The organism is Streptomyces sp. PsTaAH-137 (assembly GCF_003259365.1).
In the GTDB taxonomy this organism is placed as follows: Bacteria; Actinomycetota; Actinomycetes; order Streptomycetales; family Streptomycetaceae; genus Streptomyces.
In genome coordinates this window covers 1-111570 of sequence record NZ_QLLY01000018.1, presented here as the reverse complement: position 1 = coordinate 111570, position 111570 = coordinate 1, and the positions used below count along the sequence as shown (strand labels likewise).

105 protein-coding genes, 1 pseudogene and 1 riboswitch (1 of these 107 only partly in view) are annotated in these 111570 nt (G+C 71.5%); of the genes and pseudogenes, 49 read left to right on the top strand and 57 right to left on the bottom strand.

Going from position 1 to position 111570, the window contains the following annotated elements; genetic code table 11:
• From K377_RS32530 to K377_RS32515, 4 genes are all read right to left on the bottom strand, one after another.
• Positions 1 to 1126, bottom strand: the 5' portion of a protein-coding gene (locus K377_RS32530) for a PP2C family protein-serine/threonine phosphatase (protein WP_111667185.1). Its footprint begins 509 nt before the window's first position; the window shows 1126 of its 1635 coding nt (coding positions 1–1126); the start codon lies at positions 1124 to 1126; the stop codon falls past the left edge of the window.
• Between the two features lie 232 nt (positions 1127 to 1358).
• On the bottom strand, positions 1359 to 2534 hold the full coding sequence (locus K377_RS32525) for a PP2C family protein-serine/threonine phosphatase (protein ID WP_111667184.1): 1176 nt from the start codon (positions 2532 to 2534) through the stop codon (positions 1359 to 1361).
• Between the two features lie 213 nt (positions 2535 to 2747).
• Entirely contained in the window at positions 2748 to 3254 is a 507-nt protein-coding gene (locus K377_RS32520) for a MarR family winged helix-turn-helix transcriptional regulator (protein ID WP_111667183.1), read from the bottom strand.
• 113 nt (positions 3255 to 3367) lie between these two features.
• On the bottom strand, positions 3368 to 4423 hold the full coding sequence (locus tag K377_RS32515) for a LacI family DNA-binding transcriptional regulator (RefSeq protein ID WP_202455271.1): 1056 nt from the start codon (positions 4421 to 4423) through the stop codon (positions 3368 to 3370).
• Between the two features lie 211 nt (positions 4424 to 4634).
• Here K377_RS32515 and K377_RS32510 point away from each other — a divergent pair, with 211 nt between their 5' ends.
• The 3 genes from K377_RS32510 to K377_RS32500 are packed head-to-tail and all read left to right on the top strand — an operon-like array spanning position 4635 to position 8947.
• Positions 4635 to 6083, top strand: coding sequence for a cytosine permease (locus tag K377_RS32510; protein WP_111667181.1), 1449 nt, complete (start codon positions 4635 to 4637; stop codon positions 6081 to 6083).
• A 47-nt stretch (positions 6084 to 6130) separates the two neighbouring features.
• Complete coding sequence (locus K377_RS32505; protein ID WP_111667180.1) at positions 6131 to 7906, top strand: adenine deaminase C-terminal domain-containing protein; 1776 nt, start codon at positions 6131 to 6133, stop codon at positions 7904 to 7906.
• A 27-nt stretch (positions 7907 to 7933) separates the two neighbouring features.
• Positions 7934 to 8947, top strand: a complete 1014-nt coding sequence (locus tag K377_RS32500) for an adenosine deaminase (protein ID WP_111667179.1) — start codon at positions 7934 to 7936, stop codon at positions 8945 to 8947.
• Between the two features lie 64 nt (positions 8948 to 9011).
• On the opposite strand, the gene K377_RS32495 is transcribed toward K377_RS32500, so the two are convergent.
• Positions 9012 to 10229, bottom strand: a complete 1218-nt coding sequence (locus tag K377_RS32495; protein ID WP_111667178.1) for a chitinase — start codon at positions 10227 to 10229, stop codon at positions 9012 to 9014.
• A 177-nt stretch (positions 10230 to 10406) separates the two neighbouring features.
• Positions 10407 to 11201 (bottom strand): GAF domain-containing protein, encoded by a 795-nt coding sequence (locus K377_RS32490; RefSeq protein ID WP_111667177.1) that lies wholly within the window; start codon positions 11199 to 11201, stop codon positions 10407 to 10409.
• A 296-nt stretch (positions 11202 to 11497) separates the two neighbouring features.
• Here K377_RS32490 and K377_RS32485 point away from each other — a divergent pair, with 296 nt between their 5' ends.
• Entirely contained in the window at positions 11498 to 12076 is a 579-nt protein-coding gene (locus K377_RS32485) for a dihydrofolate reductase family protein (protein ID WP_111667176.1), read from the top strand.
• A gap of 19 nt (positions 12077 to 12095) precedes the next feature.
• Here K377_RS32485 and K377_RS32480 read toward each other — a convergent pair whose 3' ends face one another.
• Positions 12096 to 13313 carry an MFS transporter gene (locus K377_RS32480; RefSeq protein ID WP_111667175.1) on the bottom strand — a complete coding sequence of 406 codons (1218 nt, stop codon included), beginning with the start codon at positions 13311 to 13313 and terminating at the stop codon, positions 12096 to 12098.
• Between the two features lie 282 nt (positions 13314 to 13595).
• Here K377_RS32480 and K377_RS32475 point away from each other — a divergent pair, with 282 nt between their 5' ends.
• The 5 genes from K377_RS32475 (at position 13596) to K377_RS32455 (ending at position 19105) form a co-directional block, all read left to right on the top strand.
• Positions 13596 to 14279 carry an alpha/beta fold hydrolase gene (locus tag K377_RS32475; RefSeq protein ID WP_111667174.1) on the top strand — a complete coding sequence of 228 codons (684 nt, stop codon included), beginning with the start codon at positions 13596 to 13598 and terminating at the stop codon, positions 14277 to 14279.
• Positions 14280 to 14376: 97 nt separating this feature from the next.
• Positions 14377 to 14557, top strand: a riboswitch (cobalamin riboswitch).
• A gap of 64 nt (positions 14558 to 14621) precedes the next feature.
• Entirely contained in the window at positions 14622 to 15653 is a 1032-nt protein-coding gene (locus K377_RS32470; RefSeq protein ID WP_111667173.1) for an ABC transporter substrate-binding protein, read from the top strand.
• A complete protein-coding gene (locus tag K377_RS32465; protein ID WP_111667172.1) occupies positions 15650 to 16672 on the top strand; it encodes an iron ABC transporter permease in 1023 nt (340 codons plus the stop codon). The genes K377_RS32470 and K377_RS32465 overlap by 4 nt, the downstream gene beginning before the upstream one ends.
• Positions 16669 to 17454 carry an ABC transporter ATP-binding protein gene (locus K377_RS32460; RefSeq protein ID WP_111667171.1) on the top strand — a complete coding sequence of 262 codons (786 nt, stop codon included), beginning with the start codon at positions 16669 to 16671 and terminating at the stop codon, positions 17452 to 17454. The genes K377_RS32465 and K377_RS32460 overlap by 4 nt, the downstream gene beginning before the upstream one ends.
• 22 nt (positions 17455 to 17476) lie before the next feature.
• On the top strand, positions 17477 to 19105 hold the full coding sequence (locus tag K377_RS32455) for a helix-turn-helix domain-containing protein (RefSeq protein ID WP_111667170.1): 1629 nt from the start codon (positions 17477 to 17479) through the stop codon (positions 19103 to 19105).
• A gap of 19 nt (positions 19106 to 19124) precedes the next feature.
• On the opposite strand, the gene K377_RS32450 is transcribed toward K377_RS32455, so the two are convergent.
• Positions 19125 to 19745: an L-threonylcarbamoyladenylate synthase gene (locus K377_RS32450; protein WP_111667169.1), complete on the bottom strand. Its 621-nt coding sequence runs from the start codon at positions 19743 to 19745 to the stop codon at positions 19125 to 19127.
• 332 nt (positions 19746 to 20077) lie between these two features.
• Here K377_RS32450 and K377_RS32445 point away from each other — a divergent pair, with 332 nt between their 5' ends.
• Positions 20078 to 21235 (top strand): hypothetical protein, encoded by a 1158-nt coding sequence (locus K377_RS32445; RefSeq protein WP_181512697.1) that lies wholly within the window; start codon positions 20078 to 20080, stop codon positions 21233 to 21235.
• Between the two features lie 25 nt (positions 21236 to 21260).
• Here the strand turns inward: K377_RS32445 and K377_RS32440 are convergent, their stop codons facing one another.
• The gene (locus K377_RS32440; RefSeq protein WP_111667168.1) at positions 21261 to 21617 is read right to left on the bottom strand and encodes a hypothetical protein; all 357 of its coding nucleotides are present in this window, start codon (positions 21615 to 21617) and stop codon (positions 21261 to 21263) included.
• A 74-nt stretch (positions 21618 to 21691) separates the two neighbouring features.
• Between K377_RS32440 and K377_RS32435 the strand changes: the two genes are divergently transcribed.
• Both K377_RS32435 and K377_RS32430 read left to right on the top strand, forming a co-directional pair.
• Positions 21692 to 22048 (top strand): DUF779 domain-containing protein, encoded by a 357-nt coding sequence (locus K377_RS32435; protein ID WP_111667167.1) that lies wholly within the window; start codon positions 21692 to 21694, stop codon positions 22046 to 22048.
• 110 nt (positions 22049 to 22158) lie between these two features.
• Positions 22159 to 23328 (top strand): phosphodiester glycosidase family protein, encoded by a 1170-nt coding sequence (locus tag K377_RS32430; RefSeq protein WP_111667166.1) that lies wholly within the window; start codon positions 22159 to 22161, stop codon positions 23326 to 23328.
• Positions 23329 to 23340: 12 nt separating this feature from the next.
• Here K377_RS32430 and K377_RS32425 read toward each other — a convergent pair whose 3' ends face one another.
• From K377_RS32425 to K377_RS32390, 8 genes are all read right to left on the bottom strand, one after another.
• Positions 23341 to 24918, bottom strand: a complete 1578-nt coding sequence (locus tag K377_RS32425) for a hypothetical protein (RefSeq protein WP_111667165.1) — start codon at positions 24916 to 24918, stop codon at positions 23341 to 23343.
• A gap of 84 nt (positions 24919 to 25002) precedes the next feature.
• Positions 25003 to 25197, bottom strand: a complete 195-nt coding sequence (locus K377_RS32420) for a hypothetical protein (RefSeq protein WP_111667164.1) — start codon at positions 25195 to 25197, stop codon at positions 25003 to 25005.
• 139 nt (positions 25198 to 25336) lie between these two features.
• On the bottom strand, positions 25337 to 26194 hold the full coding sequence (locus tag K377_RS32415) for a phosphatidylinositol-specific phospholipase C/glycerophosphodiester phosphodiesterase family protein (RefSeq protein ID WP_111667163.1): 858 nt from the start codon (positions 26192 to 26194) through the stop codon (positions 25337 to 25339).
• A gap of 123 nt (positions 26195 to 26317) precedes the next feature.
• A complete protein-coding gene (locus K377_RS41430; RefSeq protein WP_146614796.1) occupies positions 26318 to 26692 on the bottom strand; it encodes a VOC family protein in 375 nt (124 codons plus the stop codon).
• Positions 26693 to 26752: 60 nt separating this feature from the next.
• Entirely contained in the window at positions 26753 to 27853 is a 1101-nt protein-coding gene (locus K377_RS32405) for an acyl-CoA dehydrogenase family protein (protein ID WP_111667161.1), read from the bottom strand.
• Positions 27850 to 29034, bottom strand: a complete 1185-nt coding sequence (locus K377_RS32400; protein ID WP_111667160.1) for an acyl-CoA dehydrogenase family protein — start codon at positions 29032 to 29034, stop codon at positions 27850 to 27852. Before K377_RS32400 ends, K377_RS32405 begins: the two co-directional genes overlap by 4 nt.
• Entirely contained in the window at positions 29031 to 30017 is a 987-nt protein-coding gene (locus K377_RS32395) for an NADPH:quinone oxidoreductase family protein (protein ID WP_111667159.1), read from the bottom strand. The genes K377_RS32400 and K377_RS32395 overlap by 4 nt, the downstream gene beginning before the upstream one ends.
• An 88-nt stretch (positions 30018 to 30105) precedes the next feature.
• Positions 30106 to 30729 (bottom strand): helix-turn-helix domain-containing protein, encoded by a 624-nt coding sequence (locus K377_RS32390; RefSeq protein ID WP_111667158.1) that lies wholly within the window; start codon positions 30727 to 30729, stop codon positions 30106 to 30108.
• A gap of 98 nt (positions 30730 to 30827) precedes the next feature.
• Between K377_RS32390 and K377_RS32385 the strand changes: the two genes are divergently transcribed.
• The 3 genes from K377_RS32385 (at position 30828) to K377_RS32375 (ending at position 33806) form a co-directional block, all read left to right on the top strand.
• On the top strand, positions 30828 to 31865 hold the full coding sequence (locus K377_RS32385) for an NAD(P)/FAD-dependent oxidoreductase (protein ID WP_111667157.1): 1038 nt from the start codon (positions 30828 to 30830) through the stop codon (positions 31863 to 31865).
• Between the two features lie 25 nt (positions 31866 to 31890).
• Positions 31891 to 32787, top strand: a complete 897-nt coding sequence (locus K377_RS32380; protein WP_181512695.1) for an SDR family oxidoreductase — start codon at positions 31891 to 31893, stop codon at positions 32785 to 32787.
• Between the two features lie 134 nt (positions 32788 to 32921).
• Complete coding sequence (locus K377_RS32375) at positions 32922 to 33806, top strand: hypothetical protein (RefSeq protein ID WP_181512694.1); 885 nt, start codon at positions 32922 to 32924, stop codon at positions 33804 to 33806.
• 12 nt (positions 33807 to 33818) lie between these two features.
• Here the strand turns inward: K377_RS32375 and K377_RS32370 are convergent, their stop codons facing one another.
• Positions 33819 to 34658, bottom strand: coding sequence for an enoyl-CoA hydratase/isomerase family protein (locus K377_RS32370; RefSeq protein ID WP_111667155.1), 840 nt, complete (start codon positions 34656 to 34658; stop codon positions 33819 to 33821).
• A 126-nt stretch (positions 34659 to 34784) separates the two neighbouring features.
• On the opposite strand from K377_RS32370, the gene K377_RS32365 reads away from it, so the two are divergent.
• Both K377_RS32365 and K377_RS32360 read left to right on the top strand, forming a co-directional pair.
• The gene (locus K377_RS32365) at positions 34785 to 35381 is read left to right on the top strand and encodes a TetR/AcrR family transcriptional regulator (protein ID WP_111667154.1); all 597 of its coding nucleotides are present in this window, start codon (positions 34785 to 34787) and stop codon (positions 35379 to 35381) included.
• Positions 35378 to 36766: an MFS transporter gene (locus tag K377_RS32360; RefSeq protein WP_111667153.1), complete on the top strand. Its 1389-nt coding sequence runs from the start codon at positions 35378 to 35380 to the stop codon at positions 36764 to 36766. Before K377_RS32365 ends, K377_RS32360 begins: the two co-directional genes overlap by 4 nt.
• Here K377_RS32360 and hemC read toward each other — a convergent pair.
• From hemC to K377_RS32345, 3 genes are all read right to left on the bottom strand, one after another.
• A complete protein-coding gene (gene hemC, locus K377_RS32355) occupies positions 36744 to 37676 on the bottom strand; it encodes a hydroxymethylbilane synthase (RefSeq protein ID WP_111667152.1) in 933 nt (310 codons plus the stop codon). The genes K377_RS32360 and hemC overlap by 23 nt on opposite strands.
• Positions 37677 to 37873: 197 nt before the next feature.
• Complete coding sequence (locus K377_RS32350; protein ID WP_111667151.1) at positions 37874 to 39226, bottom strand: alpha/beta fold hydrolase; 1353 nt, start codon at positions 39224 to 39226, stop codon at positions 37874 to 37876.
• A gap of 42 nt (positions 39227 to 39268) precedes the next feature.
• Positions 39269 to 40297 (bottom strand): LacI family DNA-binding transcriptional regulator, encoded by a 1029-nt coding sequence (locus K377_RS32345; protein WP_111667150.1) that lies wholly within the window; start codon positions 40295 to 40297, stop codon positions 39269 to 39271.
• Positions 40298 to 40575: 278 nt separating this feature from the next.
• Between K377_RS32345 and K377_RS32340 the strand changes: the two genes are divergently transcribed.
• The gene (locus K377_RS32340) at positions 40576 to 43677 is read left to right on the top strand and encodes an alpha-L-rhamnosidase (RefSeq protein WP_111667149.1); all 3102 of its coding nucleotides are present in this window, start codon (positions 40576 to 40578) and stop codon (positions 43675 to 43677) included.
• A 73-nt stretch (positions 43678 to 43750) separates the two neighbouring features.
• On the opposite strand, the gene K377_RS32335 is transcribed toward K377_RS32340, so the two are convergent.
• From K377_RS32335 to K377_RS32310, 6 genes are read right to left on the bottom strand one after another with little or no spacing between them, the layout of a single operon-like run.
• Positions 43751 to 44797, bottom strand: a complete 1047-nt coding sequence (locus tag K377_RS32335; protein WP_111667148.1) for a LacI family DNA-binding transcriptional regulator — start codon at positions 44795 to 44797, stop codon at positions 43751 to 43753.
• Positions 44790 to 45110 carry an L-rhamnose mutarotase gene (locus tag K377_RS32330; protein ID WP_111667147.1) on the bottom strand — a complete coding sequence of 107 codons (321 nt, stop codon included), beginning with the start codon at positions 45108 to 45110 and terminating at the stop codon, positions 44790 to 44792. Before K377_RS32330 ends, K377_RS32335 begins: the two co-directional genes overlap by 8 nt.
• Positions 45111 to 45119: 9 nt before the next feature.
• Positions 45120 to 46211 carry a rhamnose ABC transporter substrate-binding protein gene (gene rhaS / locus K377_RS32325; RefSeq protein ID WP_111667146.1) on the bottom strand — a complete coding sequence of 364 codons (1092 nt, stop codon included), beginning with the start codon at positions 46209 to 46211 and terminating at the stop codon, positions 45120 to 45122.
• Positions 46212 to 46268: 57 nt separating this feature from the next.
• Positions 46269 to 47288 carry an ABC transporter permease gene (locus tag K377_RS32320; protein ID WP_111667145.1) on the bottom strand — a complete coding sequence of 340 codons (1020 nt, stop codon included), beginning with the start codon at positions 47286 to 47288 and terminating at the stop codon, positions 46269 to 46271.
• Positions 47281 to 48336 carry an ABC transporter permease gene (locus K377_RS32315; RefSeq protein ID WP_111667144.1) on the bottom strand — a complete coding sequence of 352 codons (1056 nt, stop codon included), beginning with the start codon at positions 48334 to 48336 and terminating at the stop codon, positions 47281 to 47283. Before K377_RS32315 ends, K377_RS32320 begins: the two co-directional genes overlap by 8 nt.
• Positions 48337 to 48379: 43 nt before the next feature.
• Complete coding sequence (locus K377_RS32310; protein ID WP_111667143.1) at positions 48380 to 49891, bottom strand: sugar ABC transporter ATP-binding protein; 1512 nt, start codon at positions 49889 to 49891, stop codon at positions 48380 to 48382.
• Positions 49892 to 50255: 364 nt separating this feature from the next.
• Between K377_RS32310 and rhaI the strand changes: the two genes are divergently transcribed.
• The 7 genes from rhaI (at position 50256) to K377_RS32275 (ending at position 59245) form a co-directional block, all read left to right on the top strand.
• A complete protein-coding gene (gene rhaI / locus K377_RS32305) occupies positions 50256 to 51422 on the top strand; it encodes an L-rhamnose isomerase (protein WP_111667142.1) in 1167 nt (388 codons plus the stop codon).
• Between the two features lie 62 nt (positions 51423 to 51484).
• Positions 51485 to 53524: a bifunctional aldolase/short-chain dehydrogenase gene (locus tag K377_RS32300; protein WP_111667141.1), complete on the top strand. Its 2040-nt coding sequence runs from the start codon at positions 51485 to 51487 to the stop codon at positions 53522 to 53524.
• A 112-nt stretch (positions 53525 to 53636) separates the two neighbouring features.
• Complete coding sequence (locus K377_RS32295) at positions 53637 to 55079, top strand: rhamnulokinase family protein (RefSeq protein ID WP_111667140.1); 1443 nt, start codon at positions 53637 to 53639, stop codon at positions 55077 to 55079.
• Between the two features lie 84 nt (positions 55080 to 55163).
• A complete protein-coding gene (locus K377_RS32290; protein ID WP_111667139.1) occupies positions 55164 to 55937 on the top strand; it encodes a (Fe-S)-binding protein in 774 nt (257 codons plus the stop codon).
• On the top strand, positions 55934 to 57412 hold the full coding sequence (locus tag K377_RS32285) for a lactate utilization protein B (RefSeq protein WP_111667138.1): 1479 nt from the start codon (positions 55934 to 55936) through the stop codon (positions 57410 to 57412). The genes K377_RS32290 and K377_RS32285 overlap by 4 nt, the downstream gene beginning before the upstream one ends.
• On the top strand, positions 57409 to 58059 hold the full coding sequence (locus K377_RS32280) for an LUD domain-containing protein (protein ID WP_258395205.1): 651 nt from the start codon (positions 57409 to 57411) through the stop codon (positions 58057 to 58059). Before K377_RS32285 ends, K377_RS32280 begins: the two co-directional genes overlap by 4 nt.
• Before the next feature lie 22 nt (positions 58060 to 58081).
• Positions 58082 to 59245, top strand: a complete 1164-nt coding sequence (locus tag K377_RS32275; protein WP_111667137.1) for an ABC transporter ATP-binding protein — start codon at positions 58082 to 58084, stop codon at positions 59243 to 59245.
• Between the two features lie 92 nt (positions 59246 to 59337).
• Here K377_RS32275 and K377_RS32270 read toward each other — a convergent pair whose 3' ends face one another.
• From K377_RS32270 to K377_RS32255, 4 genes are all read right to left on the bottom strand, one after another.
• Entirely contained in the window at positions 59338 to 60522 is a 1185-nt protein-coding gene (locus K377_RS32270; RefSeq protein WP_111667136.1) for an FAD-binding oxidoreductase, read from the bottom strand.
• A gap of 90 nt (positions 60523 to 60612) precedes the next feature.
• A complete protein-coding gene (locus tag K377_RS32265; RefSeq protein ID WP_111667135.1) occupies positions 60613 to 61560 on the bottom strand; it encodes an ABC transporter substrate-binding protein in 948 nt (315 codons plus the stop codon).
• Positions 61557 to 62231: an ABC transporter permease gene (locus tag K377_RS32260; RefSeq protein ID WP_111667134.1), complete on the bottom strand. Its 675-nt coding sequence runs from the start codon at positions 62229 to 62231 to the stop codon at positions 61557 to 61559. Before K377_RS32260 ends, K377_RS32265 begins: the two co-directional genes overlap by 4 nt.
• Complete coding sequence (locus K377_RS32255; protein ID WP_111667245.1) at positions 62228 to 62911, bottom strand: ABC transporter permease; 684 nt, start codon at positions 62909 to 62911, stop codon at positions 62228 to 62230. Before K377_RS32255 ends, K377_RS32260 begins: the two co-directional genes overlap by 4 nt.
• Before the next feature lie 165 nt (positions 62912 to 63076).
• On the opposite strand from K377_RS32255, the gene K377_RS32250 reads away from it, so the two are divergent.
• From K377_RS32250 to K377_RS32235, 4 genes are all read left to right on the top strand, one after another.
• Complete coding sequence (locus K377_RS32250; protein ID WP_111667133.1) at positions 63077 to 64042, top strand: pirin family protein; 966 nt, start codon at positions 63077 to 63079, stop codon at positions 64040 to 64042.
• 279 nt (positions 64043 to 64321) lie between these two features.
• Positions 64322 to 65476: a hypothetical protein gene (locus tag K377_RS32245; RefSeq protein ID WP_111667244.1), complete on the top strand. Its 1155-nt coding sequence runs from the start codon at positions 64322 to 64324 to the stop codon at positions 65474 to 65476.
• 120 nt (positions 65477 to 65596) lie between these two features.
• Positions 65597 to 66238: a nucleotidyltransferase domain-containing protein gene (locus tag K377_RS32240; RefSeq protein WP_111667132.1), complete on the top strand. Its 642-nt coding sequence runs from the start codon at positions 65597 to 65599 to the stop codon at positions 66236 to 66238.
• A gap of 174 nt (positions 66239 to 66412) precedes the next feature.
• Positions 66413 to 66817 (top strand): FKBP-type peptidyl-prolyl cis-trans isomerase, encoded by a 405-nt coding sequence (locus K377_RS32235; protein WP_111667131.1) that lies wholly within the window; start codon positions 66413 to 66415, stop codon positions 66815 to 66817.
• A 67-nt stretch (positions 66818 to 66884) separates the two neighbouring features.
• Here K377_RS32235 and K377_RS32230 read toward each other — a convergent pair whose 3' ends face one another.
• Positions 66885 to 67820 carry a LysR family transcriptional regulator gene (locus tag K377_RS32230; RefSeq protein ID WP_111667130.1) on the bottom strand — a complete coding sequence of 312 codons (936 nt, stop codon included), beginning with the start codon at positions 67818 to 67820 and terminating at the stop codon, positions 66885 to 66887.
• Positions 67821 to 67957: 137 nt separating this feature from the next.
• Here K377_RS32230 and K377_RS42895 point away from each other — a divergent pair, with 137 nt between their 5' ends.
• The 6 genes from K377_RS42895 (at position 67958) to K377_RS32205 (ending at position 73617) form a co-directional block, all read left to right on the top strand.
• A complete protein-coding gene (locus tag K377_RS42895) occupies positions 67958 to 68050 on the top strand; it encodes a putative leader peptide (protein ID WP_371873965.1) in 93 nt (30 codons plus the stop codon).
• 154 nt (positions 68051 to 68204) lie between these two features.
• On the top strand, positions 68205 to 69323 hold the full coding sequence (gene sfnG, locus K377_RS32225) for a dimethylsulfone monooxygenase SfnG (protein WP_111667129.1): 1119 nt from the start codon (positions 68205 to 68207) through the stop codon (positions 69321 to 69323).
• 53 nt (positions 69324 to 69376) lie between these two features.
• Positions 69377 to 70594: an acyl-CoA dehydrogenase family protein gene (locus tag K377_RS32220; RefSeq protein WP_111667128.1), complete on the top strand. Its 1218-nt coding sequence runs from the start codon at positions 69377 to 69379 to the stop codon at positions 70592 to 70594.
• Positions 70595 to 70653: 59 nt separating this feature from the next.
• A complete protein-coding gene (gene ssuE, locus K377_RS32215) occupies positions 70654 to 71208 on the top strand; it encodes an NADPH-dependent FMN reductase (protein ID WP_111667127.1) in 555 nt (184 codons plus the stop codon).
• A 3-nt stretch (positions 71209 to 71211) separates the two neighbouring features.
• The gene (locus K377_RS32210; RefSeq protein WP_111667126.1) at positions 71212 to 72396 is read left to right on the top strand and encodes an SfnB family sulfur acquisition oxidoreductase; all 1185 of its coding nucleotides are present in this window, start codon (positions 71212 to 71214) and stop codon (positions 72394 to 72396) included.
• 54 nt (positions 72397 to 72450) lie between these two features.
• Positions 72451 to 73617, top strand: coding sequence for an LLM class flavin-dependent oxidoreductase (locus K377_RS32205; RefSeq protein ID WP_111667125.1), 1167 nt, complete (start codon positions 72451 to 72453; stop codon positions 73615 to 73617).
• A gap of 72 nt (positions 73618 to 73689) precedes the next feature.
• On the opposite strand, the gene K377_RS32200 is transcribed toward K377_RS32205, so the two are convergent.
• On the bottom strand, positions 73690 to 74166 hold the full coding sequence (locus K377_RS32200; protein WP_146614795.1) for a DUF6417 family protein: 477 nt from the start codon (positions 74164 to 74166) through the stop codon (positions 73690 to 73692).
• Between the two features lie 354 nt (positions 74167 to 74520).
• Here K377_RS32200 and K377_RS32195 point away from each other — a divergent pair, with 354 nt between their 5' ends.
• Entirely contained in the window at positions 74521 to 75144 is a 624-nt protein-coding gene (locus tag K377_RS32195; protein WP_111667123.1) for an HAD family phosphatase, read from the top strand.
• A gap of 16 nt (positions 75145 to 75160) precedes the next feature.
• Here the strand turns inward: K377_RS32195 and K377_RS32190 are convergent, their stop codons facing one another.
• Complete coding sequence (locus tag K377_RS32190; protein ID WP_111667243.1) at positions 75161 to 75583, bottom strand: MerR family transcriptional regulator; 423 nt, start codon at positions 75581 to 75583, stop codon at positions 75161 to 75163.
• A 55-nt stretch (positions 75584 to 75638) separates the two neighbouring features.
• On the opposite strand from K377_RS32190, the gene K377_RS32185 reads away from it, so the two are divergent.
• Positions 75639 to 76610, top strand: a complete 972-nt coding sequence (locus tag K377_RS32185; protein WP_111667122.1) for an SDR family NAD(P)-dependent oxidoreductase — start codon at positions 75639 to 75641, stop codon at positions 76608 to 76610.
• Between the two features lie 30 nt (positions 76611 to 76640).
• On the opposite strand, the gene K377_RS32180 is transcribed toward K377_RS32185, so the two are convergent.
• Complete coding sequence (locus tag K377_RS32180; protein WP_258395204.1) at positions 76641 to 77240, bottom strand: TetR/AcrR family transcriptional regulator; 600 nt, start codon at positions 77238 to 77240, stop codon at positions 76641 to 76643.
• Between the two features lie 86 nt (positions 77241 to 77326).
• Between K377_RS32180 and K377_RS32175 the strand changes: the two genes are divergently transcribed.
• From K377_RS32175 to K377_RS32165, 3 genes are all read left to right on the top strand, one after another.
• On the top strand, positions 77327 to 78295 hold the full coding sequence (locus tag K377_RS32175; RefSeq protein ID WP_111667120.1) for an NADP-dependent oxidoreductase: 969 nt from the start codon (positions 77327 to 77329) through the stop codon (positions 78293 to 78295).
• A 163-nt stretch (positions 78296 to 78458) separates the two neighbouring features.
• Positions 78459 to 80216 carry a PP2C family protein-serine/threonine phosphatase gene (locus tag K377_RS32170; RefSeq protein ID WP_258395203.1) on the top strand — a complete coding sequence of 586 codons (1758 nt, stop codon included), beginning with the start codon at positions 78459 to 78461 and terminating at the stop codon, positions 80214 to 80216.
• A complete protein-coding gene (locus K377_RS32165; RefSeq protein ID WP_111667119.1) occupies positions 80213 to 80653 on the top strand; it encodes a response regulator in 441 nt (146 codons plus the stop codon). Before K377_RS32170 ends, K377_RS32165 begins: the two co-directional genes overlap by 4 nt.
• On the opposite strand, the gene K377_RS32160 is transcribed toward K377_RS32165, so the two are convergent.
• Positions 80629 to 82980 (bottom strand): ATP-binding protein, encoded by a 2352-nt coding sequence (locus K377_RS32160; protein WP_111667118.1) that lies wholly within the window; start codon positions 82978 to 82980, stop codon positions 80629 to 80631. The genes K377_RS32165 and K377_RS32160 overlap by 25 nt on opposite strands.
• Before the next feature lie 107 nt (positions 82981 to 83087).
• Here K377_RS32160 and K377_RS32155 point away from each other — a divergent pair, with 107 nt between their 5' ends.
• Entirely contained in the window at positions 83088 to 83627 is a 540-nt protein-coding gene (locus K377_RS32155) for a 2'-5' RNA ligase family protein (RefSeq protein WP_111667241.1), read from the top strand.
• A gap of 45 nt (positions 83628 to 83672) precedes the next feature.
• Here the strand turns inward: K377_RS32155 and K377_RS32150 are convergent, their stop codons facing one another.
• Together K377_RS32150 and K377_RS32145 are read right to left on the bottom strand one after the other, a co-directional pair.
• Positions 83673 to 84041 carry an STAS domain-containing protein gene (locus K377_RS32150; RefSeq protein ID WP_111667117.1) on the bottom strand — a complete coding sequence of 123 codons (369 nt, stop codon included), beginning with the start codon at positions 84039 to 84041 and terminating at the stop codon, positions 83673 to 83675.
• Positions 84042 to 84159: 118 nt separating this feature from the next.
• Complete coding sequence (locus K377_RS32145) at positions 84160 to 84483, bottom strand: hypothetical protein (RefSeq protein ID WP_111667116.1); 324 nt, start codon at positions 84481 to 84483, stop codon at positions 84160 to 84162.
• A gap of 362 nt (positions 84484 to 84845) precedes the next feature.
• On the opposite strand from K377_RS32145, the gene K377_RS32140 reads away from it, so the two are divergent.
• Together K377_RS32140 and K377_RS32135 are read left to right on the top strand one after the other, a co-directional pair.
• Positions 84846 to 85226, top strand: a complete 381-nt coding sequence (locus tag K377_RS32140; RefSeq protein WP_111667115.1) for a nuclear transport factor 2 family protein — start codon at positions 84846 to 84848, stop codon at positions 85224 to 85226.
• Between the two features lie 170 nt (positions 85227 to 85396).
• A complete protein-coding gene (locus K377_RS32135) occupies positions 85397 to 85795 on the top strand; it encodes an ATP-binding protein (RefSeq protein ID WP_146614794.1) in 399 nt (132 codons plus the stop codon).
• Positions 85796 to 85905: 110 nt separating this feature from the next.
• Here the strand turns inward: K377_RS32135 and K377_RS32130 are convergent, their stop codons facing one another.
• The 3 genes from K377_RS32130 to K377_RS32120 all read right to left on the bottom strand — a co-directional run bounded on the left by K377_RS32130 (position 85906) and on the right by K377_RS32120 (position 88045).
• Positions 85906 to 86373 carry an ATP-binding protein gene (locus K377_RS32130; protein ID WP_258395202.1) on the bottom strand — a complete coding sequence of 156 codons (468 nt, stop codon included), beginning with the start codon at positions 86371 to 86373 and terminating at the stop codon, positions 85906 to 85908.
• Between the two features lie 131 nt (positions 86374 to 86504).
• Positions 86505 to 87020, bottom strand: a complete 516-nt coding sequence (locus K377_RS32125; protein WP_111667113.1) for a DUF6584 family protein — start codon at positions 87018 to 87020, stop codon at positions 86505 to 86507.
• 155 nt (positions 87021 to 87175) lie between these two features.
• On the bottom strand, positions 87176 to 88045 hold the full coding sequence (locus K377_RS32120) for a SigB/SigF/SigG family RNA polymerase sigma factor (protein ID WP_111667112.1): 870 nt from the start codon (positions 88043 to 88045) through the stop codon (positions 87176 to 87178).
• A 230-nt stretch (positions 88046 to 88275) separates the two neighbouring features.
• Here K377_RS32120 and K377_RS32115 point away from each other — a divergent pair, with 230 nt between their 5' ends.
• Positions 88276 to 88698 (top strand): PRC-barrel domain-containing protein, encoded by a 423-nt coding sequence (locus tag K377_RS32115; RefSeq protein ID WP_111667111.1) that lies wholly within the window; start codon positions 88276 to 88278, stop codon positions 88696 to 88698.
• A 144-nt stretch (positions 88699 to 88842) separates the two neighbouring features.
• Positions 88843 to 91077: a DUF11 domain-containing protein gene (locus K377_RS32110; RefSeq protein WP_161195079.1), complete on the top strand. Its 2235-nt coding sequence runs from the start codon at positions 88843 to 88845 to the stop codon at positions 91075 to 91077.
• Between the two features lie 78 nt (positions 91078 to 91155).
• Here K377_RS32110 and K377_RS32105 read toward each other — a convergent pair whose 3' ends face one another.
• Positions 91156 to 92577, bottom strand: coding sequence for a sugar porter family MFS transporter (locus K377_RS32105; protein ID WP_181512692.1), 1422 nt, complete (start codon positions 92575 to 92577; stop codon positions 91156 to 91158).
• Positions 92578 to 92928: 351 nt separating this feature from the next.
• On the opposite strand from K377_RS32105, the gene K377_RS32100 reads away from it, so the two are divergent.
• Positions 92929 to 93924 carry an aldo/keto reductase gene (locus K377_RS32100; protein ID WP_111667108.1) on the top strand — a complete coding sequence of 332 codons (996 nt, stop codon included), beginning with the start codon at positions 92929 to 92931 and terminating at the stop codon, positions 93922 to 93924.
• Between the two features lie 57 nt (positions 93925 to 93981).
• Here K377_RS32100 and K377_RS32095 read toward each other — a convergent pair whose 3' ends face one another.
• The gene (locus K377_RS32095; RefSeq protein WP_111667107.1) at positions 93982 to 95031 is read right to left on the bottom strand and encodes an aldo/keto reductase; all 1050 of its coding nucleotides are present in this window, start codon (positions 95029 to 95031) and stop codon (positions 93982 to 93984) included.
• A gap of 146 nt (positions 95032 to 95177) precedes the next feature.
• On the opposite strand from K377_RS32095, the gene K377_RS32090 reads away from it, so the two are divergent.
• A complete protein-coding gene (locus K377_RS32090) occupies positions 95178 to 95939 on the top strand; it encodes an isocitrate lyase/phosphoenolpyruvate mutase family protein (RefSeq protein ID WP_111667106.1) in 762 nt (253 codons plus the stop codon).
• Between the two features lie 15 nt (positions 95940 to 95954).
• On the opposite strand, the gene K377_RS32085 is transcribed toward K377_RS32090, so the two are convergent.
• The 3 genes from K377_RS32085 to K377_RS32075 all read right to left on the bottom strand — a co-directional run bounded on the left by K377_RS32085 (position 95955) and on the right by K377_RS32075 (position 100466).
• Positions 95955 to 97454 carry an APC family permease gene (locus tag K377_RS32085; RefSeq protein ID WP_258395201.1) on the bottom strand — a complete coding sequence of 500 codons (1500 nt, stop codon included), beginning with the start codon at positions 97452 to 97454 and terminating at the stop codon, positions 95955 to 95957.
• Positions 97455 to 97585: 131 nt separating this feature from the next.
• Positions 97586 to 98938, bottom strand: coding sequence for an aspartate aminotransferase family protein (locus K377_RS32080; protein WP_111667105.1), 1353 nt, complete (start codon positions 98936 to 98938; stop codon positions 97586 to 97588).
• Positions 98939 to 98993: 55 nt separating this feature from the next.
• On the bottom strand, positions 98994 to 100466 hold the full coding sequence (locus K377_RS32075) for an aldehyde dehydrogenase (RefSeq protein ID WP_111667104.1): 1473 nt from the start codon (positions 100464 to 100466) through the stop codon (positions 98994 to 98996).
• Positions 100467 to 100714: 248 nt separating this feature from the next.
• On the opposite strand from K377_RS32075, the gene K377_RS32070 reads away from it, so the two are divergent.
• Positions 100715 to 101332, top strand: a complete 618-nt coding sequence (locus K377_RS32070; protein WP_111667103.1) for a TetR/AcrR family transcriptional regulator — start codon at positions 100715 to 100717, stop codon at positions 101330 to 101332.
• Positions 101333 to 101336: 4 nt separating this feature from the next.
• Here the strand turns inward: K377_RS32070 and K377_RS32065 are convergent, their stop codons facing one another.
• From K377_RS32065 to K377_RS32030, 8 genes are all read right to left on the bottom strand, one after another.
• Entirely contained in the window at positions 101337 to 102260 is a 924-nt protein-coding gene (locus K377_RS32065; RefSeq protein ID WP_111667102.1) for a LysR family transcriptional regulator, read from the bottom strand.
• Between the two features lie 50 nt (positions 102261 to 102310).
• The gene (locus tag K377_RS32060; RefSeq protein ID WP_111667101.1) at positions 102311 to 103684 is read right to left on the bottom strand and encodes an MFS transporter; all 1374 of its coding nucleotides are present in this window, start codon (positions 103682 to 103684) and stop codon (positions 102311 to 102313) included.
• Positions 103685 to 103741: 57 nt separating this feature from the next.
• Positions 103742 to 104878: a M20 family metallopeptidase gene (locus K377_RS32055; protein ID WP_111667100.1), complete on the bottom strand. Its 1137-nt coding sequence runs from the start codon at positions 104876 to 104878 to the stop codon at positions 103742 to 103744.
• Positions 104875 to 105549 (bottom strand): DUF1028 domain-containing protein, encoded by a 675-nt coding sequence (locus K377_RS32050; protein WP_111667099.1) that lies wholly within the window; start codon positions 105547 to 105549, stop codon positions 104875 to 104877. Before K377_RS32050 ends, K377_RS32055 begins: the two co-directional genes overlap by 4 nt.
• Positions 105546 to 105998: a RidA family protein gene (locus K377_RS32045; protein WP_111667098.1), complete on the bottom strand. Its 453-nt coding sequence runs from the start codon at positions 105996 to 105998 to the stop codon at positions 105546 to 105548. The genes K377_RS32050 and K377_RS32045 overlap by 4 nt, the downstream gene beginning before the upstream one ends.
• A 10-nt stretch (positions 105999 to 106008) precedes the next feature.
• Positions 106009 to 107295, bottom strand: a complete 1287-nt coding sequence (locus K377_RS32040; RefSeq protein ID WP_111667097.1) for an NAD(P)/FAD-dependent oxidoreductase — start codon at positions 107293 to 107295, stop codon at positions 106009 to 106011.
• Between the two features lie 438 nt (positions 107296 to 107733).
• Positions 107734 to 108384, bottom strand: a complete 651-nt coding sequence (locus tag K377_RS32035; protein ID WP_111667096.1) for a fasciclin domain-containing protein — start codon at positions 108382 to 108384, stop codon at positions 107734 to 107736.
• 152 nt (positions 108385 to 108536) lie between these two features.
• Positions 108537 to 109034: a DUF4383 domain-containing protein gene (locus tag K377_RS32030; protein WP_111667095.1), complete on the bottom strand. Its 498-nt coding sequence runs from the start codon at positions 109032 to 109034 to the stop codon at positions 108537 to 108539.
• Between the two features lie 267 nt (positions 109035 to 109301).
• On the opposite strand from K377_RS32030, the gene K377_RS32025 reads away from it, so the two are divergent.
• Entirely contained in the window at positions 109302 to 109883 is a 582-nt protein-coding gene (locus K377_RS32025; RefSeq protein ID WP_111667094.1) for a fasciclin domain-containing protein, read from the top strand.
• 73 nt (positions 109884 to 109956) lie between these two features.
• Here the strand turns inward: K377_RS32025 and K377_RS32020 are convergent, their stop codons facing one another.
• From K377_RS32020 to K377_RS42495, 3 genes and pseudogenes are all read right to left on the bottom strand, one after another.
• Positions 109957 to 110706: an anti-sigma factor domain-containing protein gene (locus K377_RS32020; RefSeq protein ID WP_111667093.1), complete on the bottom strand. Its 750-nt coding sequence runs from the start codon at positions 110704 to 110706 to the stop codon at positions 109957 to 109959.
• On the bottom strand, positions 110703 to 111287 hold the full coding sequence (locus tag K377_RS32015) for a sigma-70 family RNA polymerase sigma factor (protein ID WP_111667092.1): 585 nt from the start codon (positions 111285 to 111287) through the stop codon (positions 110703 to 110705). Before K377_RS32015 ends, K377_RS32020 begins: the two co-directional genes overlap by 4 nt.
• A gap of 115 nt (positions 111288 to 111402) precedes the next feature.
• Positions 111403 to 111570, bottom strand: a pseudogene (locus tag K377_RS42495) (molybdopterin-binding oxidoreductase); the annotation flags it as partial.

The following is a 111570-nucleotide window of genomic DNA, read 5'->3' as shown; positions in this document are numbered from 1 at the left end:
GCATGCGGGCGTGGTCCGAGGCGAAGGGCAGCAGCGCCTCGACGGTGTTGCGGATCTTGCCGGTGAGCACGGCCGCTTCGAGCCCCTTGCCGCACACGTCGCCGAGGACCGCGAACGTCTCGCCGTCCGGATCCTCCGAGGGGTGGACGTCGTAGAAGTCGCCGCCGATCCGCTCGCCCGCCGCGGAGGGGCGGTAGCGGCCCGAGAAGTCGATGCCCTGGGTCCGGCGCAGGGTCGGCGGCAGCAGCTCCCGCATCAGGACGTCGGTGATGCGGGTCTGCTGTGCGTATATCCGGGCGGCCGACAGGGCGGCTCCGGCGCGGGCGGCGAAGAGCCGCGCGAAGGACTCCTCCGCTTCGCTGAAGGCAGCCTCCGCGCCGTGGCGCAGCAGGATCACGGCGCCGGCCGGGAAGCCGTGTCCGGGCAGCGGGACGACGACCACCGAGCCGATCTCGCGGGCCCGTCGCGCGAAGCCCTCGGGGATCGCCCAGGCCGGTGTCCCGGCGGGATCGATCCAGCGGGAGGGCACCGGGGGAAAGCCCAGAAGCGCCTCGGTCAGGCCGGGCAGCTCCCCGGGATCGAGGACGAGGTGGTCCTGGGTCACGCGATCGCCGTACGCCCGGGTCACCGGATGGGTCCGGCCGTTGCCGACGCCCACGATGACCGCCGCGTCGGCGAGGTGCGCGGCCGCGAGGGACGCGGTCGCCGCCATGCAGCGGTCCACGTTCAGCGATGCCAGCAGTTCGCTGGACACCTCCTGGAGGAGGCGTGAGCGGGCGCGCTCGCTCTCCAACTGGTCGCGGGCGGAGCGCAGATCGCTGTCGTCGACGAGCCACCAGGACACGGCGCCGTCCGCGCGCCTGCTCGGAAAGGCCTCGACCGTTCCCTCGCCGATCCGGCCCCGGGCCACCTGCGGCTGGGTCTCGTCGTCGCGGGTCAGAAGGTCGCTGTGGGCGCGGGACAGCCAGCCGGGGGCCGTGTCCGCGAGGAGGGCGCCGACCCGTACGTCCTTGAGGAGGCCGCCCGCCGGATCGTCGCAGGAGAGCACTCGGCCCGACCCGTCCACTGTGACGGTCGGGTGGGCGGCGCGCCGGACCGTGGTCGTGGCAGCGCCTCGGGGGTTCATTGGTTCCGTGGGGGAAACCATCACGCAGGGCCCAGGTTCGACGAGCCCACACCACCCTTCACCGCACATCTGTGGAGAGCAATCGACGCCTGTCTCAGGTGACTTGCTCCGGTCCGGGATCAGTGCTCCGTCTCATGCTTTCCATCCGGCAACAGTTGCACGGTGAGGGTCCCACCGGCAACCAACGCCTCCATCGAGGACGGGGTTCGCAGGAGATCGGACAATTTGCGACTCAGACCGAACCGGTTTCCCGCCCGAACCAGTCGAGACACACCACGAGGGCGTCGTCCTCCGCGTCGGCGTTCACGTGCACCGCGAGCTCCTGGAGGATCGCCCGCGGTACGGCGGACGCCGGCAGCAGACTCGCGGCCTGTATGGCGCGGGCCAGCCTGCGCTCCCCGTAGGCCTCGCCGGACTGGGAGAGCGCCGAGTAGACACCGTCGCTGACGAAGAGGAGGCGGTCCCCGCGCCGCACCTCGAATTCCTGGACGACGTAGTCGGTCTCCTCGAACATCCCGAGGGGCAGTTGCGCCTCGAACGGGACCTGATCCACCGTCCGGTCGCGCTGGCGCCACAGCTGGGGCGATCCCGCGTCGACCGTCTGCACCCGCTCCGTGGCCAGGTCGAACGAGAGCAGCAGCGTCGAGACGTACCGCTCACCGCGGTGTTGTGCGTAGAGCGCCTGGTCGGCGAGGGCGGCCTGGTCGGCGATGCCGATGCCGGCCCGCCGGGCGTTGCGCAGGGCGTTGACGGCGAGGTTGGTCAGGAGCGAGGCCTCGATCCCCTCCCCCATGCCGTTGGTGACGGTCAGGGTGAGGGTGTCGCCGGTCGCGGCCCAGTCGAAGTTGTCGCCGTGGATGGCGTACGCGGGCTCCAGCTGGGCGCCGATCGCGTACTCGGTCCGTGTGTAGGAGCGGCCGGGCAGCAGTTGCCACTGCATCTCGGCGGCCAAAGTGAGGCGGCTCGCCCTGCGGGCCTGCAGATAGACGTCGGTGTCGCGGTCGGCGACGACGATCTCGTGCCCCAGGATCTCCGCGAGGTCGGTCAGCTCGTTGATCTCCTGGGGCGTGCATCTCTCCTCCGGCACGCGCACGGCGAGGATGCCGAGCCGGTCGCCGCGCACGGTGACCGGCAGGAAGAGATCCACGGATCCCTCGCCGGCCACGGACCGGGTGTGCGGATCCTGGCTGGCGAAGGCCCGGCCGGCGGGGCTGGCGTGGACGGGTACGGGCTCGGCGGTGTGCGGCAGTTCCGTCACCGGCTGCAGGAGCGTCAGGCTGTAGTCGGCCATCAGCAGGTCGACCGAGAGGGCTCCGTACTGCTCGACCAGTGCCCGGCGCACGGTGTCCAGCAGATCGAACGGCGCGGCGGCGCGGATGGCGCGCTCAGCGGCGAGGAACTTGGTCACGCACTTCTCCGATGGGGCGGGCCGGCCACCGAGAAGAAACGGGAACGGGCGGCCGGCACCGCCACATCCCGCGGGACGATCAAAAGATCGCAAATGATGCCATGCAGCACCTATTTCGGGATTCTATCCCGGCGGCGGGGCATCCCGGTACCGTCCGTTCGTCCAGGTCGAAGCGGGTTTTCCGGCGCTCGGCGGGGACCGCTCCGGCGCACGTCAGGCGGTGGCTTCGGACGCCTCTTCGGGGCCGGACGCGGTGCCGTGCAGACCGATGTGCGCGACGGCGGCCTCCTGGAACTGCTCCAGCCCTTCGACCAGGGTGGTCAGCTCGGCCGGTGCCATCGAGCGCAGGACCGCCTCCAGCTCCCGGGCGCGCGAGGCACGGAACTCGTCGAGCACGGCCGCCCCGCGCCGGCTGAGCCGGAGATCGACCTCCCGGCGACTGGTGGGGCTGGCCACCCGCTCCACCAGACCGGCCGCTTCCAGCCGGTCGCAGAGCCTGCTCACCGACGACGGCCGGGATCCGAGAGCGTCGCCCAGGGTGCGCTGATTGACCCGCTTCTGGCCCTCGATGATGGTCAGCGCGCGGAACTGAGAGGGCGGCAGCGGTCCGGCCAGGGCGGCCGCCTGGCCGCGCCCCCACAGCACTTCCAGCAGCTCGGAGACACCGCACGCCACCTGTGCCACCTGCTCAGGGGAGCGGAAGGGCAGACTCTGGGGCATCCCAGCACCCTCCTGTCGGCAAGTGACGTCGGCCGTCCCCGAGCCTACCGCCGCCCCGGGGCTCCGGTGCGACCCGGCCCCGCGTCGCCCGCGCACGCCGCCCGGCCCGCCTGTCAGCCGGCGGTCCGCGTCGAGTCGCGGGGCAGCAGCGTGGCCTGCACCAACCGGTGGCCCGGCGCCGAGTCCGCCGGCGGCGGGTCCTGGACGAGAGCGATGAGCAGTTCCGCGGCCTGCTTGCCGATCTCCTCGGGGGCCAGGTCGAGCGCGGTGAGCGCGGGCCGGGCACTGCGGGCGAACTCGCCGTCGGCCCCGACGACGATCTGCACGTCATCGGGCACGCTCAGCCCGAGTTCACGGCAGACCGCGAGGGTGGCGAAGCCGAACTTCTCCATCACCACGTAGAGGGCGTCGGGCCGGTCCGGGCGGGCCAGCAGGCGGTGCGCGGCCTCCGTGGAGTCGGTGCCGGGCTCGGCGCGGTCCATCAGGACGGGGTGGCCGGTGCGCGCGCACCAGTCGCGGTAGGCCCGGGCCGCGTCCTCGTCGTAGGACTGGCCGGTCGAGCCGGTGAGCAGGCCGATGCGGCGTGCGCCGGTGGCGGCGAGGTGGTCGAGAGCGGCGACGGCGCAGGTGGACAGCTCGTTGTCGACCCAGGGGAAGGCGTCCTTGCGGGACAGGTCGCGGCCGGTCGTCACGACGGGGACGCCCATGCCGGAGAGGCGGGTCAGCAGCGGGTCGTCGGTGAGCGGGTCGATGACGATCGTGCCGTCGAGCGGGAGGGTGTCGAAGGGGCGGCCGTCCAGGGACGGCGGGACCAGCACGAGGGAGTAGTCGTGCGCCATCGCCGTCCAGGTCGCGGCGTTCACGATCTTGACGAAGTACTCGATGTCGGTGATGCCGCCCTCGACGGCGGTGCGGTGGGTCAGTCCGAGCAGTCCGGTGCGGGCGCCGCGCAGCCCCCGGGCGTTGGGGTTGGCGCGGTAGCCGATCTCGGCGGCGACGGCCAGCACCCGCTCGCGCGTCTCGGCGCCGACCCGGCCCACGCCGTTCAGCGCGTGCGAGGCGGTGGTGACCGAGACGCCCGCCCGGCGGGCCACTTCCCGCAGACCGCCGCTCCTCGCCGAGGCCCCCCGGGGCGTACCGCCGCGCTTCGGCTGTGTGACGTCTGACATGGCGGCGAGCTTACAGGTTGACTGCCAAAACGTTTAGGCAGTACGTTCCGGAGCGTTGCCAAAACGTTTGGGCAACGGCACCGGCCGGTGCACCGGAGAGTTGTCCGGGCGCCCGTCGCACCTCCCGCACATCGCCGTGCGACCCCTCCCCGTACATCGCGTCCCGTCCCTCCAGGCCGGGGCGCCGGTCCGCAAAGGACTCCTGCCGCTCATGGCCGAGGCCACCGCCACCGCTCCGCCCGGATCCACCACTCCTGCCGCGCCGACGTCCGTCTTCACGGTCGAGCAGCGCGGCATCGACGCCGTTCCCGCAGCGGAACGCCAGGGTGGCCCCGGCCGCCTTTTCGGCCTGTGGGCCGGCACCAACACCACCGTCTTCACCGTCGTGTACGGCGCGCTCGTCGTCTCGTTCGGCCTGTCGTTCTGGTACGCGGTCGCGCTGATCGTCGTCGGCAACGTGCTCGGCTTCACCGTGACCGGCCTGACGAGCCTCCAGGGCCCGCGCACCGGCACCTCCACACACTCCGTCTCGCGCGCCGCGTTCGGCCCGCGCGGCGGACGGCTGCCCGCCCTGCTGAGCTGGGTGATGCTGGTCGGCTTCGAGGCCGGCGGCATGGTGCTGATCGTCCTCGCCGGGCTCGCACTGCTCGACCAGGCCGGGATCACCACGGGCACGCCCGTGAAGCTCCTGGTCATCGCCGTCGCGGCGGGGCTGCAGATGCTGCTGCCGCTGTCGGGCTACCACCTGATCATGAAGGTGCAGAAGTACTTCGCCTGGATCTTCGCCGCGATGTTCGCCGTGATGGCGTTCCTCGTCGCGCCCAAGGCGGACTTCTCCGCGCACGGCGCCGCGCCGTCCCTGGTGACGATCTCGCTGGTGCTCGCGATGGTCACCGCGTCGGGCGGTCTGTCCTGGGCCGACATGGGCAGCGACTACTCGCGCTATCTGCCCGAGGACTCCGCCCCGCGCAAGGTCTTCGCGTGCGCCGCGCTCGGCGGCATGGTGCCCAACATCCTGCTGCAGATCCTCGGTGCCGCCGTCGCCACCGCCACCACCAAGGCGACCGACCCGATCTCGGGCCTGCCGGAGGTCCTGCCCGGCTGGTTCATCACCCCGTACCTGCTGCTCGCGATCGTCTCGCTGCTCGCGGTGAACACCACCGACATGTACTCCTCGGGCCTGAACCTGCTGGCCGTCGGCATCCCGATCAAGCGCTGGATGGTCGTCTTCATCGACCTCACGCTCTGCACGGCGATCACCCTGTGGGCGGTCTTCTCCGCCGACTTCTACACGCTGCTCTCGAACTTCCTCAGCCTGATCGTGCTGTGGCTCGGCCCGTGGGCGGCCGTGTACCTGACCGACTGGTGGCTGCGCCGCGGCCGGTACGACGTGCCCTCGTTCTTCCCCCGCGAGACCGGCCGCGACGGCGTCTACTGGCACAAGGGCGGCGTCCGCCCGGCCGGCCTGGTCGCGGTGCTGCTCGGCTTCGTCGCGGCCGTCCTCTGGGTCGACTCGACGGTGTTCGTCGGCCCGCTGTCCGACGCGGCCGGCGGCCTGGACCTCTCGGTCTTCGCCGGCGCCCTGGTCGCGGGCGTCGTCTACTGGCTGCTCGCCCGCCGCACGGTCCGCGCCGAGGCCGAACTCACCGTCTCCGCCTGAGACTTCCCTCCCCCTCTTTTCTCCGTACGCGCTCTGGAGCGAACCCCATGAACCACCCCAGCCTCCGCACCCTGATCGACGCCTCCGAGGGCGTCGTGAAGGCCGACCGGATCATCAAGGGCGGGCAGCTCGTCAACGTCTGCACCGGCGAGATCTACCCGGCCGATGTCGCCATCACCGGCGACCGCGTCGCCGCCACGGGCGACGTCAGCGCGTACGAGGGCCCGGACACCGAGTTCGTCGACGCGACCGGCAAGTACCTCACCCCGGGTCTGATCGACGGCCATCTGCACCTGGAGTGCTCGAAGCTGTCGGTGACGATGTTCGCCGACGCCGCCGTCCGCTTCGGTACGACGTCGGTCGTCTCCGGACTCGACCAGTTCCTCGTGGTCGCCGGTCCCGAGGGGGTGCGCGAGGCGCTGCGCGAGGCCGACGCGTCGCCGATGAAGATCTTCTGGGGTGCGCCGTTCAAGACGCCGTACACCCTGCCGGAGACGACGGTCGGCTTCCGCTTCGGGCCCGAGGACCACGCCGAGGCGCAGGGCGGGGCGGACTGCTTCGGCGTGTGGGAGACCGTCGCCGAGTTCGTCCTCAACCGCGACCCGAAGGTACTCCAGGCCCTCGAACTCGCGCACCGCAACCGGCTGCCGATCTTCGGCTGCGCCCCCATGGCCGCGCAGACCACCATCAACGCGCTGTCCGCCGCCGGTGTCCGCCTCGACCACGAGAGCTACACCGCCGAGGAGGCGTTGGAGAAGCTGCGCGCCGGCATGTCGCTGCTGATCCGCGAGTCGTCGGTGGCGCACTTCATGAACGAGAACGTGCGCACCATCACCGAGTTCGGCGCGCAGTCGCGCCGCGTCGGCCTGTGCACCGACGACATGCACGTCGCCGACATCCTGCGCGAGGGCCACCTCGACAAGCTCGTCCGGATGGCGATCAAGGCGGGTGTGAAGCCGGTCGAGGCGATCCAGATGGCGACGCTGAACTGCGCCGAGATGTACCGCATCGACCACCTCGTCGGCTCGATCACGCCGGGCCGCTACGCGGACGTCCTCATCGTGGACTCCCCCGAGTCCTTCCAGGTCGAGCGGGTGTTCTCGCGCGGTGAGCTGGTCGCCGAAGGCGGTCGTACGGTCGAGGCCCCGCAGCCGCCCGAGCGCACCGCCGCCCTCTCCCCCGCCTTCCGGGTCGCCCCGGTGACCGCCGACGGGATCGGCGTGGCCGCCGACGGCTCCTCCGCCGACGTGCTGGTCGTCGAGATGGACCGCACGGTGCCGTTCGTCCGCAAGGGCGTGCCCATGACGCTGCCCGTCGAGGACGGCACCGTCCGCGCCGACCTCGCGCAGGACGCCCTGTACGTCACGGTGTCCGAGCGGTACGGCAAGAACGACGGCGCCACGGTCACCGCGATGATCAACGGCTTCGGGCTGCGCTCCGGCGCCATCGCCTCCTCCGCCGCGCCCGACGACAACAACATCATCTGCGTCGGCGCCGACCGCGCGGACATGGCGCTCGCCGTCAACCACCTCTCGGCAGCCGGGGGCGGCCAGATCGTCGTGGACGGCGGCGAGATCAAGGAGTTCCTGCCGCTGCCGGTCGCGGGCATCGTCGCCGACCTCGTGCCCGAGGAGATGGCCGAGGCCGAGGACCGCCTGGAGGCCGCCGCCCGTGCGCTCGGCTGCGAACTGCCCTCCGCCTTCGGCTACTTGATCTTCCTGGAGATCACCGCGATCCCCGAGTACGCCGTCACCGACCTCGGCGTCGTGAACTATCACACCCAGGACGTCGTCGACATCCTGAAGCCCGCCGCCGCCAACTGACGCAGCTCACCTAGGAGTTCACACCTCATGACCGTCGACGCCTTTGTCACCGGCCTGCCCAAGGCCGAGCTGCACCTGCACATCGAGGGCACCCTGGAGCCGGAGCTGAAGTTCGCGCTGGCCGCCCGCAACGGCATCGAGCTGCCGTACGCCGACGAGGCCGCGCTGCGCGCCGCGTACGACTTCGACGACCTGCCCGGCTTCCTCGCCGTGTACTACGAGGGCATGACCGTGCTCCGTACCGAGCAGGACTTCTACGACCTCGCGGCGGCCTACGCGGCCAAGGCGCACGCGCAGAACGTGCGCTACGCGGAGATCTTCTTCGACCCGCAGGCGCACACCGCGCGCGGCGTCGCCTTCGACACCGTGATCCGCGGTCTGACGCGGGCCCTGGACGACGCCGAGCGGGCCACCGGCTTCAAGGGCCGCCTGGTGATGTGCTTCCTGCGTGACTTCCAGGCCGAGTTCGCGATGGCCACGCTGGTCCAGGCGCTCCCGTACAAGGAGTGGATCGTCGGGGTGGGTCTGGACTCGGACGAGGCGGGCAACCCGCCGGTGAAGTTCCGCGAGGTGTTCGCCCGTGCCCGCGCCGAGGGCTTCCGGCTGACGATGCACTGCGACGTCGACCAGAAGAACTCCACCGAGCACATCCGGCAGGTCATCGAGGAGATCGGCGTCGACCGGATCGACCACGGCGTCAACGCCCTCGAGGACCCGGCCCTGATCGCGGCGATCCGCGAGCGCGGGCTCGGTCTGACCGTGTGCCCGATCTCCAACGCCCATGTCACGGACGGCATGAAGGCCGCCGAGATCCGCGCGCTGCTCGACCAGGGTGTGAAGGTCACGGTCAACTCCGACGACCCGGCCTACTTCCCCGGCTACGTCGCCGAGAACCTGGCGGCCCTGCGCGAGCCCGCCGCCCTCACCGACGCGGACCTGCTCCGGTTGCAGCGCAACGCCATCGACATCTCGTGGGCGGCGCCCGCGGTGCGCGAGGCGTTCCTGGCGGAGCTGACCGCGTACGGCACGACGGCGAGCTGAGACGGGCCCGGCGGCGTCCCCCCGTGGGACGCCGCCAGGTGTCAGATCCCGTCGTCGAACCGGGTCAGCAGGCTCCTTCGTCCTGCCACGGGTTGCCGTCGCCGGCGGTCGGCTTCTCGTTCTGCGTCCACCACTTGGCCTTCCAGTTGTGGCTGTTGTAGCTCACCTCGTTGCCCGCGGTGTACACGGACGACGCGCTCCACGCCGTCTTGCAGCCGGTGGCCGGCGGGGTCGTGGTGCCGCCGGACGTGGGCGGCGTCGTGGTGGGCGGAGTGGCCCCCGCGAACTTCACCGAGTACTTCGCGAAGTCCCAGGAGTTCTGCGCGACGCTGGAGCAGGTGCCGGAGGTGCGCCCGCCGTTGTCGGCCGGGGTGCACTGGCGGTCGCGGTTGAGGGACCAGAAGGTGAAGCGGTCCATGCCGTGGCTCGTCGCGTAGTCGAGGACCGTCTGGAAGTCGGCCTGGGTGAACATCTCCCCCGTGTCGCTGCGGCCGTTCATGCCGGAGAAGCCCTCGTGGGCGTAGGCGGTGGCCTGGTCCCAGCCGAACGTGGACTGCAGGATCGCGTTGAAGTTGGTCAGCGCGGCGGTCTGCGAGGCCGCTCCGTTGAACCCGCCGTCGAACGGCATGATGGAGAAGTTGTTCGGCGTGAAGCCCTGCGACTTCGCCTCGAGCAGCATTTGCTTGCCGAACCAGCCGGTGCCGTCCGCCGTGCCCGCCGTGGTCACGGAGACGTAGAGACCGGGGTTGTTCTGCTGAAGGATCTTCGCGGCGCCGATCTCGTTCCTGACGGCCGCCGTGTTCTCGTACTCCGGCTCCTCCAGGTCGAAGTCGATGGCCTTCAGCGAGTACTTGGTGATGACCTGCTGGTACGCGGCCGCGGTGGACGCCGCGTCGGAGCAGGCCTGGCCGAGCTTCGTGCCGTTATAGCCGCCGATGGACACCGACACGTCACCGCCCTTGGCGCGGATCGCGTCGATCTTCGCCTTGACCGCCGTGTCGGAGGAGACCGGCGCGGTGCCGTCCCAGGTCGGCGAGCAGCCGCCTCCGCTGGGGGCCAGGATGAACGCGAGCTGGAAGGCCTTGAGCCCGCTCGCGTCCATGATGGCGCCCGCGTCCGGCGGGTCGTTGTCGAGCGGCATCAGATAGGGGGCGGCGGCGTACCAGCGGTTGCCGAGGGCCGCGGACGCGCCCTCGGCGTTGGTCGCCACCAGGGCGCTCGCGGCCAGCGCGACGGTGGTGACGGCGGTGGCAGCGCCCAGACATGCGCGAAGTCGTCTCACTCTGTTCCTCCTGCACGGGGGGATCGAGGCGCTCGATGGGGGTCGAGTGCGGACAGCTTCTTGACGATGAGGGGAGCACGTCAACGGATTGGACTGGACCAGAGAAGTCTTTGGACTAGACCATGCAATCTCTTTGCCGAACGGACGATCTTCCCGACGGTCGAGGCACCCGGCCGGTCAGCGGATCAGCCGGCCCGCCGACTCGGCCACGTACGCCAGCTCGCGCCGCACATCGGCCGTCCAGACGGTGGGCCGGGCGAAGTGGGTGGAGAACATGCCCGCCAGATCGCCCGCCGCCGACAGCACGGGCAGCGAGGCGACGGCCCGTACCCCGGCGTCCTCCAGCTCCTCCGCCGCCGGGGTGCCCACAAACAGTCCGGACCGGCGGACGTCCTCGACGAAGACGGCGCTGCGCCGCTCGGCGGCCGCGCCGCAGGAGCTGCCGTGCGCCGTGGTCTCGACGCGGCGGAAGAAGTCCAGGAACGGCTGGTGGAAGCCCCGTTGTGTCGTGATGCGCAGGGACAGCGAGGCGGGGTCGAGGAATTGGGCGTTGCCCATCGGGGCCCCGGTCACCCGCAGGGCCGCCGCCAGCGCCTCCCGCATCACCAGCCGATTGCGGCTCTGGGCGCGGTCGGCGGTTCCCACGCCGCTGCCCGCGCGACGGCGCAGGGCGCGCAGCCGGCCGGTCTCCTGCAACTGCCACAGGCGAGGATCGTCCACTCCCCAGACCTCCAACTCACCGCCCGCCGCCCGCACTTGTTCGGCCACGGCCTCGACGAGGGCCACTCCGGCGAGCCCGAGGAAGGAGACCCCGCTGAAGTCGAGGACCAGGCAGCGGTCGTGGTCCGACAGCTGCTGCCGCAGCGCGACCACGGCATCCTGGTCGAGGCGTCCGGCGACGTGCACGACCGTCCGCTCGGACTGCACGGCAACCGACACCTCGATGCCCGGCACCGATACCGACCATCCCATGTGATCCACCCGCCCTGACCGTACTGACGACGCACCTCCAGCGTAGAGGCCACGGCGCCCGGAAGAATCGTCGGCGCACCCACCAACGGGCGCGACGAGCGACGGCGGAGGCGCTCGGCCGGGGATTCCCCGGAGCAGATCCGGGGAGCGAGGCGCGGCCTGTCGGATCTGCGCCGCCGGGGCGCGGCGGAGATCCTGGACCGAGCCGCCTTCGAGCGATGAGTCCGGCCGCCCGGGACGGTCTTCCCCATCGACGGGCCGTTCAGCAGTGACCGCCCGCGGACAAGGAGAGCGCCATGACCACCACGTACACCTTCGACGTCTTCTCCAGCCTCGACGGCTTCGGCGCCGCCGGCGGTGACTGGACCGGGTACTGGGGCAAGCAGGGGCCCGAGCTCCTCGCCCACCGCCTCGATCTGTACGCCACCGACCAGCGGATGGTCTTCGGCGCGACCACGTACAAGCTGTTCGCGCAGATGCTGGCCGCGAGCACCGAGGACTCCGACGTGCGGGACCCCTGGGTCGCGCGCATGAGGGGCCTGCCCGCGACGGTGGTGTCGTCGACGCTGGAAGGCCCCCTCGACTGGCCGGACGCCACCCTGGAGAAGGGAGACGCCGTCGATGTCGTCGCCCGGCTCAAGGAGGAGTCCGCGGTGCCGCTGCGCTCGCACGGCAGTCTGGCCATGAACCGGGCGCTGATGGCCGCGGGACTGGTCGACCGGGTGCAGGTGACGGTCTTCCCCGTGATCACCGGCCGCACCGGACTCGGCCCGATCTTCGCGGGAGCGGAGGACTTCGACCTGGAGCTGATCGAGAGCCGGACCCTCGACGGAGACATCCAGGAGCTGAGCTACCGGCCCACCCTGCACCCCTGAGCGCGGCGAGGGACCGCGGTCAGCTCGACTCGGCCGGTGCGGGGCGCTGCTCCGCGCTCTCGCCGGGCGAGGCCGCGGCCACCTCGGTGCTCCGGCCGCCCCGGTCGGTCAGACCGGCCACGAGCGCGAGACCCAGACCGGCCACGGCGAGCACCGCTCCGGCGAGGTTGGGCGCGGCCCAGCCCCAGCCCGCCGAGATGACGAGACCGCCGATCCAGGCGCCCCCCGCGTTGGCCAGGTTGAACGCGGAGTGGTTGGAGGCGGCGGCCATGGTGGGGGCGTTCTTCGCCTTGGCCATGAGCAGCATCTGGACCGGCGTGGTGATGAGCGAGCCCATCGCCCCGATGAAGGTGATCGTGACCAGCGCGGCCATCGTGCTGTGGACGGTGAAGTAGAACGTCACCAGCGCGGCGGCGAGGAGCGCGAGCCCGCCGTACAGGGTCGGGCGCAGCGCGCGGTCGGTGAGCGGCCCGGCGAGGAGGGTACCGGCCGTCATACCGACGCCGTAGAGGGCGAGGACGAGGGTGGTGGAGGAGTCCGAGATGCCGGTGAGGTGCGTCAGCATCGGGACGAGGTAGCTGTAGACGGCGAAGAAACCGCCGAAGCCCACCACGGCCGTGGCGAGGCCGAGCGCGACCTGCTTGTTGCCCATGGCGCGCAGCTCGTGCCGGATCCCGGACTGCTCGCCGCGCGGCTGGTGCGGGACGAAGACCGCGAGCGCGGCGAGGGCGACGAGCCCGATGACGGCGACGGCCCAGTAGGCGGCGCGCCAGCCGAGCTGCTGGCCGAGCGCGGTACCGGCGGGCACGCCGACGATGTTCGCGACGGTGAGCCCGAGGAACATCTTCGACACGGCGCGGGCCGCCCGGTCCGGGGCGACGAGCCGGGAGGCGACGACGGCACCGACACCGAACAGCGCGCCGTGCGGCAGGCCCGCCACGAAGCGGGCGGCGAAGAGCGAGCCGAAGGAGGGGGCGACCGCGGACGCGGCGTTGCCGAGGACGAAGAGCCCGGTCAGGAGCAGCAGCAGCCGCTTGTGCGGGATGCGCGCGCCGATGCCGGTGAGCAGCGGGGCGCCGACGACGACACCGAGGGCGTACGCCGAGACGAGGTTGCCCGCGTGGGGCACGGAGACATGGACGCCGTCGGCTATCTGGGGCAGCAGCCCCATCGTGGCGAACTCGGTCGTGCCGATGCCGAACGCGACAACGGCCAGGGCCAACAGGGCCAGCGGCATGGTGCGGAAGAACCTTTCGAGGACAGGCGGGGTGTGACGGGCGGGTTTTTTCCAGAACGTTCAAGGATATTCACGGACGCTCAGGGGCAAAATCGGCACCCCTGCACCGCACGTGACGTGCAGTGCAGCCGTCGCGTCCGGCCACGCATTCCAGGATCGGCAGCCCTTTTCGGTGACGTGCGTCACGGCACTTCCGGACACTCCTCCATGGCATAGCCTCTCGGAATCAACTGATCTTCACGGTCGGCAAGTTGGCCGGAGAGGGACGGAGGTACCGGGGAAATGCCGGAGCGGCGCACGGTGCGAGTGGCGGGGATCCTGCTGTCCTACGAGGTGTCGGGACCGCCGGACGCCGTACCGCTCCTGCTGCTGCACGGTCTGGGCGAGGGCGCCGCCGACTGGGCGGCGGTGGCGCCGGCGTTCGCGCGCGATCACCGGGTGTACGCCCTCGATCTGCGCGGGCACGGGCACAGCGATCGGCCGGGCCGGTACTCCCTGGAGCTGATGCGGGACGACGTGCGGGCGTTCCTGGACGCCCTGGGGCTCGACCGGGTGCGGATCGTCGCGCACTCCATGGGTGGCGTGGTCGCCCATCTGCTGGCGGCGGCCGAGCCGGAGCGGGTGACGCGGCTGGTCCTGGAGGACGTGCCGCTCCCCCGCCCGCGGACCCCTCCGCCGCTGGTCCGCCCGGACGGAGACCTGGCCTTCGACTGGGAGATGGTGGTGCAGGTCCGGCGGCAGCTCGACACCCCGCCCGCGCAGTGGCTCGAACGGCTCGGCGCGATCACCGCCGAGACGCTGGTGATCGCGGGCGGGCCGCTCAGCCACGTGCCGCAGGACGGTGTCGCGGAGCTGGCGCGGCGGATTCCGGGCGGTCGGCTGGTGACCCTTCCGGTCGGGCATCTGGTCCACCGGGACGCGCCGGAGGAGTTCGCGGCGGAGGTCCGCGCGTTCCTCGGCGCCTGACCCGATTCAGAGGGGCTGGGCCATGGCCTCCGGGACGCGCTCCCGAAAACCCTGGAGCAGGCCTCCCACCAGGCCCGTGATACTTTCGCCGGGCCAGTCGTACCTTTGCACGGTTCGTCCGTGCACGGGTCAGGGAATCCGGTGGAAATCCGGAACTGACGCGCAGCGGTGAGGGTGACGGGCGGAGCCACAGCCACTGGGCCGGTGACACGGTCTGGGAAGGCGCTTCGCGCGGACGACCCCGAGTCCGAAGACCTACTGGCGGCCTCCGGGGCGTTCCGCGGCCGGGGGTGGACCGTAGACCGGCTCCGCGTATGAGCCCTGGACGCAGAGGATTCCCCCGTGCCGCCCGCCCGCTTCACCCGTCATGTCCGCCGTGCCGCACCGCTGTTGGCCGGTGCTCTCCTTCTCGCCGGATGCGGGAGTTCGACCGGCGCCGAGGAGAAGTCGGCGCGCGGGGTCACGATCGACAACTGCGGTACGAAGGTGCGTGTCGACCGCGCCCCGCGGCGTGCCGTCGCCCTCGACCAGGGCTCGGCGGAGATCATGCTGTCGCTCGGTCTCGCCGACCGGATGGTGGGCACCGGCACCTGGACGGACCCCGTGCTCAAGGGACTTGAGAAGGCGAACGCGAAGGTGCCCAGGCTCGCCGACCGCTACCCCTCCTTCGAGAAGGTCCTGTCCACCGAACCCGACTTCGCCGCCGCCTCGTTCACGTACACCCTCAGCAAGGGCGGAGTGGCCTCGCGCGGCAAGTTCGCCGAACTCGGCGTCCCCACCTACCTCTCCCCGAGCGACTGCGCGGGCAAGGACAACAGCGGCGACGGCGACGGCGAGCGGACCAGGGCGCTCACCCTCGACACGGTCTACGGCGAGATACGCGACCTGGCGCGGATCTTCGACGTGGAGAAGCGCGGCGAGAAGCTCATCGGCACGCTCAAGGCCCGCGTGGACAAGGCCACTTCGGCGGCCGACGCCTCGGACGTCAGCGCGCTGTACTGGTTCGCGAACTCCGACTCGCCCTACATGGCGGGCTGTTGCGGCGCCCCGGGTGTCATCACCGAGGAGCTGGGGCTGCGCAACGTCTTCGACGACACTCATGAGGAGTGGCCGCAGATCGGCTGGGAGACGGTCGCGGACCGCGATCCGGACGTCCTCGTCATCGGTGACCTGACGCGCCGCTCGCAGTCGGCCGAGTCGGCGGCGCAGAAGATCAGGTTCCTGGAGTCCGACCCGGTCACGAAGAACATGACGGCGGTGCGCGAGAAGCGGTACGTGCGGCTGAGCGGACAGGACATGAATCCGACGATCCGCACCGTGGACGGGGTGGAGAAGGTGGCCGCCGCGCTCGGCGAGTTCGGGCTCGCCCGGTGAGTGCGGCGACGCTGCGGTCCGGTCTGTACTGGGCGGCGGGCGTGTTCGCGCTGTGCGCGTCCGTCGCCGTGGCGATCACCTTCGGGCCCGCGCGGATCGGCGTCGGCGACGTGTGGTCGGCGGTGGGCGCACGGCTCGGCTGGGGCGGCTCGGACCTGTCGCCGATCCGCGACGGCATCGTCTGGAACCTGCGGCTGCCGCGGGCGCTGCTCGCCGTCGTGTGCGGGGCCGGGCTCGCCGTGTGCGGCACGGTGCTGCAGGCGCTGCTGCGCAATCCGCTCGCCGATCCGTTCGTGCTCGGGGTGTCCTCGGGCGCGTCGACGGGCGCCGTGCTCGTCGTGGTCCTCGGGGTGGGCGGCGGCGCGCTGTCGGTGTCGGGCGGGGCGTTCATCGGCGCGGTCGTCTCGTTCGCGCTGGTGCTGCTGCTCAGCCACACCCTGGGCGGCACAACGGACCGCGTGGTGCTCAGCGGGGTGGCGGCGATGCAGCTGTTCTCCGCGCTGACCTCGGTCGTGGTGCTGACGGCCGCCGACGCGGAGACCACGCGCGGCGTGCTGTTCTGGCTCCTCGGCTCGCTCGGCGGCGTCGGCTGGACCGAGGTGTGGCTGTGCTTCGCGGTACTCGTGGTCGCACTCGTCGTGTGTCTCGGGTACGGGCGCACGCTCGACGCGTTCGCCTTCGGCCCGGAAGCTGCGGCCGCGCTGGGCGTCCGGGTGGCCCGCACCCGGCTGATCCTGCTGTGTGTGACGGCCCTGCTGACGGCGGTCCTGGTCAGCGCGGCGGGCGCGATCGGCTTCGTCGGCCTGGTGCTGCCGCACGCGGCGCGCGCCCTGGTCGGCCCGGGGCACGCCCGGCTGCTGCCGGTGACGGCGCTCGCGGGCGCGGTGTTCCTGGTCTGGGTGGACACGGCGGCGCGCACGGTCCTGGCGCCGCAGGAGGTTCCGGTGGGAGTGGTGACGTCCTTGATCGGTGTGCCCGCGTTCGTGCTGGTGCTGTACCGGCGCAGGGCCGTCCGGTGACGGCCGGGCTGCGCGCGGAGCGCGTGTCCTGGTCGGCCGGCGGCGCGCTGATCCTCGACGGGGTGGAGCTGGCGCCACGCCCCGGCACCGTGACGGGACTGCTCGGCCCGAACGGCTCGGGCAAGTCGACCCTGCTGCGCGTGCTCGCCGGGGTGCTCGCCCCGGACTCCGGTGTCGTCACCCTCGACGGCGCGCCGCTCGCGGACGTGCCGCGCCGCACGGTCGCGCGACGGGTCGCCGTGGTGGAGCAGCAGTCCGACACCCAGGTCGAGCTGACGGTGGCCGACGTGGTGCGGCTCGGCCGGATCCCGCACCGCCGCGCGTGGGCGCCGGCGTCCGCGGCCGACGAGAGCGCGGTCCGCTCCGCGCTGGAGCGCAGCGGCCTGGCCGACAAGACGCACCGGCTGTGGCACACCCTGTCGGGCGGTGAGCGGCAGCGGGTGCAGATCGCCCGCGCGCTGGCCCAGGAGCCGCGCGAGCTGCTGCTCGACGAGCCCACCAACCACCTGGACATCCAGCACCAGCTGGAACTGCTCGACCTGATCACGGGCCTCGGCCTGACCAGTGTCGTCGCGCTGCACGACCTCAATCTGGCCGCCGCGTACTGCGCGCAGGTCGTCGTGGTGCGCCGGGGCCGGGTCGTCGCGGCGGGCGCGCCGGAGAAGGTGCTCACGGAGGAGCTGATCGCGGACGTGTACGGGGTCCGCGCCCGGGTGAGCGTCCCGGAGCCGGGCGGGCGGCCCCACATCAGGTTTCTCGGGACCCTCGCGCGCGATTCCTAGGAACGCTCACTACTCTGTGCCGATGCCCGACGCTCTCGCCGCCGCCCTGCCGTCCGTACGCCAGCTCGCCGACGCCCTCGGCCCGGGCGCGGCCTGGTCGGGGCGGGCCGACACGCAGGTCACCGACATCGTGGTGGCGGGCCCCGACGAGCCCCTCGACGACGTCGCCGGAGCCTTGGTCCTCGCGGTGGGCGTACGCGCCGACGAGGCCGCCACCTTTCTGGGCGCGGCGGCCGTGGCGGGCGTCGCCGCCGTGGCCTTCAAGGTCGGCGACGGACTGCTGCCGCAGGCCACGAAGGAAGCGGCGGAGCTGGCCGGCGTCTCCGTGCTCGGGGTTCCCGCCGGGCTGCGGTGGGACCGGGCCGAGTCGGAGCTGCGGGCGGTGCTCGCGTACGGCGGCCGGAACGGCCCCTCGGGCGGCCGGGACCTGTTCTCGCTCGCCCAGACCGTGGCGACCCTGACCCGGGGCGTGGTCAGCGTCGAGGACGGCGCGCACCGCGTCGTCGCCTACGCGGGCCCCGGCGAGGAGGCCGACGAGCTGCGCCGCCGCTCGGTGCTCGGCCGTGACTGCCCGGCGCCCTATCTGGAACTGCTGCGCGAGCAGGGCGTGTACCGGCGGGTCCGGGAGAGCGACGAGGTGATCGCGGTCGCCGCGCAGCCCCAGCTGGGCGCGCGGGCCCGGCTGGTGATCGGGATGAACGCGGGCCGTCGTCCGCTCGGCACGATCTGGGTGCAGGAAGGTGCGGGCCCGCTGGCGGCGAACGCGGCCGAGGTGCTGCGCGGCGCGGCCCGGCTCGCCTCGTTCCAGCTGGTCGACCACTACTTCCGGGGGGACGCGCGGGCCCGCCTCGGCTCGCGCGAGGAGCTGAGTCACGGGCTGCTCACCGGACGGTTCGACGCGGGTGCGCTCGCCGCGCACCTGGGGGTGGACCCGGTGGCGTCGGCCGATGTCGTCGCGGTCGATCTGCGGCTGGGTCCGGGCGGCACCGACGCGCAGCGCGCCGAGGCGGCCGGCGTCGTCTCGGTGCACGCCGCGGCGCACCGGGAGCACGCGCTCGTCGCCCAGGCCTGCGGCCAGATCTACGCGATCCTGCCGTGCCCGGCCGGGGCGCCCGCGGACGAGGCTCCCCTGGAGCGCTGGGCGGCCGATCTGGTCGTGACCCTGCGGCGTCTCACCGGCAGCGGGGTGCAGGCGGTCGTCGCGGGCCGGGCGACCCGGCTCAGCGACGTGCCCACGGTGAAGATGCGCGGCTTCCGCGGCCTGCAGCTGATGTCCTGTACGCCGGACGAGCCGGTCACCACGCACACCCGGCTGACGCCCGCGCTCCTCGTGCGCGACACGATCGATCTGCTGCGCGACGCGCCCCAGGTGCGCTGGCCCGCGATCGCCGCGCTCGTCGAACACGACCGCTCCCACGGCGGGGACACGGCCCGCTCGCTGCTGCGCTACCTCGACGCGTTCGGTGACGTGGCCTCGGTCGCCAAGGAGCTGAACGTCCACCCGAACACGCTGCGCTACCGCATCCGCCGCGCCGTCGCCCTGACCGGCCTCGATCTGGACGACGCCGAGCACCGGCTCGCGGCCGTGCTGCATCTGCGGCTCGCGCTCGACACGCCGACGGCGCCGGACCGCCCGTTCCCGACGCGCTGACGGGCGGGTCCGCCGGCGCTCACTCGAAGCGTTCGGGGTCGCCCGCTCCGCGCCGGACGACCTCGGCCCCGCCGCCCGAGAAGTCGATCACGGTGGTGGGTTCGGTACCGCAGTCGCCGGAGTCGAGGACCGCGTCCACGACGTGGTCGAGCCGCTCCTTGATCTCCCAGCCCTGGGTGAGCGGCTCGTCCTCGCCCGGCAGCAGCAGGGTGCTGGACAGCAGCGGCTCGCCGAGCTCGGCCAGGAGCGCCTGCGTGACGACGTGGTCGGGGATGCGGACGCCCACCGTCTTCTTCTTGGGGTGCTGGAGCTGGCGCGGCACCTCGCGGGTCGCGGGCAGGATGAAGGTGTAGCTGCCCGGTGTGGCCGCCTTGATCGCACGGAACACGTCGTTGTCGATCATCACGAATCTGCCCAGTTGCGCGAAGTCCTGGCACACGAGCGTGAAGTGATGCTTGTCGTCGAGCTGCCGGATCGAGCGGATCCGGTCGACACCTTCCCGGTTGCCGAGGCGGCAGCCGAGTGCATAACAGGAGTCCGTGGGGTAGGCGACGAGTGCACTGTCACGGATGCCGTCGGCGACGGCTCCGATGATGCGTGCCTGCGGGTTCGCGGGGTGGACGTCGAAGTACCTGGCCATCCGCCGAGCCTACGGGATCAGGAACGGCGGACGGTGGCGCGGACGGGCGCGGCGGACGGGAACGACCGAGGGAAGGCGGATCGCGACATGCGCGGGAACCGACGACGGCGGACGGCGCCATGCTCCCCACGGGGGCGTGGGCACCGGCACAGACACCGCCCGGCGCGCGGGTGCGCTGCGGCGTACGGCGGAACACGACACACCCGGCATTCACCGTCCGACGGATTCAGCGCCCACGCGCGACAATCCCGACACCGGCCCACCCCGACCGAGCGCGTCGACAGGTCCACGGACCATACTGGCTGCGCCCCGACCGCCCACAGAACGACTTCATGACCACCAAGAAGAAATCTTCCTTCACTCCCGCCCCCGACACCGTGTGGCTGTCCCGTGGGCGGCATCTCGGGCACGAGCCCGAGCAGGACGTCCGGCGCAACCTGATCGCCCTCAAGGCGGCCGGGGTGCTCGACGACTTCATCGATCTCGATCCGGTCGAGGCGGCGCGTTCCTCCGTGCTGCACCCGCGCGACGAGGACGCCGACCCCGGCCCCCTCGCCCGCCGCCAGTTCGAGGCCCGGTGGCGGGTCGCCGACGGTGTCACGGTGCGCGCACAGCTGACGACGTACGACATGGAGCGCCGCAAGGAGGGCGACGGCATCGTCTGGGTGCTCGCCGCCGAGGCCGAGCGCACCTGGGACCTGGGCTGGCCGTCCCCCGCGACGATGTTCTGGCCGGACAGCGACCAGGTCGGCTGGGACCACGACACGGTCTCGGGGCTGCGCCTGCGGGCCACGAACCATCTGCCCAAGGACCCGGACGAACTGCGGCACCAGGTCCGGGACTGGACGCGGCGCAGCTGGTACACACACGTCGTGGTGCACGAGGCGATGACGCCGGACGCGAGCGGTCAGCGGCCGATCACGCCGTTCCTGCCGCCGAGTCTGCGGCACCGGGTGATAGAGCACCGGGCCTCGCCCGAGCAGTCGCAGATCGCGGACGCCGCGCTGAAGCGGGAGCTGAGCGTGCGGATGCCGCGCGGCGGCGCCGTCGTACTGCCGACGCAGCCGCCGCTGCCGGGCTACGACCCGGAGCGGGCCGCGGTGTCGAACGTCTTCCTGAACGGCAGCGAACCGTCCGAACTCATCGCCAGGATCATCGAGTTCGCGACGCTGCCGAGGCCGCTGCCCGAGGACGCGGAGCAGGCCCTCGCCCGGCTGCGCAAGGGCTGGCACCTGCTGACGCCGGACGAGGAGCTGCTCCACGCGCAGGACATGGTCGGCCGCTACGCCGAGGCGCTGGAGGCGATGACCAAGTCCCGCGACGCCTACAAGGAGGCGGCCGAGGCGGCGCAGTCCGCGCTGAACGAGGCGCGCAAGGGCGAGGGCGTGTCGGCGAGCCTGCCGTTGACGCCGCCCGGCACGAGGCCGGACGGCTCTCCGCTCAACGCGCTGACGAAGGCCTTCGGCCGGTTCCGCGATCCGAACAAGTAGGGCGTCCGGACGGTTCGGCTCCGGCTCAGTCCGACCCGGTCTCCCCCGGGTCGGACATCCGGAGCGCGATCTCCCTGAGCAGTTCGGTGGAGTTGACGTCGCCACGTCCCTCGTCGTGGACCTTGGCGAGCTGGGTGAAGAGGAACGCGAACGCCTCGACGAGCGACACACTGGCCGGCATGAGCGCGGCGATGGTCAGCTCCGCCGCCTGTTCCGCGGTGGCCCCGGCCGGGATCTCCACCGTCGGGAACACCTCCGACACCAGGCGCCCCAACTGGGACTGATCCGTGTCCAGTTCCTCTCCGTCGCTGAGCCTGCGTACCATCTCCTGCGTCTCGGTCAGCACACCGATGGCCCGCAGGATGATCTCCCTCTGTTCCATGCGGGGAGCCTATGCGGGCGCGGCGCCCACGCGTGCAACGTCGTCGCAACGTCACGCCGCGGATACTCGCTCCCATGACCGACGTACCCCGCGTGGAGCTGACGTCCGCGGCCGCCGAACTGCTGCGGCGGCTGCGCGCGGCCCACGGCCCGCTGATGTTCCACCAGTCCGGCGGCTGCTGCGACGGCAGTGCCCCGATGTGCTATCCGGCGGGCGAGTTCCGTACCGGAGGCTCGGACGTGCTGCTCCAGGAGCTGACGGTCGAGGGGGTGGCGGAGCCGGTGTCGTTCTGGATGTCGAAGAGCCAGTACGACGTGTGGAGTCACACGCGCCTCATCGTCGACGTCGTCGAGGGGCGCGGCAGCGGCTTCTCGCTGGAGGCGCCGGAGGGCGTACGTTTCCTGATCCGTTCCCGGCTGGTCGACGCCTAGCCATCGACGGTGCCCCTCTCGTCTGCTGAACTCCCCGCATGCAGAGACGAGTTGACAGACCATCCGGCATCGGACGCAGAAGATTCCTCTCGGCTTTCGTGGTAGCGGGAGTGCTGGCCGGAGCGGCCCTGGCGGGCGCCGCTCCGGCCGGTGCCGCGTCCGGGCCCGTTCGGGTGGCGTCCGGTGTCACCTACTCCGAGTTCGACATACCGGCCGCCAAGGGCACCGCGCACGCCCATGTCCTGACCGTCGACCTGCGCGATCCGCGGGTGGGCGTCGATCTCCTGCATCCGGGCGCGGTGGGGGCGCGGATGACCGTCTCCGCGATGGCGGACGCGCGCGGCGCCGTGGGCGGTGTCAACGGCGACTTCTTCAACATCACCGAGACCCAGCACCCCGGCGTCGAGGCGACCGGCGCCGCGGTCGGTCCCGCGATCGCCGGCGGGCACACCCTGAAGGGCGCGGTGCCGGACGGCCAGCGGTTCGGGCCCGCCCTGCCGCCGGGCACCTCCACGCGGGACGTGCTGGGGGTCGGCGTGGACCGCCGGGCCCGCCTCGACAGCCTCGCCCTGGACGGCACGGTCCGCAGCCGCGACGACTCGGTCGCGCTGGGCGGGCTGAACCAGTACGCGCTGCCGGTCGGTTCGGTCGGCGCGTTCACCGAGGACTGGGGCAGTGTGTCCCGGGTGCGGGCCACCTGCGGCACGGACACCCAGCGGGCCGCGCCGTGCAGTACGGACACGTACGAGGTGACGGTGCGCCGCGGGCGGGTCGTGGCGGCGGCCGACACCCCGGGCAGCGGCGCGATCGCCGCCGGGACCACGGTGCTGGTCGGGCGGGAGGCGGGCGCGCAGTGGCTGCGCAAGCTGTCTGCGGGCGATCCGGTGTCGGTGCGCCACCGGCTGGTCGCGGCCGGCTCCCGGGTCCCGCTGCGCTTCGCCGTCGGCGGCTACCCGGTGCTGCGGGACGGGGCGCCGCTGCCCGGCCTCGACGCGAACACCGCGGCGGTGCGCACGGCCGCGGGCATCGCCGACCACGGCCGTACCCTCGTCCTGCTCGCCCTGGACGGCGCGCCCGCCTACCGCACGGGCCTGACGATGGCCGAAGTGGCCGCCACCATGGCCGGGTTGGGGACGGACGACGCCTTCAGTCTCGACGGAGGCGGTTCGTCGACGCTCGTCGCGCGGGAACCGGGGGCGGCGTCGGTCGCGGTCCTCAACCACCCCACGGACGCCCCCGAGCGGGCCGTCGCCAACGGGATCGGCGTGTTCTCCCGCTGATCCCGCGATCTGTCAGCTGTCGCGTACGGCCACCAGCCCGTTGAACACCCCCACGTACGCGGTGCCGTCGGGGCCGAGCGTCACGGGCGCCCAGTTGTTGTCGTAGGCGACGCCGGTTCCGACGAGCCGCTTCCAGCGGGTGGCGCCGGTGCGGAAGTCGACGGCGGTGAGGTACCAGGCGTCCACGCCGAGGGAGTTGGGCTCCTTGGTGTAGAGGTACAGCAGCCCGTTGGCGGTGGAGAGCTTCGGCACGGTGGACGGGGAGCGCACCCCGCTCTCCCACACCGTGTCGCAGCCGCTGCCGTCGTCGCGTACGTCGATCCGGGTCACGCCGCCGACGATGCTGCGCCCGAAGGTGAGCGAGGTGATGTTCTCGTAGCCGTAGTTGTTCTCGACGACGAGGCTGTTCCCGTACGAGATGAGGGAGTTGTCGGTCGTGGACGCGCCGGCGCCGAATACCGGCACCTTGCAGACAAGACGCTCGTCGGCGGGGACGTCGGCGCCGCGCCGGTAGACGAGGACGTTCATCCGGTCGTCGGCGTTGTCGGTGATGGCGACGTAGTCGTCCTGGATACCGAACAGATCGGGTGTGGTGCCCGAACCCTGGTTCACGGAGCCGGGCTTGGTGCCGGTGCCGCGGTCGTACGTCTGGCGCCACACGGCCTTCGGGGTGCCGTCGGCGGTGGTGCCGAAGCTGTACAGGGCGTGGTCGGTGACGATCGAGACGCCGTCCTTCGCCACGGAGAAGGAGTTCTGGATCTCCTCCCCCTCCAGGCGGATCGACCTGATGGTGCCCGTGGCGGGGTCGACGGTGCCGACCCGGCCCTGCCGGGTCACCCACCACACGCGGCCCTGCCAGTCCGGCATCACGGAGGTGACGGGATCGCACTCGCCGCTCGGATAGAGGTTCGTCCAGGAGGCGCAGTCGTGCGGGACGACGCCGGTCAGGTCCCAGTCGTCGGTGACCTTGAACTCCCAACCGCCGTCGGCCGTACGGATGTGCGCGATCCGCAGGATGTGCTGGCGGGAGTCGGCGAGGACGAGGCGGTCCTGGTCGTCGAGATAGGAGTAGGCGCCGCCCGAGGTGTCCTTGAAGATCTTGGAGAAGTCGAGGGTGGTGAGGGCCTCGACGGTCGAGGGGCGCTGCGGGAGCTTGTACTCGGCGAGGGTCGCGAGGCTGTGCGGGTCGAGGAGCTTGACCAGGAAGCCGGTGAAGGTGCCGCACACGGTGACGATGCGGCCCTCCTTGTCGAAGGTGACGGTGGCGCACTCGCCGCCGAGTGCGGCCATCTGCTCGCTGGTGACCTGCGGGGCGTTGCCGTTCGGGCCGCTCCAGGGATAGGTGCCGCTGCCCCAGCCGTCCGCGTGCATGCCGCTGCGGCCGTTCGCCGCGAGGTAGGGGTGCTGGTCGGGGGCCGGACCGGGCACGGCCTGCGGCTGGGCCGGTGCGCCTTCGTACTGCGGGACGAGGCGGTGGCCCGGGGCCTTGGGGATCTCGTCGGCCCCGGCGCCGGCCGGGCCGACGAGGCCGAGCCCGGCCACGGTCAGCGTGACGGCGAGGGTGCGGGCGAGCTGTCTGCGAAGCGGCATGCCGCGAAGCTAGGCGCCGCCGCTTGAAGTGTCCATGCAAGTAAGGGAGTTGTTCACGAAGCCGCAACGATCACCGGGTGCCGGTCACGGTTTCAGGCTGCTGACCAGGCCCGCGGTGGCGTTGATGCCGTGGTGGATGGTGGGGGCGGCGTTGGTGCCGGCGAGCAGGAAGCCGAGCAGCACGCAGACCACGGCATGGGAGAGCTTCATGGCACCGTTGCGCAGAATGATCACCGCGACGACCAGGAGCAGCACCACGAGGGAAATGGACAGAGACATCGCCGAACCTCCTCCGCCACGTCAACACCGTGGCTTTCGGCCGCAAGTGTGACGCAGCGGAGGGCGCGCGGCGGGGCACGACCTGTCCCCCGAAAGAGTGCTAACTGCGGGTCACCGCGGAGGAGTCACCGCGAGCGGGTCATCGGTCGTGGGCGTCGAGGAACGCTTCGAGCCCCGCGAGGTCGTCGGTGTTCAGATGGTCGACACCGGCGGCGATCAACTCGGCCCACACGTTGTCCCGTTCGGGTCCGGCGATGTCGGGTGTGGCCCAGAAGCGGACGCGCTGCCCGTGGGCGTGCGCGGCGGAGACGATGCCGCGCAGCCTGTCGCGTTCGGCGGCGGGCATCGGTCCCGCGCCCAGCCAGGTGAAGTTGTTCGTCCAGTTGTCGCTGATGAGCGGGATGAAGGAGGCGGGATCCGCGGTGCCGAGGTCGGTGAGGCGGCCGTCGTAGAAGGCGCTGCGGGTGCGCTCGGCCGCGATGACCGGCTCCGCGGCGCGGTCACCGGAGACGACGGCGGTGACGGGCCCGGCGTGCACCTTGCCGTGCCCGTACGTCGTGAACAGACCTCGGTGACGGCGCAGTTGGCGGTCGAGTTCGCGGTAGGTCGCGTCGCCCTCGGTCTTGATGTCGATGAGGAGCTGCAGCGGCAGCCGCCACCCCCGGTACACCGAGCCGTGGCCGGCGCGGACCCGGGCGGCGAGCGGGGCCAGGTAGAGGGATTCGAGGGTGCGCGCCGGGTCGAGGTCGACGGGGTCGTGGGCGACGAGGAGGTCTCCGTCGACGAGGTAGATGTCGGCCTCGACGCTGTTGAAGCGGTGGTCGAGGGCGTCGAACAGCGGGCGCGGGTGGTCGTAGTCGTTGTGGGCGTGCGCCCGGAGCAGCGGACGCGGCCCGCGCCGCCGCCCGTCGGCGTGGGCGAGTTGTGGTGCGGCGACACCGGTGGCCAGTGCGGCGGCGAACGCGCCGAGGGCTCTGCGGCGGGTGGTCAGTGCCATGTGTGCCTCCCGTGGTGGGCCGGTGGGACACGGGTGAGTATGCGGGGCGCACGGCACTGATGGGCAGACATGGAAGGGGAGTTGGCCGGACGGCCGCCTGTGGTTCATCCGGCCGGGCAGTCCCTAGGGCTTTCGCTCCCCCGCGCTGCGCTCGACACAGAACTCGTTGCCCTCCGGGTCGTGGAGGGTCACCCAGCCCGTGCCGTCGGGGCGGCGGTGGTCGCCCTGGAGGGTGGCGCCCAGGGCGAGGAGGCGGTCGACCTCCTCGTCGCGGGTGCGGTCCTGCGGCTGGAGGTCGATGTGGAGGCGGTTCTTCGCGGCCTTGCCCTCGGGGACGCGGATGAACAGGACGCCCACGGACGCGCTCTCCACCAGCGCCTCGGGATCGCCGGGATGATCCTCGTCGGTGATGGCCCCGACCAGCGCCTCGGCCCAGAAGCCGGCGAGGGTGTAGGGGTCGGCGCAGTCGATGGTGAGGTGGCGGATCAGTGATGGCATGCCCGTGAAGAGATCACGGGCATGCCGTCACTGTCCATCGGTTTGTGCGGGGCCCGTCGCTCAGGGTGCCCGGAGATCGACCAGTTCGGCCAGTTCCTCCCGGTGGCGGCCCGCCGTGCCGAGCGCGAGCGCGTCGGACTTGGCGCGCTTGAGGTAGAGGTGGATCGGGTGCTCCCAGGTCATGCCGATGCCGCCGTGCAGTTGCAGCGCCTCCTCGGCCACGTGCACGGCGACGGGCGCCGTGTACGCCTGGGCGACGGCGACGGCCACGTCGGTGTCGTCGCTGCCGGTGGCGAGCGCGTCGGCAGCGTTGCGGGCCGTGGCGCGGGCGTTGACGACTTCCAGCCACAGCTGTGCGAGCCGGTGCTTGAGCGCCTGGAAGGAGCCGACGGGCCGGTTGAACTGGTGGCGCTCGCGTGTGTAGCGCACCGTCTCCGTCAAGAGCCAGTCGGCGACGCCGAGTTGCTCCGATGCGAGCAGTCCGGCACCGGCGCGCAGGGCGCGGTGCACGGCGGGGGCGGCGGTGTCGGCGAGGAGCCGTCCTGCGGCGCCCTCGAAGGTGACGGTCGCCAGCGGTCGCGTCGGGTCGAAGGAGGTCTGCGGTGCGACCGTGACCCCGTCGGCCGAGGCGTCCACGGCGAACAGGCCGGCGGACGTGGGCACGAGGAACACGTCGGCGAAGGCCGCGTCCGCGACGCCGGTGACCCGCCCGGTCAGGGTGCCGTCCGAGGCGCTCACGTCCGTGAACTCCCGGCCCGACGCGGCGGACAGCGGCACGGTGAGCGCGCCGACGGTGCGGCCCGAGGCGAGCGCGGAGAGCAGTGCCTCGGCCTCGGCGCCGACGCAGGCGAGCAGCGCCTCGGTGGCGATGACGGCGCTCGTCAGGTACGGCACGGGGGCGACGGCGCGGCCCAGCTCCTCCAGGACGACGGCGGCCTCGCGGTGCGTGGCGCCCTGCCCACCGCGCTCCTCGGGAACGAGCAGCCCGGCCAGGCCCATGCTGTCGGCGAGGTTCTTCCACAGGGCGCGGTCGTGCGGCTCGTCGCTCTCGATGCGGGCGAGCACGGCCGGGGCGGAGCAGTGGTCGGTGAGCAGGTCGCGGACCGCCGAGCGGAGCGCTTCCTCGTCCTCGGAGTAGAGGAGGTCGGGCTGTGTGCTCATCGGGAGAGGTCCTTCCAGGCGACGTCCTTGTCGGTGCGCGGCTCGGGCGGCAGGCCCAGCACGCGCTCGGCGACGATGTTCAGCAGGACCTCGCTCGTCCCGCCCTCGATGCTGTTGCCCTTGGCGCGCAGATAGCGGTAGCCGGCGTCGCGGCCCGCGAAGTCGACGATCTCCGGGCGGCGCATCGTCCAGTCGTCGTACAACAGCCCCTCCTCGCCGAGGAGTTCCAGCTCCAGACCGCTGATCTGCTGGTTGAGGCGGGCGAAGCCGAGCTTCATGCCGGCGCCCTCGGGGCCGGGGTGTCCGGCGACGAGCTGCTGGCGCAGGCGTTCGCCGGTGAGGCGGGCGACCTCGGCCTCGACCCACAGGGTCATCAGGCGCTGGTGCAGGTCGTGGGTGCGCAGTTCGGGGCGCTCGCGCCAGGTGTCGGCGACGATGCCGACGAGGCCGCCCTCGCGCGGGATGCGCATGCCGCCGATGGCGACGCGCTCGTTGTTGAGGGTGGTCTGGGCGACCTTCCAGCCGTCGCCGATCTCGCCGAGCCGGTGGGCGTCGGGGATCTTGACGTCGGTGAGGAAAACCTCGTTGAACTCGGCCTCGCCGGTGATCTGGCGCAGTGGCCGCACCTCGACGCCGGGGTCGGTCATGTCGCACACGAAGTAGGTGATGCCGCGGTGCTTGGGCACGTCCGGGTCGGTGCGGGCGATGAGGATGGCGAACCGGGCGTTGTGCGCGCCGGACGTCCACACCTTCTGTCCGTTGACGATCCAGTCGTCGCCCTCGCGCACGGCGCGGGTGCCGAGCGCGGCGAGGTCGGATCCGGCGCCGGGCTCGCTGAACAGCTGGCACCACACCTCGGCGCCGGTCCACAGCGGCTTGAGGAAGCGCTGCTTCTGCTCGTCGGTGCCGTAGCGCAGGATGGTGGGCGCGGCCATGCCGAGGCCGATGCCGTTGCGCCGGGGGTCGTTGTCGGGGGCGCCCGCCGTCTCCAGCTCGGCGTCCACGACGGCTTGCAGGGCGCGCGGCGCGTCGAGACCGCCGAGGCCCTTCGGGTAGTGCACCCAGGCGAGTCCGGCGTCGAAGCGGGCGCTGAGGAACTCCTCGCGCGGGGTGGTCGCGACCGGGTGCGCGGCCAGGAACTCCTGGGTCAGGGACTGCAGTCGAGCTGCGTCGACGCTCATGCGGCGGCTCCTTCCGTACGGGCGTTCAGGCCGGGCACCACGACGACGCGGCCGGTGGTGACGCCGTCCGCGACGCGCTGGACGGCGGCCGGGGCGTCGGCGAGGTCGACGCGGTCGCTGACGAGGGGCTTGATGGCGCCGCGCGCGGCGAGCTCGGTGAGCTTCTCGTGGCAGTGCGGGATGAGCTTGGGGTTCTTCTGCGCGTACAGGCCCCAGTGCAGGCCCATGATCGAGTAGTTCTTCACCAGGGCGTGGTTGAGGGCGGGGCTCGGGATGCTGCCCGAGGCGAAGCCGACCACGACGATGCGGCCCTCGAAGGCGACGGTCTTCGCCGACTGCTGGTAGGCGTCGCCGCCCACGGGGTCGTAGATCACGTCGGCGCCGCGTCCGCCGGTCGCCTCCTTGACGGCGGCGATGACGTCGTCGGAGCGGCGGTCGATGACGACGTCGCAGCCCAGCTCCTGGGCGACCTTGGCCTTGTCCGGGCCGCCGACGACGCCGATGACCCGGGCTCCCGCGGCCTTGCCGAGCTGGACGGCGGCGCTGCCGACCCCGCCCGCGGCGGCGTGCACGAGCAGCGTCTCGCCCTCCTGGAGGCGGGCGCGCTGGTGCAGGCCGAACCAGCCGGTCTGGTACCCGATGTGCAGCGCGGCGGTCTCGGCGTCGTCGAGGGCGTCCGGGGCGGGCAGCAGCGCGCGGGCGTCGGCGACGGCGTACTCGGCGAACCCGCCGAACGGCAGCGCCGGGTTGGCGATGACACGGCGGCCGTCCTCGGTCTCGCCGCAGATCTCCACGCCGGGGGTGAACGGCAGCGGCGGCCTGACCTGGTACTGGCCGCGGCAGAGCAGCGCGTCCGGGAAGTTGATGTTGGCGGCGCGCACCTTGAGCAGGACCTGCCCCTCGCCGGGCTCGGGACGCGCCACCTCCTCCAGGCGCATCACCTCGCTCGGCTCGCCGTTCTCGTGCACTTGCCATGCCTGCATGCGGGGCCTCCACGGGACTGCTTCGTCAAACCGGGTTCGGCTGCATACTAAGCGGTCGCTTGCCGGTCTGTGAATGCCCCGGCCCGGCTCACTCCCCCTTGGACCGCGCGGGCCGCGCCCGTACGTGCATGCGCTCGCCCTGCGGCCCGAAGAGGCTCAGGAACTCGGCGGGCCCCTCCCCCGTCGACCCGAACCAGTGCGGCACGCGGGTGTCGAACTCGGCGGCCTCGCCGGGGCCGAGCACCACGTCGTGCTCGCCGAGGACGATCCGCAGTTTCCCGGAGAGCATGTAGATCCACTCGTAGCCCTCGTGGGTCTGCGGGTCGGGTTCCGCCACCCGGTTCGGCTCGATGATCTTGTAGGCCTGGAGGCCGCCGGGCTGGCGGGTCAGCGGGATCATCGTCCGGCCGTGCCGCACGACGGGCTTCGCGCCGCGGACCCGGGGATCGCCGACCGGCGGCGCGCCGACCAGCTCGTCCAGCGGGACCTGGTGGGCGCGGGCGATGGGCAGCAGCAGCTCCAGGCTCGGCTTGCGCAGCCCGGACTCCAGGCGGGAGAGCGTGCTGACGGAGATGCCCGTGGTCTCGGAGAGGCCGGAGAGGGTGGCGCCGCGCTCCTTGCGCAGGGCGCGCAGGCGCGGCCCGACGCCGGACAGCACGTCGTCCGTGCTCGCCTCCGGCCCGGCGGCGGGTTCGTCATCGTGTGCGTTCATGAATCCATTGCAGTTTCGGCAAAGCCGTTTGTCAATCCGGCGAGGAATCTTGCACCTTCGAGAGCGACGGGGAGAGCCGGTACGGACGAGGTGAAGCCATGAACGGCACGAGCAGCACCAAGAAGGACATGTACGAGGTCGTGGTGGTCGGCGGCGCCACGGCGGGCCTGTCGGCGGCGCTGATCCTGGGGCGTTCGCGCCGCTCGGTCCTGGTCGTCGACGCGGGCGAGCCGCGCAACGCGCCGGCCGCGCACATGCAGGGCTACCCGTCGCGCGACGGGATGCCGCCGGCCGAGTTCCTGGCCGAGGTGCGCCGGGAGGTCGCCGGATACGGCGTGGAGCTGGTGCCGGACCGGGTGACGGCGGCCGAGCCGGACGGGGACGGCGAGTTCGAGGTGACGCTCGCGTCCGGTGGCCGGGTGCACGCGCGCCGCCTGGTGATCGCGACGGGACTGGTGGACGAGCTGCCGGAGGTGCCCGGTGTCGCGGAGCGCTGGGGCAAGGACGTCCTGCACTGCCCGTTCTGCCACGGCTGGGAGGTCAGGGACCGGGCGATCGGCGTGCTGTACCGCCCGGCGACCGGCATCCACCAGGCGTTGCTGTTCAGCCAGCTCTCCGACGACGTGACGCTCTTCCTCGACGGCACGGACGCCGACGGCCTGCCGGACGACGACTGGCAACTGCTGGCCGCCGCCGGGGTGGGCGTGGCCGTGGGCGCGGTCGACCGGCTCGTGGTGACGGACGACAAGCTGACCGGGGTGCGGCTCGCGGGCGGCCGGGAGTTCCCGCGGGAGGTGTTCGTCGTGCCGACCCGTACGGTGCCGCGTGACGATCTGCTGTCCGCGCTGGGTGCCGTGACGAAGGAGACCCCCGCCGGGCCGTTCGTCGACGTGGACCCGACGGGGCTGACGAGCGTGCCGGGCGTGTGGGCCGTGGGGAACGCGGCGGGCCCGGCCGAGCAGGTCGTGAACGCGGCGAGCGCCGGGTACCGGGCGGGCGCCTTCATCAACGCGCAGCTGGTGATGACCGACGCCGCGCGGGGCGCCGAGATGCGGCGGGCCGGAGCCTTCTCACCGGAGGGCGAGCGGGCGGTGGCGGAGGCGCGCACCAAGTCCGTCGCGACGATGGCAAGTTGACGGCGCAGCGGGTATCCATGCCCGCATGACGACGCCTGCCGTGCCCGGTCTGCCCGCTCCTCCTCCGCTCGGTGTGTCGGCGCTGCCCCCGGGCACGTACGACGGCCGGCTGGTCCTGGTGACCGGGGGCGGGACCGGGCTCGGCCGGGCGATCGCCGCGGAGTTCGCCCGGCTCGGCGCGGACGTGCTGATCGCGAGCCGCAAGGGGGAGCATCTGGCCCCGGCCCGCGAGGAGTTGGCGGCGGTCGAGGGTGCGGGCAAGGTCACGGCGGCGACGTGTGACATCCGGGACGCGGGCCGCATCGCGGAAGTCTTCGACGCGGCGTGGGCGGCGCACGGCCGCCTCCCGGACGTTCTGGTCAACAACGCGGCGGCCAACTTTCCCGTTCCGGCGGAGGAGTTGAGCCCCAACGGCTGGCGTTCGGTCGTCGACATCACGCTCAACGGCACCTTCTTCATGACCCGCGAGTTCGGCCGTCGGCATCTGGCGGCGGGCACCGCGGGATCGGTGCTCGCGGTGGGCGCGTCGTACGCGTGGACCGGTGGGCCCGGCTTCGCACACAGCGCGGCGGCGAAGGCGGGCGTGAAGAATCTCGTGGAGACTCTGGCCGTGGAGTGGGGCCCGTACGGCATCCAGGTCAACGGTCTGGTGCCGGGGCTCATGCCGCACGAGGACATGACGCCGGCGATCCGCGCCAACCTGGACCGGGCCGACGACCCCGGCGCCCGGCAGCCCGCGCTGCGGGTGGGCGCGCCGCGTGAACTGGGCTGGGCGGCCACCTTCCTCGCCTCCCCCTACGCCCGGTTCATCAGCGGGCACACGCTGGTCGTGGACGGGGCGAACTGGCAGCGGCGCGATCTGGTGAACGCGCCGGTGACGACGGTGCGCGAACAGTTGGGGCGGGGCCCGTTCGCCCCCTGAACCGGGTCCGCCAGGAGGCCGCCTCCGGCCGTCACCGGATTACCTGTCTGCCGCCGACCCGTGTCGCTACCATGCGTAGGGTCACGCAATCCCTCGGCGGGACCGTGGACCGCTCCGGCCGATGGGGGGCTCCGATGAAGACTCCGGCCACGCACTGGCGCGCACTGGCCGACACCGACGGCCCTCGCGTAGGACGGCAGTTCCGGCAGCCCGATCTGCTCCCGCGCGCCGCGCCGTTCGCCCTGGTGTCCGTCATCGCGACGGCCGGGGCGCTGGTGCCGCACGGCGACCTGGAGTCCTGGCCCGCGTACCTCTGCAGCGCCGTGCTCCTGGTGTTGTGTGCCGGGGGTTTCCTGTTGCCCTGGGAGCGGCTGCCGGGCTGGTCCCCGGTGCTGATGCCCCTGCTGTACACCGTTTCCGTCCTGGCGCTGATCCTGGCGTCGGGTGCGGCGTCCGGGATCGGGCTCGTCCTGCTGGTGCCGCTGATCTGGACGGTGCTGTTCCATCACCGCTGGGAGTCGGCGTGCGTGGTCGCGGCGGTCGTGGTCGTCCAGGCGGTGTCGTCGGTGGCCCAGGCGTCGCCGGATGTCGTCATCGCGCGGCGGATCGTGCTCTGGACCGCGCTCGGCGGGCTGATCGCGGTCGCCACCCACGGCTTGCGGGACCGGATCAAGAGCTCGCTCGTGGCCAACACGGCACTGCAGGCGGAGGTGCGCGAGCTCTCCCTGGCCCGCGAGCGGGAGCGGATCGCCTCCGGGCTCCGTGAGGGTGTGGTGCGGAAGGTCTTCGACACCGGTCTGGAGCTGCACGGCACCGCGGCGATGATCGGCGAGGGGCCCGCGCGCACCCGGCTGCTGCACTGTGTGGCCGAGCTGGACGACGCGATCCAGGACCTCCGGCAGAGCGTGTTCGACCTGGGCGACAGCCCTGACGCCCCTGATGCCCCTCAGCCCCCTGATACACCGGAGGACCCGCACGGCGCCGCCGGCCCGGGACCGGCGGCGTCCGAGGAGCACTGATCCCGGGGCGGTTCACGCTCCCCGGAACTCCGGGGGCCTGCGCCGCGCCTGCGCCGTGAACCCTTCCGTCGCGTCGTCGGAGGTGAGCGTGAGCGCCGCGTTCATCGCGACCCGGTCGAGGGCGGCGTCGAGCCCCGCGTCGGCGTAGGCGTCGATGTCCCGCTTGACGGACCGCACGGCCAGGGGTGCGTTCGCCGCGATCTCCCGCGCCACGTCGCGGGCCGTCTGCTCCAACTCGTCACCGGCTACGACCTGTTGGAGCAGCCCCAGCCGCCACGCCGTGTCCGCGTCGACGCGCCGCCCGGTCAGCGCGAGGAACTTGGCCCAGCCCGCTCCGGCCTCGCGCGCGATGCGCAGATCGCCACCCGCGTCGACCGCCACCCCCAACCGCGCCTCCGGCAGAGCGAACACGGCATCCTCGGCGGCGATCCGGACGTCCGCCATGAGCGCGAGTTCGAATCCGAAACCGAGGCAGTAGCCCCGGACGGCCGCGACGACGGGCTGCGGCAGTCGCGCGAACGCGGCGAACCTCTCGTGCGCCCAGCGGATGCCTTCGTAGTACGCGTGGCTGCGGGCCGATCCGCTCTCGCCCTCGATCCCGCCACCGGGCGCGGTGACGTCGATGCCCGCGCAGAAGGCGCGTCCCTCGGCGCGGAGCAGGACCACCCGGATGCGGTCGTCGAACCGGATCCGGTCGGCCAGCACACCGAGTTGGCGGGTCGATTCCCAGCTCCAGGCGTTCAGTTTGGCCGGGCGGCACAGCGTGAGCACGCCGATGCCGTCCTTCTCGACGTCCAGCCGCAGGCGCCGCTCGTCATCGTCGGGGATCGAGGTGTCGGTCGTGTCGATCATGCGGCCCCCAGCCGGTCGTCGGCGCCCCTGGCGGCGCGCAGCGTAGCGGCCCGGCCTCGCACCTTGAAGAGTCGTGCACCCACAAGGGGGTAGACAGTGTCTACATGCACCGGGTAGACAGTGTCTATGCGGACAGGCGAAGGCAGTACGGAAGCGGGCGGCGGTCTACGGGACCGGCTCATCGACACCGGGGTGGCACTGGTGGACGCGGAGGGCGTGGGGGCCCTGTCGTTGCGGGAGATCGCCCGGAGGGCGGGGGTCTCGCACGGAGCGCCCCGCCGCTACTTCCCCACGCATCTGGAGCTGCTCTCGGCGATCGCCCGCCGGGGCTTCGCGGACCTCGGTGCGAAGGCGGTACGCGCATTGGAGGGGGCCGGACCGGAGCCGCGCGCCCGGCTCGCCGTCCTGGCGGGTGCCTATCTCGCCTTCGCGGCGAAGCATCGCGGCATGTACGAGCTGATGTTCCGTCATGATCTGCTGGAGTCGAACGAACTGGGCCTGCGCGAGACGAGCCTGCCGCTGTTCGGGATGCTGACGGAGCTGGTGGCGCGGGTGCGTCCGGAGGCCGAACCCTCCGTGGTGGCGGGCGCGTTGTGGGCGAACCTGCACGGTGTGGCCCAGCTGTGGGGCTGGGGCAGCCTCCAACTGGCGGCGGGAGTCGACGACATGGCGCCGCTGCTGGCCTCGGTGCTCGACGCGCATCTGGGCCCGGCGCCCCGGTGACCGGCCTCCTCCCCCGCCGCGTCACGCTCGCGGGCAGTGTCGTCGGCGCGGTCCTCGTGGCCCTCGACGGCACCGTGCTGACGATCGCCCAGCCCGCGCTCCAGCGCGACCTGGGCGCCTCTCTCACTCAGGTGCAGTGGACGAGCACGGGCTACCTGATCGCGGTGGCGAGCCTGCTCGTCCTCGCGGGCCGGCTCGGCGACCGGTACGGGCACCGCCGCCTCTTCGGGTACGGGATGCTGGGCTTCGCGGCGGCCTCGGCGGGCATCGGGTGCGCGCCCGGCATCGGCGCGGTGATCGCACTGCGCGTTGTCCAGGGTGCGTGCGGGGCGCTGTTGCAGCCGGCGACGCTCGGCATGCTGCGCGCCGCCTACCCGCCGGACGAACTGGCCATGCCGATCGCCCTGCGCACCAGCGCCATCGGCGTCGCGGCAGCCGCGGGCCCGCTGGTCGGCGGGGTGCTCACGGCGCATCTGGGCTGGCGCTCGGTGTTCTTCCTGGGCGTGCTGCCGGCCGTGGCGATCGCCCTGCTCGTGCTGGGCGTACGGGACGGGGACGAGCGCGTCGAGCGGCGCGGGACCGGCCTCGACGCGGGCGGCACACTCCTCCTGGGCGCGGCCCTCGCCTGTCTGGTGACGGTGCTCGTCACCCTGCCCGGCGCGGGCCTGTCGACGGTGACCGTGGGGGCTCTGGCCGGATTCTGCGCGGCCACGGCGGCTTTCGTCCGCCACGAGCGGCGCGCTGCGGACCCGCTCCTCTCCCCCGCGCTGCTCGCCTCCCCGGTGGTGGCCTCGGCGCTCGTTGTGCTGCTGTCCGCGTCGGCGGCGCTGTTCGGCACGCTGTTCACGGCGACGTACTTCCTTCAGGACGTGCTCGGGCTCGACGCGCTGGGCACGGCGCTGCGGATGCTGCCCGTCGCGCTGTGCATGGTGCTCGCGGCGCCGCTCAGCGCGGTGCTGCTGCGCCGCTACGGGGCGCGGTCCACGACGTCCTGCGGGTTGCTGCTGCTGGCGGCCGGTGTCTTCGGGTTCGGCCGCCTGGACACCGGGGCGGGCGCGTGGGCCGTCGCGGGGTGCGCGTTCGCGATGGGCGCCGGGTTCGGCACGGTCATGGTGACCGCCACCGAGGTGTTGGTGCGCCGGGCCCGGCTGGCGGACGCCGGGGTGGCGGGCGGTCTGCAACAGACCGCGATGAACGTCGGACCGACGCTCGGGGTGGCGACGGCGACGACACTCCTTGCGACGGGCGGGGACTTCGTGGCGTCGATGGGTACCGCGCTGACGGTGCTCGCCGGGCTCGTGTGCCTGGCGGTCCTGGCCGCGCGGAGACTCCCGTCGGCCGCGCGGCCCGCCGCCGGAGTTCCTAGTGCGGAATCCCGTCGATGAGTTCGCGGGCACCCTGGCGCAGAAGCGCGACGGCGACCGACATGCCGAGCGTCGTGGGGTCCAGCGGTCCCGCCCACTCCTGGGCGTTGAGCACCCGCTTGCCGTCGAGGGTGAACACGCAGGCCCGCAGGGACAGATCGCCGTTGCGCTCGGAGCGCGCGTATCCGGCCACGGGCGAGTTGCAGTGTCCCTGGAGCACGTGCAGGAACATCCGCTCGGCGCTCGCCTCCCGCCAGGTGTCGTGGTGCCCGAGACCGCTGACCGCGTCCAGCGTGCTCTCGTCGTCGGCGCGGCACTGCAGGGCGAGGATCCCGGCGCCGATCGGCGGGCACATCGCCTCGGGCGCGAGGACGTCGGTGACCACGTCCAGGCGCCCGATCCGCTCGAGCCCGGACAGCGCGAGGAGCAGCACGTCCGCGTCCCCCGCGGCCATCTTCTCAAGGCGCCGGTTGGCGTTGCCGCGCATCGGGACGCACTCCAGATGCGGGTGGGTGGCGGCGAGTTGGGCGACGCGGCGGACCGACGAGGTGCCGACCCGCGTGCCCTCCGGGAGGTCGTCGAGCCTGCGGCCGCCCGGGTCGATCAGCGCGTCCCTGACGTCGTCGCGCTTCAGGTACGCGCCGAACGTGCAGCCCTCCGGCAGCGGCCGGTCCGCCGGGATGTCCTTCAGGCAGTGCACGGCGAGGTCCGCGCGTCCGTCGAGCAGCGCCTGGTCGACCTCCTTGGTGAAGGCGCCCTTCCCGCCGAGCTGCGCCAGGTCGCCCATCCACTTGTCGCCGCTGGTCGTGACGGGGACGACCTCGGTGCGGATGTCGGGGTGGAGCGCGGCGAGTTCGGCGCGGACGCGCTCCACCTGGGCGAGGGCCATGGGCGATGAGCGGGAGACGATTCGGATCAACTCGGGTGCCATCCCGCCACGATAGTCGCCTCCGCTCGTGTGCCGGTTCAGGACCGCTGAAGGGGGTGGGTGAGTCTCGTCGTCCGGCGGCTGCGGGCCGGTGGCCGCTTCTCGCGCAGTTCCCCGCGCCCCTGAGCGAGCGAAGCTCGCTTCCAGGGCGCGGGGAACTGCGCGGCCAGCCACGACGAGAGCGGCACCCGGCAGACGGGTCAGAGCTCCCCGCGCACCATCCCCAGCAACCGGTCAAGAACCCGCGGAGCGCCCGCGCGCAGGCCGTCGTGCTCGAACTCATTTGTCACCCACGGCCGCAATCCCCGTACGGAACGGGCCGTCGCCAGGGCATGGTCCGTGTCCACGTACATGTCGTCGTGGTACACGGCGGCAGCCACCGGCACCTCATTGGCGGCGAGCCGCGCCGGGTCGTACAGCGGCGCCCACTCGGTCCGCGCGGCGAGCGCCTCGGCGACCTCGCGGAGCGGCCGCAGCGCCGGGTCGCAGTCGAACTGCCAGGGGTGGACGGACTCGCCGGTGAAGTACAGCGGCCCGCCCGAGGCGAGCGCCCGCTCGCCGTCGAACTGCGGGAACTCGGCGCGGACCCGCTCGGCGGCCCAGTCGGTGGGCCGCCCGCCCTGTGCGTAGATGGCCTCGTGGAGCAGGGCGTACAGCGGATGGGCGGCGTACGACAGGGCGCCGGCGACCTGCTCCTGGAAGGAGTCGGACAGTTCGCGGCCGGCCGGGGTGCGGACGAACGCGTCCTCCAGGAGGTAGTGCAGGCGGTCGCTGCCGTCGGCGCCGCCGAGCCAGATGCCGAGGGACTGGAAGGCTTCCAGGGTGAGCGTGTAGCCGCCGGGCAGCACCGGCTGCCGCTCGGCGATGTGCGCGCCGATCTCCCGGGCCCGCTCCACGTCCATCGGGTAGCGGGCGTAGTGCGCGCGGACCTTGCGCTCGATGCGCGGGTAGGCGGCGCGGTAGACGTCGTCGGCGTGGCCGTCCAGGGTGGGCAGCCCGCCGGTGATGAGCGCGGCGTCCAGGCCCTCGGGCGCGGCGGACAGGTAGTGCGTGGCGCAGAAGCCGCCGAAGCTCTGGCCGAGGACGGTCCACGGGGAGCCGCCGGTCACCTCGGGGCGGATGGCCTCGCAGTCGCGGACGATCGAGTCGGCGCGGAAGTGCGTCAGATAGGCGGCCTGCCGCTCGCCGTCGCCGCGCAGCGGGAGCGTCTGGCGGTTCGCGGGGGTGGAGGCGCCGGTGCCGCGCTGGTCGAGCAGGAGCACCCGGTAGTCCTGGAGGGCACGGCCCAGCCAGGCCTGCGTGCCGGAGAACCGGTTGGCGCCGAAGCCGGGGCCGCCCTGGAGGTAGACGAGCCAGGGCAGGGTGTCGTCCTCGCGTCCGGCGGCGACGGCCTCGCGCGCGTACAGCTCGATGCGCTCGCCGTCGGGGCTGTCGTGGTCCAGCGGGACGGTGAAGCGGCGGTCGGTGAGGACGACTCCGGGCTGGCGGTAGCGGGCGGCGCTCAATTCGGCTCCTGTGCGCAGGGCGGTACGGGGTGTCCGGAGTGCGGACATTCCGGATCTGCCGACCAGTTCAGCACACGGCGTCGTACGGGTTCAGCGCGGGCCCAGGCTGGAGCCGCGGACGACGAGTTCCGGCTTAAGCACGACGCGCCGGTGCTCGTGTCCGCCGTCCGGCCGGTCGGCGGCCTCGATCTCCTCAAGCAGCAGTTCGGCAGCGAGGGCGCCCATGGTGACGGCCGGCTGCCGCACCGAGGTGAGCGGCACCGCGGCGGCGGCCGCGAACTCGATGTCGTCGTAGCCGACGATCGCGATGTCCTCGGGAACCCGCACTCCGGCCGCGTACAGGGACTGCAGGAGGCCGAGGGCGAGGAGGTCGTTGGCGCAGAAGACGGCGGTGGGGCGGTCGGCGAGGCCGAGGAGCCGGGCGCCCGCGTCGCGTCCGGCGGCGACGTCGAGGCGTTCGGTGGGCAGTTCGTGCAGGGCGGTGGCGGGCAGTCCGGCCTCGTCGAGGGCGCGCAGCGCGCCCTGGCGCCGGTCCTTGACCTGGTTCAGGGCGGGCGGGCCGCTCACGTAGGCGATCCGCCGGTGGCCGGCGCCGACGAGGTGGCGGACGGCGAGCGCGCCGCCGTTGACGTCGTCGACGGAGACGGAGCACTCGGTGGCGCCCTCGGCGACCCGGTCGACGAGTACGAAGGGGATGTCGTGCCGCCGGAACTGCTCGACGGTGCGGCCGGTCGCCTCGGCCGGGGTGAGCAGCACGCCGCGCACCCGCTGCTCGGCGAAGAGGGAGAGGTACTCGGCCTCCTCCGTGGGGCTCTGTGCGCTGTTGCACACCATGACGCCGAGTCCCGCCCGGCGCGCGGCCCGCTCGGCGCCGCGCGCCACGTCGACGAAGAACGGGTTGCCCATGTCCAGGACGAGCAGTCCCATGATCCGGCTGCGTCCGGCGCGCAGTTGGCGGGCCGACTCGCTGCGGACGTAGCCGAGCCGGTCGATGGCCGACAGGACGCGGGCGCGGGTCTCCTCGGCGACGGTCTCCGGCCGGTTGATCACATTCGAGACGGTGCCCACGGACACCCCGGCGACACGGGCGACGTCCTTGATCCCCACGGACTGTGCCATCGGGTGTGATCCTCCAGGTGAACGGGTGCGGCAGAGGGAGTCTACGTGGGGCGCGCCCGCCCGCGTTCGGCCCGCCGGACGGATGTCAGCACTCCGGTTCCGGCCGCTTGAATCGTTTCGTCGAGATCATGCCCCCGCTGTCTTTGCTGCACACCTCTTGTCAGGGGCCACAGGGACCCGTAGGTTCCTCCACCCCGCATTGAATCGTTTGAAAACGTTCAATCGGCGCTCCCCCCACCATCCCCGAGCACCTTCACCGTCGAAGGGAAACCTCACAGATGAGCAGCGACATCCGACGCAGGACCGTGCTGGCCGCGACCGCGGGCGCCGTGCCCGTCGTGGCCGCGGCGGGCACCTTCGCGACCGCGTCCCCCGCACAGGCGGCGCCCGCCGCCCCGGCCGACGACGGCGCCGTGACCGGGCTGACCGTCGAGCACCGCGTCGACCCGCTCGGCACGGACGCCGCCCGGCCGCGCTTCGGCTGGCGGCTCGGCTCGCACCGGCGCGGTCTCGCGCAGGGCGCGTACCGCATCCAGGTGTCGTCCTCCGCGGCCGGGCTGGCCGCCGGGCGCGGTGACGTCTGGGACAGCGGCCGCGTGACGTCCGCCGACTCGGTCGCCGTCGCCTACGACGGCCCTCAACTGAAGCCGTCCACCCGGTACTTCTGGGCGGTGACCGCCTGGGACGGCAAGGGCCGCCCGGTCGGCACCTCGGCCGCCTCCTGGTTCGAGACGGGCCTGCTGAGCACCGACGGCGTCACCCAGTGGGACGGCGCGCAGTGGATCGGCATGAAGGGCAAGGCCCCGAACTCGGCGGGCGCGCCCCTGCTGCGCGCCGAGGCCCCGCTCACCGCGCGCAAGAAGGTCCGCGACGCCCGGCTCTACGTGTCGGCGCTGGGTGTCTACGAGGCGTACGTCAACGGCGAGCGCGTCACCGTGCCGCAGGACGGCGGCCGCGCCACCGAGCTCCTCACACCCGGCTGGACCAACTACGACATGACCGTGAACTACATGACGTACGACGTGACGGGTCTGGTCGCGGGCGGCGGCGGGAGAGTGACGCTGGGCGCGGTGCTCGGCAACGGCTGGTACAACGCCCGGATATCCGAGGGCAGTACGTACTACTCCAAGGACGGCAACGCGCTCGCTCTCAAGGCCAAGCTGCTCATCCGCTACACCGACGGATCCACGCAGTCGCTCGTCACCGAGGAGGGCGGCGCCTGGAAGGCGACCGACAACGGCCCCTACCGCGCCGACGACATCTACGACGGCCAGACCTACGACGCCCGCCGGGAACTCGACGGCTGGGCGGACGGTGGCTTCGACACCGGGGCCTGGTCGGGCGTCGAACAGGTCGGCTACGGGGCGAAGTTCCCCGACGCGAAACTCGTCGCCTACCCCGGCGAGACCGCCCGTCTGATGGACGCGTGGGACCGCACGCCACGATCCGTCACCGTCTACGACAAGGTGACCGGCGAGTCGTCCAGCGCCAACGGCAAGGGCGAGATCGTCCCCGACCCGGACCGCTCGACGGCCAAGGAACCAGGACCGGTCACGCTGCGCACGGGCGACACGGCCGTGTTCGACCTCGGACAGAACCTCGTGGGTGTTCCCCGCTACTCCGTGAAGGGCCCGGCGGGCGCCCAACTCGTCGTCAAGACGGGCGAGATGCTCAACGACGACAGCGCGGGCGCGGACGGTCCGGCCGGCTCGCTCTACCGCGCCAACCTGCGCTCCGCGAAGTCCACCAGCACCTACGTCCTCAATGGCGCGGACGGCGGGGAGACCCACGAGGACTCGCTCGCCTTCTACGGCTTCCGGTACGTGTCCGTGGAGGTGACGACGGCCGACACCGAGGTCACGTTCTCCGGACTCGTCGGCAGGGTCGGCACCTCGTCACTGCACGACACGGGCAGCCTCAGCACGGACGACGACGACATCAACCAGCTGATCAGCAACGTGCGTTGGGGCCAGCGCGGCAACTATTTGTGGGTGCCGACCGACTGCCCGCAGCGCGACGAGCGGCTCGGCTGGACCGGTGACACCCAGGTCTTCTCGCACACCGGCCTGTACAACACCCGCGACGCGGTGCCGTTCCTCAGCCACTTCGAGTCGATCCTCATCGAGTCGCAGAAGATCTACGGTGTGGACGGCGCCCAGTTCACGGCGGTGGCCCCCGGCAACCGGTACAACGCGGCCTCGCCGTGCAGCGGTTGGGCGGACTGCGGGGTCGTGGTGCCGTGGACGGTGTGGCAGATGAGCGGCGACGCCACGATCATCGACCGCAGCTGGGACGCGATGGCCCACTACATCGACTGGATCAAGCAGAAGGGCGGCGACACCTACGCGGGCCAGGGCGCGATCTTCGCCGACTGGCTGGCGTTCCAGAACACCGGTACGCAGCTGATGAGCGACGTCTACTACGCCTACAGCGTGCGCCTGATGGCGCAGATGGGCCGGGCCACCGGCCGCGACAGCGAGGCCAAGGCGTACGACGACCTGCTCGGCAAGATCCGCAAGGCGTTCCTCGCGAAGTACGTCCAGGTCGACGGCGACACCATCACCGTGAAGTCGAGCATCGGCGGCAAGCCGCCCATGGGCGGTGACCCGGAGGACGACAGCCAGTCCGCGCTGCTGTGGGTCCTGAAGCTCGGCTTCTACGACACCGAGGCCCAACGCCGCTCCCTGGTCGCCCTGTTGGCGGACAACATCGGCAACGACGCCGCGTACAAGAAGGCCCACCCGGACAGCGCCCGCGTGGACTACGCGGAGAACACCCTCTCCGTCGGCTTCCTCGGCTCGAACGTCATCGCGCCCGTCCTCACCGACGAGGGCCGCGCCGACCTCGCGTACGAGCTTCTGCACCAGGACGCGATGCCGTCGTGGCTGTACTCCGTGAAGAACGGCGCCACGACGATCTGGGAGCGCTGGAACTCGTACTCCGAGGAGGACGGTTTCGGGCCGGTCGAGATGAACTCCTTCAACCACTACTCGTACGGCGCGATCATGGAGTGGATGTACACGTCCATGGCGGGCATCGCCGGGGATCCCGACCATCCCGGCTTCCGCCGGTTCCGGCTCCAGCCGCACCTGGACCCGACCGGCACGATCACGCGGGCGGAGGGCCGGTTCCTCTCGCCGTACGGCGAGATCACCAGTGCGTGGTCGCTGGCCAAGGACGGGACGCTGACCTATGACGCGGTCGTCCCCGGCAACACCACGGCGACGCTGAAGCTGCCCGCGGTGTCGGCCGACGCCGTGCGAGAGGGGCGGACGCCGCTGGCGAAGGTGGCCGGGGTGCGGGCGGGCGGCTTCGCGGACGGCATCGCGACGTTCGCGCTGCCCGCCGGAAGGTACCGGCTGACGAGCACGGTGCGCTGAGCATGGAGGGGGTGCGGGACGATCGTCCCGCACCCCCTCTACATGCACGCGGTCGGCTGACGACCAGCCACACTCAATCCGCACCCGGACGACGAGCGCTCGACCGCCGCACCACCAACTCCGGCCGCAGCAGCACATGTTGATGCCGATGCACGGCGGCCCGCTCCCCCGTCTCCTGGAGCAGGAGTTCGGCGGCGATCGTGCCCAGGGTGAGCGCGGGGCGGCGGACCGAGGTGAGCGGGACGGTGGCCGCCGCCGCGAACTCGATGTCGTCGTAGCCGACGATGGACACGTCCTCGGGAACCCGCACCCCGGCCGCGTACAGCGCCTGGAGCACGCCCAGCGCGAGGAGGTCGTTCGCGCAGAACACGGCGGTCGGGCGCGGGGAGAGGCCGAGGAGGCGGGCGCCCGCGTCACGGCCGGCCGCCACGTCGAGCCGCTCGGTGGGCAGTTCGCGCAGCAGGGTGTCCGGCAGCCCCGCCTCGGCGAGCGCCTTGTGGGCGCCCGCCCTGCGATCCTGCACCTGGCGCAGGTGCGGCGGCCCGCTGACGAACGCGAGGGAGCGGTGGCCCCCCGCGACGAGGTGGCGCAGCGCGAGGGCTCCGCCCGACACGTCGTCGACGGCGACGGAGCAGCCCTCCTCGTCGCCGGCGACCCGGTCCACGACCACGTACGGAATGCCGTGCCGCCGGAAGTCGCGCAGGGTGCTGCCGCTGGGGTCGGCCGGGGTGATCAGCGCGCCCCGCACCCGCTGCTCGGCGAAGAGGGAGAGGTACTCGCGCTCCTCGGCCGGGTCCTGGCCGCTGTTGCAGACCATGACGCCGAGCCCGGCGTCGCGCGCGGCGCGCTCGGCGCCCCGCGCGACGTCGACGAAGAACGGGTTGCCCATGTCGAGCACGAGCAGGCCCATCATGCGGCTGCGGCCCGCGCGCAGCTGGCGGGCGTACTCGCTGCGGACGTAGCCGAGGCGGGCGATGACCTGCTGGACATGCCGGCGGGTGTCCTCGGAGACCCGGTGCGGCTGGTTGAGGACGTTGGAGACGGTGCCCACGGAGACTCCCGCGACGCGCGCCACGTCCTTGATGCCGGCCGTGGACCGGCCACCCGGCCGCTCAGGCAAGGTGGAAGACCTCGGTGAGCGGCCGCATCGCGGCGTCCGGCGCCTCCCCGTCCAGCTCCTCGAAGAAGGAGCCCATTTCGGCCTGCCAGCGGGCGTTGACCTCGGTGGCGTCCATGGCGGCACGCGCCGCGTCGAAGTCCTCCGTCTCCAGGTAGCCGACGAGCAGTCCGTCCTCGCGCAGGAAGAGCGAGTAGTTGTGCCAGCCGGTCGCCGTCAGCGCCTCCCGCATCTCCCGCCACACGTCCTCGTGGCGCAGGCGGTACTCGTCGACGCGGTCGGCCCTGACCTTGAGCAGGAAGCAGACGCGCTGCATCGGCACTCCTCAGAACTTGAACTGGTCGATGTTCTTCTCGTCGAAGACGGTCGGCTTGCCGAGGCTGACGACGCCGTCCTTGCCGATGGTGAACTCGCCCATGTCACCGGCCTTGTACGTCTCGCCCTCCTTGCCGCTGATCTGGCCGGACTGCAACGCGACGGCGGTGTGCGCGGCGAGGGCGCCCAGCTTGGCCGGGTCCCACAGCTCGAAGGCGTCGACGGTGCCGTTCTTCACGTAGGCCCGCATGTCGTTGGGCGTGCCGAGGCCGGTCAGCTTGACCTTGCCCTTGTACTTGGAGCCGGCCAGGTACTGGGCGGCGGCCTTGATGCCGACGGTGGTCGGGGAGATGATCCCCTTCAGCTTCGGGTGCTCCTGGAGCAGGCCCTGCGTCTGCTGGAACGACTTCTGGGCGTCGTCGTCGCCGTAGGCGGTCTTGACGAGCTTGATGTCCTTGTACTCGGGCTTCTTCAGCTCGTCCTTCATGTAGTCGATCCACGTGTTCTGGTTGGTGGCCGTCTGGGCCGCCGAGAGGATCGCGATCTCGCCCTTGTTGCCGATCTGCTTCGCGATCTGCTGGACCTGGGTGCGGCCCAGGTCCTCGGCGGAGGCCTGCGAGACGAACACGTTGCGGCAGTCGGCCTTGGTGTCGGAGTCGTAGGTGACGACGCTGACGCCGTTCTTCATGGCCTGCTTCAGGGCGGTGCACAGGGCGCCCGGGTCCTGCGCGGAGACGGCGATGCCGTCGACCTGCTGCTGGGTGAGGGTGTTGACGTAGGAGACCTGACCGGAGGTGTCGGTGCCGCTGCTGGTGCCGACCTCCTTGTACGTCGAGCCGAGCTCCTGGAGCGCCTTCTTGCCGCCGTTGTCGGAGGTGGTGAAGTACGGGTTGTTGACCTGCTTGGGCAGGAAGGCGACCGTGAGGCCCTTCTTGGTGGCCGCGTTCGGGTCGGCCTTGCCCGCGGCGGACTTCGCCGCCGACTTGTCGGCGGCGTTCGCGTCGTCCTTCGTGGTGCCGCCGCACGCGGTGGCGCCGACGACGAGGGCGGTGGTGACGGCGAGCGCCGCGGTGAGGCGGCGGGTTCGGGCGGTGACGGACATGAGGGTTCCTTAGCGGTGGTGAGGACGGGACGGTGTGTGAAGTAGGAGGGCCGCGCGTCAGCCGGCGGCGGGCGCCGGTGGTGGCGCGGCGGCGGTCTTCCTGCGGGCCCTGGACTGGGCGACCTGGCGGCCGACGCGCGGGGCGAGCACGGAGATGACGAGGAGGACGCCGGTGACGACGATCTGGGACTGCGAGGAGACGTTGAGCAGGCTCATCACGTTCTGCAGCGAGCCGAGCAGGAACACACCGGCGATCGCGCCGCCGAGGGTGCCCTTGCCGCCGTCGAAGTCGATGCCGCCGAGGAGGACCGCGGCGATGACGGACAGTTCGAGACCGGTGGCGTTGTCGTAGCGGGCGCTGGCGTAGTGCAGGGCCCAGAAGACGCCGGTGAGGGCGGACAGCAGGCCGGTCGTCACGAACATGGACAGCTTGAGCCGCTTGACGCGGACGCCGGCGAACCGCGCGGCCTCCTCGTTGGCGCCGACCGCGAAGAGCGAGCGGCCCAGGCGGGTGGCGTGCAGCACGACCACGGCGATGGCGAGCAGGATCACGAACGGCAGGGCCGCGTACGGGATGAACGTGTCGCCGAACCGGCCCGCGCCGAAGTCCAGGTACTGCGCGGGGAAGTCGGTGACGGAGTCCGAGCCGAGGACGATCTGCGCGATGCCCCGGTAGGCGGCCATGGTGCCGATGGTGACGGCGAGGGACGGCAGCCCGAGGCGGGTCACGAGCAGGCCGTTGACCAGGCCGCAGACGACACCGAGCAGCAGACAGAGCGGGATGATCGTCTCGATGGCCATGCCGTTGTTCCACAGGGCGCCCATGACGGCGCCGGAGAGACCGGCCGTGGAGCCGACCGACAGGTCGACCTCGCCCGAGATGACGAGCATCGTCATGGGCAGCGCGATCAGGGCGATCGGCAGGGTGTTGCCGATCAGGAACGACACGTTGAGCGCGTTGCCGAAGTTGTCGACGAACGAGAACGAGCAGAGCAGCAGCACGATCAGCAGGGCGCCGACGGCGGTGTCCCAGCGCACGGCGCTCTTCAGGGAATCGGCCTTGGGGGAGTCAGGCATGGCGGGCGCTCCTCATCTGCGCGGCCTGCTTGCGGAGCACGGCGGCGACGCGCAGGGCCAGGATCCGGTCGACGGCGATGGCGAGCAGCAGCAGGACGCCGTTGATGGCGGTGACCCAGACGGAGCTGACGCCGATGGCGGGCAGCACGCTGTTGATCGAGGTCAGCAGCAGGGCGCCGAGGGCCGCGCCATAGACGGTGCCGGAGCCGCCGGTGAAGGCGACGCCGCCGACCACGACGGCGCTGACGACGGTCAGTTCGTAGCCATTGCCGGTGCCGGAGTCGACGTTGCCGAAGCGGGCCAGGTAGAGCGCGCCGGCGAGTCCGGCGAGCGCGCCGCACAGGACGTAGGCGGTCATGATGCGCTTGCGGACCGGGATGCCGGCGAGGGTCGCGGCCTCGGGGCTGGAGCCGAGCGCGTACATCTCCCGGCCGCTGCGGAAGCTGCGCAGGTAGTACCCGACGCAGAGCAGCACGGCGAGGGCGAGCAGCGCCAGGTAGGGCACGACCCACAGGCCGTCGTGGCCGAAGTCGACGAAGCCGTCGGGCAGGTCGGCGGCGACGATCTGTTCGGAGCCGACCCAGATGGAGTCGATGCCCCGGACGACGTAGAGCGTGCCGAGGGTGACGACGAGGGCGGGCACCTTGCCGAGGCTGACGAGCGCGCCGTTCAGGACGCCGAACAGGGCGCCGATGACGACGGCGTAGACCACGGCGATCAGGGAGCTGCCGCCGCCCTGGAGGTAGTCGCCGGCGGCGAAGGCGGAGATGCCGAGGACCGAGCCGACGGACAGGTCGACGTTGCGGGTGAGGACGACGACGGCCTGGCCGGTGGCGACGAGGACGAGGATGGTGGCGTTCAGGAGCAGGTCCTTGACGCCCTGTTCGGACAGGAACTCGGTGTTGGAGACCTCGGTGGCGAGCAGCATCACCACGAGCACTCCGGCCACGGCCAGCTCGCGGGCCTTGAACACCTTGTCGATGAACCGCCGCCCGGCGGTGGTCTCGGGCACGGCGTCCTCGCGTACGGGTGGGGCGGTCACGGTCATGATCCAGCCACCTCGATGTGGCTCGGGGGCGTTACGGCGAACATCACGCGGCCCTCCCTGTCGCGGCGGCCATGACGGACTCCTCGGTGGCCTCGGCCCGCGAGAGTTCGGCGGCGAGCCGCCCATCGTGCATGACGAGCACGCGGTCGGCCATGCCGAGCACCTCCGGCAGATCCGAGGAGATCATCAGCACGGCGACCCCTTCGGCGGCGAGCGAGGAAAGGAGACGGTGCACCTCGGCCTTGGTGCCGACGTCGATGCCGCGGGTCGGCTCGTCCACGATGAGCACCTGCGGTCCGGTGGCCAGCCACTTGGCGAGCACGACCTTCTGCTGGTTGCCGCCGGACAGGGTGCCGACGACATCGGCGAGACGCGCGTACTTCACCTGGAGCTTCACCGCCCAGTCGAGCGAGCGGCTGCGCTCGGCCCTGCGGTTCATCAGGCCGGCCCGGCTGGTGTCGGCGAAGCCGGTCAGCCCGATGTTCCGTTCGATGGACAGGTCCATCACCAGGCCCTGGGCGCGCCGGTCCTCGGGGACGAGGGCGAGGCCCGCGTGCATGGCGAGGCTCGGGGCGCCGGGCTTGAGGCGCTTGCCGAGGACTTCGACCTCGCCGCCGTCGAAGCGGTCGACGCCGAAGACGGCGCGGGCGACCTCGCTGCGTCCGGCGCCGACGAGTCCGGCGAGGCCGACGATCTCGCCGCGGCGGACCTCGAAGGAGACGTCGGTGAAGACGCCCTCGCGGGTCAGCCGGCGCACGCTCAGCGCCACGTCGCCGAGTTCGGTGTCCTGCTTGGGGTAGAGCTCGTCGAGATCGCGGCCGACCATGCGGCGCACGAGGTCGTCCTCGGTGAGCCCGTCGAGCGGCTCGCTGCTCACCCAGGCGCCGTCGCGCAGGGTGGTGACCCGCTGGCACAGCTCGAAGATCTCCTCCAGGCGGTGCGAGATGAACAGCACGGCGGCGCCCTGCTCGCGCAGGGTTCGTACGACGCCGAAGAGGCGGGCGACCTCGCTGCCGGTGAGGGCGGCGGTCGGCTCGTCCATGATCAGGACCCGGGCGTCGAAGGAGAGCGCCTTGGCGATCTCGACGAGCTGCTGGTCGGCGATGGACAGGCCGCGGGCCGGCTGGTCCGGGTCGAGTTCGACGCCGAGCCGCTTGAAGAGCGCGGCCGTCGCGTCGTTGACCGCGCGGTGGTCGACGCGGCCGAGGGAGCGGCGCGGCTGACGGCCCATGAAGATGTTCTCGGCGATCGACAGGTCGGGGAAGAGCGTCGGCTCCTGGTAGATGACGGCGACGCCGGCGTCCCGGGCGTCGGCGGGGCCGTGGAACTCCACCGGCGCGCCGTCGAGCAGCACCCTCCCGGTGTCCGGCCGGTGCACCCCGGCCAGGGTCTTGATCAGCGTCGACTTGCCCGCGCCGTTCTCCCCTGCCAGGGCGTGCGCCTCGCCGGGGTACAGGCGCAGGCTGACGCCGCGCAGAGCCCGCACGGCGCCGAAGGACTTGCTCACCTCCTCCAGCGCGAGGACCGGAGTCGTCTCCGGTTCGGGATGCGTCATGACATGTCTCCGTGGGTCTGCGAGAGGGGCGGGCCGGTGCCGTGCCGTCCGCACGAGCGGTGGCCGAGGGCGTCGGACGGACGTCACGGCCCTCCGGCGTGAAATGTTTCAGTGAAGTTGCCCGGAAGCTAGCCCTGCCTCGTCGAGGAGGTCAAGGGGTCCGAGCCGGAGGGATCGCACGACGTGCGACACGATTGCGTAACGCAGTTGACCTCATGCGCGACCTCTTGACGGGCGCCACCCCCGGGGTTAACTTCCCCTCCGAAGTGAATCGATTCACGCATCATCGCTCACGCTTTCCCGCTCCTCGCCCATGCCCGCTCCGTCCGGGGGCATGCGGCTACCCGCGCACTCAGAGGTGGACATGCCTGACATCGCTGCCGTGAAGGCCGCACTCGCCAACCAGCGGATCGAGACACCGTCCTGGGGCTATGGCAACTCCGGCACACGGTTCAAGGTGTTCGCCCAGGCCGGCGTGCCGCGCACGCCCCGGGAGAAGCTGGACGACGCGGCGAAGGTGCACGAGTTCACCGGCATCGCCCCGAAGGTCGCGCTGCACATCCCGTGGGACACGGTCGACGACTACGCGGCGCTCGGGGCGTACGCGAACGAGCGCGGCCTGGAACTGGGGGCGGTCAACTCCAACACGTTCCAGGACGACGACTACAAGCTGGGCAGTGTCTGCCACCCCGATCCGAAGGTGCGCCGCAAGGCGGTCGAGCACCTGCTGGCCTGCGTCGACATCATGGACGCGACGGGGTCGCAGGACCTGAAGCTGTGGTTCGCCGACGGCACCAACTACCCCGGCCAGGACGACATCGTGGCCCGCCAGGACCGCCTCGCCGAATCACTCGCGGCGGTCTACGAGCGGCTCGGCGACGACCAGCGGCTGCTCCTGGAGTACAAGTTCTTCGAGCCGGCCTTCTACACGACGGACGTGCCGGACTGGGGCACCTCCTACCTGCAGTGCGTGAAGCTCGGCGACAAGGCGCAGGTGGTCGTGGACACCGGCCACCACGCGCCCGGCACCAACATCGAGTTCATCGTCGCGCTGCTGCTGCGCGAGAAGAAGCTCGGCGGCTTCGACTTCAACTCCCGCTTCTACGCGGACGACGACCTGATGGTGGGCTCGGCCGACCCGTTCCAGCTCTTCCGGATTCTGTACGAGGTCGCCCGCAACGGCGGCTTCGACCCGGCGACGAACGTGGCGTTCATGCTCGACCAGTGCCACAACATCGAGGCGAAGATTCCCGCGGTCATCCGCTCGGTGATGAACGTGCAGGAGGCGACGGCGAAGGCCCTGCTCGTCGACCGCGAGGCACTGGGCGCGGCGCAGGCCGCCGGCGACGTGCTGGCCGCGAACGCCGTGCTGATGGACGCCTACAACACCGATGTGCGGCCGCTGCTCGCCGAGTGGCGCGAGGAGCGGGGCCTGCACCCGGACCCGGTCGCCGGGTACGCGGCCTGCGGCTGGCAGGAGCGGATCGTGGCCGAGCGGGTGGGCGGCGAGCAGGCGGGTTGGGGAGCCTGAGCTCCGACCGGCCCCGCCCCGTCACCGATGGCACCCGACTCCCCTCTTCTCTAGGACCTTTCATGGCTGTGCATCCTGAAGTCGCCGCCCTGCTGGAGCGCTCGAACCGGCTCGGCGCCGACCCGCGCAACACCAACTACGCCGGCGGCAACACCTCCGCGAAGGCGCTCGCCCCCGATCCGGTGACCGGCGGCGACGTCGAGCTGATGTGGGTGAAGGGCTCGGGCGGCGACCTGGGCACGCTCACCGAGTCCGGGCTCGCCGCGCTCCGCATCGACCGGCTGCGCGCGCTGACCGAGGTGTACCCGGGCGTGGAGCGCGAGGACGAGATGGTCGCCGCGTTCGACTACTGCCTGCACGGCAAGGGCGGCGCGGCGCCCTCCATCGACACGGCCATGCACGGTCTGGTGGAGGCCGCCCACGTGGACCATCTGCACCCCGACTCCGGGATCGCGCTGGCCTGCGCGGCCGACGGCGAGAAGCTGACCGCGCAGGTCTTCGGTGACAAGGTGGTGTGGGTGCCGTGGCGGCGCCCCGGCTTCCAGCTCGGCCTGGACATCGCCGCCATCAAGACCGCGAACCCGCAGGCCGTCGGCTGCGTCCTCGGCGGCCACGGCATCACCGCATGGGGCGAGACCGCCGCGGAGTGCGAGGCGAACTCGCTGTTCATCATCCGTACCGCCGAGACGTTCCTCGCCGAGCACGGCAAGGCCGAGCCGTTCGGCCCGGTCGTCGACGGGTACGCGCCGCTCGACCCGGCCGGTCGGCGCGAGCGGGCCGCCGCGCTCGCCCCGCTGATCCGCGGGCTCGCTTCCACGGACCGCCCCCAGGTCGGCCACTTCGACGACTCCGACGCCGTCCTCGACTTCCTCGCCCGCGCCGAGCACCCGCGGCTGGCCGCGCTCGGCACCTCCTGCCCCGACCACTTCCTGCGCACGAAGGTCCGCCCGCTGGTCCTCGATCTGCCGCCCACGGCCGAACCCGACGCCGTGGCCGAGCGGTTGAAGGAGCTGCACGCCGAGTACCGCGAGGAGTACGCGGCGTACTACGAGCGGCACGCCTCGCCGGACTCCCCCGCGATGCGCGGCGCGGACCCGGCGATCGTGCTGGTGCCCGGTGTCGGCATGTTCTCCTTCGGCAAGGACAAGCAGACGGCGCGCGTGGCGGGCGAGTTCTACCTCAACGCCGTCAACGTGATGCGCGGGGCCGAGGCGGTCTCGGCGTACGCGCCGATCGAGGAGTCGGAGAAGTTCCGCATCGAGTACTGGTCCCTGGAGGAGGCCAAGCTCCAGCGGATGCCGAAGCCCAAGCCGCTCGCGACGCGCGTGGCGCTGGTGACGGGCGCGGGCAGCGGCATCGGCCGCGCCATCGCCCATCGGCTGTCGGCCGAGGGCGCCTGTGTCGTGGTGGCCGATCTGAACGCCGAGGGTGCGGCCGCGGTCGCCGGGGAACTGGGCGGCACGGACAGGGCGATCGCGGTGACGGTGGACGTCACGTCGGAGGAGCAGATCGCCGAGGCGTTCAAGGCGGCGGCCCTCGCCTTCGGCGGTGTCGACCTGGTCGTCAACAACGCCGGCATCTCCATCTCCAAGCCGCTCCTGGAGACCACGGTAAAGGACTGGGACCTCCAGCACGACATCATGGCCCGCGGCTCCTTCCTCGTCTCGCGCGAGGCGGCACGTGTGATGAAGGCGCAGGGCATGGGCGGCGACATCGTCTACATCGCCTCCAAGAACGCGGTCTTCGCGGGCCCGAACAACATCGCCTACTCCGCCACCAAGGCCGACCAGGCACACCAAGTGCGTCTGCTCGCAGCCGAGTTGGGAGCAGACGGCATCCGGGTCAACGGCGTCAACCCCGACGGGGTGGTGCGCGGCTCGGGCATCTTCGCGGGCGGCTGGGGCGCGCAGCGCGCGGCGACGTACGGGATCGAGGAGGAGAAGCTCGGCGAGTTCTACGCCCAGCGCACCCTGCTCAAGCGCGAGGTCCTGCCCGAACACGTCGCGAACGCCGTGTTCGCCCTCACCGGCGGAGACCTCACGCACACCACGGGCCTGCACGTACCGGTGGACGCGGGGGTCGCGGCGGCCTTCCTGCGCTGACCTCCTGCGGTTCGGGGGCGGGACGGAACCGGGGAGGCCGGGGTGCCATCGCCCCGCACCGGCCTCCCCACCCACCCCGGCACCACGCCCCAGTACCTCCCGGAGCCCACACATGCCCCAACTCCCCTACGCCGCAGTCGACCTGGGCGCGTCGAGCGGCCGCGTCATGACCGCCCGGGTCACCCCCGACACCCTCACCCTGACGGAGTCCCACCGTTTCCCGAACCGCCCGGTCCGCACCGGGAACGCCCTCCAGTGGGACATCCTCGCCCTGTACGCGGGTGTCCTCGACGGGCTGCGCGCGGCGGGCCCGGTGCGCTCCCTCGGCATCGACAGCTGGGCCGTCGACCACGGCCTGCTCGACGCCGACGGGCGGCTTCTCGGCAATCCGTTCCACTACCGCGACACCCGCACGGAGCACATCGCGGAGCGAGTCTGGGCGGCGATCCCGCCGTCCGAGCTGTACGCGGCCACGGGCATCCAGTACGCCCCGTTCAACACCCTGTACCAGCTCGCGGCGGCCCGCGACACCTTCCAACTCCGAGCCGCCGAACAGCTGTTGCTGATCCCGGACCTCCTCACGTACTGGCTCACCGGTCAGGCGGGCACGGAGCTGACCAACGCCTCCACCACCCAGCTCATCGACCCGGGCACCGGGGACTGGGCGCACGGAGTGGCGGCCCGCGCGGGCATCGACCTCGGCCTCTTCCCGCCCCTGCGCCGTCCGGGGGATCCGGCCGGCGAACTCCTGCCGCACGTTCTGGCGGAGACCGGCCTGACCGGTCCCGTCCCGGTGACGGCGGTCGCCTCGCACGACACGGCGTCGGCGGTGGCGGCGGTGCCGGCCACCACCCCGCACTTCGCCTACATCTGCACGGGGACCTGGTCCCTCGCGGGCCTCGAACTGACCGTGCCCGTTCGCTCCGAGGAGAGCCGCGCGGCGAACTTCACCAATGAGCTGGGCATCGACGGCACGGTCCGCTATCTGCGCAACATCATGGGCCTGTGGCTGCTCCAGGAGTGCCAACGCGACTGGCAGGAACCGGATGTCACGGCTCTTCTGGATGCGGCCGCCCGGGCCGAGCCGCTGCGCTCGGTCGTGGACGCGGGGCACAGCGACTTTCTTGCGCCCGGTGGGATGCCCGGCCGGATCGCCGCCGCCTGTCGTGCGAGCGGCCAGCCCGAGCCGCGCACCCGCGCCGAGACCACCCGCTGCATCCTGGACTCGCTGGCCCTCGCCCACCGGCGGGCCGTCATGGACGCGGCGCGGCTCGCGGACCGCGAGGTCGACGTGGTGCACATCGTCGGCGGCGGCGCCCGCAACGCGCTGCTGTGCCAGCTCACCGCCGACGCCTGCGGCCTGCCGGTCGTGGCGGGCCCCGCAGAGGCGGCCGCGCTGGGCAACGTCCTCGTGCAGGCGCGCGCTGACGGTGTCGTGGGCGATCTGCCGGCGATGCGGCAACTCCTCGCCGCCACGCAGCCGTTGACCCGCTACGAGCCGCGCGGCGACCGGGCGGCGTGGACGGCCGCACACGTCCGGGTCACCACCTCGTGACCCGCAACCGGCGAGCACGTACGCTGCACGCATCCGCTGTACCCATCCGATGACCGAGCCGCACCGACGACCGAAGGGGCCACGATGCGTGTCGCGCTCTTCCTGACCTGCGTCAACGACACGCTGTACCCGGACACGGGCCGTGCCGTGGTGAAACTGCTGACCAGACTGGGCGTGGAGGTGGACTTCCCGGCCGCCCAGACCTGCTGCGGACAGCCGCACTACAACACCGGGTACCGCCGCGAGGCCGAGCCGCTGGCCCGGCACTACTCCGATGTCTTCGGGCCGGGGATCGCCTCCGGTGATTACGACGCAATCATCACGCCATCCGGTTCGTGCGCGGCGATGGTGCGCGAGCTGTACCCGCGCATGGGAGAACGGGCCCGTGCGGAGGGCCGCGGCGAGCGGCTCGCGGCGGTGCTGGCGCCGGTGATCCCCAAGACGTACGAGCTGACCGAGTTCCTGGTGGACGTGCTGGGTGTCACCGATGTCGGCGCCTTCTACCCGCACAAGGTGACGTACCACCCGACCTGCCACGGCCTGCGCTCGCTCGGCCTCGGCGACCGGCCCACCCAACTCCTCAAGGCAGTCAGGGGACTTGAGCTGGCGGAGCTGCCGGGGGCGGAGGAGTGCTGCGGCTTCGGCGGCACCTTCGCCGTGAAGAACTCCGACGTGTCGGCGGCGATGGGCACCGACAAGGTCCGCAACGCGGAGTCCACCGGCGCCGACACGCTCTGCGCGGCCGACAACTCGTGCCTCATGCACATCGGCGGCACGATGTCGCGTCTGAAGGTCGGCATGCGGCCGGTGCACATCGCGGAGATCCTGGCGAGCACCGAGGAGGACCCCCTGTCATGAGCGGCACATATCTCGGCATGCCCGCCTTTCCGAAGGCCGCGCACGACGCCGTCCGGAACACCACCCTGCGCGCCAATCTGCGGCACGCCACCCACACCATCCGCGACAAGCGGGCCCGGGCGGTCGCCGAACTCGACGACTGGGCGCTGCTGCGCGAGGCCGGCAAGCAGATCAAGGACCACACGCTGCGCCATCTGGAGCACTATCTGGTCCAGTTGGAGGAGTCGGTCACGGCGGCGGGCGGCACCGTCCACTGGGCCGCCGACGCCGACGAGGCCAACCGCATCGTCACGCGTCTCGTGCGCGAGACCGGAGAGTCGGAGGTCGTCAAGGTCAAGTCGATGGCCACCCAGGAGATCGGTCTCAACGAACACCTGGAGGCCGAGGGCATCCACGCCTACGAGACCGATCTCGCCGAACTGATCGTGCAGCTCGGCGACGACCGCCCCTCGCACATCCTGGTCCCGGCCATCCACCGCAACCGCGGCGAGATCCGGGACATCTTCGACAAGGAGATGGGCCGCTGGGGCCGCCCGGCGCCGGACGGGCTCACCGACACCCCGGCCGAACTCGCCGAGGCCGCCCGGCTGCACCTGCGGGAGAAGTTCCTGCGCGCCAAGGTCGGCATCTCGGGCGCCAACTTCATGGTCGCCGAGACGGGCACCCTGGTCGTGGTCGAGTCCGAGGGCAACGGCCGGATGTGCCTGACCCTGCCCGAGACGCTGATCTCGGTCGTCGGCATCGAGAAGACCGTGCCCACCTGGCGCGACCTGGAGGTCTTCCTCCAGACGCTGCCGCGCTCCTCGACGGCCGAGCGGATGAACCCGTACACGTCCATGTGGACGGGCACCACGGACGGCGACGGCCCGCAGACCTTCCACCTGGTCCTGATCGACAACGGCCGCACCGACACCCTGGCCGACGAGGTGGGCCGCCAGGCGCTGCGCTGCATCCGCTGTTCCGCCTGCCTCAACGTCTGCCCGGTCTACGAGCGGGCGGGCGGGCACGCCTACGGCTCGGTCTACCCCGGCCCCATCGGCGCGATCCTCAGCCCGCAGCTGCGCGGCACGGGGAGCGACATCGACGCCTCGCTGCCGTACGCGTCCTCGCTCTGCGGCGCCTGCTACGAGGTCTGCCCCGTCGCCATCGACATCCCGGAGGTCCTCGTCCATCTGCGCGAGCGGGTCGTGCAGGGCGGCGAGGTGACCCGGCGCGGTGCCAAGGTCACCCTCAAGCCCGCCAAGGGGCACGCGGCGGAGCGCGCCGCGATGCGTGCCGCCCGCTGGGCCTTCACCCATCCGGCGGCCCTCGCCACCGGCCAGCGCCTGGCTTCGCGCACCCGCCGCTTCCATCCCCGCACGCTCCCGGGCCCGGGACGGGCGTGGACGGCGACCCGGGATCTCCCCGAGATCCCCGCGGAGCCCTTCCGCGACTGGTGGCAGCGGACCGACGGCGGAAAGGACGCGGGCAAGTGAGCAGCAGCAGGGACGTGATCCTGGGCCGGGTCAGGCGGGCGCTCGGCGGACCCGTCGCGCCACCGACCGCGTACGACACCGACGTCGACCGCGGCTATCTGCGCGAGCACGGTGAGCGGACCGTCGAGCAGACGGTCGATCTGCTCGCGGAGAACCTGGCGGACTATCGGGCGATCGTGCACCGGTGCATGGGAGGGGAACTGGCGGAGACGCTGGCGGCGCTGCTCACCCGGCACGGGTCACAGCACGTCGTCGTGCCGTCCGGGCTCCCCGACCGCTGGGTGGCGGCCGTCGACGCGGTCCGGGTCCCCGACCAGGAGTCGGACACCCCTGCCGAACTCGACGCGGTCGACAGTGTCGTGACAAGCTGCGCCGTCGCGATCGCCGAGACCGGCACGATCGTCCTCGACGCCTCCCCCGACCAGGGCCGACGCCGGATCACCCTCGTCCCGGACCACCACATCGTGGTTGTCCGGGTCCCCGACCAGGTCGTGTCCGCCGTCCCGCAGGCCCTCGAACGGCTCGACCCGACGCGTCCCCTGACCTGGATCTCGGGACCGTCCGCGACCAGCGACATCGAGCTGGACCGGGTCGAGGGGGTGCACGGGCCGCGCACCCTGGAGGTGATCCTGGTGAGCGGGGACTGAGCGGCGCGGTTAGCGTGACTCCATGATCCGGTTCGATCAGGTCACCAAGCGGTACGCGGACGGCACGACGGCGGTGGACGGCCTCTCCTTCGAGGTCGCCGAGGGCGAACTGGTCACGCTCGTCGGGCCGTCCGGCTGCGGCAAGACCACGACGATGATGATGGTCAACCGGCTCATCGAGCCGACGTCGGGCCGCATCTACGTCGACGGCGAGGACATCGCGACGGTCGACCCGGTGAAGCTGCGCCGCCGCATCGGCTACGTCATCCAGCAGGTCGGCCTCTTCCCGCACCGCACGATCCTCGACAACACGGCGACCGTCCCCGCCCTGATCGGCTGGAAGAAGGCCAAGGCGCGGGCGCGCGCCGCCGAGCTGCTCGACCTGGTGGGCCTCGACCCGTCGACGTACGGCGACCGCTACCCGGAGCAGCTCTCCGGCGGTCAGCGGCAACGGGTGGGCGTCGCCCGCGCGCTCGCGGCCGATCCGCCGGTCCTCCTCATGGACGAACCGTTCGGCGCGGTCGACCCGGTCGTGCGCGAACAGTTGCAGGACGAGTTCCTGCGGATGCAGGCCGCGGTGCGCAAGACGGTCCTTCTCGTCACGCACGACATCGAGGAGGCGGTCCGGCTCGGCGACCGGATCGCGGTGTACGGGCAGGGGCGCATCGAGCAGTTCGACACCCCGGGCGCGGTCCTGGGCACCCCTGCGACGCCGTACGTGGCCGAGTTCGTCGGCGCGGACCGCGGTCTGAAGCGGCTGTCGGTGACCCGGATCGAGCCGGACGACCTGGAGCAGCCGGCGGTGGCCCGGCTCGACGAGTCCGCGGACCGGGCGGCCGCCCGGATGCGGGAGTCGGGCGCGCGCTGGGCGGTCGTCCTGGACGCCCAGGGAGATCTGCACGGCTGGGTCGGGCTCGACGAGGCGGCGCTGGCCGGGCAGGACGGCCGGGTCACCGATCTCGCGCACCGGATGAACGCCTGGGTTCCGGTGGGCGCCCCGCTCAAGCAGGCGTTCGGCGTGATGCTCCAGCACGACGCGGGCTGGGTCGCGGTGCTCGACGGCTCCCGTTTCCTCGGGGTGCTGACCCCGGCGAAGCTGCACGAGGCGCTGCGCCGGTCGGTCGACGCCGACGCGCAGGGGATCGGGCGGGACGAGGTGACGTTCGACTCGGTCGCGGACGCGTGATCCTTTCGGACTGACCACGACTGACCCCGACTGGCCAGGACTGGCCACGACTGACCCCGGCCGACCACGGCCGACCCCGGGTAACTCTCACCCTAGACCTCAGCTTGACGCTTGCTTCCGTGGCGGGCTGCCGGGCGGGCGCCGCGCCGGTTCATGGAGATCAGGTTCTCGTCGTGCACGGTGTTGGCGATCGTCCGGTCGGGCCGGTAGCCGGCCAGTTCGGGCACGGGTCCTGTGCCGGTGATCTCCCGGGCGGCGAGCCGGCCGAGGACCGGGGCCAGGGTGACGCCGCTGTGCGACACCAGGTGGTACAGGCCGGGCGCCCCGGGCGCCTCTCCCACCAGGGGCAGCCCGTCCAGGGGTACGGGTCTGATCCCGATCCGGGCGTCGGCGATCCGCGCGCCCGCGACCCCGGGGACGATGTCGCGGGCGCGCCGGTGCAGTTCCTGCGGGAGGCCGTCAGCGGCCCCTCGCAGCCGCGCGTCGACTTCCCAGGACAGCGCGAGCACCCCGCCGTCGGCGGTGGGCCGCAGGTCGAGACCCGGCACGGAGAGGATCGCGGTGAGCGGCTGCCCGGACAGCGGCCCGCTCGTCGCGATCAGGCCCGGAACCTGTCGCAGGGGCAGCCGCGCCCCGGCGAGGGCGGCGACACGGTCGGCGCCGGGGCCCGCGCAGTTGACGACGGTGTCGGCGTGCCAGGTGCGCGCGCCCGCCCGAACGCCCGTGACCCGCTCCCCGTCGCGCAACAGGCCGGCCACCGGCGCCCCGTAGTGCGTCTCGACGGTTCCGCGGCGGGCGGCGGCGAGGAGCGCGCGCACGAACCGGGGCGCGTCGAACCAGGCGCATCCGCTGTGCACGACGATCTCGTCGGCGGGACAGGCGGCCGGGTCGACGGCGGGGGCTAGATCGCGCAGCGCGGAGGCGGGCGCGAGCCGGCAGTCGTGGCCCCACTCCCGGGCCCGTCCCGTCCTCTCGCGCAGGGCCCGCTGCCCGTCCTCGTCGTCCGCCCACTGCACGAGCGGCAGCGGATGCCGCCAGCGGGGGCCGCCGATCTCCTCGGCGAGCCGCAGGTGCCCTTCGGATCCCTGCCGGTTCAGCCGGTAGTACGCGTACGGGGTCTTGAGGTGGGTGACGTCGGCGGCGAAGGTCGCGCCGGAGGTTCCGGCCGCGGGCCCCGGCGCCCCCTCCACGAGGACGACGTGGGCGCCCGCGCGGGCGAGGTGGTACGTGACGCAGGCGCCGAGCACGCCCGCGCCGACGACAACGACTCGGTTCATCGGTGTCCCCCGTTTTCCGGTGCTCGAGGAGGGGCGGGTGGCCGTTCCGCATGCCCCGATCCGGCCACCGCACACCCGCCTGATACCGGTTTACTTCAACAGTCTCTTGTCTTCCAGATAGGTGCGCGCGACGTCTTCGGGCAGTCGCCGCCAGCTGTCGACCTGCTGGTTGAGGGAGGCCAGGTCGTCCGTCGTGAGCACGGAGTTGAGGGCGCCGAGCGCCTTGGCGACCTTGTCGCTGCCCGCCCGGGACCGGTTGACGACGGGAACGATGTAGTCGGCGTTCTGGAGGTGCCTGTCGTCCTTGAGGAGGACGAGCCCGAAGTCGGTGAGCGTGGCGTCGGTGCTGGTGGTCAGCACCATCTGGTCCTGTCCGTTCTGCACGGCCTGCTTGGACTGGGTGGTGCCGACGCCCTTGGGGTCGATGCCGGTGATGTCGATGCCGTAGACGCTCTTCAGCCCCGGTTCGCAGTACGGGCGTTGCACGCACTCGTCACCGGCGGCGAGCCGCACCTTGAGTCCGGAGGCGCCCAGGTCGCTGAGCGTCTTGAGGTCGTGCTCCTTCGCGTACGCGGCGGTGACGGCGAAGGCGTTCTGGTCGACGGCCCGGCCCGGGTCGAGGACCATGAGGCCGCGGGGCGCGGCGAGGGTGCGCAGGGCTTTCATCGTGGCGTCGAGGTCGGGCGAGCCGACGGGCTTCGCGTCGGCGCCGTTGGTCTTGGCGTTGAGCCAGTCGGCGAAGGTCGCGGCGTACTCCGGGACGACGTCGATCTGCCCCGATTCGAGAGCGGGTTCGTAGAGCTCTCGGTTGGCGACGGACAGGATCTCCGTCCCGTACCCGGCGTTCTTCAGCAGCAGGGAGTACATGTTGGCCAGCAGGTCGCTCTCGGTGAACCCGGCCGACCCGATCACGAGATGGCTGCTGTCCCCCGGCGGCGCGGTCACCTCCCCCTGGCTCTCCAGGGAGGGCCCGCCGCCGCACCCGGCGAGCAGCGCCACCCCCACCACCAGCGCGACGCACCACCGCGGCCGCCTCATCCGACCCTCCCCCGCGTCCAGGCCGGAGCGAGCCGTTCGGCGACCTCGAACAGCCCCTCGACGATCAGCGCGAACCCGGCGACGAGCACCGCGCCCGCCACCACCTGCGGGGTGCTGGCGAGGTTGAACCCGGCGGTGATGATCCGCCCGAGCCCGCCGCCGCCCGCGAGGGCGGCGATGGTCGCGGTGGCGACGAGCTGCACGGCGGCGATCCGCACCCCGTTCATGATCATCGGGAGGGCGAGGGGCACCTCCACCTTCCACAGCATCTGCGGCCCGGTCATGCCCATGCCCCGGGCGGCCCGTACGACGCCGCGGTCCACGCCGCGCATGCCCACGTACGCGTTGGTGAGCAGCGGCGGTACGGCGAACAGGACCAGGGCGACGACGGTCGGGCCCTCTCCGTACCGGCCGAGCGGAGTGAGTAGGAGCAGGACGAGGACGGCAAACGTGGGCACGGCCCGCCCCACGTTGGAGATGTTGACGGCGAGCGCCCCGCCCTTCCCGAGGTGCCCGAGGACGAGCGCGACGGGCAGCGCGATGAGACAGCTCACGACCAGACACACCAGGGTGAGCAGCAGATGTTGCTGTAGCCGGTGCCAGATGCCGTCGTCGCCCGACCAGTGGGACGGGTCGGCGAGCCAGTTCCAGGCGTCGGTGAGGGTCTTCACGCGGATCCCGCCCTCGTCCAGGGGGTGAGCAGCCGTCCGATCCAGAGCAGCAGCAGATCGGCGACGACGGCGATGACGACGCACAGCACGGACGCGGTCAGCACCTGCGCCTTGAAGTACGTGTTCATCCCGGAGTAGATGAGGTTCCCGAGCCCGCCGTAGCCGACGATGGCGCCGACGGTCACCAGGGACACGGCCGACACGGTGGCGATGCGCAGACCGGCCAGGGCGGCGGGCAGCGCGAGCGGCAGTTCGACGGTGAGCAGCATCCGGACGGGGCCGTATCCCATGCCCCGGGCGGCCTGCCGGGTCTCCTCGGGGACGGCTCGGAGTCCGGCGAGGATGTTCCGGACGAGCAGCGTCAGGGAGTACAGCACGAGCCCGGCGACGACGAGGGTCGCGGACAGCCCGTAGGCGGGCAGCAGCAGCGAGAACATGGCCAGCGACGGAATCGTGTACAGCACGGTCGTCAGGGCGAGCACGGGCCCGGCGGCCCAGCCCCAGCGCCGGGCGACGACGGCCAGCGGAACGGCGATGACCAGCGCGATCGCCACGGCCACGGCGGTGATCTGCAGATGCTGGAGCACGGCGTCGACAAGGATGTGGCGGCGCGTGCTGACGTACTCCCCGCAGATCCATTCGTTGCGGGCGAGACAGTCGTCCGGCGGGGCATCGGACACCGCGGTCGCCGCCGGCACTGCGATCACGAAGGGCACTCGACCATTCCAGTGGCCCGGGCCGGACTCGGCGCGCTGGGATGGCCCGTACGGGCCATGCGGCGTCCGGTGGGGCGGTTTCCGGCCGCCCGACTGACGCGGCACGGGAGCGGGGCTAGGTTGTCGGGCATGAGCAATCTTGATCGCGAGGCGGTTCCCTCGGTGTGCGGCGGCCGCGGCTTCGTCGTCGCGGAACCGGTCCGCGAACTCCTCAGCCCACGGCACGTGAAGCTGGGCGAGTCCACCGAGGTACGCCGACTGCTGCCGAACCTGGGCCGCCGGATGGTCGGGGCCTGGGCGTTCGTCGACCACTACGGCCCGGACGACATCGCCGACGAGCCCGGCATGCAGGTCCCGCCGCATCCGCACATGGGGCTGCAGACCGTCTCGTGGCTGCACGAGGGCGAGGTGTTGCACCGCGACTCGACCGGCAGCCTCCAGACGATCCGCCCCCGCGAGCTGGGCCTGATGACGTCGGGCCGCGCGATCTCCCACTCGGAGGAGTCACCGGCCTCCCACGCCCGCTTCCTGCACGGCGCCCAGCTGTGGGTCGCCCTCCCCGACTCCCACCGCCACACGGACCCGCACTTCGAGCACCACGCGTCCCTCCCGACGGCGACGGCCCCCGGCCTCACCGCGACGGTCGTCCTGGGCTCCCTCGACGGTTCGGTCTCCCCCGGCACGACGTACACCCCGCTCGTCGGAGCGGACCTGTCCCTCTCCGACGGCGCCGACGTCCGCGTCCCCCTGGAGCCGGACTTCGAGTACGCCGTCCTGTCGATGTCGGGCGAGACCCACGTCGACGGCGTCCCCCTCCTCCCCGGCTCGATGCTCTACCTCGGCTGCGGCCGCACCGAACTCCCGGTCCGGGCCGCGTCGGACGCGGGCCTGATGCTGCTGGGCGGGGAGCCGTTCGAGGAGGAGTTGGTGATGTGGTGGAACTTCATCGGCCGCAACCAGGACGAGATCACGCAGGCGCGGGAGGACTGGATGAGCGGGTCGCGGTTCGGGGAGGTGAAGGGGTACGACGGGGGACGGTTGGATGCGCCTGGGCTGCCGGCTGTTCCGCTCAAGCCCCGGGGGCGAGTGCGCTGAACGGTCTGTCCGCACGCTGAAGGCTCCACACATCTTGGTGACCGGCCGTTCCCTGCTCCGCCTCCGCCGAATTGCCCAGCGCCGTCGGCCCGAGCGCCCGCGCCACCGGCAGGACCCCCGCAGCGTGTGAGGCGGCGGGCATCCTGACGACCCGTCGGCCCTTCGCACATGGACCAGACCTTTCGTGTCTGGTACATCTGACCTCGTTGTCATGCATCCGCCGTCCGCGCGGATGAGCGCCCGCGCGTGCGGGCGGACGGGGGACTGGGGGGACGGATGATGACGTATCGGCGTGCGCTTGTGCCGGCGATCTTCGGAGCGCTGTTGCTGGCGGGGCTGTTGTGGTGGGCGGGAGCAAGTGCCCACGCCCTCGGTCTGCCGGGCGCCGCGCGGTTCTTCGGGCCCGACGAAGTGGCTCGGCTGAGAGCGTGGACGACTCCGTGGTCGACCGACTCGGTGGCGTCGGGCCAGTTCACCGATCCCGCCGGCGCGCCCGGCCGGGGTGCGGACTACGCGGCTCTGCGGGAGACCGCCGTGCGGGTGCGGTACGTCGCGCTCGTCCTGTTCTTCGCGTGCGGTGCGGTGCCGCTGCTGCGGCGGCTTTCGGGCAACGGCGCCGGGCGCGCGGCGGTCGCCGTGGCGGCGCTGTGGGGCTGGGGCATCGTCGCGGCGGTGCTCGCCGTGACGGTGTCGGCGCCCTGGATGGTCGCGTCCGGCGGCTCCGCCTCGTTCCGGCTGCTGCCCAGGCTCGCGAGCGAGATGGCCCAGGGCCGCGAAGTGCCGGTGGGCGCGGCCCTGGTCGCCGCCGCGGCCGCGGTCGGGCTCACGGCCCTGCTGAAGCGTGGGGCGACGGCGTCGCCGAGGCCGGACGCCTCGACCGACGCCCCGGACGCGGCCATCGCCCGGCTCGCCGCCACCCTGGGCACCGCCGTGGTCGCCTTCTCCCTCGTCGTGCTCTCCAACGACCGGGTGGCGGGACACGTCCAGACCGGATTCACGGGCGCCGGGCGGCTGTCCGAGCCGAGTGATCTGCTGCGGCAGTGGATCCAGCTCGGCGCCTGGACCATGCCGACGGGCTCCGGCCTCGGACGATGGGTGCTGTACCGGCTCGGCGACGTGGTGCTGCTCGCCCTCGTCTGGTGGGGTCTGCGCCTCCTGCCCGCACTGCTCGACCATGTCACCTTTCCCGCGTACACCCTCGGCGCCGTCGCCGCCACGACTCTGGGCGTGGTGCTGAACGGACTGTGGAGCTCGCTCCTCTCCTACCAGGCCAGCACCGGCGGGCCGTTGCTCTACTACACGTCCGTGGGGGCCGGAGTGTCGGCGGCGATCGTCTTCGGCACTCTCGCCGGCTGCGCGGGCGCCCTGACGCTGCGGCTACGGACCCGCACACGCCCGTCCACCCCGCCCTCACCCCAGGCCCAGCCGGCCTGACGGCGCTCAACGCAAGCTGCCGGAACGTTATCGGCGCGTGCAGGTCAGGGGCATCGGCATTCGCCCGCTGTGGTCCCCCACGCCCCACGTCCCCGGAACCCAGACCGATAGCTTCCTGCGGTGAGCGAGCAACTGCCCAGTGGCGGCTTCGAGCTGGCACCCGGTGACATCGAAGCCCTCCACGCCCGGTGGTCTTCTTGCTGGACCCCGAGTGAGGTTGCGCAGCGGCTGGCCGGGATCGGCACACCCTGGTGCGTGGCCGCGGGCTGGGCGCTGGACCTTTTCCGCGGCAGGCGGACACGCGCGCACGGGGACATCGAGATCGCGGTTCCGGCCGCGAGCTTTCCCGAGGTCCGCCAGCGCTTCCCCGGCTACGTCTTCGACGGGGCAGGCAGTGGCAGGATCTGGGAAGACGCCGCACCGGAGGTGCTGGCCGCCGTACATCAGACGTGGCTCCGCGATCCAGCCACCGGCGACTACCTGCTCGACGTGTTCCGCGAGCCGCACGACGGCGACACCTGGATCTGCCGACGTGACAGGAGGATCCGGCTTCCCTACAGCGAGATCATCCACCACACCAAAGACGGCATCCCTTATCTGACGCCCGAACTGGTCCTGCTGTTCAAGGCCAAGTCCACCCGCCGAAAAGATCAGTCAGACTTCGACGCGACCGTCCCGCACATGTCCATGGCTCAGCGCGAGACCCTGGCAGAGCTGCTCGACCTCGTACACCCGGGGCATCACTGGATGGCAGATCTGTAGCCGGAGCGGAGCAGCGCCTTTTCGAGGTGCGCGGTGTCGACGTCTCGGATGGCGGTGGCGAGTGACCTCCGAGCGGATCCGGCACCCCCGGTAGCGTGTCCATCTGCCGCATGGGGTGCCATGGGTCCGGCCTGCCCGTGCGGAGGGCAGTCGGTGGAGAGTGATGAGGGTGCGATGAGTGGACTGACGAAGCCCGTGGTCGACGTTCCGGAGGGCGACCCGCCGGGCGAATTGACCATCCGGGATCTCGTCGTCGGGGACGGGGCCGAGGTGAGGTCGGGCATGGTGGTCAGGGTTCACTACGTCGGGGTGACCTTCGCGTCCGGGAAGGAGTTCGATGCCTCCTGGGACCGGGGGGAGCCGTTCAAGTTCGCCCTGGGCGGTGGCCGGGTCATCAAGGGCTGGGACCGGGGAGTGAAGGGGATGAAGGTCGGCGGCCGACGCGAGATCATCGTTCCTCCGCGTCTCGGCTACGGCAATCAGTCGCCGTCCCCCCTGATCCCGGCGGGCTCGACCCTCGTCTTCGTGGTGGACCTGCTCGACTCGTACTCCAGCACCTCCGGGTGGAGCAACGCCTGACGGCCTGCCCTGCGCCATGTGGCGTCGGCCGGGCCCCGCCGGCGGCAGTGCCTCAGCTCCCCGGACGTCATGCTCCCGTGGTGGAAGCGGCGGTATCCGAGGCCGCGCTCAGTTCCCTGGCCCGGTCCACGAAGCCCTGGTACAGATCCTGCGCCGCCTGCGGCACCGAGTCGCCCTTGCGGCGCTGGAGCATCAGCAGCACGCGTGTGGAGTCGTCCGCGATCGGCCGGTAGGTGATCCGGCCGAGGCGCTCCAGGGGATCACCGATCACGCTGAAATCCGGCAGGACCGTGGCACCGAGCCCCTCGGCGACCATCAGCTTGCCCATCTCGGCGCCGTCGGTGGAGTACGCGAAGGCCGGGGTACGGCCCGCCAGGAGCCGGTGCACGAAACGGTGCATGACATAACCGGAGCGCATCGCGACCAGAGGTTCACGGAGCAGCTCGTCCGCCGTGATCGCCGGGCGGGAGGCAAGCGGGCTGCCGGGGTGTACGCAGACGACCGGCCGGCCGCGCAGAAGCCGGGCGGTCTCCAGGCCGGCGGACACGTCGTCGCCGTCCAGGTGGTTGACGAGACCGAGGTCGAAGCCGCCTTCGGACAGGGCGCGTTGGATCTCGGTCTGCTGCGCCCCGACCACCTCGACCTGGGTGACGGGATGCGTGGCGCGGAAGTCCCGCACCACCGGTACGAGCAGCGGTACGGTCGCCGCGTTCACCGTGCCGACCCGGACCATGCGGCTGATCCGGTGCTGCTCACCGGCGGCGGCCCGGAGCCGGTCCAGCGCCTCCAGGACGTTCATGATGTGCGGTAGCAGTTCCCGGCCCTGCGCGCTCATCGTCGATCCGGACCGCTTGCGCTCCAGGAGGTCGACGCCCAGTTCCCGTTCCAGGTTCCGGACGGTCTCGCTCAACGCGGGCTGCGACAGACGCAGTTCGTCGGCCGCCCGGCGCAGCGAACCGAGCCGGGTGACCGCCGCGATGTATTCCAGTTGTTCGGTCCGCATCCCAGCAGAATGTGGGGTGATTTCTGGGCCGTGCAAGGGTTTCCCTGTCACAGGCTCGTGAAATTCAATGGTCCACGATACGAAACCGGTCGGGTTCTCCTTGACGGTTCTCGTGGACCGCTGCCAGCATCGAGTCCATGAAGAAGCGACTGGATCTCACGCGGCGACGCCACGTCGACCTCGCTCGCGTCTCCAGCGCCTCCTGTCGCACGTACGGCTCCGCGGCCTGATTCTCTGATCCGCCGCGCTTTCCCGGCGCCCGCACCCGTCACCGTCACGCACGGGGTGCCGCGCTGTCCGCACACCGCCTGAATCCGGCTTCCGTGCCGGCCTGCCGAATTCGGCGTGTGTGAAATTCCGAGCGTTCCGCGACAGGAGTTCCGTATGCCTGCCCCTCTCCAATTCGCCTATTGGGTTCCCAATGTCAGTGGCGGCCTGGTCACCAGCAAAATCGAGCAGCGCACCGACTGGGGATACGACTACAACCGCGAACTCGCCGTCCTCGCCGAGAACAACGGGTTCGACTACGCCCTCAGCCAGGTCCGCTACATGGCCAGTTACGGCGCCGAGTTCCAGCACGAGTCGACCAGTTTCAGCCTCGCCCTGCTGCTGGCCACCGAACGGCTGAAGGTCATCGCCGCCGTGCATCCCGGCCTGTGGCACCCCGGTGTCCTCGCCAAACTCGGCGCCACCGCGGACCATCTCTCCAAGGGCCGGTTCGCGGTCAACGTCGTCAGCGGCTGGTTCAAGGGCGAGTTCACCGCCCTGGGCGAGCCCTGGCTGGAGCACGACGAGCGGTACCGCCGCTCCGAGGAGTTCATCCGCGCGCTCCGGCAGATCTGGACCGAGGACCACACCGAACTCGCCGGTGACTTCTACCGGCTGCGCGACTTCTCCCTCAAGCCCAAGCCGCTGAACACGCCGGAGCGTCCGCATCCGGAGATCTTCCAGGGCGGCAACTCCACGGCCGCCCGCGCCATGGCCGGGCGGGTCTCCGACTGGTACTTCTCCAACGGCAAGGACTTCGCCGGGGTCACCGAGCAGATCGACGACGTCCGCAAGGCCGCCGCCGAAGCGGGCCGCAGGGCGCCGAAGTTCGGCCTCAACGGTTTTCTCATCGCCCGTGACACGGAGGCCGAGGCCCGCGAGACCCTGCGCGAGATCGTCGCCCAGGCCGACACCGAGGCCGTCGAGGGCTTCGGCGACGCGGTCAAGCAGGCCGGCCGGTCGGCCGCCGACGGCAAGGGCATGTGGCAGGACTCCTCCTTCGAGGACCTGGTCCAGTACAACGACGGATTCCGTACCGGACTCATCGGCACCCCCGAGCAGATCGCCGAGCGGATCGTCGCCTACAAGAAGCTCGGCGTCGATCTGTTCCTCCTCGGCTTCCTGCACTACCACGAGGAAGTCGAGTACTTCGGCCGTCGGGTCCTGCCCCTGGTGCGCGAGCTGGAGTCCCAACTCCCGGACAGCGAGGACGAGTCCGCGCCCGTCTCCGTCTGACCGTCCCCCCCCACCTTCCGCAGCGCACCCCACCGCGAAAGAGGTCCTTCACCATGAGCACCGTCCCGTCCGTCGACTGGCAGGCCCGCCCCGCCCCGCGGTCCGCCGAGGAGTGGATCGCCCGCGCCGCCGAGGTCGCCACCGTTCTCGCCACCGACGCCGCCGCCCGCGATCGCGCGGCCGCCACCCCGTACGCCGAGGTCCGGCTCCTGAAGGACTCGGGGCTGGTCACTCTGCTCGGCCCCACCGAGCACGGTGGCGCGGGCCAGGACTGGACGACCGCGTACCGGGTGGTCCGCGAGGTCTCCAAGGCCGACGGTTCCATCGGCCAGCTCCTCGGCTACCACTACCTGTGGAACTGGGCCGCACGCCTGGTGGGCACCCGCGAACAATGGGAGCACGTGGAGGCCGAGGCCGCCAGGAACCGCTGGTTCTTCGGCGGGGCCGTCAATCCGCGCGACGCGGACGTCGTCGTGACCGAGGACGGCGACGACCTGGTCTTCACCGGCCGCAAGACCTTCTCCACCGGCAGCAGGATCTCGGACGTCACCGTCCTCGAGGGCGTCCTCGAAGGCACCGAGCAGCACGTCTTCGCGATCGTGCCCTCGGACAGCGCCGGGCTGACCTTCCACGACGACTGGGACAACATCGGCCAGCGGCTCACCGAGAGCGGCGGCGTCAGCCTCGACCGGGTCCGCGCCCCGTGGTCCTCCGCGGCCGGTTACGTCGACAAGACGTTCCGGCCACGGGTCTACAACACCCTCAACGTCCCCACCATCCAGCTGGTCTTCGTCAGCTTCTACCTCGGCATCGCGGCCGGCGCGCTGCAGACGGCCGCCACGTACACACGCGAGAAGACGCGGCCCTGGCTGCACGGCGGCCATGAGCGGGCGGTCGACGAGCCGTACGTCATCGACGTCTACGGCGATCTCACCGCGAAGCTGTGGGCGGTCGAGGCCTTGGCCGACGCCGTCGCCGCGGAGGGCCAAGCGCTGCACGACGACCCCGACGCGGTCACCGAGCGGACGCGCGGCGACTTCGAGGTGCGGGTGGCGGCGGTCAAAGCTCGGGCCACCGACGTCGCCCTGGAGATCTCCAGCCGCATCTTCGAGGTCACCGGTGCCCGCTCCACCGCCGCCGCCGAGGGCCTGGACCGGTTCTGGCGGAACGTGCGCACCCACACCCTGCACGACCCGGTCTCGTACAAGCGCCGCGAGGTCGGCCGCTGGGTCCTGAGCGGCGAACTGCCCGAACCCACCTGGTACTCCTGACCGCGCTCCCGGGGCGCCTGCCCGCGCGGGAGGCGCCCCGGCCATCCGAAAGGGCACTCATGGCCACCGTCCTGTCCGTCTCCGGCAGCCCCTCCGCCTCCTCCCGCACGGGGAAGCTGCTGCGTCACCTCGATGCGCGTCTCACAGCCCAGGGCCACGAGGTGATCCCGCTCGACGTCCGCAGCCTTCCCGCCGACGCGCTGCTCGGCGCCGACTTCCGGCATCCCGCGATCGTCGAGGCCACCGAACTCTTCGCGCGCGCCGACGGCGTCGTCATCGGAACCCCCGTCTACAAGGCCTCCTTCTCCGGCGTCCTCAAGGCACTCCTCGACCTGCTCCCTCAGTACGCGCTCACCGGCAAGACGGTGCTCCCGCTGGCCACCGGCGGCACCACGGCCCACGTACTGGCCATCGACTACGCCCTGCGCCCGGTGCTCAGTTCGATGGGCGCCGGCCACATCGTCCAGGGCTGGTTCACGCTCGACAAGGACCTCACCGCCCACGAGGACGGTTCACTGACCGTGGCACCGGCCGCGAGCGAGGCCCTGACGCAGGTGCTCGACCAGTTCTCGGCGGCCCTCGGCCGTACGCCGCTGCTGGCCGTGGCGGGCTGATCCATGGCCGCCCACGTCATCGCCGACGACGCGGAGGCTCTCGCGGTCGCCGCGTCGCTCGCCGAGGAGTTCCGTGCGGGCGCCTCCACGCGGGACGTCGAACGCCGCTTGCCGCGCGCGGAGTTGGACCGCCTGTCCGCGTCCGGTCTGCTCGCCGTCACCGTGCCCGCCGCACACGGCGGAGCCGACGTCTCGGCCCGGACCCTCAGCGAGATCTTCCGGCTGCTGGCCACCGCGGACGCCAGCCTGGCCCAGATCCCGCAGAGCCACTTCGCGTACGTCAACGTGATACGACGTCAGGGAAGCGAGGAGCAGAGGAAGTTCTTCTTCACCGAGCTGTTGTCAGGGGCGCGCTTCGGCAACGCCCAGTCGGAGGCGGGCACCAAGCACGTCCAGGACATCCGCACCCGCCTGGAACCGCGGCCCGACGGCTCGTACGACCTGACCGGGGTCAAGCACTACTCCACCGGCGCCCTGTTCGCCCACTGGATCCCGGTCCTGGCCCGCGCGGACGACGACGCCTTGCACGTGGCCTACGTGCCGCATGACGCGCCGGGCCTCAACGTCGTCGACGACTGGGACGGCCTGGGCCAGCGGACGACCGCCAGCGGCACCGTCCGCCTGGAGGGCGTACGGGTACCGGCCGACCGAGTCCTGCCGCACCATCTCACCTTCCGAGGACCGCAACTCCACGGCGCAGTGGCCCAGTTGTTGCACGCGGCGATCGACACCGGTATCGCCGCGGGCGCCCTCGCGGAGGCCGTCCTCTTTGTGCGGACCAAGAGCCGCCCCTGGTTCGAGAGCGGCGTCGACACGGCGGCCGAGGACCCTCTGCTGGTCCAGCAGTTCGGTGAACTGGCCGTCCAGGTACGGGCGTCGGAGGCGCTGCTGGGTGACGCCGCGCGGGCCGTGGACGCCGCCCGCGCCGACCTCACCGACGATTCGGCGGCCGAGGCGTCGATCGCCGTTGCCGCCGCCAAGGTGGTGGCCGCCCGCACCGCGGTCGAGGTGGCCGGCGCCCTCTTCGAGGTGTCCGGGACCCGCTCGGCGCTCAACTCCCTGAATCTGCACCGGCACTGGCGCGACGCCCGTACCCACACCCTGCACGACCCGGTCCGCTGGAAGGTCCAGCACATCGGGCGCTACGTACTCAACGACATCCGGCCGCCGCGGCACGGCCTGCTCTGACGGGCTGTGCCGCCGACCGGTCAGACGCCGGATCTTCCTGAACGGAGACACCACGTGTCCCTCACCTTCCACTGGTTCCTTCCCACGAACGGCGACAGCCGCCATGTCGTCGGCGGCGGTCACGGCACGCCGGCGACCGCCAGCGGCCGGGACCGGCCACCGACGGTCGCCTACCTCAGCCAGATCGCCCGCGCCGCGGAGGACCTGGGCTTCGTGGGCGCGCTCACCCCCACCGGTGCCTGGTGCGAGGACGCGTGGCTGACCACGGCGATGGTCGCCCAGCACACCGAACGGCTGAAGTTCCTGGTCGCGTTCCGTCCCGGCTTCGTCTCCCCCACGCTCGCCGCGCAGATGGCCTCCACTTTCCAGCGGCAGACGGGCGGCCGGCTCCTGCTCAACGTGGTCACGGGAGGCGAGAGCCACGAGCAGCGCGCCTACGGCGACTTCCTCGACAAGGACGCCCGCTACCGCCGCACCGGAGAGTTCCTGGAGATCGTCCGGGGCCTGTGGGAGGACAAGACGGTGGACCTCAGCGGCGAGCATCTCAGCGTCGAGGGCGCGAAACTGGCGCGGACGCCGGATCCGGTCCCCGAGATCTACTTCGGCGGTTCCTCACCGATCGCGGGCGAGATCGCGGCCCGGCACGTCGACGTGTACCTCACCTGGGGCGAGCCCCCGGCGCAGGTCGCCGAGAAGATCACCCGGATCCGGGAGCTCGCCGCGCTGCACGGGCGTACGGTGCGGTTCGGCATCCGGCTGCACGTCATCACGCGCGACACGGCCGAGCAGGCGTGGGCCGAGGCGAACCGGCTGCTGGCCGGCTTCGACGAGCAGACCGTGGCGGCGGTCCAGGCGGGACTCGCCCGCAGCGAATCCGAGGGACAGCGGCGGATGCTCGCCCTGCACCACGGTGGTGACCGGCGCGGCCTGGAGATCCACCCCAATCTCTGGGCAGGGATCGGGCTGGTGCGCGGCGGCGCGGGCACCGCCCTCGTCGGCAGCCACGCGGAGGTCGCCGAGCGGATCAAGGAGTACGCCGCTCTGGGCATCGAGGAGTTCGTCCTCTCCGGCTATCCACACCTGGAGGAGGCCTACTGGTTCGGCGAAGGAGTGCTGCCCCTGCTGGCCGCGGAGGGCGCTTGGCAGCATCCGTTCGACAGGAGCGCTCCTACGACGGCCCACGTACCGTTCGCGGCTGCTGCCGGCCCCGCCCGCAGGTAACCCGACGCGCCGGCGTTGTCCGGCGCGCAGGCTCGCGTCCCCACGCGCGCTGGAGCCGCGCGGCTTCGGCGGTCAGCTCACCCCGTAGATGCGGGCGAACCTGTTCGCCGGGGCCGCCGACCCGCTGTGCCGTTCGAGGAAATAGGCGCGGGCCATGGACTTCATCTGCGGCCCGTCCACGTACACGATCCACCTGTTCGACGGCGGATCGAACCGCGCCGCCTCGACCGCCGCGTCGAGCCCCTCCTCGGGGACGCACCGCAGGCTCTCCCCCAGCGCGATGAACCGCTTCAGGACATCGAGTTCGGAGCGGTGCAGGGCCACTTTCTGCAAGCCGGGCTCGGGCGGCGCGACGGCCGGCGGCGAAGAACGCCTGTGGGCGTACTGCAGCACGTCCCAGCCGTCCGCGGTGAGCCGCACCGCCCACAACGCGGGCCGACCCGCCCTCGCCGCCAACTCCGCCAGCTCTTCGGCAGAGGCCTCGCTCAGCAGTCCGAGCCGGACCGCAGGACCCGCGGTACGCGCGTCCACCCCCTGGCCGGTGCTCACCCAACCGTCTTGTCCGCCTTGCATGTCCGCGACGCGCTGCAACAGCGCGATGTGCCCGCCTGACCGCCCCACCCGTGACCTCCCCAGCCCTGGCGATGGCGCGACGCTAGCCCGCCACGGCGGCCACTGGGGCTGGTTTTGCCGGACTCCCCTCGAATAGGGAAAGGACACGAACACGCTGTACGCGCGTTCGACGACCGTCGACAGGCGGGGTGGGTCGGCGAGTTGCGACAGGGCTGTCACAAGCTTCGAAGATCACTTGACCTTTCCCCAGGGGGCGAGCCGACAGTGTCCCTGTCGATCGCATGAGCGGGCTGTCCGTGCTCGCTGATCAGCAACGAAGAGGGGGGTCGGATGACCGCGGCCTGCGTCATTCTCGACATCGGTGGCGTACTGGAGATCACGCCGGACACCGGGTGGGTGGAACGGTGGGAAGAGCGGCTGAAGCTGCCACTGGGCACTGTCCACGACCGGATGCGCGACGTATGGCGAGCCGGAAGCGTCGGAAGCATCAGCGAGCGCGAGGTCCACGAGCAGGTGGCCGCCCGTTTGGGGCTCGACGCCTCCCAGAGTGAAGCCTTCATGGCCGACCTCTGGGCGGAGTACCTGGGGACGCCGAACGAGGACCTCATCGACTACGTGCGAGGACTGCGGGGACGCTGCAGGCTGGGCATCCTGAGCAACAGTTTCGTCGGCGCCCGGGAGCGGGAGACCGCCCTGTATCACTTCGACGCATTGGTGGAGCAGATCGTCTACTCCCACGAACTCGGCATCGAGAAGCCAGATCCGCGCGCCTTCGAGGCCGCATGCGCCGCCCTGGACGTGCGGCCCGCGAACTGTCTGTTCATCGACGATGCCGCCCCCAATGTCGAGGCCGCCCGGGCGGCGGGCATGCAGGCTCACCTGTTCGAGGACAACGCGCGGACCATCGCGCGCATCGAGGCTCACTTGGAAGCCGTGCCCCCTTGTTCCTCCTGACGCCGCCGGTGCGTTGTCAGGTCGTGGCGTCCCAGAGTCCGTCGGTCTTGCCGCGGGCGAGGTGGTCGGCGTAGACGCCGACCTTCCAGGTGATGACGGACCGGCACTCCTCCAGCGCCTGGATCTGGGCGTCGACGCGCTGCCGGTGGGCTTCGAGGAGGTGCAGGCGTTCCGCCTCGTTGCCGGGACCGTGCCGCACCAGCTCGGCGAACTGCCTGAGGTCGGCCAGCGGCATGCCGGATTCCCTCAACTTGACGCAGATCAGCAGCCAGTCGACGTCGAGCGAGGTGTAACGCCGCCGGCCTCCGGATGTGCGCCGGACCGGGCCGACGAGCAGGCCCTCGCGCTCGTAGAAGCGCAGGGCATGGACGCTGAGTCCGGTCCGCTCGGCCACGTCCCCGATGCTCAGCGGCTCTGCGGGAGTCCCGGTGGTTGCCATGCGGCACAGCATAGGACTTGATCTAGACCTCGCTCTAGATCGTAGCTTCGACGGCATGACCAGCATGGATCAGCAGCCGCTCGGCTCCCCCTTCTCCGCGATCAGCACCGCCCGGGACATCACCGCCGGCCTCGACCTGTCCGGCACGAACGCCGTGGTGACCGGGGGCTACTCCGGGCTCGGCCTGGAGACCACCCGCGCCCTCACGTCCGCCGGAGCCCGCGTCATCGTCCCGGCACGCAGGCCCGACGTCGCGCGTGCCGCACTCGTGGACGTGGAGAACTGCGAAGTCGTCCCCATGGACTTGACCGATCTCGACAGCATGCGTGCCGCTGCCGCACACATCCGCCACTCCCTGCCCAGCCTCGATCTGCTCATGGCCGTCGCCGGAGTCATGGCCACCCCCGAACGGCACGTCGGACCCGGCTGGGAGAGCCAGCTCGCCGCCAACCACTTCGGCCACTTCGCCCTCGCCTGCGCGCTCTACCCGCTCCTGGCCGCCGCCGATGGTGCACGGGTCGTGGTCAACAGCTCCGCCGGCCACACCCTGAGCGGCATCCGCTGGGACGACCCGCACTTCCGCACCGGCTACGACAAGTGGCTCGCCTACGGCCAGGCCAAGACGGCCAACGCGCTCTTCGCCGTACACCTCGACGTCCTCGGGCAAGGGGACGGCGTCAGGGCCTTCTCGCTCCACCCAGGCAAAATCATCACTGGGCTGCAACGGGAGATGGCGCTCCAGGAGCAGATCGACCGCGGGTGGGTGGATGAACGCGGCAACGTGATCGCCGACGACTTCAAGACCGCCTCTCAAGGCGCCGCCACCGGCTTGTGGGCCGCCACCTCTCCCCTGCTCGCCGACCGCGGTGGTCTCTACCTGGAGGACTGCGACATCGCCGGCATCGCCGCACCCGACTCCCCGATGGACGGCGGCGGCGTCCGCGCCCACGCCGTCGACCCCGACGCGGCCGCACGACTGTGGGAGCTGTCCCTTGCCGCTACTGGCAGCACACCGATCACCCGATGACGCCTCCGCCTGTCGTCGCGACGCGCGTGATCACGCGAGGCCCTGCTCGCGTCGCTGAAGACGCAGTCCGTCGAGAAGGATGTCGAGGAGCCGGTCCGCCGTGACCGTGTGGCCGGGCTGGTGCGCGACGGTGAAGATCCCGATCAGGGCGGCCGCGATCTCCTCGGCTGTGACGTCGGGCCGGAGGTCCCCCACGGTGTGGCCCGCGGTGAGGATCGTCGAGATGGCGTTCAGGAGCTCGTCCCTGGTCCGGGCGTGGCTGACGGTGTCCGACTCGATCATCGTCAGCAGGGTGTCGAGCATGCCGTTCTTCGTCGCGATCCAGTCGCCGAACAGGTCCATCCAGCGCCGCATCGCGACGGCCGGGGCGCAGTCGGCGAGCAAGTCATGGGCACCGTTGGTCAGACGGCCGACTTGGTCGCGGTACACGGCCTCCACCAGCGCTTCGCGGGTCGGGAAGTGGCGATAGAGCGTCCCGATGCCGACACCGGCCTCGCGAGCGATGGCCCGCATCGACGTCTCCGCGCCGGGTGCCGCGAGGACGCGCGTCGCGACCTGGAGCAGCTGTTCGCGGTTGCGGGCGGCGTCGGCCCGCGGTGCCCGCGACTCTCGGTCGACCAAACGGATCACGCTCCGGTTATCGTGGATGCCATAAGCGGAGCATAGTCCGTTTCGGTGGATCCACGAACCGGGAGACCGGGAGAGGCGAGGAAGACATGCAGCAGTACGACAGCGCCATGCGGAACGGCGTGAGCAGGGCGGTCCGGCTCGAGTCATGGGGCGGCCCGGAGGCACTGGCTCTCCAGGACGTGCCCGAGCCGCGGGCGGGCGACGGGCAGATCCGCGTACGCGTGACGGCGGCCGGGTTGAACCCGATGGACTGGTTCATGACCGCGGACGCCGAGACCGCCGCACGGTTCGGCCTGAGCCTGCCGGCCGGGTTCGGGACCGACTACGCCGGAGTCGTCGACCAGGTCGGGGCGGGCGCGAGCGGTTACGCCGTCGGCGACCGCGTGTTCGGGGCGGCCCTGTCCCGGGCCGTCGCCGACCATGTCGTCCTCGACGCGGACGGGAACATCGCGAGCGGCATCGCTCATCACACCCCGGACGGTGTCGACGACCGCACCGCCGCCACCCTGTCGATCGCGGGCAGCACCGCGGCCGCGGCTCTCGACGTCCTCGGCCTCGGTCCGGACGACACGGTGCTGGTCGGCGGCGCGGGTGGTGGAGTCGGCGTGTTCGCGGTCCAGCTGGCGCGGATGGCGGGCGCGCGCGTCATCGGGACCGGCTCGCCGTCGTCGGCGGAGTATCTGCGCAGCCTCGGCGCCGAACCGGTCGCCTACGGCGAGGGCCTGGCCGACAGGGTCCGCGCCCTCGGGGTCGGCGCCGTCACCGCGGCTCTGGACCTGCACGGGACGGACACCGTGCAGGTCGCGCGCGTGCTGGGCGTGCCGGACGGTCGCATCTGCACCATCGCGGGTCAGGTCGACGGGGTCCACGCCGCCAACGGTGCCAACGCCGGACCCGAAGCGCTCGAGAACATCGCGCGCCTCGTCGCGGCCGGCCGTCTGCGGGTGCCCATCGCGGCGGCCTTCCCCGTCGAGGACATTCGCGCGGCCGTCGAGCTCCAGGCGGCCCGGCACGTCCGCGGCAAGGTCGTCGTCGACCTCGTTCCTCAGCCGTGAGAAACGCCCCGGGGGGCGAGACGGACCGGGTGCCGTCCACCGCACCGGCAGCACCGTGGGCCGTCTGACGGGAGCGTCGCCGGGTAGAGGGAGGAGTCCGGGTGACCAGCCGACCTGACACCCGGCCCGGAGGCGCTTCTCGGCCACATAGGATGATGGTGACGTGACGATTCCCTCGCAGCCCGACCTGCCGCAGCAGCCCGAGTGGTGGCAGTCGCTGCACCACATGTGGTTGCAGGCCATGCGCGTCACGGACGTCACCATGATCGCGGATTCGGTCTACGCGTCACTGGCCGGACAACCCGCCGCCGTCGTGGTGGTCGGCTGTCGGTGGACCTCACGAGGCGGCTCCTACGTGCGCTCGTTCCGGCCGGGTGACGAGAAGCCGATCACCCGGCGTCCCGGCGATCCCGACTGGCCGGATCCCGGCGAGTGGCCCCGCGTTCTCGCCGACGGGCAGCCTCCGGTAGCGGGTCCTGCGACAGCCGGCGAGGGCTTCCGGCTGGCTCGCGATGCCGGGGCCGGACAGGTGATGGAGTGCGTGTTCCCGCTCGGGCCCGACGACAGTGCGGGGCTGTGGCTGGGGCTCGCGGAGTCCGCGACCGAGGACGACGTGCGCACGGTCTGCGCGCAGCTCACTCAGGTGGCGGACGTCCTCATCGCCAGCAACCGCCACCTCCTCATGGAGCGGATGCAGGAACGACGGCGCGCGCGTGACGCGTTCCTGGCGGAGGCATCGCTCCAGATGGACGCGAGCCTGGACGCGGAGGAGACCCTGCGCCGGGTGGCTCGCCTGGCCGTGCCGGCCGTCGCCGACGGCTGCGTGGTCCATCTCGTGTCACCGAGCGGCAATCTCGAGCCGGTGGCCGTCGCCCATGTGGCCGCCACGGTCCAGCACTGGCTCAAGCTGTCGCCGGACGGCAGCTCGTGGCTCACCGACTTCGTGCAACGCCACGCCTCACCTCACGAGACGGTCCTGCTGCCCGGTGCCGAGATCGTCCAGGACGCCTTCGAGGAACCCTTGCCCGCCGGTCTGCGCGGGACAGGCGCCATGAGCGTGAGCCCGTTGCAGGCTCGCGGGCGCGCGCTGGGCACACTCACCTTTCTGTACGGCCGCGAGGACGTCGAGGACGACCATGTACGCATGGTCGACGACGTGGCGCGGCGAGCCGCCCTGGCCATCGACACCACCACGCTGTACGAGCAGCGGCGCCGGCACGTGGAGGCGCTGCAGCAGTCTTTGCTGCCGCCGCGGCTGCCCCGGGTGGAAGGCCTGGAACTGAGTGCGGCGTACGCGGTCGCCGACCACACGCTCGACGTGGGAGGCGACTTCTACGACGTGGTCGTGTCCGGGGACCGGGTCTGCCTGCTCATCGGCGATGTCTGCGGCAGGGGGGCGGAGGCCGCCGCTCTCACCGGGCTGGCCCGGCACACCCTGCGCACGGTACTGGAGGACGGCGCCGGCCCCGGGCTCGCGCTCAGCCGTCTCAACCAGGCGCTCCTGCGCGACCGGACCTCCCAGTTCGTCACCGCTCTCGTGATCGCGCTGGAACGCACGGACGAGGGGTGGTCGGCCGAGGTCGCCAACGCCGGGCATCCCTGGCCGCTGTGGCGCCGCGCGGACGGCCGGGTGCAGGAGATCGAGTCGCGGGGACTGCTTCTGGGCGTGGTGCCGGAGGCCCGGTACACGCCGGTGAGCCTGCGTCTGGCGGACTCGGACGCCCTCGTACTCTTCACGGACGGGCTCATCGAGGCGCGGTCCGCCGACGGCACGCAGTTCGAGATTCAACTTCCCGAGGCCGTCAGCAAGTTCGCGGCGACAGCGGGTTCCGCGGCAAACGATCTCATCGCCGCCTCGGCGGCGTTCCGGCAACTCGGTGACGACGACACTGCGGTGCTGATCGCGAAGGTGAAGGCATGAAGACGGACAACGACGGCGGGCCCGCTGTCAGGCGGCTCGACATGGGCACGATCCTGGTCGTGGAGGACTCCCAGGAGGACGCGGAGGCCATCCAGCGCGCCCTGTCCCGCAGCCACCCGATGCTGCGCCTGGAGTTCGTGGACCGCGGCGAGGGAGTGGCCGACCGGCTCCTGGCCGCCGAGACCCCGCCCGGCATCGTGCTGCTGGATCTGAACATGCCGGGCATGAGCGGGCACGACGTCCTGACAGCGGTCCGCGCGCACCCCGGCCTGAGCGCGGTCCGGATCGTGGTGTTCACGACCTCGACGGCCCCGGCGGAGGAGGACGCCTGCCATGCCGCCGGCGCCGACAGCTACGTCTACAAGCCGCTCAACTTCGATCTGTTCCGCACGGTGCTGACCGGAGCGGTCGACTACTGGCTGCGGCCCTCCGGCTGACCGATCCAGCCCGCCTCCCCGGGTGCGGGATCCTCTCCCAGGGTGAAGAAGAAGGCCGTTCCCTCGCCGGGCTCGCTGTGCAGCCAGACGCGACCGCCGTGTCGCTCCACGATCCGTCGGACCACGGCGAGGCCCACGCCGGTGCCTCCCCCGTGTTCCTGCGGACCGTGGAGACGACGGAAGAGATCGAAGACGTCGGTCTGGCGTTCCACCGGGATGCCCATCCCGTTGTCCCGGACCACCACCGCCGGTACGGCCGCCGCCTCGCCCGGAGCCACCGCGTTCTCGACGCCGACCTCCACCGTGCGGTCGTCCCGGTCGGCGGCGTACTTGGCGGCGTTGACCAAGAGGTTCAGGAACACTTCATACAGCCGGTCGGGGTCCGCCAGGACCGTCGGCAGCCGCTCGGGGCGCAGCAGACGGACGTGCTCCTCCGCCAGGCGCGGTCCAGCGATCTCGACTGCGGCGTCCAGTACGTCGTCGAGGGACACGGCGCGGCGCGTGAGGCCGGCACGTCCGGTACGGGCGTACAGCAGCAGCGAGTTGAGCAGGTCGTCCATGCGGGTGGCCAGGCGGCGCACGGTGCCCAGGCGGCTCACGCTGACCGGATCGAGCCGGTCCGCCGCGTCCTCCAGGGTGAAGGTCGCCGCGTTGGAGATCCCGCGGAGCGGTTCCTTGAGATCGTGCGCGGCGACGTGCGCGAACGAATCGAGGTCGTCGTTCGTCATGCGCAACTCGGAGTTGAGCGCGGCCAGTTCGTCGGCGTGCCGCAGCACGAGCCCGGTGAGCAGCCGCCACATCTCCTGCGCGGCGGACTGGTCGTCGGCCGTCCAGGGGAGGCTGCGCCCGCGGATCACGGAACGGAACACCGCGCCCGAGCCGCGCGGGGTGAGCCGCTCGCCGCGCGGCCCCACGAGCACCGGCCGCGCGGGATCCGCGGCCCATTGACGGGGCTCGGGACGCTCGGTCCGGAGCCAGGCCAGGAAGTCTCCGCCCTGACCAAGCGGCAGGACCAGCACTCCCGCGGGCAGGGGAATCCCGGTGGGCGGGACTCCGTCGGTGGCCAGGACCTCGGGCAGCCGGTCGCTCGTCCACGGCCGGCCCGGCCTCGACCGGGCCGCGTGCCGGCGCAGGATGGCGGGCAGCTCCTCGGGCACGTCCTGCCCGACGACGGTGACCCGGTCCTCGCGCACCAGGAGGAGTCCGTCGCCGCGCACCAGACGTCGCACGGCGTCGGCATGGTCGATGAGCGACGACTCGATGTCGGAGGTGAACTGCCGGACCACGGCGGCGGCGCGTTCGGCGGACGAGGTGAGCGCGTCCACTCGTTCGCGTTCCTCGATGGCGGCGAGCTGCATGGAGAAGGCGACACCGAAGAGTTCACAGGCTGAGCGGACCTCAGGGGTCAGGTGTGCGGGCGAACCACCGTGACAGGCGATCAGTCCCCACAGCCCGCCTTCGCGCAGGAGGGAGACGGACATCGACGAGCGCACGCCGATGTTCCGCAGGTATTCGAGGTGGAACTCGGAGACGGTGCGCAGCGCGGCGCCGGACAGGTCGAGCGGCCGGCCCGTGCTCTGCCGCACCGGCGGATACAGCCGTGCGGTGGTGTCGTCGACGTCGGCGATGACACGGATCCAGTTCTCCTCGTAGAGGCGGCGCGCCTGCGGCGGGATGTCCGTGGCCGGGAACCACAGGCCCAGCCAGGGCTCCCAGCCGTCCTGCACGCTCTCCGCCAGCACCTCGCCCGGGCCGTTCCTCTCGTCGAAGCGGTAGGCGACCACCCGGTCGAATCCGGTGAGTTCCCGGACCTCGCGGACGGCGGCCTCGCAGCATTCCTGCACGGTGGCGGCGCCGCGCAGCCTGCGCAGGGCGCGGCGCACCCCGTCGTAGAAGCCCATCGAGGAGCGGCTGCCGGTCGTCGACCCGGCGCGCGGCTCGACCTCGATGACCACGAGGCCCTCGCGGCGGTGCACGGACAGATCGAACCCGGCTCCGGGCCCGGTGGGTCCGGCCGGGACGTGGAGGACGACCGTGGAGTCGTCCTTCTCCGTCGCCTCCAGGACCTCCTCCCAGACCGCGCCGTCGAGCACTCCCGTGACGTGCTCCCCGACCAGGTCCTCGGCGTCGATGCCGAAGAACGCGTGCAGGTTCTCCGCGGCGACCTCGACGACGCCGTCCTGCGGTCGGGCGGCGACGACCGTCCCGTAGGACTGCACACCGCCCAAGAGGTGGATCTCCTCGCGCACGCACTGCGACAGGTCGAACTGCGCCGGCACGGACGCCTCGGCCTCGCGCGATCGGGCCGACAGCCATTCGTCGTACATGCACGCATCATGCCCTGCGCCGCCGCGATCGGCGCGGGTGGATGCCTCCCCAAGTGGCAGAGGGAGATCGCCCTGGCGTGCGACGGGACGGCCCCTACGCTGAGCCCATGCACACGGTCGAGCTGCTGCCCGATGACGCGACGGACGAGGTGGTGCGCGAGGCATGGGCGGCGCTGGCCGCGGCCGGGGCCCCGAGTCAGGCGGGCCACCCGCACCCGACGAACCGCCCTCATCTCACCCTCTTCACGCTGCCCGCGCTGCCGTCGGGGCTGCGGCTCGCGCTGGGCGACGCCCTGTCGGCGGCGCTGCCGTTGCCGCTGCGGATCTCGGGGCCCCATGTGTTCTCGGGGAGGACCGGCACGCTGGCCTGGCTGGTCGCCGCCGATCCGGCGCTGGTGGAGCTGCGCGTACGACTCCGGGGGCTGGCCGAGGACGTGCTCGGTCCCTGGTGCGTGGGGAGTCATGAGCGGCGACCGGAGGACTGGTGCCCCCACGTGACCCTCGGACGCAGCCGCCGGGCGGCGGCCTGGTCGACGCCTGGATCCGTGGGCTTCCAGGTTCTACCGGATCCGCCGAAGGCCGGGCTGTGGACGAGGGCACGTACGTACGACAGTGCTTCGCGCACCACCGAGCCGCTGGCGCCCTGAGGCCGCGTCGGTGACGGCACCACGCCGTGCCTCCCGCGATGGGCTCTAGTCGAGGGCGATGAGCGGGGCCCTTCCTGCGACGGCATCCGGCACCGTCGCGTACTGCTCGAAGACGGACGCGGTGCCGGTGACGTCGAGCAGCCGCTGCGTCTGCCGCGTCACGCCGATGAGCAGCACCCTTCGCTGCCGGCGCGTGACCAGGAGAAGGTTGAGCAGCGACGAGTCGCAGAATCCGACCCCGCTCAGATCGAAGGCGATGGGGCCGGAATGGGTGCGCAGAGCCTCGGCGCGGGCTCGCTCGAGCGGATCCAGGGTGGTGAAGTCCAGCTCGCCGGCCACCGCGATCACCCACAGGTCTCCGACCGCGGATGATGAGAGCGCGAAGGCCTCCTGCTCGTCTCGGGGCAGATCCATGAGTCCTCTCCGTTGTTCGTGTTGGTCACCGTGAACACTGTTGCCCCAGACCAACTGTTCGAATGCGTAACGATACGCACATCGAAACGTTCCGCCCCACTGACCCACCCCTGCACGCTCAGTCTTGTTCCACCGCGTCCTTCGCCAACTGCACCGCGGCGTACAGGCTCAACGAGGGCTCGGCCCGGCGCAGGATCTTGATCGCCTCCACCGCGTCCGCACGCCCCTCGTACCCCGCGGCCGACAACCGCGCCCGCACCCACCGCCCGCGCAACTCCGCCTCACTCGCGGCCGCCTGCTGCGCGATCAGACCGGCGGCCCGCTCCAGGCCGGGCCGTTCGGCGTCCGAGGCGACACGAAGCGCGGCAGCGACGGCGTCGGCGATGTGGTCGGCGTCCCGCAGGACGAGGACGTGCAGTTCGTTCTTGCTCTTGAAGATCATCGCTCCATGGTGCGGGACCGGAGCTCCCTCGTGGAAACCGGCCGATCGTTCCAGGGCCCGGCGTCCGCCGTGCTGGAGCAGAGGACTTTCGTCCTGTCGGGTGGTGTCTTTCGCGGTGCGCGGAGGGCGAGTCCCCGGGCTACGTTGGACGGGCGACAGGAGATCACCGCCGGATGGCGGCAGATCCTGACGTACGTCCCGTCCTCGGGACGGCAAGAGAAAGTAGTACCAGCGTCGGCGTGCCGCCCGGGCCGCCTCTTCGATGACGCGAGGGCACCAGTTGAGAGATCCTGGTTCCCGGTACTACGACCTGCTCCAGAGTCCTCGTTTCCGGGAACCACCCACCCCGAACGGAATGACTCATGTCGCAGCTCGAGCGCAACAAGCAGATCGTCGTCGACTACTACCGGACCGCCTTCGGCGGCAACCCCCGGAAGGCCGTCGCGGACCACTTCGGCGACCGCTACATCCAGCACAACCCGGACGCCGCCGACGGCCCGGAGGCCTTCACCGGATTCGTGGACTGGCTGCGCGGCGAGTACCCGCAGCTGCGGCTGGAGATCAAGCGGGTCCTGGCAGAAGGCGACATGGTCGTCACGCACTCCCACCTCGTCCTGGAGCCCGGCAAGCCGGGTCGCGCCCTGGCCGACTTCTTCCGGCTGGAGAACGGCAAGGTCGTCGAGCACTGGGACGTCATCCAGGACGTGCCGGAGAACGCGGCCAACACCAACGGCATGTTCTGACGACCGCGCAGCCCCGCCTGTGCCCCTCGCGAACGGCCCCGCCTCCCTCAGGGGAGGCGGGGCCGTTCGCGCCCGCTGATGCGGAGCGTGACGTATCTGACGTATGCAGGGCGATCGTCCGGGAAAAAGCAAAGACGGCAGTGCCACCGATCGAGGAGGAGGTTGTTCTCATGAGCGCTCCAGAGATGCCGTTCATGGAGCGCATGACCAGTTCCGAAGCACGTGCGCACACACGGGCTGCCCTCATCCCGCTCTGCGAGTCCCTTCCCCCGGACCGGGCTCGACGCCTGCTGGAGGACGCACTCCTCGTGGTCAGCGAACTGGTGGGCAACGCCCTGAACCACGGGGGCGGCGTCAACCACTTCTGCACGCGGGAACAGGACGGCGAGTTCGTGGTCGAGATCGGGGACCGCAGCAGCGTTCCACCCCGGACGATCCCCTACGACCCGAGCGTCCCCGGCGGATTCGGCTGGCTGATGGTCCACAGTCTGAGTCGCAGCGTGACGGTCAGGCATCACGAAGAAGGAAAGATCATCATCGCTGTCCTCGACGGCGTCTCCTACAGCTGACGCCGGCAGCGCGTCCACCGAAGGGTGGTGTCGGAACCGGAGCCGGCACCACCCTCGGCCCGCAGCGAAGCGAACTCCCCCGAGGACCGGCTTCGTGGCGGCCGGAGGCGTCAGAGCAACCGGCCGGAGGCATGGCCCCCGGGGTCGTCCGCGAGCACGACGGTTCCCTTGATCCTTTTGCCCACCGGCTCTCGGTGCACCTCAAAACTGCGGCATACGGCCATCACGATCTCCAGCCCGTGCTGACCCAACCGCTGCGGATCCGCGGCCTGGGCCACCGGCGGCGCCGCTTCGCCGTCCCAGACGGTCACCTCCACGGCCCCCGCGTTGACCTCCAACGTCAACAGACACGGACCCGACGCGTGCCGATGGGCATTGGTCACCAGCTCGCTGACGACGAGCTGCACCACGGTCGTCACCCGTTCCGAGACAGGAACCCCGAGCGTCGTCTGGACGTCGGCCAGGAACCCTCGGGCCAGATGGCGAGCCTCAGCGATCTCCGCGCTGCCCTCGAACAGGGCCGACACCGGCTCGACGATCCCCGATGTCCGGCCGTCGCCCACCTCTGCCCGCACCACGTGACCCACCTTCCGCCGACAGTGTCCGCACCGGACCACCACCCCGTACCCCGGCGTCTCGTGATCAAGCACGGTACTGAGGAAGGTGCTTCGACGGCGGCGGCGCTGCTCACCGGCCCGGGCGGCCCGGATCAGTCGAAGAGTGCCACAAGCCCGTTCACGAAGATCGCGAGGAAGACGAGAACCGCCACCAGGCAGCCGCCGCCCGCCAGCACACCGCCGACCGTCCACGGCCCGGAGGGGACCTCGTCCGCCGACGGGTAGGAGGCACGGTCGTCCCAGTCGACGGGGTGCCCCAACTCCTCGGCGCAGGCGGTCCGCACCGCGGCCAGCTGCTCCTCCGCGAAGGCGGTGACGGCCTGTGACTCGGAGCCCTGCCACGCGAGGGCCCTCATCCGCCGCGCGGGAGTCGCGTACCGCGTTTCGAAGGCAGCGGTCTCGTCGGCGTTCCGGTCCTCTTCGAGGTACATCCAGCGCCCGGCCTCGGCGGCATCACCGTAGAGCCGGTAGACCTCGGCGAGACGACGGCGGAGCGTCAGGTCGTGCGGGAAGGACGAGAGGAGACCGCGCAGGCGCTGGCGTGCGACGGGGACCCGGCCGGCGGCCAGGTCCGCGTCGACGCGCGCGAGTGTCTCTGTCAGGGGCATGACCGCATGATCGGGGAGCGCGCCGGCCTACGTCGACCGGGTTTCGCCGTTCGACGCCCGCGCGCCCTCCCGGCAGCGGTCCCACCTCGTGGAGACGGACCACCGCCGACGGCGGGACAGACTCCGAGGCCGTCCGGGGAAGGGACGTGCGGTGGCTACTCGCCTGCCATGAGACCCGTCCGCAGCTTGCCGACCACCTTGGTGATCAGGCGGGAAACGTGCATCTGCGAGCAGCCCAGCTCGTCGGCGATGTCCTGCTGCGTGCGCTCCTCGACGAAGCGCAGATGGATCAGCCGACGGTCCCGCTCGCCCAGATCCGCCACCAGCGGCGCGAGCGAGTGGAAGTTCTCGACGAGTTCGAACCGGTCCTCGTCGACGCCGATGAAGCTGGCCAGGACCGTGTCGGACTCGTCGTCTGCGCCGTTGACGGCAGCGTCGAGGGACACGCTGTTGTAGCCGTTGGACGCCTTCTGCGCCTCGGCCACCTCGGCCGGGGCGAGCTGCATCAGTTCGGCCAGTTCCGCCGTCGTGGGTGTGCGGCCCAAGCGGGTGCGGAGTTCCTCGGTCGCCTTGGACAGCTCGATGCGGGCTTCCTGGAGTCGGCGCGGCACGTGCACGGCCCAGGAGGTGTCGCGGAAGAAACGCTTGATCTCCCCGGTGATGTAGGGCACGGCGAAGGAGGTGAACTCGACCTCGCGTGACAGCTCGAACCGGTCGATCGCCTTGATCAGGCCGATCGTGCCGACCTGGACGATGTCCTCCATCTCCTCCTGGCCGCGGTGCCGGAAGCGCGAGGCGGCGTACTGCACGAGCGAGAGGTTCATCTCGATCAGCACATTGCGCACATAGCTGTACTCGCGCGTCCCTTCCTCCAGCTCGGCGAGCCGGCGGAAGAAGTGCGGGCCTATCTCACGGGCATTCTTGGGGCGCACCGAGGCGGGATCGGCGTACGCGCGCTCCACGAGCCTCGTCTCCGCCTCTTCCGCCAGGGTGTTCGCCCGGTCGTGAGCCGTCGTGATGGTCATGGATCGCCCGCCTGCCCTGCTCGATGCTGCGCCGGATGTGCTGTTCGGACCCGGTTCCCCGGCAGGCGGTCCTGACACGTACGGGTTCCGCGGCCCTCGTGTTCCGGCGCGCTTCGGCGCGTCCGGTTTAAGCACGGGCCGCAGGGTCAGTCGGAGGGTGGACACAGATAGGTGCGTATGCCGCATAACATGATCAATCCCCTCACCACACAGGTACCGGAGGATTCGCCATGAGCGAGAACATCTGGAACTACTCCTCGACGGCCGGCCACACCCCGGGCGCCGATCTGACCGGCTACAAGGTCGAGGCGTCCGACGGCGGCATCGGCAAGGTCGACAAGCACTCGCACGAGGTCGGCAGCCAGTACATCGTCGTCGACACCGGCACGTGGATCTTCGGCAAGGAGGTACTGCTGCCCGCGGGCACGATCACCGCCGTCGACGCCGAGGCCAGGACGATCCGCGTCGCACGCAGCAAGGAAGAGATCAAGGCGGCCCCGGAGTTCGACCGGGACAAGCACCTCGGCAACGCCGATTACCAGCGTGAACTCGGCACCCACTACAGCAGCGGCTCGGGGAGCGGGATCACCGCGCCCACACCGCCGGGAACCCCGGGAACGGACCCCACCCGGCCGAACGGCCCCACCACCTGACCGTGAAGAGGAAGGGCCAGCCGCCGACGGGTCGCGTGACGTCATTGGGCCGGACGAGTCGCCGGGCTGCGGCAGCCCGGTGAACGTGCGCGGCTCCCCTCCACGCGGCCGCGGATGCGAGGAGAACTTTCATACCGTCCGAAAATGACCAGAGGAACACTTCACGAGCGTCCGGTCAGGCGGCGGACCTCTCTGAGCGCCGCGGCCGCCGGATGTCTGTTGGTCGCCGTGGCGGCCGTCCTGCCCGCGGCCTCCTCGCCGGCCGCCGCCCCGTCGGAGGGTGGCTCCGATCTGCTGCAGGAGACGTTCACCGGCACCTCGGTGATGGATCCGGGGTTCGTTCCGCTGAACACCGTGTGCCTGACGGGCGCATCGCAGGAGCCGCCGGCCGATCAGTCGGCGACCGGGCCCTGCTCGGACCCGGACCAGCAGACGCAGCCCGTACCGGTGTCCGGCCGCACGCCGGGCTGGCTGCAACTGACCGACGAGGGCAACTACCGGCGCGGCGGCCTGCTCTACAACCGGCCGCTGCCGGGCAACGGCGGGCTCCAGGTCACGTTCGACCAGTTCCAGTACGGCGGGAACGGCGCGGACGGCATCGGCTTCTTCCTGGTCGACGGCTCCGTGGACCTCACTTCGGCAGGAGCGGACGGCGGCTCCCTCGGCTACGCCCAGCGCAACCTGACTCCCGGGGTCGACGGCGGCTACCTCGGCGTGGGCCTGGACGCCTACGGCAACTACGCCAACGACGCCGAGAACCGGGGCATGGGCTGCACGCAGCCGCGGACCTCGCCCGTCGACGGTTTCAACATCGTGCCCGACAGTGTGGTGCTGCGCGGTCCCGGGCAGGGCCTCGACGGCTACTGCTACCTCGCCGGCACCCTCGTGGCGGACAGCTCCAGGCCCGGCGGCTACACGTCGAATCTGCCCGGACCGCTGCGTGCCTCCACCGACGATCCCGAACAGGCCCTGCGCACCGCGCGGGTGACGGTCAGCCCCGAACTCCGGCCGCTGGTGACCGTCGAGATCGACTTCAAGGACGGCAAGGGGTTCCAGACGGTACTGACCCGGCGGATGCCCACCGAGGCCCCCAGAACCTACAAGTTCGGCTTCTCGGGATCGACCGGCGGCCTCACGGACACGCATCTGCTGCGCGGACTGACGGCCCGGTCCGTGGACAGCCTCGACAGCCTGAACCTGGTCAAGTCGGTGGCCTCCACCCCGCCTCCGGCACACACGCCGTACCACGTGGGCGACACCGTCTCCTATCAGTTCCTGGTCACCAACACCTCGCCCGAGGAACTGACTTCGGTCACGGTGACCGATCCGCTCGTCACGGACATCACCTGCCCGCGCACCACACTCGGCCCGGCCGGCGGCCCGGAGGCCTCCATGGAGTGCACCGGCGGCTACGTGGTCACCGAGGACGACGCCGAGCGCGGGACCATCGTGAACACGGCCGCCGCCCAGGGCCTCAGCCCCGGCGGCTCGGAGGTCCCCTCGAACCCGTCCAGCGTCACGGTCCCGGTGTTCACCCCGAACCCTCGGCTGACCCTGTCCAAGACCGCCTCCCCGTCGAAGGCCGGGCCCGGCGACAAGGTGACCTACACGGTGAAGGCCGTGAACACCGGGAACAGCCCCTACACGCCCGCACACCTCACCGACGATCTGAGCGGCGTCCTGGACGACGCGGACTACAACGACGACGCCATGGCCTCCACGGGAACCGTGACGCGCACCGATGACCACCTCGACTGGACCGGCGACCTCGATCCGGGCGAGACGGCCACCATCGTCTACAGCGTCACCGTGCACGACCCGGCGAACGGGGACGGGACGCTGCGCAACGTGGTGACCACCGACGCCGACGGGGGCGGCTGCGCCGACACGACGTCCTCCACGGCGCGGCGAGCCGCCGACCCCGCCTGCACCACCGATGTCCCGGTCGTCACCCCGTCACCGACGGACTCCCCCAGCCCGACCGATTCCCCCTCCCCCACCGATTCCCCGTCTCCCACCGATTCCCCCGGCCCGACGGACTCCCCGTCACCGACCGACTCACCGAGCCCGACCGACGCACCGTCCCCGACCGACAGTCCGTCGCCGACGGCCTCGCCCAGCCCGAGCGGCAGTCCGAGCGGCAGCCCGTCGCCGACCGGGTCCCCCACGCCCACGGGCTCCCCGACCTCCGGGCCGTCGCCCGCGCCGACGGTCGAGCCGTCCCGGAGCGTGCCGCCCGCCGGCCACCCGGGACACGGCGGCCACGGCCATCTCGCCGACAGCGGCACCCCCGTGATGTACGCCCTCGTGGCCGGACTGGCCGCCCTCGGCGCGGGCCTGTTCGCCCTCTCCCGCAAGCAGCGCCGCCACCGGAGCTGAGCACCCCGCAAGCGCGGAGAAGCGGCTGCTGCCCGGAGTGTCCGGGCAGCAGCCGCTTCTTCGGCCGACAGGCGCTTGTCAGGCGTGGGCCTGCCGCTGGTGGACCTCTCCGGTCATCGCCTCCAGCTCCTGGCCCGTGGTCTCGGGCACCTTGGTCCGGGTGAAGACGAGGGCCACGACCGCGAAGAAGGCGAACGCCCCGTACAGCCAGGACAGGCCGACGTGCTTCGTCATCGGCTCGAAGGAGAACGTCACGATGAAGTTGAAGATCCAGTTGGACGCCGTACCGATGGCGAGCGCATAGCCGCGCATCCGGTTCGGGAACATCTCGGCGAGCATGATCCACAGGATCGGGCCCCAGGAGAGGGCGAAGAAGACGACGAAGACGTTCGCGCCCACGAGGGCCACCGGGCCCCACGAACCCGGAAGCGAGACGTTCGCGCCGGTGCCGTGCTGCTGGGAGAACGCGACCGCGGCCATCAGCAGACCGACGAACATGCCGATCGAACCGATCGTCAGCAGCCGCCGCCGGCCGACCCGGTCGACGAAGAGCATCGCGACGACCGTCATGACCACGTTGATGCCCGCCGTGATGACGGACGTGATGAACGAGTCGCCGGTGCTGAAGCCCACGGAGTGCCACAGCGTCGTGGAGTAGTAGAAGATCGCGTTGATGCCGATGAGCTGCTGGAGCGCGGCCATGATGATGCCCACCCACACCAGCGGGTGCAGCCCGAAACGGTTGCCGCGGATGTCGGCGAACGACGGACGGTGCTCGGCGGAGATCGTCTGCTGGATCTCCGCGACCTTGGCCCGCGGATCGGTCTCGCCACTGACCCGGCCCAGGACCTCCGCCGCCTGGTCGAGGCGGCCCCGGGAGACGAGGTACCGCGGCGACTCGGGGATCAGCAGCGCGAGCACCCCGTAGATCACGGCGGGCACGACACCGACGAGGAACATCCAGCGCCACGCCTCGATGCCCCACCACAGATCGCGGGACGGTCCGCCGGCCCAGTGCGACAGCACCGCGTTGGAGCTGAGCACCACGAGCTGGCCGATGGTGATCGCGAGCTGTTGCAGCGATCCCAGCGCGCCGCGCCCCTTGGCCGGGGCGATCTCGGAGATGTACGCGGGTGCGATCACCGACGCCACGCCGATGCCGAGACCGCCGACGACGCGCCAGACCAGCAGCGACGGGACGTTGAACGCGGTCGCCGTGCCGACCGAGCTGAGGACGAAGAGGACCGCGCCGACCACCATGACGGCCCGCCGCCCGAAGCGGTCGGCGAGCCGGCCGGCGAACCAGGCGCCCGCCGCGCAGCCGAGCAGCGCGATGGAGACCACGAAGCCGGACATGAAGGAGCCCAGTGTGAACTGGTCGGTCAGGGACTCGACCGCGCCGTTGATCACGGAGGAGTCGAAGCCGAAGAGGAATCCTCCGACGGCGGCCGCGACGGCGATACCGATCGCCTTGCCGCGGGTTCCGCGCCCGGCTGACAACGTTGTCTTATCGACTGTGCTGGACACTGGGTGTACACCTGTTTCGCTGTATCGCGGTGGGACGTCAAACGTCACGGATGCCCGTTCGGCACAGAGCGTGCCGCGACGGACCACGGGCCACGCTAGGACGACTTCGTTCGCTCAAGCAATGATCAGCCGCAAGGTGCGAGTCTCGCCACAACGAAGCTCCCGCGCATGTCATCGGGCGAGACCGGGGTATACGAGGCGGCCGCCGGCGCCCGAGCGGCGAGCGGAGGGGAAGGCTCCTACTTTGGAGTGCGAGAAGCCTCCGCCATCTAGGGTTCGAGCCGGAGACCTTTGCACCGACGAACACGGAAAGGCCCGTACGGAATGAAGCAGCACACACGCACACTTCGGGATCTGGACGTTTCCTCCCTCGGTCTGGGCTGCATGGGGATGTCCGCCTTCTACGGCAGCGCCGACGAGGCCGAGGGCATCAGGACCATCCAGCGCGCCCTGGAGCTGGAGGTGAACTTCCTCGACACCGCCCAGATCTACGGACCGCTCACCAACGAGTCACTCGTCGGCCGCGCGGTGAAGGGGCACCGCGACGCGTACGTGATCGCCACCAAGTTCAATCTCCGCATGGACGACGCCGTTCCCGGCGACCCGAGCACGGTCGGGCGCCAGGACGGTTCGGCCGCGCACGTCCGCAGCTCGATCGAGGGCTCCCTGACTCGGCTCGGCACCGATTACGTGGACCTCTACTACCAGCACCGCGTCGACCCGAACGTCCCGATCGAGGAGACCGTCGGAGCGCTGGCCGAACTGGTCGCGGAGGGGAAGGTGCGCCACATCGGGCTGAGTGAGGCGAGCGCGGAGACGATCCGCCGCGCCCACGCCGTGCATCCCGTCACGGCGGTGCAGACCGAGTACTCCCTGTGGAGCCGCGACCCCGAGGCCGAGATCCTGCCCACGTGCCGTGAGCTGGGGATCGGGTTCGTGCCCTACTCCCCGCTGGGCCGCGGCTTCCTCGCCGGCCGGTTCTCCTCCCCCGAGGAACTCGACAAGGACGACTTCCGGCGCTCCGGTCCGCGTTTCACCGGCGACAACCTCACCGCGAACCTCAAGCTCGCCGCCAAGGTCAAGGAGATCGCCGCCGAGAAGGAGGTCACCCCGGCCCAGCTCGCCATCGCGTGGGTGCTGGCGCAGGGTGACGACCTCGTCCCGATCCCCGGCACCAAGCGCCGGACCTACCTCGAACAGAACGTCGGCGCGCTGGACGTCGAGCTCACCGCGGACGACCTCGCCCGCATCGACGCCGAAGTCCCCGAGGCGGCCGGGCAGCGTTACGACGAGCGGGGCATGTCCGCCGTGAACAAGTAGATCGGGGGCCGGGCGGATACGGCCCGGCGCGCCCTGGCCCGTACGGGACGGCGGGGCTCAGCTCGCCGATCGTTCCGCGAGCGGACGGCGGCGGCGCGCCGGGTCGGCGAGTGAGCGCGGCGTCCAGGCGGCGTCCGCGCGGTAGAGGTCCGTGCCCGGCGGCACGATCTCGTCGATACGGTCCAGTGTGGCGTCGTCGAGTGTGAGGTGGGCGCCCTTCAGCAGCCCTTCGAGCTGCGCCTGGGTGCGCGGGCCGATGATCACCGAGGTGACGGCGGGGTGCGTCGCGGCGAAGGCGACGGCCAGCTCCGGCAGCGTACGGCCGAGGTCGGAGGCGAGCTCGGCGAGCTGTTCCACGGCCTCGTACTTGGCGGCGTTCTCGGGCAGTTCGGGGTCGAAGCGGAACGGTTGCAGGGCGGCACGGCCGTTGTCCATGTCGACACTCTGCGCCTTGCGGTACTTGCCGGTGAGGAACCCCGCCGCCAGAGGGCTCCAGGTCAGCACGCCCATCCCGTAGCGCTCGCAGACCGGCAGCAGGGAGCGCTCGATGCCGCGGGCCAGGATCGAGTACGGCGGCTGTTCGGTGCGGAAGCGCAGCAGACCGCGGTGTTCGGCGACGTGATGGGCTTCGACCAGATCCTCGGCGGGGAAGGTGGAACAGCCGAAGGCGCGGATCTTCCCCTGGTGGACCAGGTCGCTCAGCGCGGAGAGGGTCTCTTCGACGTCGGTGTTCTCGTCGGGGCGGTGGATCTGGTAGAGGTCGATCCAGTCGGTCTGCAACCGGCGCAGACTGTCCTCGACCTCCTTGACGATCCAGCGGCGGGAGTTGCCGCCGCGGTTGCGGCCCTCGCCCATCGGGAAGTGCACCTTCGTGGCGAGCACCACGTCGTCGCGACGGCCCCGCAGTGCCTTGCCGACGATCTCCTCGCTCTCGCCCGCGGAGTACATGTCGGCGGTGTCGACGAAGTTGATGCCGGCGTCCAGGGCGGCGTGGATGACCCGGGTGCTGTCGTCGTGATCCGGGTTGCCGATGGCGCCGAACATCATCGTGCCGAGGCAGTGGACGCTGACTTCGATGCCGGTTCTGCCGAGCGTGCGGTAACGCAAAGGAGAGCTCCTGCGGTAGTGGCGCCGGGTGTCTGTCCGGCGGAGCCTACGAGTTGGAGATGACTCGAAGTCAAGGTCGCCGCCGCAGACCGCAGATCGGTACGTCGGTACGTCGGCGCCGCCGCCTCACGGGTAGCGTCCCGCCCATGGACTCTCGAACCACTGTGGAGCGCGCTCGGCGCCTCCGGCAACTGCACGCCGATCACCGGCCCTTGGTGCTGCCGACCGTCTGGGACGTCTGGTCCGCGCGGACGGCGGCCGCCGCCGGGTTTCCCGCGCTGACCATCGGCAGCCATCCCCTCGCCGATTCCCGCGGCGCCGACGACCACGAGGGACAGACCTTCGAGGAGGTGCTCGCCGCCGCCCGCTCGATCGTCGCGGCGGTCGACATCCCCGTCTCCGTGGACCTGGAGTCCGGGTACGGGCAGGAGCCCGGCGCCCTCATCGAGGGACTCGTCGCGGTCGGCGGTGTCGGCCTGAACGTCGAGGACACCGTCCACTCCGACGGCGGGCGGGTCCGTGACACGGCGGAGCACGCGGGCTACATCGCGGGCCTGCGCGCGGCGGCCGACGACCTGGGCATCCCGGTCTGGGTCAACGGGCGCACCGACCTCTTCCTTCACGCGGACAAGGCCGCGGATGTGCTCGACGAGGCGATCGAGCGCCTGCGGGCGATGGAAGAGGCCGGTGCCGACAGCGTCTACCCGGTACGGATCCAGGACGACGACGAGCTGCTCACCGCGGTGATCGGCGCCGTCGGTGTTCCGGTGAACTCCACGGCCCACCCCGTCAGGCACGATCTGGACCGCTTCCGCCGCCTCGGCGTCGGCCGGATCACCTACGGCCCGCTGCTGCAGAGCGCGATGACCGACGCGATGAAGGACATGCTCGGCCCGTGGGCGCCCTAGCCCGATCCTCCCGGCTCAGGTGTCGGCGCGGACGGCCCCCAGCCGGTGGTCGTCGCGCCGCGCCGCCGCCATGCCCAGCGCGCCCACGAGGAGCAGCAGGGCGACGGTGCCGAGGGTGAAGGCCTCGAAGGACAGGCGGGAGACGCCCCAGGCGTCCCCGAAGTCGTAGTCGATGCCGAAGAGTCCTTCGAGTACGCCGGGGAAGAGCGCCGCCCAGGAGCCGAGCAGGATCCAGGCGTACACCAGGGCGGCGCAGGCGAGGAAGCCGCGGTTGCCGAAGGGGACGCGGTACGGGCGGGGGACGTCGGGGCGGCGCAGCCGGAGGACGACGAGTGCGGGCACGATCACCAGGTAGGAGAGCAGCAGCGTGGTGACGGCGACCGTGAGCACCACGGCGAAGACGGCACCGGCGTCGCCGTCGGCGAGTTGCATGGCGGTGAGCATGAAGACCGTGGCGACCGCGCCGGAGAGCAGGTTGGTGCGCACGGGCGTGCCGAGACGGGGGTGGAAGGCGCCGAGCGAGCGGGCGAAGAAGCCTCCGTCGGCGGCGGCCATGGCCTGCATCCGGTCGCTGACGATCATCCAGGCGCTGCCCTGGGTGAGGAGGGCGAAGACGAACATGACCGCGGTGACGGTGAGCAGCGGTCCCGCGGCCGGGCCGTAGACGCCGTAGACGTGGCGGGCTCCTTCCATGAAGCCGCCGATGCCGGTGACCTGCTGGGCGGGGACGACGGCGAGGAGGGCGAGCACGGGCAGGAGGTAGCAGCAGGCAGCGACGGTGGCCGACCGGCCGAGGGCCGCGGGGACGTCGCGCTGCGGGTTGTGCATCTCCTCGCCGGCGGCGTTGGGTGCCTCGAAGCCGACGTAGGCGAAGAGGAGGATGGGGACGAGGGCCAGGAAGCCGGCCCCGGTCGGGGTGAAGCGGGATTCGGTCAGGCCCTGGAAGCCGTGCTCGATGCCGTAGAGCGTGGCCGTGAGGGTGAACAGGGTCAGTGCCAGCACCTTCACGACCGCGCCCGCGGTCGTGATCCACTTGCCGCGGCTCAGGGACACCACGGCGGTGAGGATGGCGGCCCAGACGAACAGCAGCTTGAAGGCGTAGTCGCCGAAGGTGCCCGAGCCGAGGTGGAAGACGAAGCCGTCCCAGGTCTCGGCGGCGAGGAAGACCAGGGAGCCGCCGAGCCAGATGGGGTTGGTCACCCAGTAGAAGAGGGTGATCAGCGCGGCGGCGGGCCGGCCGAGGGCGAGCTTGACCCATACGTACGGGCCGCCCTCCTGCGGGAACGCGGCTCCGGTCTCGGCGAACAGCAGGGCGTAGGGGACGAGGAAGAAGAGGGCGAGGGCCGCTGTCCAGGTGGCCGCCTCTCCTCCGCCGGTGGCGATCTGGCCGACGGTGTCGAAGGAGATGACCGCGGCGATGGCCATGGCGGTGATGTCGAAGCGCCGGAGGCTTCGGTGCAGGGAGGTCGGCGCTTCGGGAGCACGCGATGCGGTGGACGTGAGTTCGGGGGACACGGGCAGTTCCTTAGACGGGGAGAGGGGACTGCGGAGGGGCGCGTGCGGGCGCGGCTACGGCGTGGGGTTCCGTGTCGGGGTGTTGCGGCTGCCTGGGGAGGCCCGGCGGTCACCGGGCCTCCCCGGGCATGTCAGGCCGCGCGGATCTCGCCCGTGGGCGCGGTGCGTTCCAGCACTCCGCGCAAGGCGGCGGCCACGTCCTTGGCCTCGGCCTCGGTCATGATCAGCGGCGGGGACAGGACGAGGCTGTGGGCGGAGTCGCGGACGATGACGCCGGTCTCGCGGCGGATGACGTCGTGCGGCATCCGGTCGGGGTTCAGCGGCAGCGGCGTGCGGGTGGCGCGGTCCGCGACGAGTTCGACGGCGAGCATCATGCCGACCGAGCGGACCTCGCCGACGACGGGCAAGTCGCCCAGCTGGGAGTGGAGTTCGGCGTGGAGGGTGGCGCCGAGGCCGGTGGCGCGGGCGAGCAGGCCCTCCTTCTCGATGATGTCGAGGTTGGCCAGGGCGACCGCGGTGGCGACCGGGTGGCCGTTGTACGTGTAGCCCATCGGGAAGCCGTGGTCGCGCAGCAGGACCTCGGCGACGTGGTCCCCGACGAGCAGGGCGCCGAGCGGCACGTAGCCGGAGGTGATGCCCTTGGCGGTGACGATGATGTCGGGGGTGACGTCGAAGTACTGGGCGGCGAACCACTCCCCCACGCGGCCGTACGCGGTGACGACCTCGTCGAAGATCAGCAGGATGCCGTGCCGGTCGAGGACCTCGCGGACCCGGGGCCAGTAGTCGGCGGGCGGGACGAGCATGCCGCCGACGCCCATGATGGGCTCGCCGATCATCGCCGCGATGTTCTGCGGGCCGATCTCCGCGATGCGCTCCTCCAGCTCCCGGACGAGGAAGTCGGTGGGGTCCTGACCGCCGTAGAGGTCGGTGCGGTAGGGCCACGGCGGGGTGAGGTGCGAGACGTGCGGCATCATCGGGGCGAAGCCCTCGTGGTAGAGCGGGAAGCCGGTGGCCGAGCCGCCGCCGTAGCCGATGCCGTGGTAGGCCTTGTCGCGCGCCAGGATCCAGGTGCGGTCCGTGTCGCCGCGGCGGTGGTGGTAGTAGCGGGCCATCTTGATGGCCGCCTCGTTGCCCTCCGAGCCGCCGGAGGTGAAGTACACGTGGTTCAGCGGGTCCGGGGCGATCGAGGCGAGGCGGGCGGCCAGGGCGATGGCCCGGTCGTTGGAGAACTCCCAGAAACTGGTGAAGTACTCGAGCTTCTTCATCTGCTCGTGGGCGACGTCGGCCAACTCGGTCCGCCCGTGGCCCACTTGGGCGAGCCACAGGCCGCCGGTGGCGTCGAGGTAGCTCCGGCCCTCGGAGTCGGTGAGGCGGCAGCCCGCCCCGTCGGTCATCACGACGCGCTCGGTGGCGCTGCCGGGCAGGTAGGGGTGGATGATGTGCGCCCGGTCGAGGCGGGCGAGGTCCGCGGTGTCGAGGGTCATGGGGACGGCTCCTGGGTGGTGGGTGGCGAGGGTGTGACGGGCGGGTGGGGCCGGGTCAGCCGTAGGCGATCCAGGTGGTCTTCAGGCCCGTGTACTTGTCGAAGGAGTGCAGGGAGAGGTCGCGGCCGTGGCCGGACTGCTTGAAGCCGCCGAAGGGGGTAAACGGGCTGAGCGCGTCGACGGTGTTGACGGAGACCGTGCCGGCGCGCAGGGCGCCGGCGACGCGGTGGGCGCGGCCGAGGTCGCGCGTCCACACGGACGCGGCCAGCCCGTAGGCGGAGTCGTTCGCGAGGCGGACCGCTTCCGCCTCGTCGCGGAAGGGCAGCACCGTCAGGACGGGGCCGAACAGTTCGTCGCGGACGAGCGGGGCGTCGGGGCCGAGGCCGGTGACGACCGTGGGGTCCAGGTAGGCGCCGTCGAGGTCGGGGCGGGTGCCGCCGCACACGAGGGTGCCGCCCGAGGACCGCACCGCGTCCAGCACACGTGTCACCTGGTGCTCGTCGACGAGCGGGCCGAGCCGGGTGGCGGGGTCCAGCGGGTCGCCCGGTGTCCAGCTACGGGCGTGCTCGGCGACCCGGGCCGTGAACTCCTCGGCGACGGACGCCTCGACGAGGAGACGGGTGTTGGCGGAGCACACCTGCCCGGCGTTGTAGGCGAAGCCCCAGGCGGCGCGCTCCGCGGCGGCCTCCAGGTCCGCGTCGGCGAAGACCAGGTTCGGGCTCTTTCCGCCGGCCTCGGGCCACACCTGCTTCATGTTCGACTCGGCCGCGTAGGCGAGGAACCGCTTGGCGACATCGGTCGACCCGGTGAACACCAGTGTGTCGACGTCCGGGTGGAGGCCGAGGGCGCGGCCGGTGATCTCGCCGGGGCCGGGGACGACGTTCAGCACGCCGTCGGGAAGGCCTGCCTGCGCGGCGAGTTCGGCCAGCAGCAGCGCCGAGAGCGGTGACTGCTCGGCGGGCTTGAGGACGACGCTGTTGCCCGCCGCCAGAGCGGGCGCCAGCTTCCAACTCGCTATGTCGAGAGGGAAGTTCCACGGAACCACCGCGCCGACGACACCCAGCGGGGCGCGGCGGATCAGGGCGAGCTCGCCGGGCGGCGCCGGTGCCACCTCGTCGTAGAGCTTGTCGAGGGCTTCGGCGTACCAGGCGAAGCATCCGGCGGCGCCGGGCACGTCGGTGCCGTACGACTCCGCGATCGGCTTGCCCATGTCGAGGGTGTCGCAGAGAGCGAGCTCCTCGGCGTGCGCCTCGATGAGGCCGGCCAGCTTCAGCAGGACGCGCTTGCGCTCGGCGGGGGCCGTGCGCGACCAGCGGCCGTCCTCGAAGGAGGTGCGGGCCGCGCGCACGGCGCGGTCGACGTCGGCGACCGTGCCGACCGCGACCTCGGCGGTGGTCTTGCCGGTCGCGGGATTCACGGTGGCCAGCCACCGGCCTTCGGAGGGGTCGGCCCACGCACCGTCGATGAACAGCCGGGTGCGGGGCTCGAGTTCGGTGGCGCGCTGCCGCCAGTGCGAGTACGTCGTCATGCGGTGGCCTTCGCAATGCGTAGGGGATCCGGGCGAACCGGCGCCCGGCCGGATCTCGTGGGGCCAGGGCCGAGTAGGAGGAGTTCCGGCGTCCGCCGGGGTGGGCGGCGTGACGGCGAGTCGGCTCCGCCCCAGCGGGCCGGGCGACTTCTTTGAGTCGAGATTCAAACAATCCGTTCAGCCGCCGTCAATGCCAATGACCCGAACTTCTTGCAGAAGTTGGTCCGGGTAACAGAGAATTAACCGCCATGGGCAAAGTCGGCAGACCACGCAACCAGACGGCACGCAGAGAGGCCCTCGTCTCCGCCGCCGGGCAGGCCATCGCACGGCGCGGCCTCGAAGGGCTGCGCATCAAGGACATCGCGGACGCCGCAGGGGTGTCCCAGGGCTCGGTGCTGTACTACTACCCGGAGCTCGACGACCTCGTTCTCGAAGTGCACCGGGGCGCGGTGGAGAGCTTTCTGTCCTCCCGGCAGCGGGCGTACGACGAAGCGGCGGCGGAGGACTCCGTGGCGCGGATGCGGGCGCTCATCGCGAGCGGGCTGCCCAGCACCACGGAGGACGCCGTGCACGGGCTGCTCTACGAGCTGCACCGGCGTGCCGGCCGCAGCCCCGGCCATGCCGAGCTGATGACCTCGCTCTTCGCCCGGGAGGTGGCGCTCTACACCACCGCTCTGGAGGTCGGTGCCGCGACCGGCGCGTTCTCCCTCGCCGCGTCCGCGCACGATCTGGCGCACGGCCTCGTGGCTATGGAGGACGGCTACGGCCTGCACATCGTCAGCCACAACGCTGCGCTGCGCGGCGACAGGGCCCGCGAGCTGGTCCTCGCCCACGCGCGGGCCGTGACGGGCTGCGCCGCGCTGTAGAAGCTCAGGCGGCGGGCCGCGGCGCGATGTCGCGCAGTACGTCCATCACCGCGCGGGCGCGCGGGGTCTGGGCCACACCGCCGACCGCGGCGATCTTCACTTCGAGCGGCGGGCCGCCGTCGCGGAGGGCGAGTTCGGCGACCTCGCCGCCGCCGTAGGTCTGGCTGGTCGACGGCCGCTGGTTGAGCACGGAGTAGCCGAGGCCCCGGGCGACCAGGGAGCGCACGGTCTCATAGCTTTGGGTGCGGTAGCGGACGTCGGGTGCGGTGCCGGTGGCGGCGACCAGGGAGTGGAAGTAGTCGCGGCTGTGCGGCAGGTCCAGCAGGACGAGCGGTTCGGCGGACAGTTCGGCCAGCTCCACGCTGCCCTGCCCGGCTAGCGGGTGCCCGGCGGGGACGATGACGTAGGCGGGGGCCTCGGCGATCGTCTCGGTGCGCAGGTCGGGCTCCGACGACAGGCCGAGGCCGTAGGTGAGGGCGAAGTCGATGCGGCCCGCCGCCAGCGCCTGGACGAGCTGGTCCGTCTCCGCCTCCACCACGTCGATCTGGATGCCCGGGTGGCGCCGGGTGCACTCGCTGAAGAGCAGGGGCAGGTAGTAGGGGGCCAGGGTCACGAAGCAGCCGACGGTGACGGGGCCGGTGAGCGTCTCGCCATCTCCCCGGGCCTCGCGCTCGACCTCGCGGGCCCGGGCCAGCAGCTCCCTGGCCTGCTGCTGGAGCCGCTCCCCCGCGGGCGTCAGGGTCAGCCCGCGGCCCCGGCGCCGGATGAACAGCTGCACCTGGAGCTCCCGCTCCAGGTTGTAGACCGCGGCGGACACGGCGGACTGCGCGATGTGCAGCTCCGCCGACGCCTCCGTCATCGACCCGCGCTCGGCGGCGACCAGGAAGTAGCGCAGCTGAACGAGGGTGAAACCCAGCGGTGACGTCATGCGAGACCCTTGTGCGCGGTGGACCGTGTCCGCCCGACCCTATGCGCCGCCTACACGCGCTCGGCGACCGGCTCGGCGGCACCGGCCGGCTCCGCGACGTCCTCGGGGCGCAGCAGGGCGGACCCTGCGGTCTCCTTCAGGGACAGGGCGGCGACCAGGCCGCCGACGGCAAAGACCATCAGGTATGGGCCGGGCACGAGGGTGCTGCCCGTCGCGGAGATGAGCACGGTCATCAGGTAGGGCACGGTGCCGGCGAACAGCGCGGCGGTGACGTTGTAGGCGACGGAGAGCCCGCTCTGCCGGGTGCGGGTGGGGAAGACCTCCGCCGACCACACCGCGTACGTGCCGAGGATGGCCGCGAGGATCGCGCCGAGCAGCAGACCGGCGATCCACGTTCCGACGAGCCCGGTGCGCATCAGCAGGAACGCCGGGGTGGACAGGACCAGCAGGGCCACCGTCGCCCCGACGAACACCGGTTTGCGCCCCACCCGGTCGGAGAGGCCGCCGAACAGCGGCACCAGCACCAGTCCGAGCAGGGAGATGACGGTGGACAGCAGGGCCGCGTTGTCGGCCGAGTGTCCCAGGTGGTCGGTCTCGTAGGTGACGAGGTAGGTGAGGACGGCGTAGAAGGGGACGTGCATGGCCGTCATCAGGCCCGCCGCCTGGAGCAGTTCGCGCTTGTGGGAGCGGAACAGCTCCCGGGCAGGACTGCTCGGAACGGCGTCGTTCGCCTCCAGGGCCCGGTACTCGGGGGTGTCCTCGATCTTGTTGCGGATGATGAAGCCGATGATGCCGAGCGGCGCGGCGACGAGGAAAGGGATGCGCCAGCCCCAGGCGGTGAGCTGGGCGTCGTCGAGGCCGGAGGACAGCAGCAGGAAGACGAACGAGCCGGCGAGGAAGCCGAGCAGGGAGCCGACCTCCAGCCAGCTCACGCCGAACCCGCGGCGGCGGCGCGGCGCGCTCTCGGCGAGGAAGCTGGCCGCGCTGCCGAACTCGCCGCCCGCGGCGAAGCCCTGGATCAGCCGCAGGGCCACCAGGAGGATCGGGGCGGCGATGCCGATCGAGTCGTACCCGGGGAGCAGGCCGATGGTCAGCGTCGCGCCGGACATCATGAAGATGACCAGGGAGAGGGTGCGCTTGCGGCCGATGCGGTCGCCGAGCGGCCCGAACACCAGGGCTCCGATCGGCCGGATGCCGAACGAGACGGCGAACACGCCGAACACGGCGAGCAGTCCGGTGGTCCTGTCGTCGGACGGGAAGAAGACGGTCGCGACGGTTCCGGCGAGATAGGCGTACGCGGCCCAGTCGAACCAGTGCACGAACACGCCGACGGCTCCGGCGGCGACGCTCCTGCGCAGGGTGACCACGTCGGTGGCCGGCTCGGCCGCGGTTTCCGTCGGGGCACTGCTGTGGCGGGTGGGCATACGCGCCTCCTTGGGGGATGGGGTGAGGTACCGGGGCGGTGCGGGTGCCGTCGGTCCTCAGAGCGCGGGTGCGCCGCGGTCGATGCCGGTCCAGGCCAGTGCCACGGCGGCGTCGAGCAGGGCGCGTTCCGCCGTGCCGCCGACGCAGTGCGCGGCGAACTCGTGCTGGTGGTTGGTGGCGGGCAGGGAGCCGATGCCGATGTACGGGTGGATGGCGGGCACCCGTTGGGAGACGTTGCCCATGTCGGTGGAGGCGCGGTTCATCCGTGCGGCCTGGCCGGGTGGCGCGAACTCCCGTCCCAGGGCGAGGGCGTTGGCGCGGTAGTGGCCGAGCGCCGTCCCGTCGGTGCGGAACTCCGCGTACGGCTTGCTCTCCGGTTCAATCTCCAGGTCGCAGCCGGTGGCCAGCGCGCCCGCCTCGAAGGCGCGCATGACGCGCGGTTCGAGTGCGGCGAGTTCCGCGAGGGTCTCGGCGCGGACGTACCAGCGTCCGCTCGACCGCTCCGGGATGGCGTTGGGCGCGTCCCCGGCGTGCGTCACCACCCCGTGCACGCGTGCCGATGACGGCAGTTGCTGACGCAGCAGGCCGATGGCCACCTGGGCGACGGTGAAGGCGTCGGCCGCGTTGATCCCGGCCTCCGGGTAGGCGGCGGCGTGCGCGGACTTCCCGGTGTACGAGATCTTGGAGTGGCTGACGGCGAAGGGGCGGGCCTCGGCGACGTCGACCGGTGCCGGGTGCGCCATCATCGCGAGGTCCACGCCGGTGAAGGCGCCGCGGTCGAGCATCTCGATCTTGCCGCCGCCGCCCTCCTCGGCGGGGGTTCCGTAGACCTCGACGGTGAGCCCGGCGTCGTCGGCGACGGCGGCCAGGCCGAGGGCGGCGCCGACGGAGCTCGCCGCGATGAGGTTGTGCCCGCACGCGTGCCCGAGGCCGGGCAGCGCGTCGTACTCGGCGCACAGCGCGATGCGCACGGGGCCGCCGCCGAACGTGGCGTGGAAGGCGGTGTCCAGGCCCAAGTAGGCGGAGGTCACGTCGAATCCGGCGCGGTCGAGCAGCTCCGGGACGGTGGCCGCGGCCCGGTGCTCCTCCCAGGCGGTCTCCGGGTCCGCGTGCAGCCGCTCGGAGAGTCCGATCAGTTCCTCGGTGTGCCGGTCGACCTCGTGCCTGGCGGCTTCCTTGAGCGCGCTCTTCACAGGTCTCCCGGTACGCCGTAGGACGGTGACGTGGCGGGGTCGAGGCCGCGCCGGACGTAGTCGTCCCGCTGCGGCAGCCATACGTCGAGGAGTTCGCCGAGCCGGTCGACCGGGTCGTCGGCCCAGTCCACCCGCAGGTCGGTGACGCGCCAGCCCACGTCGGCGACGACGGCCATCCCGGCGGAGTGCACCGGCCCTTCCTCGCCGCCCGCCGCGATGGCGGCCTTCATGGCGGCGAGCAGCCGTTCCTCCAACTCCCCCGTGGCGGACGCGTACGCGTCGAGGAGGACGCCGGGGAGGTGTGTGCCGGACAGCATGTTCCCGGCCGCGACCGCTCCGTCGGCGGTCGCGGTGGCGTGGGTGCCGAGGGTGTGCGGGCCGCTGAAGGCGAACCCGGGGCCGGAGCGGCCGAGCACGGCCAACTGCCGGTAGGCGATGGTCTTTTCGTTGCGGGTGGCGCCGGTGACGTCGGCCAGGGCGCGCTCCGCGTCGCCGTGTTCGGCGAGCGCGTCGAGCAGGTCGGTGCCGAGCGTGGGGTCGGTGATGTTCTGCGAGGTCGCCGCGCCGACGCCGGGGCGCAGATGGGCGACGCGTGCGGCCACGGCCGGACTGGACGAGCTGACAGCGATGCCGAACCGTTCGCCGTCGCGGACCACCAGGGAGAACGTCATGCCCGGTCCTCCTTCGGGATCACGGCGACGGCGTCGATCTCGCACAGCCACTCCGGGCGGGCGAGGGCCGACACGACCAGGCCGGTGGAGATGGGGTGGACGCCCTTGGTCCAGCGGCCCACGGTGCGGTACACGGCCTCGCGGTAGCGCGGGTCGATCAGATAGATCGTCAGCTTGACCAGGTGCTCGATGCGGCTGCCGGACTCTTCGAGGAGCATCTTGATGTTCGCCATGGCCTGTTCGGCCTGTGCCTCGGCGTCACCGATGCCGACGGACTCGCTGGTGTCGAGGTTCTGGCCGATCTGGCCCCGGACGTACACGGTGTCGCCCGCGACGACGGCCTGGCAGAGGTCGTTGTCGAGGCTCTGCTCGGGATAGGTGTCGCGGGTGTTGAACGGGCGGACGCGGGTGTGTCCACCGGCGACGATCGGGGGCTTGGGGGACGTCATGCGCTGCTCCTCAGCTGTTCGGGGTTGCCGCCGCGGCGACGGGCCGGTCGGCGGTGTCGTACGCGAGGTATCCGCGCCGGATCGCGATGTGGTCGGCGACGTACCGGGCGTCGTGCCAGACGCCCCAGATGAAGCTCGATCCGCGACGGGACAGCCAGGGCAGGCCCAGGAAGTAGACGCCGGGCTCGGCGGACACCCCGCGGCTCTGGTCCGGGCGGCCGTTCTCGTCGAACGCGTCGACGTCGAGCCAGCCGTAGTCGGCGGCGAAGCCCGTCGCCCAGACGATCGAGGTGACACCGGCGTCGGCCAGGTCGAGCGCGAGACGCGGGTCGGTCACGCACTCCGGGTCGGGCCCGAGGACATGCGCCTGCGGCTCCTCGGGCAGGTCGAGTCCGTTGCGTTCGACGTAGGCGTCGGCAGCGCGCAGCAGGCCGAGGTACTTCTCGTCGCCGAGCGCGATGTTCGTGGCGAGGTCCGGTGCGAAGCGCAGCACTCCGTCGTCGTACGACGCGGTCATGCCGACGAGTTCGACGCCGGTGGCGGCCAGGGCCCGGAAGTCCACGGTGTGGCCGCCGCGGGCGCCGCTGACCGCGATGGTGACGTGTGCGGCGCCCTGCGGCGGCGTCTGCGCGTCCCAGAGTCCGAGCACGCCGAGCCACCAGCAGAAGTCCCGTCCGCGGTACTGGCGCGGCGGGCGGTCGTGCGGCCCGACCGAGAGCAGGACGCGGCGCCCGGACCGGCGCAGCTCGTCGGCGATCTGGACGCCCGAGGAGCCCGCGCCGACCACCATCACCGCGCCTTCGGGCAGCTGTTGGGGGTTGCGGTAGCCGCTGGAGTGGATCTGTACGGGGACCGCGCCGTCCGGGACGACGGGCGGGATCACCGGGCGCTGGAACGGTCCGGTCGCGGCGACGACGAAGCGAGCGTCGACGGCGCCCTGGGACGTCTCGACCCGGAAGCCGGAGCGGCCGGTGTGCCGGCGCACCGAGGTCACCTCGACGCCGCAGCGGACCGGGGCGTCGATCTTCTCGGCGTACGCGGCGAAGTAGTCGGCGACCTGCTCCTTCGACGCGAAGCCGTCGGGGGCGACGTCGGGGAACTCCATTCCCGGGAACCGGTCGTGCCAGGCGGGTCCGTTCGCGACCAGCGAGTCCCACCGCTCCGAGCGCCACCGTTCGGCGATGCGGTTCCGCTCCAGGACGATGTGCGGTATGCCGAGCGCTCCGAGGTGCTCGCTCATCGCGATGCCGGCCTGGCCTGCTCCGACGACGACCACTTCGGTCTCTTCACTGGGCATGTGAGCCTCCCTTCAGGCGGTGGGGGCAGCCCGTGTGGCGTCGACGGTGCTACCGCTGACGTCATCCTGAAGGGAACGCGAAATTCTGTCGAACAGATGTTTCCGTTAAGGGCAATCGCTTTTTCAGATGTGCGGAGGTCTTGGGTCTCTACGCGCATCAGCGTCTGCCGGCCGTGTCACGGGAGACGGCCCCCGACCTGCTGGAGCCGCGGCGCCGCCCGCGGCGGCTCCAGCCGCCGGTCCTCCGTCAGACGGTCGGGTACTCCCGCTCTCGGCCGTCCGACGGAGGCCACCTGCCTCCGTCACACTCCCGCGTACGGGACGGATGGGCAGCACAACCAGCGCAACGAAAGACGCCCAGCTCAACCCCGTGCTCATCCAGAAGACGAAGGGGGAATGCGCTTCAGGTCCGTGCCGTGGCGGCGCCCGAAGGCTCGTTCAGCTCTTCGGCATGAGCACCGTGTCGATGATGTAGACGTTGGCGTTGGCGGTCTTCACGTTGCCGCAGACCACGTTGGCGGTGTCGTTCACCTTGTAGGACTCACCCGATCCCGCGGTGGTGAGCTTCGACTTCTCCAGGGTCTCGAAGGAGCCCTTCTCCAGGTCCTTGGGCGCCAGCTTCTGGCCCACGACGTGGTAGGTCAGGATCTTGGTGAGCTGGGCCTTGTCGTTGAGGACCTTGTCCAGGTCGGCCTTCGGAATCTTGGAGAAGGCGTCGTTGGTCGGCGCGAAGACCGTGATGTTCTTCGCGTTGTTCAGCGTGTCCACCAGGCCGGCCTTCTTGACGGCGGTCACCAGGGTGGACAGGGCCGGGTTGTTGGAGGCGGCGGTGGCGACGGGGTCCTTGGCCATGCCGTCGAAGGAACCGGCACCGTCCTTGGGCACGGAGGAACAGGCGGAGCCGAAGGGCTCGTCCGTGCTGTTCATGTCGTCGGACGGGCTGGCCATGTCCGACCCCTTCGACGCGGCCGACGAGGCACTGCCCGAGGCCTTGTCCTTGGAGTCGCTGTCGGAACAGGCCGTCAGGGCCAGCGGCAGCATGGCGGCGGTGGCGACGACGACGGCGATACGACGGACTCGAGTCTGCATGACAATCCCTCAGTGATCAGGTCTGTGAAGGCCATCCGCCTCCATCACCGGGAATCCGGTGCGCCCGGCGCCGCGGATTGGTCCTTCCTCGAACGAGTGATCCGCGTACGACCGCGGCGTGCGACGGGCCACCCGACGCACCGGTCCCGCGGTCACCGCGGGTGCCGGGACCGCCAGTAGGGGTTGTCGTGCGGCAGCCCTCCGCTGACCCGCCCGTACATGCCTCCGGTCATCAGCAGCAACCCGACGGCGAAGCTGAAGAGAACGTTCTGCATGCGGAAGTTGAGGACGTTGTAGCGGCTGTCCAGGGCGAACAGGCTCGCGAACCCGACCAGCAGGAAGGCGATTCCGAGGACCATGTTCACGGTGGAGGCGGTGTTGCCGCCGCGGACCGCCGCGGCCAGCAGCACACCGCCGACGACGAGAGACAGCACGCTCAGCGCGCCGTTCGTGTTCAGGCCCAGGGTGGTGTTGGCGCCGGTGTCGAAGAAGCCGATGCGGTCGATGAGCCCGAGGACGCCGAAGGCGAGCAGGAAGAGTCCTGCCAGGCCCGCGCTGAACCGGTAGACCCGGCCCAGGCGGTGGTCGACGGGCAGGTGATCGTCGAGCGTCACGGGGGAATGCGCGCGGGGCGCGTGCAGGACTGCCATGAGAAGGACCTCCTCGCCCCCCTGCTCTCTGCTCTCTGCTCTCTGCTCTCTGCTCTCTGCACCGCTAATCCGCTGCCGACGGCCGCGCCGGATTGCCCGAACCGGAAAAAATTCCCACACCAGGGCAATCCGCCCCGAAGGTGGTGACGAATTACTGGTGTGAGGGCGCGATGGACGCGCCGACCCCCGGTAGCCCGCGCCCTCACCGGCCCTGGGCCGCTCGGGGGCCCGGCGGGCCCGCTCGCCCGCCGTACTGGAGGGTTGATCATGACCGCTCACCGCACAAGCATCCGGATTCTGGTCGGTTCCGCGGCACTGGCACTGCCGCTCTCACTGGCGACGCTGGCCCCGGCGGCCTCGGCCGACGACATGAGCGGACCGTTCGGTCCGGCGTGTTCGTCGGTGCCGAAGGACGGCGCCGGTTCCTTCGACGGCATGGCCAAGGACCCCGTCGCCACCGCCGCCTCCCACAACCCCGACCTGTCCACCCTGGTGACCGCCGTCAAGAAGGCCGGCCTGGTGGACACGCTGAACAACGCGAAGAACGTCACCGTGTTCGCGCCGACCAACGAGGCGTTCGCGAAGATCCCGAAGGCCGACCTGGACAAGGTCCTCAACGACAAGGCCCAGCTCACCAAGATCCTGACCTACCACGTGGTGGGCGAGAAGGTCACCCAGGACAAGCTGGCCGACGGCAGCTTCAAGACGCTGGAGGGCAGCAAGCTGACCACGTCGGGCTCGGGCGAGAAGTACAAGGTCAACGACACCGCGAACATCGTCTGCGGCGACGTGCAGACCTCCAACGCCACCGTCCACATCATCGACACTGTCCTGATGCCCAAGAGCTGACCGGCCGCGCCGGAACGCGTCAGGGGTGTACCGCGCATGCGGTACACCCCTGACTGCTGCCGGTACGGACGGTTCAGGCCGGCAAGTTCATCAACGCCACCGGCTGCGTGGTGGGCTGCTTCGAGCCCCCGGCCGGTTCGAGGGTCACGCCCATGCCGGAGGCGTCGCCGACAGCCCCGGCCATCAGGACGCTCTGGTCGGCGCTGGAGGGGTTCATCAGACCGGCCGCGCGCATGTGATCACCGTCGGCGAACCACAGCTGGTACACCTTGCCCTTCGGCGGCTCGGCCATGCCGGACGCGATGAAGACGGCCTTGTCACTGGCGCGCGAGACGACGACCGAGCCGTGGGCCCCGCCCTTGACGGCCGCCGAGGTCACCTTGGCGTCCGGCGCGGCGAGCACCGCGGCGATCCGGTCGGCCTGGTCCTGTGCGGCCCGCGCTTCCTGGCGGGCCTCGTCGGCCCGCTGGTGCTGCCACAGCGTGGTGCCGCCGAGCGCGACCATGCCGGCGAGGCAGGCGGCGAGCGCCCAGCGCAGCGCGTGCTTGCGCGGGGCCTGCCGGTGTTCTCCGGTCACGGGCGTGGCCGGTGGTTCCTGTCGTACGTCCGTGATCCGCGCCATGACCTGGGCTTTCAGGTGCGGTGGCGGCGGCAGGGAGGCTGCCAGTCCCAGCCGTCCCGCGGTGGCGGACAGTTCGCGTACCTCCTGTTCGCAGGACGCGCACCGGGACAGGTGCTCTTCGAACGCCCGGCGTTCGTCGTCGTCCAGCGCGTCCAGCGCGTAGGCACCGGTGAGCGTGTGCAGGTCGGACGTGTCGGTCATGCGGTCACCCCCAAGCAGTCGCGAAGCCGGATGAGCCCGTCCCGCAGCCGCGTCTTGATCGTGCCCAACGGCGTGGACAGTGTGTCGGCGACCTCTTTGTAGGTGAGGCCCTGGTAGTACGCCAGCGTCACGGACTGGCGCTGCAGCTCGCTGAGCGACCGCAGGCAGCGCCGCAGTTGCTCCCGTTCGAAGCGGGCCTCCACCTGCTCGCTCACCTCGTCGAACTCCGGTGTCCGCGCGAGGAGCGCCGCCTTGTGGTCACGGGCGGCCGCGGACTCGACGGAACGGATCCGGTCGACGGTGCGCCGGTGGGCCAGGGTGAGGAGCCAGGTGATGACCGTGCCGCGCTCGGGGCGGTAGGCGGCCGCGGTGCGCCAGACCTCGACGAAGACCTCCTGGGCGACCTCCTCGGACTGCGCGTGATCGCGCAGGACCTTGTGCACGGTCCCGAACACGGGCCCGGCGACCGCGTCGTACAGCGCGGCGAACGCTTGATGGTCGCCCTGCCCGACCGCGACCACGAGTTTCGCGAGGTCGGGCTTGCGTGCTGGGCTCTCTCCGATGTGGAGGGCTTCCGTCATGTGCGGCCTTCCGGCTACCACGGGGCAGCGGCTCGATGGGGACGATGCCCCCAGTAAGGCACAGCCGCCGCCCCCGCGGACGCCGGAGGGCGTGTGCGTCCGCTTGTGCCCGGATTCAGTCGACGGTGACAACAACTGAATGCCAGCCGGAGGCGCCGTCGGGAATGGTGGCGGTACGCTTCTCCGTCTGCGTCTCACCCGTGCGGTCGGTGGCCCGGACGGTCAGGGTGTGGCCGCCCTTGGTGGCCTGCCACGCGTACGACCACTGCCGCCAGGTGTCCCG

What these genes read in the sequence shown, in the direction of transcription:
- K377_RS32520 (WP_111667183.1), bottom strand. Translation starts at nt 3,254, where the DNA reads ATGCCCCAGAGTCTGCCCTTCCGCTCCCCTGAGCAGGTGGCACAGGTG.
- K377_RS32515 (WP_202455271.1), bottom strand. Translation starts at nt 4,423, where the DNA reads ATGTCAGACGTCACACAGCCGAAGCGCGGCGGTACGCCCCGGGGGGCC.
- K377_RS32510 (WP_111667181.1), top strand. Translation starts at nt 4,635, where the DNA reads ATGGCCGAGGCCACCGCCACCGCTCCGCCCGGATCCACCACTCCTGCC.
- K377_RS32505 (WP_111667180.1), top strand. Translation starts at nt 6,131, where the DNA reads ATGAACCACCCCAGCCTCCGCACCCTGATCGACGCCTCCGAGGGCGTC.
- K377_RS32500 (WP_111667179.1), top strand. Translation starts at nt 7,934, where the DNA reads ATGACCGTCGACGCCTTTGTCACCGGCCTGCCCAAGGCCGAGCTGCAC.
- K377_RS32490 (WP_111667177.1), bottom strand. Translation starts at nt 11,201, where the DNA reads ATGGGATGGTCGGTATCGGTGCCGGGCATCGAGGTGTCGGTTGCCGTG.
- K377_RS32485 (WP_111667176.1), top strand. Translation starts at nt 11,498, where the DNA reads ATGACCACCACGTACACCTTCGACGTCTTCTCCAGCCTCGACGGCTTC.
- K377_RS32480 (WP_111667175.1), bottom strand. Translation starts at nt 13,313, where the DNA reads ATGCCGCTGGCCCTGTTGGCCCTGGCCGTTGTCGCGTTCGGCATCGGC.
- K377_RS32475 (WP_111667174.1), top strand. Translation starts at nt 13,596, where the DNA reads ATGCCGGAGCGGCGCACGGTGCGAGTGGCGGGGATCCTGCTGTCCTAC.
- K377_RS32455 (WP_111667170.1), top strand. Translation starts at nt 17,477, where the DNA reads ATGCCCGACGCTCTCGCCGCCGCCCTGCCGTCCGTACGCCAGCTCGCC.
- K377_RS32450 (WP_111667169.1), bottom strand. Translation starts at nt 19,745, where the DNA reads ATGGCCAGGTACTTCGACGTCCACCCCGCGAACCCGCAGGCACGCATC.
- K377_RS32445 (WP_181512697.1), top strand. Translation starts at nt 20,078, where the DNA reads ATGACCACCAAGAAGAAATCTTCCTTCACTCCCGCCCCCGACACCGTG.
- K377_RS32440 (WP_111667168.1), bottom strand. Translation starts at nt 21,617, where the DNA reads ATGGAACAGAGGGAGATCATCCTGCGGGCCATCGGTGTGCTGACCGAG.
- K377_RS32435 (WP_111667167.1), top strand. Translation starts at nt 21,692, where the DNA reads ATGACCGACGTACCCCGCGTGGAGCTGACGTCCGCGGCCGCCGAACTG.
- K377_RS32425 (WP_111667165.1), bottom strand. Translation starts at nt 24,918, where the DNA reads ATGCCGCTTCGCAGACAGCTCGCCCGCACCCTCGCCGTCACGCTGACC.
- K377_RS32420 (WP_111667164.1), bottom strand. Translation starts at nt 25,197, where the DNA reads ATGTCTCTGTCCATTTCCCTCGTGGTGCTGCTCCTGGTCGTCGCGGTG.
- K377_RS32415 (WP_111667163.1), bottom strand. Translation starts at nt 26,194, where the DNA reads ATGGCACTGACCACCCGCCGCAGAGCCCTCGGCGCGTTCGCCGCCGCA.
- K377_RS41430 (WP_146614796.1), bottom strand. Translation starts at nt 26,692, where the DNA reads ATGCCATCACTGATCCGCCACCTCACCATCGACTGCGCCGACCCCTAC.
- K377_RS32405 (WP_111667161.1), bottom strand. Translation starts at nt 27,853, where the DNA reads ATGAGCACACAGCCCGACCTCCTCTACTCCGAGGACGAGGAAGCGCTC.
- K377_RS32400 (WP_111667160.1), bottom strand. Translation starts at nt 29,034, where the DNA reads ATGAGCGTCGACGCAGCTCGACTGCAGTCCCTGACCCAGGAGTTCCTG.
- K377_RS32395 (WP_111667159.1), bottom strand. Translation starts at nt 30,017, where the DNA reads ATGCAGGCATGGCAAGTGCACGAGAACGGCGAGCCGAGCGAGGTGATG.
- K377_RS32390 (WP_111667158.1), bottom strand. Translation starts at nt 30,729, where the DNA reads ATGAACGCACACGATGACGAACCCGCCGCCGGGCCGGAGGCGAGCACG.
- K377_RS32385 (WP_111667157.1), top strand. Translation starts at nt 30,828, where the DNA reads ATGAACGGCACGAGCAGCACCAAGAAGGACATGTACGAGGTCGTGGTG.
- K377_RS32380 (WP_181512695.1), top strand. Translation starts at nt 31,891, where the DNA reads ATGACGACGCCTGCCGTGCCCGGTCTGCCCGCTCCTCCTCCGCTCGGT.
- K377_RS32375 (WP_181512694.1), top strand. Translation starts at nt 32,922, where the DNA reads ATGAAGACTCCGGCCACGCACTGGCGCGCACTGGCCGACACCGACGGC.
- K377_RS32370 (WP_111667155.1), bottom strand. Translation starts at nt 34,658, where the DNA reads ATGATCGACACGACCGACACCTCGATCCCCGACGATGACGAGCGGCGC.
- K377_RS32365 (WP_111667154.1), top strand. Translation starts at nt 34,785, where the DNA reads ATGCGGACAGGCGAAGGCAGTACGGAAGCGGGCGGCGGTCTACGGGAC.
- hemC (WP_111667152.1), bottom strand. Translation starts at nt 37,676, where the DNA reads ATGGCACCCGAGTTGATCCGAATCGTCTCCCGCTCATCGCCCATGGCC.
- K377_RS32350 (WP_111667151.1), bottom strand. Translation starts at nt 39,226, where the DNA reads ATGTCCGCACTCCGGACACCCCGTACCGCCCTGCGCACAGGAGCCGAA.
- K377_RS32345 (WP_111667150.1), bottom strand. Translation starts at nt 40,297, where the DNA reads ATGGCACAGTCCGTGGGGATCAAGGACGTCGCCCGTGTCGCCGGGGTG.
- K377_RS32340 (WP_111667149.1), top strand. Translation starts at nt 40,576, where the DNA reads ATGAGCAGCGACATCCGACGCAGGACCGTGCTGGCCGCGACCGCGGGC.
- K377_RS32330 (WP_111667147.1), bottom strand. Translation starts at nt 45,110, where the DNA reads ATGCAGCGCGTCTGCTTCCTGCTCAAGGTCAGGGCCGACCGCGTCGAC.
- rhaS (WP_111667146.1), bottom strand. Translation starts at nt 46,211, where the DNA reads ATGTCCGTCACCGCCCGAACCCGCCGCCTCACCGCGGCGCTCGCCGTC.
- K377_RS32320 (WP_111667145.1), bottom strand. Translation starts at nt 47,288, where the DNA reads ATGCCTGACTCCCCCAAGGCCGATTCCCTGAAGAGCGCCGTGCGCTGG.
- K377_RS32315 (WP_111667144.1), bottom strand. Translation starts at nt 48,336, where the DNA reads ATGACCGTGACCGCCCCACCCGTACGCGAGGACGCCGTGCCCGAGACC.
- K377_RS32310 (WP_111667143.1), bottom strand. Translation starts at nt 49,891, where the DNA reads ATGACGCATCCCGAACCGGAGACGACTCCGGTCCTCGCGCTGGAGGAG.
- rhaI (WP_111667142.1), top strand. Translation starts at nt 50,256, where the DNA reads ATGCCTGACATCGCTGCCGTGAAGGCCGCACTCGCCAACCAGCGGATC.
- K377_RS32300 (WP_111667141.1), top strand. Translation starts at nt 51,485, where the DNA reads ATGGCTGTGCATCCTGAAGTCGCCGCCCTGCTGGAGCGCTCGAACCGG.
- K377_RS32295 (WP_111667140.1), top strand. Translation starts at nt 53,637, where the DNA reads ATGCCCCAACTCCCCTACGCCGCAGTCGACCTGGGCGCGTCGAGCGGC.
- K377_RS32290 (WP_111667139.1), top strand. Translation starts at nt 55,164, where the DNA reads ATGCGTGTCGCGCTCTTCCTGACCTGCGTCAACGACACGCTGTACCCG.
- K377_RS32285 (WP_111667138.1), top strand. Translation starts at nt 55,934, where the DNA reads ATGAGCGGCACATATCTCGGCATGCCCGCCTTTCCGAAGGCCGCGCAC.
- K377_RS32275 (WP_111667137.1), top strand. Translation starts at nt 58,082, where the DNA reads ATGATCCGGTTCGATCAGGTCACCAAGCGGTACGCGGACGGCACGACG.
- K377_RS32270 (WP_111667136.1), bottom strand. Translation starts at nt 60,522, where the DNA reads ATGAACCGAGTCGTTGTCGTCGGCGCGGGCGTGCTCGGCGCCTGCGTC.
- K377_RS32265 (WP_111667135.1), bottom strand. Translation starts at nt 61,560, where the DNA reads ATGAGGCGGCCGCGGTGGTGCGTCGCGCTGGTGGTGGGGGTGGCGCTG.
- K377_RS32250 (WP_111667133.1), top strand. Translation starts at nt 63,077, where the DNA reads ATGAGCAATCTTGATCGCGAGGCGGTTCCCTCGGTGTGCGGCGGCCGC.
- K377_RS32245 (WP_111667244.1), top strand. Translation starts at nt 64,322, where the DNA reads ATGACGTATCGGCGTGCGCTTGTGCCGGCGATCTTCGGAGCGCTGTTG.
- K377_RS32235 (WP_111667131.1), top strand. Translation starts at nt 66,413, where the DNA reads ATGAGTGGACTGACGAAGCCCGTGGTCGACGTTCCGGAGGGCGACCCG.
- K377_RS32230 (WP_111667130.1), bottom strand. Translation starts at nt 67,820, where the DNA reads ATGCGGACCGAACAACTGGAATACATCGCGGCGGTCACCCGGCTCGGT.
- K377_RS42895 (WP_371873965.1), top strand. Translation starts at nt 67,958, where the DNA reads ATGAAGAAGCGACTGGATCTCACGCGGCGACGCCACGTCGACCTCGCT.
- sfnG (WP_111667129.1), top strand. Translation starts at nt 68,205, where the DNA reads ATGCCTGCCCCTCTCCAATTCGCCTATTGGGTTCCCAATGTCAGTGGC.
- K377_RS32220 (WP_111667128.1), top strand. Translation starts at nt 69,377, where the DNA reads ATGAGCACCGTCCCGTCCGTCGACTGGCAGGCCCGCCCCGCCCCGCGG.
- ssuE (WP_111667127.1), top strand. Translation starts at nt 70,654, where the DNA reads ATGGCCACCGTCCTGTCCGTCTCCGGCAGCCCCTCCGCCTCCTCCCGC.
- K377_RS32210 (WP_111667126.1), top strand. Translation starts at nt 71,212, where the DNA reads ATGGCCGCCCACGTCATCGCCGACGACGCGGAGGCTCTCGCGGTCGCC.
- K377_RS32195 (WP_111667123.1), top strand. Translation starts at nt 74,521, where the DNA reads ATGACCGCGGCCTGCGTCATTCTCGACATCGGTGGCGTACTGGAGATC.
- K377_RS32190 (WP_111667243.1), bottom strand. Translation starts at nt 75,583, where the DNA reads ATGGCAACCACCGGGACTCCCGCAGAGCCGCTGAGCATCGGGGACGTG.
- K377_RS32185 (WP_111667122.1), top strand. Translation starts at nt 75,639, where the DNA reads ATGACCAGCATGGATCAGCAGCCGCTCGGCTCCCCCTTCTCCGCGATC.
- K377_RS32175 (WP_111667120.1), top strand. Translation starts at nt 77,327, where the DNA reads ATGCAGCAGTACGACAGCGCCATGCGGAACGGCGTGAGCAGGGCGGTC.
- K377_RS32165 (WP_111667119.1), top strand. Translation starts at nt 80,213, where the DNA reads ATGAAGACGGACAACGACGGCGGGCCCGCTGTCAGGCGGCTCGACATG.
- K377_RS32160 (WP_111667118.1), bottom strand. Translation starts at nt 82,980, where the DNA reads ATGTACGACGAATGGCTGTCGGCCCGATCGCGCGAGGCCGAGGCGTCC.
- K377_RS32155 (WP_111667241.1), top strand. Translation starts at nt 83,088, where the DNA reads ATGCACACGGTCGAGCTGCTGCCCGATGACGCGACGGACGAGGTGGTG.
- K377_RS32150 (WP_111667117.1), bottom strand. Translation starts at nt 84,041, where the DNA reads ATGGATCTGCCCCGAGACGAGCAGGAGGCCTTCGCGCTCTCATCATCC.
- K377_RS32145 (WP_111667116.1), bottom strand. Translation starts at nt 84,483, where the DNA reads ATGATCTTCAAGAGCAAGAACGAACTGCACGTCCTCGTCCTGCGGGAC.
- K377_RS32140 (WP_111667115.1), top strand. Translation starts at nt 84,846, where the DNA reads ATGTCGCAGCTCGAGCGCAACAAGCAGATCGTCGTCGACTACTACCGG.
- K377_RS32135 (WP_146614794.1), top strand. Translation starts at nt 85,397, where the DNA reads ATGAGCGCTCCAGAGATGCCGTTCATGGAGCGCATGACCAGTTCCGAA.
- K377_RS32125 (WP_111667113.1), bottom strand. Translation starts at nt 87,020, where the DNA reads ATGCCCCTGACAGAGACACTCGCGCGCGTCGACGCGGACCTGGCCGCC.
- K377_RS32120 (WP_111667112.1), bottom strand. Translation starts at nt 88,045, where the DNA reads ATGACCATCACGACGGCTCACGACCGGGCGAACACCCTGGCGGAAGAG.
- K377_RS32115 (WP_111667111.1), top strand. Translation starts at nt 88,276, where the DNA reads ATGAGCGAGAACATCTGGAACTACTCCTCGACGGCCGGCCACACCCCG.
- K377_RS32110 (WP_161195079.1), top strand. Translation starts at nt 88,843, where the DNA reads ATGACCAGAGGAACACTTCACGAGCGTCCGGTCAGGCGGCGGACCTCT.
- K377_RS32100 (WP_111667108.1), top strand. Translation starts at nt 92,929, where the DNA reads ATGAAGCAGCACACACGCACACTTCGGGATCTGGACGTTTCCTCCCTC.
- K377_RS32090 (WP_111667106.1), top strand. Translation starts at nt 95,178, where the DNA reads ATGGACTCTCGAACCACTGTGGAGCGCGCTCGGCGCCTCCGGCAACTG.
- K377_RS32080 (WP_111667105.1), bottom strand. Translation starts at nt 98,938, where the DNA reads ATGACCCTCGACACCGCGGACCTCGCCCGCCTCGACCGGGCGCACATC.
- K377_RS32075 (WP_111667104.1), bottom strand. Translation starts at nt 100,466, where the DNA reads ATGACGACGTACTCGCACTGGCGGCAGCGCGCCACCGAACTCGAGCCC.
- K377_RS32070 (WP_111667103.1), top strand. Translation starts at nt 100,715, where the DNA reads ATGGGCAAAGTCGGCAGACCACGCAACCAGACGGCACGCAGAGAGGCC.
- K377_RS32065 (WP_111667102.1), bottom strand. Translation starts at nt 102,260, where the DNA reads ATGACGTCACCGCTGGGTTTCACCCTCGTTCAGCTGCGCTACTTCCTG.
- K377_RS32060 (WP_111667101.1), bottom strand. Translation starts at nt 103,684, where the DNA reads ATGCCCACCCGCCACAGCAGTGCCCCGACGGAAACCGCGGCCGAGCCG.
- K377_RS32050 (WP_111667099.1), bottom strand. Translation starts at nt 105,549, where the DNA reads ATGACGTTCTCCCTGGTGGTCCGCGACGGCGAACGGTTCGGCATCGCT.
- K377_RS32045 (WP_111667098.1), bottom strand. Translation starts at nt 105,998, where the DNA reads ATGACGTCCCCCAAGCCCCCGATCGTCGCCGGTGGACACACCCGCGTC.
- K377_RS32040 (WP_111667097.1), bottom strand. Translation starts at nt 107,295, where the DNA reads ATGCCCAGTGAAGAGACCGAAGTGGTCGTCGTCGGAGCAGGCCAGGCC.
- K377_RS32035 (WP_111667096.1), bottom strand. Translation starts at nt 108,384, where the DNA reads ATGCAGACTCGAGTCCGTCGTATCGCCGTCGTCGTCGCCACCGCCGCC.
- K377_RS32030 (WP_111667095.1), bottom strand. Translation starts at nt 109,034, where the DNA reads ATGGCAGTCCTGCACGCGCCCCGCGCGCATTCCCCCGTGACGCTCGAC.
- K377_RS32025 (WP_111667094.1), top strand. Translation starts at nt 109,302, where the DNA reads ATGACCGCTCACCGCACAAGCATCCGGATTCTGGTCGGTTCCGCGGCA.
- K377_RS32020 (WP_111667093.1), bottom strand. Translation starts at nt 110,706, where the DNA reads ATGACCGACACGTCCGACCTGCACACGCTCACCGGTGCCTACGCGCTG.
- K377_RS32015 (WP_111667092.1), bottom strand. Translation starts at nt 111,287, where the DNA reads ATGACGGAAGCCCTCCACATCGGAGAGAGCCCAGCACGCAAGCCCGAC.